This is a genomic window from Burkholderia sp. Bp8991, assembly GCF_003853795.1.
Lineage (GTDB): Bacteria > Pseudomonadota > Gammaproteobacteria > Burkholderiales > Burkholderiaceae > Burkholderia.
Genome location: NZ_QTQJ01000010.1, coordinates 1 through 114,527 on the forward strand (window position 1 = coordinate 1; position 114,527 = coordinate 114,527).

The 114,527-nt window shown below is 66.7% G+C and carries 99 protein-coding genes and 2 pseudogenes (1 of these 101 running past the window's edge); 61 read left to right on the top strand and 40 right to left on the bottom strand.

Annotation, left to right across the window (positions count from 1 at the left end; all coding sequences use genetic code 11):
• From DIE02_RS13525 to DIE02_RS13535, 3 genes and pseudogenes are all read left to right on the top strand, one after another.
• Window positions 1–147: pseudogene (locus DIE02_RS13525) on the top strand (3-hydroxybutyrate dehydrogenase); the annotation flags it as partial.
• Between the two features lie 123 nt (window positions 148–270).
• Window positions 271–1,488 carry a patatin-like phospholipase family protein gene (locus DIE02_RS13530; RefSeq protein ID WP_044849279.1) on the top strand — a complete coding sequence of 406 codons (1,218 nt, stop codon included), beginning with the start codon at window positions 271–273 and terminating at the stop codon, window positions 1,486–1,488.
• Between the two features lie 60 nt (window positions 1,489–1,548).
• Complete coding sequence (locus DIE02_RS13535) at window positions 1,549–2,013, top strand: hypothetical protein (protein ID WP_124520195.1); 465 nt, start codon at window positions 1,549–1,551, stop codon at window positions 2,011–2,013.
• Between the two features lie 26 nt (window positions 2,014–2,039).
• Here the strand turns inward: DIE02_RS13535 and DIE02_RS13540 are convergent, their stop codons facing one another.
• Window positions 2,040–2,924, bottom strand: a complete 885-nt coding sequence (locus tag DIE02_RS13540; protein ID WP_124529235.1) for a LysR family transcriptional regulator — start codon at window positions 2,922–2,924, stop codon at window positions 2,040–2,042.
• A gap of 118 nt (window positions 2,925–3,042) precedes the next feature.
• Between DIE02_RS13540 and argC the strand changes: the two genes are divergently transcribed.
• On the top strand, window positions 3,043–3,990 hold the full coding sequence (gene argC / locus DIE02_RS13545; RefSeq protein ID WP_124529076.1) for an N-acetyl-gamma-glutamyl-phosphate reductase: 948 nt from the start codon (window positions 3,043–3,045) through the stop codon (window positions 3,988–3,990).
• Window positions 3,991–4,226: 236 nt separating this feature from the next.
• Here argC and DIE02_RS13550 read toward each other — a convergent pair whose 3' ends face one another.
• Window positions 4,227–5,150, bottom strand: coding sequence for a LysR substrate-binding domain-containing protein (locus DIE02_RS13550; protein ID WP_124520192.1), 924 nt, complete (start codon window positions 5,148–5,150; stop codon window positions 4,227–4,229).
• A gap of 117 nt (window positions 5,151–5,267) precedes the next feature.
• Between DIE02_RS13550 and DIE02_RS13555 the strand changes: the two genes are divergently transcribed.
• Window positions 5,268–6,353, top strand: coding sequence for a tartrate dehydrogenase (locus tag DIE02_RS13555; RefSeq protein WP_044848750.1), 1,086 nt, complete (start codon window positions 5,268–5,270; stop codon window positions 6,351–6,353).
• A gap of 540 nt (window positions 6,354–6,893) precedes the next feature.
• Here the strand turns inward: DIE02_RS13555 and DIE02_RS13560 are convergent.
• Window positions 6,894–7,373, bottom strand: coding sequence for a nuclear transport factor 2 family protein (locus DIE02_RS13560; protein ID WP_124485965.1), 480 nt, complete (start codon window positions 7,371–7,373; stop codon window positions 6,894–6,896).
• Between the two features lie 54 nt (window positions 7,374–7,427).
• On the bottom strand, window positions 7,428–8,042 hold the full coding sequence (locus DIE02_RS13565) for a TetR/AcrR family transcriptional regulator (RefSeq protein WP_124529078.1): 615 nt from the start codon (window positions 8,040–8,042) through the stop codon (window positions 7,428–7,430).
• 191 nt (window positions 8,043–8,233) lie between these two features.
• Between DIE02_RS13565 and DIE02_RS13570 the strand changes: the two genes are divergently transcribed.
• Together DIE02_RS13570 and DIE02_RS13575 are read left to right on the top strand one after the other, a co-directional pair.
• Entirely contained in the window at window positions 8,234–8,872 is a 639-nt protein-coding gene (locus tag DIE02_RS13570; RefSeq protein WP_124520184.1) for a GNAT family N-acetyltransferase, read from the top strand.
• The gene (locus DIE02_RS13575) at window positions 8,869–9,270 is read left to right on the top strand and encodes a hypothetical protein (RefSeq protein WP_124520182.1); all 402 of its coding nucleotides are present in this window, start codon (window positions 8,869–8,871) and stop codon (window positions 9,268–9,270) included. The genes DIE02_RS13570 and DIE02_RS13575 overlap by 4 nt, the downstream gene beginning before the upstream one ends.
• Before the next feature lie 524 nt (window positions 9,271–9,794).
• On the opposite strand, the gene tdh is transcribed toward DIE02_RS13575, so the two are convergent.
• Window positions 9,795–10,823, bottom strand: a complete 1,029-nt coding sequence (tdh, locus tag DIE02_RS13580) for an L-threonine 3-dehydrogenase (RefSeq protein ID WP_044848754.1) — start codon at window positions 10,821–10,823, stop codon at window positions 9,795–9,797.
• A 13-nt stretch (window positions 10,824–10,836) separates the two neighbouring features.
• A complete protein-coding gene (locus tag DIE02_RS13585) occupies window positions 10,837–12,036 on the bottom strand; it encodes a glycine C-acetyltransferase (RefSeq protein ID WP_124529080.1) in 1,200 nt (399 codons plus the stop codon).
• 161 nt (window positions 12,037–12,197) lie between these two features.
• On the opposite strand from DIE02_RS13585, the gene DIE02_RS13590 reads away from it, so the two are divergent.
• The 3 genes from DIE02_RS13590 (at window position 12,198) to DIE02_RS13600 (ending at window position 14,431) form a co-directional block, all read left to right on the top strand.
• Complete coding sequence (locus DIE02_RS13590) at window positions 12,198–12,809, top strand: helix-turn-helix domain-containing protein (RefSeq protein WP_124485969.1); 612 nt, start codon at window positions 12,198–12,200, stop codon at window positions 12,807–12,809.
• 128 nt (window positions 12,810–12,937) lie between these two features.
• Entirely contained in the window at window positions 12,938–13,315 is a 378-nt protein-coding gene (locus DIE02_RS13595; protein ID WP_124485970.1) for a DUF2471 family protein, read from the top strand.
• A 102-nt stretch (window positions 13,316–13,417) separates the two neighbouring features.
• Window positions 13,418–14,431: a tyrosine-type recombinase/integrase gene (locus DIE02_RS13600; protein ID WP_124485971.1), complete on the top strand. Its 1,014-nt coding sequence runs from the start codon at window positions 13,418–13,420 to the stop codon at window positions 14,429–14,431.
• Window positions 14,432–14,570: 139 nt separating this feature from the next.
• Here the strand turns inward: DIE02_RS13600 and DIE02_RS13605 are convergent, their stop codons facing one another.
• Window positions 14,571–15,752 (bottom strand): DNA-binding protein, encoded by a 1,182-nt coding sequence (locus DIE02_RS13605; protein ID WP_044848759.1) that lies wholly within the window; start codon window positions 15,750–15,752, stop codon window positions 14,571–14,573.
• 1,821 nt (window positions 15,753–17,573) lie between these two features.
• On the opposite strand from DIE02_RS13605, the gene DIE02_RS13610 reads away from it, so the two are divergent.
• Window positions 17,574–18,938, top strand: a complete 1,365-nt coding sequence (locus tag DIE02_RS13610) for a replication initiation protein (RefSeq protein ID WP_044848760.1) — start codon at window positions 17,574–17,576, stop codon at window positions 18,936–18,938.
• 90 nt (window positions 18,939–19,028) lie between these two features.
• On the opposite strand, the gene DIE02_RS13615 is transcribed toward DIE02_RS13610, so the two are convergent.
• Window positions 19,029–20,090, bottom strand: coding sequence for a ParB/RepB/Spo0J family partition protein (locus tag DIE02_RS13615; protein WP_124529082.1), 1,062 nt, complete (start codon window positions 20,088–20,090; stop codon window positions 19,029–19,031).
• A 23-nt stretch (window positions 20,091–20,113) separates the two neighbouring features.
• Window positions 20,114–20,776, bottom strand: coding sequence for a ParA family partition ATPase (gene parA / locus DIE02_RS13620; protein ID WP_040138954.1), 663 nt, complete (start codon window positions 20,774–20,776; stop codon window positions 20,114–20,116).
• Between the two features lie 1,024 nt (window positions 20,777–21,800).
• Between parA and arsC the strand changes: the two genes are divergently transcribed.
• Window positions 21,801–22,157, top strand: coding sequence for an arsenate reductase (glutaredoxin) (gene arsC / locus DIE02_RS13625; RefSeq protein WP_124529237.1), 357 nt, complete (start codon window positions 21,801–21,803; stop codon window positions 22,155–22,157).
• 352 nt (window positions 22,158–22,509) lie between these two features.
• Here the strand turns inward: arsC and DIE02_RS13630 are convergent, their stop codons facing one another.
• Together DIE02_RS13630 and DIE02_RS13635 are read right to left on the bottom strand one after the other, a co-directional pair.
• The gene (locus DIE02_RS13630; RefSeq protein ID WP_124485973.1) at window positions 22,510–22,746 is read right to left on the bottom strand and encodes a zf-HC2 domain-containing protein; all 237 of its coding nucleotides are present in this window, start codon (window positions 22,744–22,746) and stop codon (window positions 22,510–22,512) included.
• A complete protein-coding gene (locus DIE02_RS13635; protein ID WP_124485974.1) occupies window positions 22,727–23,323 on the bottom strand; it encodes an RNA polymerase factor sigma-70 in 597 nt (198 codons plus the stop codon). The genes DIE02_RS13630 and DIE02_RS13635 overlap by 20 nt, the downstream gene beginning before the upstream one ends.
• Before the next feature lie 375 nt (window positions 23,324–23,698).
• Here DIE02_RS13635 and DIE02_RS13640 point away from each other — a divergent pair, with 375 nt between their 5' ends.
• Window positions 23,699–24,253: an NADPH-dependent FMN reductase gene (locus tag DIE02_RS13640; RefSeq protein WP_044848764.1), complete on the top strand. Its 555-nt coding sequence runs from the start codon at window positions 23,699–23,701 to the stop codon at window positions 24,251–24,253.
• Between the two features lie 45 nt (window positions 24,254–24,298).
• Here the strand turns inward: DIE02_RS13640 and DIE02_RS13645 are convergent, their stop codons facing one another.
• Entirely contained in the window at window positions 24,299–26,542 is a 2,244-nt protein-coding gene (locus tag DIE02_RS13645) for a hybrid sensor histidine kinase/response regulator (protein WP_124529084.1), read from the bottom strand.
• Window positions 26,543–27,009: 467 nt separating this feature from the next.
• Here DIE02_RS13645 and DIE02_RS13655 point away from each other — a divergent pair, with 467 nt between their 5' ends.
• The 3 genes from DIE02_RS13655 to DIE02_RS13665 are packed head-to-tail and all read left to right on the top strand — an operon-like array spanning window position 27,010 to window position 28,950.
• Window positions 27,010–27,378 carry a response regulator gene (locus tag DIE02_RS13655; protein WP_040138947.1) on the top strand — a complete coding sequence of 123 codons (369 nt, stop codon included), beginning with the start codon at window positions 27,010–27,012 and terminating at the stop codon, window positions 27,376–27,378.
• Window positions 27,371–27,997 (top strand): chemotaxis protein CheC, encoded by a 627-nt coding sequence (locus tag DIE02_RS13660; RefSeq protein ID WP_124520174.1) that lies wholly within the window; start codon window positions 27,371–27,373, stop codon window positions 27,995–27,997. The genes DIE02_RS13655 and DIE02_RS13660 overlap by 8 nt, the downstream gene beginning before the upstream one ends.
• Entirely contained in the window at window positions 27,994–28,950 is a 957-nt protein-coding gene (locus DIE02_RS13665; protein ID WP_124529086.1) for a diguanylate cyclase, read from the top strand. The genes DIE02_RS13660 and DIE02_RS13665 overlap by 4 nt, the downstream gene beginning before the upstream one ends.
• Before the next feature lie 133 nt (window positions 28,951–29,083).
• Here the strand turns inward: DIE02_RS13665 and DIE02_RS13670 are convergent, their stop codons facing one another.
• Window positions 29,084–29,968, bottom strand: coding sequence for an alpha/beta fold hydrolase (locus tag DIE02_RS13670; RefSeq protein ID WP_124520170.1), 885 nt, complete (start codon window positions 29,966–29,968; stop codon window positions 29,084–29,086).
• A gap of 216 nt (window positions 29,969–30,184) precedes the next feature.
• Here DIE02_RS13670 and DIE02_RS13675 point away from each other — a divergent pair, with 216 nt between their 5' ends.
• The 5 genes from DIE02_RS13675 (at window position 30,185) to DIE02_RS13695 (ending at window position 35,572) form a co-directional block, all read left to right on the top strand.
• Window positions 30,185–30,517 carry a hypothetical protein gene (locus DIE02_RS13675; protein ID WP_044848863.1) on the top strand — a complete coding sequence of 111 codons (333 nt, stop codon included), beginning with the start codon at window positions 30,185–30,187 and terminating at the stop codon, window positions 30,515–30,517.
• A gap of 248 nt (window positions 30,518–30,765) precedes the next feature.
• Window positions 30,766–31,614, top strand: a complete 849-nt coding sequence (gene hpnD, locus DIE02_RS13680) for a presqualene diphosphate synthase HpnD (RefSeq protein WP_044848864.1) — start codon at window positions 30,766–30,768, stop codon at window positions 31,612–31,614.
• Between the two features lie 4 nt (window positions 31,615–31,618).
• Entirely contained in the window at window positions 31,619–32,872 is a 1,254-nt protein-coding gene (hpnE, locus tag DIE02_RS13685) for a hydroxysqualene dehydroxylase HpnE (RefSeq protein WP_044848865.1), read from the top strand.
• A 15-nt stretch (window positions 32,873–32,887) separates the two neighbouring features.
• Window positions 32,888–34,861 carry a squalene--hopene cyclase gene (gene shc, locus DIE02_RS13690; RefSeq protein WP_124529088.1) on the top strand — a complete coding sequence of 658 codons (1,974 nt, stop codon included), beginning with the start codon at window positions 32,888–32,890 and terminating at the stop codon, window positions 34,859–34,861.
• 3 nt (window positions 34,862–34,864) lie between these two features.
• A complete protein-coding gene (locus DIE02_RS13695) occupies window positions 34,865–35,572 on the top strand; it encodes a phosphorylase (protein WP_082088758.1) in 708 nt (235 codons plus the stop codon).
• A 112-nt stretch (window positions 35,573–35,684) separates the two neighbouring features.
• On the opposite strand, the gene DIE02_RS13700 is transcribed toward DIE02_RS13695, so the two are convergent.
• A complete protein-coding gene (locus tag DIE02_RS13700; RefSeq protein WP_124529090.1) occupies window positions 35,685–36,689 on the bottom strand; it encodes a VacJ family lipoprotein in 1,005 nt (334 codons plus the stop codon).
• On the bottom strand, window positions 36,682–39,315 hold the full coding sequence (locus DIE02_RS13705; RefSeq protein ID WP_124529092.1) for an MMPL family transporter: 2,634 nt from the start codon (window positions 39,313–39,315) through the stop codon (window positions 36,682–36,684). The genes DIE02_RS13700 and DIE02_RS13705 overlap by 8 nt, the downstream gene beginning before the upstream one ends.
• A 329-nt stretch (window positions 39,316–39,644) precedes the next feature.
• Between DIE02_RS13705 and DIE02_RS13710 the strand changes: the two genes are divergently transcribed.
• Window positions 39,645–40,241: a phospholipid-binding protein MlaC gene (locus DIE02_RS13710; protein WP_124485984.1), complete on the top strand. Its 597-nt coding sequence runs from the start codon at window positions 39,645–39,647 to the stop codon at window positions 40,239–40,241.
• A gap of 209 nt (window positions 40,242–40,450) precedes the next feature.
• On the opposite strand, the gene DIE02_RS13715 is transcribed toward DIE02_RS13710, so the two are convergent.
• The 3 genes from DIE02_RS13715 to DIE02_RS13725 form a co-directional block, all read right to left on the bottom strand.
• Window positions 40,451–41,095 (bottom strand): response regulator transcription factor, encoded by a 645-nt coding sequence (locus DIE02_RS13715; protein ID WP_044848871.1) that lies wholly within the window; start codon window positions 41,093–41,095, stop codon window positions 40,451–40,453.
• Window positions 41,096–41,125: 30 nt separating this feature from the next.
• Window positions 41,126–42,505 (bottom strand): cache domain-containing protein, encoded by a 1,380-nt coding sequence (locus tag DIE02_RS13720; RefSeq protein WP_044848872.1) that lies wholly within the window; start codon window positions 42,503–42,505, stop codon window positions 41,126–41,128.
• A gap of 120 nt (window positions 42,506–42,625) precedes the next feature.
• Complete coding sequence (locus tag DIE02_RS13725; RefSeq protein WP_124485985.1) at window positions 42,626–44,188, bottom strand: sensor domain-containing diguanylate cyclase; 1,563 nt, start codon at window positions 44,186–44,188, stop codon at window positions 42,626–42,628.
• 121 nt (window positions 44,189–44,309) lie between these two features.
• Here DIE02_RS13725 and DIE02_RS13730 point away from each other — a divergent pair, with 121 nt between their 5' ends.
• Window positions 44,310–44,684: a hypothetical protein gene (locus tag DIE02_RS13730; RefSeq protein ID WP_124520164.1), complete on the top strand. Its 375-nt coding sequence runs from the start codon at window positions 44,310–44,312 to the stop codon at window positions 44,682–44,684.
• 51 nt (window positions 44,685–44,735) lie between these two features.
• Here the strand turns inward: DIE02_RS13730 and DIE02_RS13735 are convergent, their stop codons facing one another.
• Genes DIE02_RS13735 through glcD form a run of 5 tightly spaced genes read right to left on the bottom strand, consistent with a single transcriptional unit; the run spans window position 44,736 to window position 51,219 of the window.
• Window positions 44,736–46,910, bottom strand: a complete 2,175-nt coding sequence (locus tag DIE02_RS13735; RefSeq protein WP_124520162.1) for a malate synthase G — start codon at window positions 46,908–46,910, stop codon at window positions 44,736–44,738.
• A 44-nt stretch (window positions 46,911–46,954) separates the two neighbouring features.
• Window positions 46,955–47,359 (bottom strand): heme-binding protein, encoded by a 405-nt coding sequence (locus DIE02_RS13740; protein WP_044848880.1) that lies wholly within the window; start codon window positions 47,357–47,359, stop codon window positions 46,955–46,957.
• Window positions 47,360–47,390: 31 nt separating this feature from the next.
• The gene (glcF, locus tag DIE02_RS13745) at window positions 47,391–48,611 is read right to left on the bottom strand and encodes a glycolate oxidase subunit GlcF (protein ID WP_124529094.1); all 1,221 of its coding nucleotides are present in this window, start codon (window positions 48,609–48,611) and stop codon (window positions 47,391–47,393) included.
• A 26-nt stretch (window positions 48,612–48,637) separates the two neighbouring features.
• Window positions 48,638–49,720 carry a glycolate oxidase subunit GlcE gene (gene glcE, locus DIE02_RS13750; protein ID WP_124529096.1) on the bottom strand — a complete coding sequence of 361 codons (1,083 nt, stop codon included), beginning with the start codon at window positions 49,718–49,720 and terminating at the stop codon, window positions 48,638–48,640.
• The gene (glcD, locus tag DIE02_RS13755; RefSeq protein WP_124529098.1) at window positions 49,720–51,219 is read right to left on the bottom strand and encodes a glycolate oxidase subunit GlcD; all 1,500 of its coding nucleotides are present in this window, start codon (window positions 51,217–51,219) and stop codon (window positions 49,720–49,722) included. Before glcD ends, glcE begins: the two co-directional genes overlap by 1 nt.
• Window positions 51,220–51,450: 231 nt before the next feature.
• Between glcD and glcC the strand changes: the two genes are divergently transcribed.
• The 5 genes from glcC (at window position 51,451) to DIE02_RS13785 (ending at window position 59,045) form a co-directional block, all read left to right on the top strand.
• Window positions 51,451–52,221 carry a transcriptional regulator GlcC gene (gene glcC, locus DIE02_RS13760; protein WP_044848878.1) on the top strand — a complete coding sequence of 257 codons (771 nt, stop codon included), beginning with the start codon at window positions 51,451–51,453 and terminating at the stop codon, window positions 52,219–52,221.
• A 787-nt stretch (window positions 52,222–53,008) separates the two neighbouring features.
• Window positions 53,009–55,909, top strand: a complete 2,901-nt coding sequence (locus DIE02_RS13770; protein WP_124529100.1) for a type VI secretion system Vgr family protein — start codon at window positions 53,009–53,011, stop codon at window positions 55,907–55,909.
• Window positions 55,910–55,952: 43 nt separating this feature from the next.
• Entirely contained in the window at window positions 55,953–57,503 is a 1,551-nt protein-coding gene (locus DIE02_RS13775) for an N-acetylmuramidase family protein (RefSeq protein ID WP_260441498.1), read from the top strand.
• Window positions 57,487–58,161, top strand: coding sequence for a hypothetical protein (locus tag DIE02_RS13780; protein WP_124529102.1), 675 nt, complete (start codon window positions 57,487–57,489; stop codon window positions 58,159–58,161). Before DIE02_RS13775 ends, DIE02_RS13780 begins: the two co-directional genes overlap by 17 nt.
• A 254-nt stretch (window positions 58,162–58,415) precedes the next feature.
• A complete protein-coding gene (locus DIE02_RS13785; protein WP_124529104.1) occupies window positions 58,416–59,045 on the top strand; it encodes a hypothetical protein in 630 nt (209 codons plus the stop codon).
• Between the two features lie 391 nt (window positions 59,046–59,436).
• On the opposite strand, the gene DIE02_RS13790 is transcribed toward DIE02_RS13785, so the two are convergent.
• From DIE02_RS13790 to DIE02_RS13810, 5 genes are all read right to left on the bottom strand, one after another.
• Window positions 59,437–60,288 (bottom strand): carbohydrate ABC transporter permease, encoded by an 852-nt coding sequence (locus tag DIE02_RS13790; protein ID WP_039318652.1) that lies wholly within the window; start codon window positions 60,286–60,288, stop codon window positions 59,437–59,439.
• 26 nt (window positions 60,289–60,314) lie between these two features.
• A complete protein-coding gene (locus tag DIE02_RS13795) occupies window positions 60,315–61,283 on the bottom strand; it encodes a carbohydrate ABC transporter permease (protein WP_409364364.1) in 969 nt (322 codons plus the stop codon).
• A gap of 54 nt (window positions 61,284–61,337) precedes the next feature.
• The gene (locus DIE02_RS13800; RefSeq protein WP_124529106.1) at window positions 61,338–62,597 is read right to left on the bottom strand and encodes an ABC transporter substrate-binding protein; all 1,260 of its coding nucleotides are present in this window, start codon (window positions 62,595–62,597) and stop codon (window positions 61,338–61,340) included.
• Between the two features lie 76 nt (window positions 62,598–62,673).
• A complete protein-coding gene (locus tag DIE02_RS13805) occupies window positions 62,674–64,668 on the bottom strand; it encodes a beta-galactosidase (protein ID WP_124529108.1) in 1,995 nt (664 codons plus the stop codon).
• 9 nt (window positions 64,669–64,677) lie between these two features.
• Complete coding sequence (locus DIE02_RS13810) at window positions 64,678–65,826, bottom strand: ABC transporter ATP-binding protein (protein WP_124529110.1); 1,149 nt, start codon at window positions 65,824–65,826, stop codon at window positions 64,678–64,680.
• A gap of 190 nt (window positions 65,827–66,016) precedes the next feature.
• On the opposite strand from DIE02_RS13810, the gene DIE02_RS13815 reads away from it, so the two are divergent.
• On the top strand, window positions 66,017–67,075 hold the full coding sequence (locus tag DIE02_RS13815) for a LacI family DNA-binding transcriptional regulator (RefSeq protein WP_124529112.1): 1,059 nt from the start codon (window positions 66,017–66,019) through the stop codon (window positions 67,073–67,075).
• Window positions 67,076–67,164: 89 nt separating this feature from the next.
• On the opposite strand, the gene DIE02_RS13820 is transcribed toward DIE02_RS13815, so the two are convergent.
• Entirely contained in the window at window positions 67,165–67,821 is a 657-nt protein-coding gene (locus DIE02_RS13820) for a GntR family transcriptional regulator (protein WP_124485996.1), read from the bottom strand.
• A 94-nt stretch (window positions 67,822–67,915) separates the two neighbouring features.
• On the opposite strand from DIE02_RS13820, the gene DIE02_RS13825 reads away from it, so the two are divergent.
• Complete coding sequence (locus DIE02_RS13825; protein ID WP_124485997.1) at window positions 67,916–68,392, top strand: OsmC family protein; 477 nt, start codon at window positions 67,916–67,918, stop codon at window positions 68,390–68,392.
• A 118-nt stretch (window positions 68,393–68,510) separates the two neighbouring features.
• Here the strand turns inward: DIE02_RS13825 and DIE02_RS13830 are convergent, their stop codons facing one another.
• Window positions 68,511–69,461, bottom strand: coding sequence for a LysR substrate-binding domain-containing protein (locus DIE02_RS13830; RefSeq protein ID WP_124485998.1), 951 nt, complete (start codon window positions 69,459–69,461; stop codon window positions 68,511–68,513).
• Window positions 69,462–69,575: 114 nt separating this feature from the next.
• On the opposite strand from DIE02_RS13830, the gene DIE02_RS13835 reads away from it, so the two are divergent.
• The 8 genes from DIE02_RS13835 to DIE02_RS13870 all read left to right on the top strand — a co-directional run bounded on the left by DIE02_RS13835 (window position 69,576) and on the right by DIE02_RS13870 (window position 79,688).
• Window positions 69,576–71,327, top strand: a complete 1,752-nt coding sequence (locus tag DIE02_RS13835) for an IlvD/Edd family dehydratase (RefSeq protein ID WP_124485999.1) — start codon at window positions 69,576–69,578, stop codon at window positions 71,325–71,327.
• A 380-nt stretch (window positions 71,328–71,707) separates the two neighbouring features.
• The gene (locus tag DIE02_RS13840) at window positions 71,708–73,066 is read left to right on the top strand and encodes an MFS transporter (RefSeq protein ID WP_124529114.1); all 1,359 of its coding nucleotides are present in this window, start codon (window positions 71,708–71,710) and stop codon (window positions 73,064–73,066) included.
• Between the two features lie 50 nt (window positions 73,067–73,116).
• A complete protein-coding gene (locus tag DIE02_RS13845; protein ID WP_124486001.1) occupies window positions 73,117–74,046 on the top strand; it encodes a dihydrodipicolinate synthase family protein in 930 nt (309 codons plus the stop codon).
• Window positions 74,047–74,070: 24 nt separating this feature from the next.
• Entirely contained in the window at window positions 74,071–75,000 is a 930-nt protein-coding gene (locus DIE02_RS13850) for a Gfo/Idh/MocA family protein (protein ID WP_044847380.1), read from the top strand.
• An 87-nt stretch (window positions 75,001–75,087) separates the two neighbouring features.
• The gene (locus DIE02_RS13855; RefSeq protein WP_124486002.1) at window positions 75,088–76,101 is read left to right on the top strand and encodes an arabinose ABC transporter substrate-binding protein; all 1,014 of its coding nucleotides are present in this window, start codon (window positions 75,088–75,090) and stop codon (window positions 76,099–76,101) included.
• A gap of 20 nt (window positions 76,102–76,121) precedes the next feature.
• On the top strand, window positions 76,122–77,684 hold the full coding sequence (gene araG, locus DIE02_RS13860; RefSeq protein ID WP_124529116.1) for an L-arabinose ABC transporter ATP-binding protein AraG: 1,563 nt from the start codon (window positions 76,122–76,124) through the stop codon (window positions 77,682–77,684).
• A gap of 30 nt (window positions 77,685–77,714) precedes the next feature.
• Window positions 77,715–78,734, top strand: a complete 1,020-nt coding sequence (araH, locus tag DIE02_RS13865; RefSeq protein WP_044847378.1) for an L-arabinose ABC transporter permease AraH — start codon at window positions 77,715–77,717, stop codon at window positions 78,732–78,734.
• A 51-nt stretch (window positions 78,735–78,785) separates the two neighbouring features.
• On the top strand, window positions 78,786–79,688 hold the full coding sequence (locus DIE02_RS13870) for an SMP-30/gluconolactonase/LRE family protein (protein ID WP_124529118.1): 903 nt from the start codon (window positions 78,786–78,788) through the stop codon (window positions 79,686–79,688).
• 72 nt (window positions 79,689–79,760) lie between these two features.
• Here DIE02_RS13870 and DIE02_RS13875 read toward each other — a convergent pair whose 3' ends face one another.
• Window positions 79,761–80,651 (bottom strand): amidohydrolase family protein, encoded by an 891-nt coding sequence (locus tag DIE02_RS13875; RefSeq protein ID WP_124529120.1) that lies wholly within the window; start codon window positions 80,649–80,651, stop codon window positions 79,761–79,763.
• A 169-nt stretch (window positions 80,652–80,820) separates the two neighbouring features.
• Between DIE02_RS13875 and DIE02_RS13880 the strand changes: the two genes are divergently transcribed.
• From DIE02_RS13880 to DIE02_RS13920, 9 genes are all read left to right on the top strand, one after another.
• Window positions 80,821–81,648 (top strand): p-hydroxycinnamoyl CoA hydratase/lyase, encoded by an 828-nt coding sequence (locus tag DIE02_RS13880; protein ID WP_021163522.1) that lies wholly within the window; start codon window positions 80,821–80,823, stop codon window positions 81,646–81,648.
• 43 nt (window positions 81,649–81,691) lie between these two features.
• Window positions 81,692–83,143, top strand: a complete 1,452-nt coding sequence (locus DIE02_RS13885) for an aldehyde dehydrogenase (protein ID WP_124486006.1) — start codon at window positions 81,692–81,694, stop codon at window positions 83,141–83,143.
• 101 nt (window positions 83,144–83,244) lie between these two features.
• On the top strand, window positions 83,245–85,149 hold the full coding sequence (locus tag DIE02_RS13890) for a feruloyl-CoA synthase (protein ID WP_124486007.1): 1,905 nt from the start codon (window positions 83,245–83,247) through the stop codon (window positions 85,147–85,149).
• 10 nt (window positions 85,150–85,159) lie between these two features.
• Window positions 85,160–86,911: an acyl-CoA dehydrogenase gene (locus DIE02_RS13895; protein ID WP_124486008.1), complete on the top strand. Its 1,752-nt coding sequence runs from the start codon at window positions 85,160–85,162 to the stop codon at window positions 86,909–86,911.
• A gap of 122 nt (window positions 86,912–87,033) precedes the next feature.
• The gene (locus tag DIE02_RS13900) at window positions 87,034–87,528 is read left to right on the top strand and encodes a MarR family winged helix-turn-helix transcriptional regulator (RefSeq protein WP_027790251.1); all 495 of its coding nucleotides are present in this window, start codon (window positions 87,034–87,036) and stop codon (window positions 87,526–87,528) included.
• Window positions 87,529–87,801: 273 nt separating this feature from the next.
• A complete protein-coding gene (mhpT, locus tag DIE02_RS13905) occupies window positions 87,802–89,007 on the top strand; it encodes a 3-(3-hydroxy-phenyl)propionate transporter MhpT (protein ID WP_124486009.1) in 1,206 nt (401 codons plus the stop codon).
• Between the two features lie 67 nt (window positions 89,008–89,074).
• Entirely contained in the window at window positions 89,075–90,214 is a 1,140-nt protein-coding gene (locus DIE02_RS13910) for a porin (protein WP_124486010.1), read from the top strand.
• 28 nt (window positions 90,215–90,242) lie between these two features.
• Window positions 90,243–91,967 (top strand): tannase/feruloyl esterase family alpha/beta hydrolase, encoded by a 1,725-nt coding sequence (locus DIE02_RS13915; protein ID WP_124486011.1) that lies wholly within the window; start codon window positions 90,243–90,245, stop codon window positions 91,965–91,967.
• A 231-nt stretch (window positions 91,968–92,198) separates the two neighbouring features.
• Window positions 92,199–92,816, top strand: a complete 618-nt coding sequence (locus tag DIE02_RS13920; protein WP_124486012.1) for a PolC-type DNA polymerase III — start codon at window positions 92,199–92,201, stop codon at window positions 92,814–92,816.
• Between the two features lie 10 nt (window positions 92,817–92,826).
• On the opposite strand, the gene DIE02_RS13925 is transcribed toward DIE02_RS13920, so the two are convergent.
• Window positions 92,827–93,303: an Lrp/AsnC family transcriptional regulator gene (locus DIE02_RS13925; protein ID WP_124486013.1), complete on the bottom strand. Its 477-nt coding sequence runs from the start codon at window positions 93,301–93,303 to the stop codon at window positions 92,827–92,829.
• A 181-nt stretch (window positions 93,304–93,484) separates the two neighbouring features.
• On the opposite strand from DIE02_RS13925, the gene DIE02_RS13930 reads away from it, so the two are divergent.
• Window positions 93,485–94,795, top strand: coding sequence for a pyridoxal-phosphate dependent enzyme (locus DIE02_RS13930; RefSeq protein WP_124486014.1), 1,311 nt, complete (start codon window positions 93,485–93,487; stop codon window positions 94,793–94,795).
• 38 nt (window positions 94,796–94,833) lie between these two features.
• Window positions 94,834–96,018, top strand: a complete 1,185-nt coding sequence (locus DIE02_RS13935; protein ID WP_124486015.1) for a M20 aminoacylase family protein — start codon at window positions 94,834–94,836, stop codon at window positions 96,016–96,018.
• Window positions 96,019–96,077: 59 nt separating this feature from the next.
• Here DIE02_RS13935 and DIE02_RS13940 read toward each other — a convergent pair whose 3' ends face one another.
• Window positions 96,078–96,791 carry a GntR family transcriptional regulator gene (locus DIE02_RS13940; RefSeq protein ID WP_124486016.1) on the bottom strand — a complete coding sequence of 238 codons (714 nt, stop codon included), beginning with the start codon at window positions 96,789–96,791 and terminating at the stop codon, window positions 96,078–96,080.
• A gap of 172 nt (window positions 96,792–96,963) precedes the next feature.
• Here DIE02_RS13940 and DIE02_RS13945 point away from each other — a divergent pair, with 172 nt between their 5' ends.
• The 5 genes from DIE02_RS13945 (at window position 96,964) to DIE02_RS13965 (ending at window position 103,029) form a co-directional block, all read left to right on the top strand.
• Window positions 96,964–98,262, top strand: coding sequence for an MFS transporter (locus DIE02_RS13945; protein WP_124486017.1), 1,299 nt, complete (start codon window positions 96,964–96,966; stop codon window positions 98,260–98,262).
• 52 nt (window positions 98,263–98,314) lie between these two features.
• Window positions 98,315–99,043 (top strand): aspartate/glutamate racemase family protein, encoded by a 729-nt coding sequence (locus DIE02_RS13950; RefSeq protein WP_124486018.1) that lies wholly within the window; start codon window positions 98,315–98,317, stop codon window positions 99,041–99,043.
• 10 nt (window positions 99,044–99,053) lie between these two features.
• Entirely contained in the window at window positions 99,054–100,469 is a 1,416-nt protein-coding gene (gene hydA, locus DIE02_RS13955) for a dihydropyrimidinase (protein WP_124529122.1), read from the top strand.
• 68 nt (window positions 100,470–100,537) lie between these two features.
• Window positions 100,538–101,737, top strand: coding sequence for a serine hydrolase (locus tag DIE02_RS13960; RefSeq protein WP_124529124.1), 1,200 nt, complete (start codon window positions 100,538–100,540; stop codon window positions 101,735–101,737).
• The gene (locus DIE02_RS13965) at window positions 101,737–103,029 is read left to right on the top strand and encodes a serine hydrolase (RefSeq protein ID WP_185702622.1); all 1,293 of its coding nucleotides are present in this window, start codon (window positions 101,737–101,739) and stop codon (window positions 103,027–103,029) included. The genes DIE02_RS13960 and DIE02_RS13965 overlap by 1 nt, the downstream gene beginning before the upstream one ends.
• 163 nt (window positions 103,030–103,192) lie before the next feature.
• On the opposite strand, the gene DIE02_RS13970 is transcribed toward DIE02_RS13965, so the two are convergent.
• Window positions 103,193–104,551, bottom strand: a complete 1,359-nt coding sequence (locus DIE02_RS13970) for an aspartate aminotransferase family protein (protein ID WP_124529126.1) — start codon at window positions 104,549–104,551, stop codon at window positions 103,193–103,195.
• A 513-nt stretch (window positions 104,552–105,064) separates the two neighbouring features.
• Between DIE02_RS13970 and DIE02_RS13975 the strand changes: the two genes are divergently transcribed.
• Entirely contained in the window at window positions 105,065–105,601 is a 537-nt protein-coding gene (locus tag DIE02_RS13975) for a fimbrial protein (RefSeq protein WP_260441499.1), read from the top strand.
• A gap of 181 nt (window positions 105,602–105,782) precedes the next feature.
• Window positions 105,783–106,141, top strand: a pseudogene (locus tag DIE02_RS35965) (endopolygalacturonase); the annotation flags it as partial.
• 90 nt (window positions 106,142–106,231) lie between these two features.
• Here the strand turns inward: DIE02_RS35965 and DIE02_RS13985 are convergent.
• Together DIE02_RS13985 and DIE02_RS13990 are read right to left on the bottom strand one after the other, a co-directional pair.
• Entirely contained in the window at window positions 106,232–106,738 is a 507-nt protein-coding gene (locus tag DIE02_RS13985; RefSeq protein ID WP_124486024.1) for a GNAT family N-acetyltransferase, read from the bottom strand.
• Window positions 106,739–107,309: 571 nt separating this feature from the next.
• A complete protein-coding gene (locus tag DIE02_RS13990) occupies window positions 107,310–107,924 on the bottom strand; it encodes a glycine zipper 2TM domain-containing protein (RefSeq protein ID WP_124520120.1) in 615 nt (204 codons plus the stop codon).
• A 451-nt stretch (window positions 107,925–108,375) separates the two neighbouring features.
• Between DIE02_RS13990 and DIE02_RS14000 the strand changes: the two genes are divergently transcribed.
• From DIE02_RS14000 to DIE02_RS14010, 3 genes are all read left to right on the top strand, one after another.
• Entirely contained in the window at window positions 108,376–109,575 is a 1,200-nt protein-coding gene (locus tag DIE02_RS14000) for an amidohydrolase family protein (RefSeq protein WP_124529132.1), read from the top strand.
• Window positions 109,576–109,655: 80 nt separating this feature from the next.
• Window positions 109,656–110,840: an amidohydrolase family protein gene (locus DIE02_RS14005; protein ID WP_124529134.1), complete on the top strand. Its 1,185-nt coding sequence runs from the start codon at window positions 109,656–109,658 to the stop codon at window positions 110,838–110,840.
• A gap of 65 nt (window positions 110,841–110,905) precedes the next feature.
• Window positions 110,906–111,385, top strand: a complete 480-nt coding sequence (locus DIE02_RS14010; RefSeq protein WP_124486028.1) for a nuclear transport factor 2 family protein — start codon at window positions 110,906–110,908, stop codon at window positions 111,383–111,385.
• Window positions 111,386–111,443: 58 nt separating this feature from the next.
• Here DIE02_RS14010 and DIE02_RS14015 read toward each other — a convergent pair whose 3' ends face one another.
• Window positions 111,444–112,310 (bottom strand): LysR family transcriptional regulator, encoded by an 867-nt coding sequence (locus DIE02_RS14015; RefSeq protein ID WP_124486029.1) that lies wholly within the window; start codon window positions 112,308–112,310, stop codon window positions 111,444–111,446.
• Complete coding sequence (locus DIE02_RS36435; RefSeq protein WP_185702623.1) at window positions 112,303–112,665, bottom strand: hypothetical protein; 363 nt, start codon at window positions 112,663–112,665, stop codon at window positions 112,303–112,305. The genes DIE02_RS14015 and DIE02_RS36435 overlap by 8 nt, the downstream gene beginning before the upstream one ends.
• Here DIE02_RS36435 and DIE02_RS36440 point away from each other — a divergent pair.
• Window positions 112,585–112,926, top strand: coding sequence for a hypothetical protein (locus DIE02_RS36440; protein WP_409364365.1), 342 nt, complete (start codon window positions 112,585–112,587; stop codon window positions 112,924–112,926). The genes DIE02_RS36435 and DIE02_RS36440 overlap by 81 nt on opposite strands.
• Here the strand turns inward: DIE02_RS36440 and DIE02_RS14025 are convergent.
• Together DIE02_RS14025 and DIE02_RS14030 are read right to left on the bottom strand one after the other, a co-directional pair.
• On the bottom strand, window positions 112,808–113,497 hold the full coding sequence (locus DIE02_RS14025; protein WP_124486030.1) for a nucleotidyl transferase AbiEii/AbiGii toxin family protein: 690 nt from the start codon (window positions 113,495–113,497) through the stop codon (window positions 112,808–112,810). The genes DIE02_RS36440 and DIE02_RS14025 overlap by 119 nt on opposite strands.
• Complete coding sequence (locus tag DIE02_RS14030; protein ID WP_124486031.1) at window positions 113,494–113,973, bottom strand: helix-turn-helix domain-containing protein; 480 nt, start codon at window positions 113,971–113,973, stop codon at window positions 113,494–113,496. The genes DIE02_RS14025 and DIE02_RS14030 overlap by 4 nt, the downstream gene beginning before the upstream one ends.
• A gap of 490 nt (window positions 113,974–114,463) precedes the next feature.
• Between DIE02_RS14030 and DIE02_RS14035 the strand changes: the two genes are divergently transcribed.
• A protein-coding gene (locus tag DIE02_RS14035) for an ABC transporter substrate-binding protein (RefSeq protein WP_124486032.1) crosses the window boundary here: on the top strand, window positions 114,464–114,527 show its 5' portion. The gene runs 740 nt beyond the window's last position; only the first 64 of its 804 coding nucleotides appear in the window; it begins with the start codon at window positions 114,464–114,466; the stop codon falls past the right edge of the window.

Sequence of the window (114,527 nt, forward strand, 5' to 3'; positions counted from 1 at the left end):
AAGAAGGTGATGCTCGGCAACACGGTCGACGGCGTGTTCACGACGGTGCAGGACGTCGCGCAGACGGTGCTGTTCCTGTCGGCGTTCCCGAGCGCCGCGCTCACGGGCCAGTCGTTCGTCGTCAGCCACGGCTGGTTCATGCAGTAAGGTCCTCGCCTCCCTGACGGGAGGCGATTCCCGTACTACCGCCCATTCTTGCGATGGCGTGCCGTCAGTCGACGCCACGCCATCCGTCACCGCCGTCCACGGCGGGATTTCTCGGAGCAACTGATGAAACCGCACGCGCGTACAGAAAAGCAGGCCGTCGATGCGGCGGACCTGCATCACGAAGCCGGCGCGCCGGCCGCTGCGCGGTCGCTGCCGTACGAAACCATCGCGCTCGTCCTGCAGGGCGGCGGCGCGCTCGGCGCGTATCAGGCCGGCGTGTTCGAAGGGCTGCACGAAGCGGGCGTTCCGCTCGACTGGATCGCAGGCATCTCGATCGGCGCGCTCAACACCGCGCTGATCGCCGGCAATGCGCCCGAACATCGCGTCGAGCGGCTGCGCCAATTCTGGGAAACGATCTGCCAGCCGGCGTTCTTTCCCGCGATTCCGGCCGCGTTCGAATTCGCGCTGTTCAACAGCATCGACCAGGTACGCACGTTCTTCACGGCATCGCAGGCCGCAAGCGCGATGATGCAGGGCCAGCAAGGCTTCTTCTCGCCGCGCTTCCCGCCGCCGCTGCCGGGCGTGTCCGATCATCCGGAAAAGATCAGCTGGTACGACACGTCGGCACTGCGCGCGACGCTGCTCAAGCTGTGCGATTTCGACCGGATCAACTCGGGCGAGACGCGCGTGTCGGTCGGCGCGGTCAACGTCGGCACCGGCAACTTCGTGTACTTCGACAACTCGCGCATCCGCCTCGAACCCGAGCACTTCATGGCGTCCGGCGCACTGCCGCCCGCGTTCCCGCCGGTCGAGATCGACGGCGAGTATTACTGGGACGGCGGCGTCGTGTCGAACACGCCGCTGATGGAAGTGCTGCGCGCGCGTCCGCGGCGCGACACGCTCGCGTTCCAGGTCGATCTGTGGAGCGCACGCGGGCCGCTGCCGCGCACGATGGCCGACGTCGCGGAACGCACGAAGGACGTGCAGTATTCGAGCCGCACGCGTTTCGTCACCGATACGCTGCAGCGCGAACAGCGCTACCGCAACGTGCTGCGCCACGTGCTCGAGCAGGTGCCGGAAGAGCAGCGCAAGAACGACCCGTGGTGCATCGAGGCTGAAGCGATGTCGAGCGGGAAGAAGTACAACATCCAGCACCTGATCTATCAGCAGAAGGCGTACGAGCACCACTACAAGGACTATCAGTTCGGTCTGTCGACGATGCGCGACCACTGGTGCGCGGGTCTCGACGACATCCGCAAGACGCTCGCGGTCAAGGACGGCCTCGCGCTGCCCACCAACGACGCGGGCTTCGTCACGCACGACATTCACCGCCGCCGGTGATGCCGTGTGCGACGGACCGGCGCGCAGGCTGCGCCGGTCCGTCCTCTGTTCCGATTCGACATGCCGATCTTCATTGCGCTGTTCGCGCTCATCGCCCTGGGATGGGGCGCCGTCCACCTGTTTCACGTCATCGCCGCGCAGTTCGGCCAGCCGGTCGCGATCGCGGCCGCCGTGCTCGCCGCCGCGATCCTGATCGCGCTGATCGCATGGTGGATCAAGCGCCGCCGCGACATCGCACCGAACACGAAGGAACAAGGCTGGACCCACATCGTGCATCGCGCGTGGGGCGAGGTGCGCGTGTCCGCGACGCAGGGGCTGCTGTGGCTGTCGCACGACGGCGCGGACGGCCGCTATACGTTGTCGCAGCTCGACGGCTGCGAGGCGGCGCCGATCGGCGGCCGCTGGCATCTCGTCGTGCGCGTGCGCGACGCGGTGCGCGGCGAATGGAAACTGCCGATGATGGACAAGCGCGATGCGCAGCGCTGGGCGCGCGTGCTGATGCTCGCGAAGGACAACCGGCTGTAGGACGGCGGCGCGGTTCCCTGAGCGCCCTAGCGCGCGCCGAGCGCCCACAACGCGTCGAGCACGTGCTGGGTCGACCGCTCGACCGGGCCGGCCCGATGCGCGATGCCCAGTTCGCGCCACAACGCCGGACGCAGCGGCCGCATGACGATGCGTGGGTCGGGCAACGGGGCGCCCGCCTCGTGCGGCAGCAGCGTCGCGCCGTAACCCGCGGCGACCAGGCTCTTGATCGCATCGTTGTAGTTGAGTTCGATGCGCGGCTCGGGCCGGTGGCCGCCGAGCGCGAACCATTCCGTCGTGAGTCGCGACAGGCGGGTGGTCGCATCGTTGAGAATCAGCGGGCGCGCGGCCAGATAGGCCGGCGTCACGCGTGCCGGCAGCCGCCAGTCCGCGGGCAGAAAGGCCAGCACCGGATCGCGCCGCCACGCGCGGATCGACAGCCCCGCGACTGCCGCCTGCGGCAGGGCGACCAGCCCGACGTCGAGCGAGCCCTGCGCAAGCCGCGCCAGTGTGTCGTGCGACGTGAGCACCGCGATCTGGACATCGATGTCCGGATGCTGCTCGCGCAGCCGTGCCACCGCCTGCGGCAGCAGATGGGCAATCGCCCCGGTCGACGCGCCGAGGCGCACCCGCCCGGCCAGGCCCTGCACTTGCCGCTCCACGTCGTCGAGGGTGGACTCGACCTCGGCCAGCAGACGGCGCGCCCGCTCCACCAGCACCGCACCGATCGTCGACGGCTGCACGTTGCCGCGCGTGCGCGACAGCAATGGCGCACCGATGCGGCTTTCGAGTTCCGCGACATGAAGGCTGACCGTCGGCGGCGCAAGATGCAGCACCTGCGCGGCGGCCACGAAGGATCCCTGGTCGGCGATTGCGACCAGCGTACGCAGCCGGTCCAGACTGATCTCGCGCATGCCCACCTCTCGTTCAGGAAAACTGAATCCGGTCATCAGGAAATTCAACTTTTCCTATTCTAGGCGTTCGATGGACGATACGGCTTTCCCGATGCCCGAAACGAGGAACGCGACCATCATGAGCCTCCCTACTGTCTATATCGACGGCGACCAAGGTACGACCGGACTGCAGATCCACGAGCGCCTGCGGGATCGCACCGACCTGCGGCTCGTCACGCTGCCGGATGCCGAGCGCAAGGACCCCGCGCGGCGCGGCGAAGCGATCAACGCGTGCGATATCGCGATTCTGTGCCTGCCCGACGCCGCCGCGCGCCAAGCGGTCGGCTTCATCCGGAATCCGGCGGTACGCGTGATCGATGCGAGCTCGGCCCATCGCACCGAACCGGAATGGGTCTACGGTTTCCCCGAGATGGCCGACGGGCACGCCCAGGCCATCGCACGTGCACGGCGCATCACCAATCCGGGCTGCTATCCGACAGGCGCGGTCGCGCTGCTGCGGCCGCTGCAACAGGCCGGCCTGCTGCCGCGCGACTACCCGGTGAGCATCCATGCGGTGTCGGGTTACTCGGGCGGCGGCCGCGCCGCCGTCGACGCATTCGAATCGAACGACGCCGCGCGCGCGAAACCGCTGCAGGTCTACGGCCTCGCGCTCGCGCACAAGCATGCGCCCGAGATCCAGCTGCATGCCGGGCTCGCGCACCGTCCGCTGTTCGTGCCGGCTTACGGCGCCTATCGGCAGGGCATCGTGCTGACGGTGCCGATCGAGCTGCGCCTTCTTCCGGCCGGCGTGACTGGTGAGTTGCTGCACACGTGTCTCGCGCACCATTACGCCGGCGCGCGCCATGTCGAGGTCACGCCGCTCGCGGATACGCGCACGATCACGCATCTCGATCCGCAGGCGCTGAACGGTACGAACGACCTGCGGCTGAGCGTGTTCGTCAATGACGATCACGGTCAGGTGCTGCTGTCCGCCGTGTTCGACAATCTCGGCAAGGGGGCATCCGGCGCGGCCGTGCAGAATCTCGACCTGATGCTCGGCACGGAGAGCGCTGCGAAAGCGGCTTGAACGCCGGAGCCACGGGTGTGAGCCGCGGTTTGGGTGCGGGTGCGGGTGCGGGTGCGGGTGCGGGTGCGGGTGCGGGTGCGGGTGCGAGCATCATCGTCGGTCGGGCCCGTACCTCGCGCCCATCGACGTATCGCTGCCTGTTGCGTCGTATCGGCCCATGACGCGATGGCACGCCCAAAACAGACATGTGCCGACGTCGCAGACATGCCCCCGTAAAAGCTCACCTTTCGCCGATTTCAGCCCGCATCGTCGCTCGCCGCGGCATTCAACCCGGCGAGCGCCTCCGCCAGAAAATCGACGCACACGCGCACCTTCGCCGAAGCCGCGACGCGTTCCGGATAGACCGCCCAGATGTTCGCCGGCTGAATCACGTCCGGCAGCACGCGACGCAGCGCGCCGCGTTCGATCAGCGGCCCCGCCTCCCAGATCGAGCGCAGCACGATCCCGCGCCCGGCCAGCGCCCATTGCACGGCCACCTCGCCGTGGTTCGTCGACAGCGCGCCGCCGACCTTCACCGTTGCCGTTTCTCCGCGCAGGTTCAGCCGCCACACGCCGAACGGATGGTCGCGCTCCTTGATCGCGAGGCAGTCGTGCGACGCGAGATCCGCGAGCGTGCGCGGCGTGCCGCGTCGTGCGAGATAGTCGGGCGACGCACACAGCACGCGATAGTTCGCGGCCAGGCGGCGCGCGATCAGGTGATCGGCGATCTCGTCGCCGATGCGCACGTCGAGGTCGTAGCCTTCGCCCGCGACGTCGACGAGCCGGTCGAACAGATCGAGCCGCACGTTCAGCTGCGGATAGCGCGCGGAGAAGTCGAGCAACGCCGGCGCGACGACGTGGCGGCCGAAGCCGAAGCTGCTCGAAATGCGCAGCGTGCCGCGCGGCACCGAGCGCGTGGTCGAGACATCCTCGACGAGATGATCGACGTCGTCGAGAATCTTCTCGGCACGCGCGAACACGCGTTCACCGGCCTCGGTGACCGTCACGCGGCGCGTCGACCGATGCAGCAGCCGCGTGCCGAGCTGCGCCTCGAGCAGCGCGATGCGCTTGCTCACGTACGCGGGCGACACCGCGAGCTGCTCGGCGGCCGCGCTGAAGCTCGTCAGGCGGACGACCAGGCTGAAGACGCGCAGGTCGTCGAGATTCGGCGATTTGTTCACGATTCGTGGAAAGTCGATTAACCTTTCGCACGATTTTAATCTGAATGGAAATAAATAAAATGGCGTCACGTTCCGCTGCGCACGCTGCCGGCGGCCCGAACAGCCAAGGAGGCTTGCATGAGCGACAAGACGTACAGGATTGCCGTCATCCCCGGTGACGGCATCGGCCGTGAAGTGATGCCCGAGGGCCTGCGCGCGCTCGACGCCGTGACGGCGCGCTTCGGCATCCGTTTCCAGTTCGAACAGATCGACTGGGCGAGCTGCGACTACTACGCGCAGCACGGCAAGATGATGCCGGACGACTGGAAGGCACAGCTGTCGGACATGGACGCGATCCTGTTCGGTGCGGTCGGCTGGCCCGCGACGGTGCCTGACCACATTTCGCTGTGGGGTTCGCTGCTGAAATTCCGCCGCGAGTTCGACCAGTACATCAACCTGCGGCCCGCGCGCCTGTTCGACGGCGTGCCGTCGCCGCTCGCCGGCCGCAACGCGGGCGACATCGACTTCATGATCGTGCGCGAGAACACCGAAGGCGAATATTCGTCGGTCGGCGGCACGATGTTCGAAGGCACCGAGCGCGAAGTGGTCATGCAGCAGTCGATCTTCACGCGTCACGGCACCGAGCGCGTGCTGAAGTTCGCGTTCGAGCTCGCGCAGCGCCGCGCGAAGCGCCTGACCGTCGCGACGAAGAGCAACGGCATCGCGATCAGCATGCCGTGGTGGGACGCGCGCGCGGCCGAGATGGGCGAGCGCTATCCCGAGATCGCCGTCGACAAGCAGCACATCGACATCCTGTGCGCGCGCTTCGTGCTGCAGCCCGACCGCTTCGACGTCGTGGTCGCGTCGAACCTGTTCGGCGACATCCTGTCCGACCTCGGGCCGGCCTGCACGGGCACGATCGGCATCGCGCCGTCGGCGAACCTGAACCCGGATCGCACGTTTCCGTCGCTGTTCGAACCGGTGCACGGCTCCGCGCCGGACATCGCGGGCCAGTACGTCGCGAACCCGATCGCGATGATCTGGTCGGCGGCGATGATGCTCGACTTCCTCGGCAACGGCGCGGGCCGCGAACGCGAAGCGCACGATGCGATCGTCGCGGCGATCGAGGACGTGCTGCGCACCGGGCCGCGCACGCGCGATCTCGGCGGCCAGGCAGGAACGCAGGAAGTGGGTGAAGCGATCGCGGCGCGGATCGCAGGCTGACGGAACGATGCGCAGGGCGCGCGCAGGTGGTCGATGGATGCATGTTCAGGGGTGAGCAACACGACCGGCTGCCGCGCACCCTGGTTGATTCCGATGCGCGGGCCTGGACGCGCGCGTGTCGGTATCGATGTCGATTTCGAACGGTGAGCAACGCGATGCGGTGACACGCACGGTCACGTGTCGATCCATCGCCGTAACCGGCATCACGTCGAAGTCGAGCGGTGAGTTGCATCGCGCATCGCTACACACCGATCGAATTCCGCCAGTGTCGATGTCGCATTCGTTTCGCGCGCGGGCAACGCAACGAAAGCGCGAGCACTGCAATGCGCACGGCGCTTCCGTCAGCGCAATCGCGCCGTTTCCTGCGAAGAATGATCGGTGAGACGCGGGACGTGAAGAATCACACCGTCCCGCACGGAATCGCTCCTTCTCCCGAAAACTCTCACCTCAATACACGGCTCCCGAATTTCCTCACCGTTGAGCACAGGCGGCACGCTCGATGCGTGATCGAACGCGTCCACGCGTCGTCATCGTGCTGCGTCACAGCCCGAGATCGGACAGGCCGGGATGATCGTCCGGACGGCGGCCGAGCGGCCAGTGGTACAGGCGGTCCGCTTCGCGAATCGGCAGATCGTTGATGCTCGCGTGGCGATGCGCCATCAAGCCGTTTTCGTCGAACTCCCAGTTTTCATTCCCGTATGAGCGGAACCAGTTGCCGGCGTCGTCATGCCATTCGTAGGCGAATCGCACCGCGATGCGATTGCCGTCGAACGCCCACAGCTCCTTGATCAGCCGGTAGTCGAGCTCGCGCGTCCATTTCCGCTGCAGCAGGCCGACGATCTCGTCGCGGCCCGTCACGAACTCCGCGCGATTGCGCCACCGGCTCTGCGGCGTATAGGCGAGCGACACGCGCAGCGGGTCGCGCGTGTTCCACGCATCCTCCGCGGCGCGCACTTTCTGGCGCGCCGTGTCGAGCGTGAAGGGCGGAACGGGCGGACGAACTTCCGGGGAAGCGGACATGGGATGCTCCTGTTCAAGGTTGGGCTGCGCACGAACGCAGCCGGTTGGGACGCGTTACTGCGACGCTCGAGACACCGTATCGAGCAAGCATTCGGCGGCTGCGCGCGCATCGCGCGCCGCGACGGCATCGCCGCTGACGAGCGCCACGGCGATCGCGCCGTCGATCAGCACCAGCCATTGACGTGCGAGGCGGGCCAGCCCGCGGCGCTCGATCCCGGCTGCGTCGGCATACGCGTCGAACCGCTCGCGCACGAACGCGAGCAAGCGCGCCTTGTGCATGCGCGCGACGACGCGCACCGGATCGTCGGCGTCGGCAATTTCACCGGACGCGTTCAGGAATGCGCAGCCGTGAAAATCGGGTTCCACGAACCAGTCGCGCAGCACATCGAACATTCCGAGCAACTGCGCACGCGGCGACTTGCCGCGCGCCAGCGTCGCGTCGACGAACCAGCGCATCCAGCGTTCGTCACGGCGCTCGAGCGCGGCCACGACCAGCGCCTCCTTCGATTCGAAATGCGAATAAAAGCTCTTTCGCGCGGCACCGGATCGCTTCACGATCGCATCGACACCCGTGGCGTGGATGCCGCCCGAGTAGATCAGCGCCTCGGCCGCGTCGAGCAGCCGGTCGCGAACGGCCGGTTCGCCGGAGAGGTCATCATGTGTGTTCATGGGTTTACGGTAGAACGATCGTTCTCCCTCGTCAACAGCCGCGTGAAAAGGCCCTGCCGTCGGAAGGGCCGATCGCCGCATGGTCCCGATGGCGAGCGGCGCATTGCAGCCGGCGTTTACGACATTTTTTCTTGAAGCTGGCGCGGGGGGCTCACTACACTTCGGTCACCCTGTCTGGCCGAAAGGACATCATGCAGCGACCGGAATCCGCACGCTCCGCGCGTGCCTATGCGGCTTATGCGAAGCGGCTCGACGGCCGCGTGGTGGTAAGGCGTTTCGATCCGCGCAGCGATTCGTATGAGTCGCTGACCGCGTTGCTGCATCGTGCGTACGCGCCACTCGGCGCCGCGGGCTTCAACTGTCCGGGTGTCGACCAGCCGGCGTCGGCGACGCGCGAACGCATGCTCACCAGCGAGTGTTTCGTCGCGCTCGGCAACGCGCATCTGGTCGCGACGATCACGATGCAACCGCACGATCCCGATTCGCGTTGCGATCCGTATCGCAGCCGACGCGTCGCGACGCTCGGCCAGCTGGCCGTCGATCCGGTCTGGCAGGACCGCGGCATCGGCCGTGCGCTGCTCGCGTTCGCGCAACGGCGGGCTGCCGCGCGTGGCGCGACGCACATCGCGCTCGATGCGCCGCATGCGGCTGTCCGGCTCGTCGACTTCTATCGTCGCGAAGGGTTTCGGTTGATCGACGTGATGCGGTTTGCAGGACACAGCTACGACAGCGCGATCCTGTGCAAGGCGGTTGGCGTAGCGGGCGCGCCGATGCCTGTATCCGACACGACATCGATCGACGTCGCGCAGCGCGCCGGAGCGGCGTCGTGAGACGCGAAAGCGACGACGATCGCGCGCGGCTCGCACTACGTCGCGCCCGCACGCGGGCAGCACTGCGCATGCGCGGGCTGGTGAAGCTGACGGTCATCACGATCGCGGTCACGCAGATGCTGACGCTCGCGTTCGACAGCCTGCTCGTGTTGCTGGGCGACACGCCGGAAGCCGCGACATTGCTGCTGTTCCGCTTCGTCACGTGCGCGCTGGTCAGCTTCTGGCTTCAGGCGGACGCATCGCGCGCGTATCGGAATGCAGCGCAAAACGGACTCGTGACGGTGTCCGGCGCGCATGGCGATCTGATCGAAATCGCACCGCAATGCCCGAAACGCTGGCTCGTCGTGTTGAGTCTGCAACTCGAGCCGCGATGGCCGAACGGTGAGCGGATCGAATAGCAGGCAGCGCACCGATCGATGCCGGCTGGCGGGCTGATGGGTGAGTTGCATGTCGGTGATCGGCTCACGCCTCGAGGCCGAGCCGTGACCGGGTTGCGTGGTGACGTGCTGGCGCTGACGCAGGGCAAAACCATGACACGCGATGATGCGGCAAGGGCCCACTATTCAGGCACGACAAGCGAAAACGGAAGGGCAGGAAGAAAGGCACGCGCCGAGCGACGCGACGGAGTGGGCAGCGGAGCGGCGCTGATGGGTGAGGTGCATGCGCGATTGAATGTCACCGATGAGTGCTGCGGAATCGAAGTGCGATCGCCCTCGTATCGCTGACGAGAAACGACGTGCAGCCCGTTGAATTCCACGCCTGCGCGACACGCGGCAGCATGATCGAGCCGCCGTTCGGTACGCAAACACAGCTCCCGAATATTCTCACCTTACGCGTTCGTCGAAGCGGCCCAGCCCCGACAAACGCTCATGCCCGCACGAGCGGGGCAGCCGGCAAACGTACCGAACCGCCCCGCCGGCGCTCAGACCGTCCAGTCGAGAATCACCTTGCCGCTTTCACCCGACAGCATCGCGGCGAAGCCTTTCTCGTAATCGTCCGCCGCAAAGCGATGCGTGATGATCGGCGACAGATCGAGACCGCTTTGCAGCATCGCGACCATCTTGTACCAGGTCTCGAACATCTCGCGACCGTAGATGCCCTTGATCTCGAGCCCCTTGAAGATCACCTGGTTCCAGTCGATCGCCGTCTGCGCGGGCGGAATGCCGAGCAGCGCGACCTTGCCGCCGTGATTCATCGCCTCGAGCAGGCTCGTGAACGCGCTCGGTACGCCCGACATCTCGAGACCGACGTCGAAGCCTTCCGTCATGCGCAGGTCGGCCATCACGTCGCGCAGCGACTCGCGCGCGACGTTGACCGCGCGCGTCGCGCCCATCTTGCGCGCGAGCTCGAGCCGGTAGTCGTTGATATCGGTGATCACGACGTTGCGCGCGCCGACGTGCTTCGCGATCGCGACGGCCATGATGCCGATCGGGCCCGCGCCGGTGATCAGCACGTCCTCGCCGACGAGATTGAACGACAGCGCCGTATGCGTCGCGTTGCCGAACGGATCGAAGATCGACGCGAGATCGTCGGAGATCTCGGGCGGAATCTTGAACGCGTTGAACGCGGGAATCGCCAGGTACTCGGCGAACGCGCCTTCACGGTTCACGCCGACGCCGACGGTGTTGCGGCACAGATGCCGGCGCCCCGCGCGACAGTTGCGACAGAAGCCGCACGTGATGTGGCCTTCGCCTGACACGCGATCGCCGATCGCGAAGCCGCGCACTTCCTGCCCCATCTCGACGATCTCGCCGACGTATTCGTGACCGACGTGCATCGGCACGGGAATCGTCTTCTGCGCCCAGTCGTCCCACTTCCAGATATGGATGTCGGTGCCGCAGATCGCCGTGCGGCGAATCTTGATCAGCACGTCGTTGTGTCCGACTTCGGGGCGCTTCACGCGCGTGAGCGTGAGGCCCGGGCCGCGTTCGAGCTTTGCCAGTGCTTTCATGGTCGCGCCTCCGTCAGACGATGCCGAGCGACTTGCCGACGCGCACGAACGCGGCGACCGTCTGATCGATCTGTTCGGGCGTATGCGCGGCGCTCATCTGCGTACGGATGCGCGCGCGACCGCGCGGCACGACCGGGAACGAGAAGCCGATCACGTAGACGCCTTCGGCGAGCAGCTTGTCGGCCATGTTGGTCGCAAGCTGCGCTTCGCCGAGCATCACCGGGATGATCGGATGCGCGCCCGGCACGAGCGTGAAACCCGCAGCCGTCATCTGCTCGCGGAAACGCGCGCCGTTCTCGCGCACGCGTTCGCGCAGCTTCGCCCCTTCGTCGCTGCCGAGCAGTTCCAGCACCTTCAACGACGCCGCGGCAATGCTCGGCGTCAGCGTGTTCGAGAACAGGTACGGGCGCGAACGCTGGCGCAGCAATTCGACGATCTCGCGGCGGGCCGCGACGTAGCCGCCCGATGCGCCGCCCAGCGCCTTGCCGAGCGTGCCGGTGATGATGTCGACGCGACCGTCGACGCCGCAGTGCTCGGGCGTACCGCGGCCATGCGCGCCGATGAAGCCGACCGCGTGCGAATCGTCGACCATCACGAGCGCGCCGTAACGATCGGCGAGGTCGCAGATGCCTTTCAGGTCGGCGATGATGCCGTCCATCGAGAACACGCCGTCGGTCGCGATCAGCTTGTGGCGCGCGCCCGCGGCGTCGGCTTCCTTCAGCTTCGCCTCGAGGTCGGACAGGTCGTTGTTCTTGTAGCGGAAACGCTTCGCCTTGCAGAGACGGATGCCGTCGATGATGCTTGCGTGGTTCAGCTCGTCGCTGATCACCGCGTCGTTCTCGTCGAGCAGCGTCTCGAACAGGCCGCCGTTCGCATCGAAGCAGCTCGAATAGAGGATGCTGTCCTCGGTGCCGAGAAACGATGCCAGCGCGCTTTCGAGCTGCTTGTGCACGGTTTGCGTGCCGCAGATGAAGCGCACCGACGCCATGCCGAAGCCGTCCTGGTCGAGACCGGCCTGCGCCGCGGCGATCAGGCGCGGATCGTTCGCCAGACCGAGATAGTTGTTCGCGCAGAAATTCAGCACGCCGGCACCGCCGGCGAGCCGCACGGCCGCCGCCTGGGGACTCGCGATCTCGCGCTCGGTCTTGTAAAAACCGTCCGCGCGGATCTGGTCGAGCGTCCCGCGCACCTGGGCGAGAAAGGCATCACGCATCTCAAAGCTCCTGACAGGGATTCGCATCCCGTCGCGCGCCACTCGTGGCGGCAGCGCAACGGCCTGCTACTGTTATAGTCGGTCGTTCGGTTGACCGCATTTATCCGATATTCCGAACTAAAATTCGAAATACCGAACAACTCTAAGCGAACGGAAACCAAATGGCAAGTTCCTCCGCGTCGCGGCGCACGCCTGCCAGCGCCGCACCGCAAGCGCCGGGCGTGACGCCGCCGCGCGTCGGCGAGCAAATCCAGCGCCTGCGCAACGAGCGCAAGCTGACGCTCGACGACCTGTCGCGCGCGGCTGGCGTATCGAAGTCGATGCTCTCCGAGATCGAGCGCGACAAGGCCAATCCGACGATCGCGGTCGCATGGCGGCTCACGAATGCGCTCGGCATCACGCTCGACGAGCTGTTCTCTCAGCCGAAAGCGCCGGAGACGATCCGCGTGGACGGCCCGCACGACATCCCGACGCTCGCCGGCCACGACGGCCGCTATCAATTGCGCGTATGGGGCCCGATCGACCTGGCCGGCAAGTTCGAGTGGTACGAACTGACGCTGCCGGGCGGCGGCGCGCTCGTGTCGAACGCGCACGAACCCGGCACGCGCGAGCACCTCACCGTGCTGCAGGGCGCGATGGAAATCGAAGCCGCGGCGGCGAGCCGACGCCTGAAGGCGGGCGACACCGCGCGCTACCCGGCCGACACGCCGCATGCGATCCGCAACCCGGGCAAGGCCGAGGCGCGCGCACTGTTGATCGTGATTCATCGCTGACGATGCGGCTAGCTGGCCGAAAGGCCAGTTGCGGAAAATACTGTATGTTTGTACAGTAAACGAACATTCCGCCATGCATGGCCGGGGCGGCGCACCGAGGCGCCCGCGCCGGTCGACAGGAGCCTGCGATGACAGAAGAACAAGATTTGGCCGCGCTCAGCTTCAAGGCTGCCGCGCACGACCTCGAACTGATCGTCCGCCATATAGCCGGGCGCTACATCCGTCAGCGCGTCCCGCTGTCGTGGCGCCTGCTGCACGCGATCGAAGCCGAGGCGCTCGCCGATCTCGGTTTTGCCAGCCGGCACGAGGCCGGCATGCGTCAACTGTTCGAACGGCCATCGGACATGACCTTTCCCGAAACGGACGATCCGATCGACTTCGGCCGATCGAACGCGCTGCCCGCCGTGTTCTCGTTCGCGGTCCTCGCGTATGAAGCCGCGGCCAAATCGCAGGAAGCGGCGCCCCGCGAACGCGTTCACCGCCCGTCGAAGGCGTGGGGCGACTGACGTCAGGCCCCGAGCGTCCGACACGGTGGGCGGCTCCCGCATCCTGCTGTCCGCGACGTTGCGGAAAGGGCTACCATATACGCAACTAACGGAATAAATGACATGTCCCTTCCCACGCCCTCCGACACCCCGGCACGCCCGGAAGAAAAGGATCTGTTCGACCGCGGCGCGTCCGACTGGATCATCTCGCCCGAAGCCGCGTTCGACGCGTGGCTTGCCATGCAGGACTACCGCCGTTCGTCGGCCGACGTCTACCGCGCGCAATGGGGCGCCTTTCTTGCGTGGCTGCGTGCAAACCAGAAAAACCTGGCCACGGTCGATACCGCAACGATCGCGAACTTCGTCGGCGAGCTTCCGATCCGGAAAACGCAGCGAATGCGTTATTTGCGGCTGATCGAACGCGTGCTCGACCACATCCGGCGCACCGAGTTCGCGTCCACCAACCCGGCCCGCTTCATTGCTCAGGACGGCGAAGCGAACTGGCGTCAGGCACGCGACAACGAGCCAACCGGTTTCCTGACGCCGGCCGAACGCGCAAAGTTGCTGGCCTACCTGTTTTCGCCGATCGGCGTGTCCGGCTCCGCGTACTGGAAAGAGCGGCGCGACCGCGCGCTCGTCGCCGCGTTTCTCGGCGCCGGCGTGAAGACCGGCGAAGCACGCGTGCTAACGATTAGTTGCATCAATACGAGCGGAACGTCGCTGCAGATCCCGTCGACGCATCCCGATTTCGCGCGCGAAACCCATCTGGCGTCGTTCGCGATCGCGTTGCTCGAAGCGTGGCTCGTGGAGCGCAAGCGCCAGGAGATTCCCGGCGAGCTCGTGTTTCCCGCATCGCACGCCGGGCGGCCGATGCACAAGGCGACGATGTTGCGCGCGATCGACGCGATCGTCGAATCCGCGGGGCTGACGTCGTCGCGCACCGCGCGCGCGAGTCCGCAAACGCTGCGCAATACCTATGCGGCCGAGCTGTTCGAACACGACGTACCGCCCGAGCGGGTCGGCAAATGGCTCGGCTTCGTGCGGCCGATCTCGTCGAACCGGCTGCACCGCGCGTGGAAAAACTGGCGTGACGATCTCGCGAATGGTGACGCTTCCGACCAGGACGAAACTCACTGATGACGAACCGGCTGCTCACGCGACGTGATTCGTGAGCAGCCTTGTGCGGCGTAGCCTCACCGTTTCCCTGCTCCCGAAAAACCTCACCTCACGCGTCCCGAATCACCTCACCTGTGCGATCGCTGTGCCGACCGGCGCGTCAATCGCGTGCAAAGCGTGCGATCGCTTCGAATCGTGAAGGCCAGGGCCCCGACGCATGTTCGCATTCGGGGCACGATACTTCGAACCCGTCGTCGCCGTGCGACAACTCCGGTTCGCCATCGCAATGCGGGCACTGGGTCGGCACCGGAATTTCATGGTCCAGTGACGTCCCGATCGCGGAAAACGCATCGGCATCCAGCTGACCGGCATCGGCCAGGCGCCGGATCAGCGCGGAAATCTCCGGGTTCATCCCGCGGCTCGCGCGCAGCGTATTCACCTCGCGCGTCGCGCGCTCCAACTCGTCGCCCTGGCTGCGAAGCTGTTCCTCGAGCCGGTCCGCGCGGGCCTTGGTCGAACTCAGTTGCTGAAGGAAATCGAATTCCTTGCGTTGCACGTCGCGCAAACCGCTCTGATAGGTCGACGCCATGCTGCGCAGCGAGTCCAGCTCGACCAGCATCGGTTTGACGCGGCGCTCGGCTTCGGCCACCGCATCCTTGATCTGCTGCGCATAGTGTTCGGTGCGCTGCTGCAATTCGGCTTGCAGCGTGTCGATACGGTCGCGCAGCGCCGCGTTCTGCGTCTGTTCGGCATCGACGCGGCCGGCCATGGCGGCCAGTTCCTTTTCGAGTCGGGCGACTGTGGTGAGCAGCGTCGCCTCGTTTGCCGAACCGTGCGTCGATTGCGAGGCCAGCTGCACCTCGAGCTCGGTCACACGCGCCTGCAGCTGCTCGTTGCGGGCTTCGCTGCGCGTCAGCGCGCCCTCGAGGGTTTCCTGGCGAACCGTGGCGTCGCGCAGCCGCTGTTCCGCATCGGTCACGCCGGCGCGGATCTGCTCGCGGTCGACATCGAGACTTTCCCTGGCCGCTTTCAACGCCTCTTCATATAGCGCGCCGAGCAATGCGCCCGCCTTTTCCTCGACCGCTTTCGGAATCGCCGCACCGTCGAGCCGAACCTTCGACGCGGCACGGATCCGTTCCCAGAAATGATCGATGTCCTTCGGAATGTCGCTGGCACTGCCGGTCTGGGTCAGATCGCGGACATTGGCGGCCGACGGCCGGATGCCGAGATCGAAAAACAGGCGCTTGCAGGCATGCAGCGACAACTCCTGGCGGCGCGCGCCGCTCGCGCGTAGCGATTCGAGTTCTTCCCGGATGGCTTCACGTATTTCATCCAGCGTCATGGCAGGACTCACAGACATTGAAATGTTGTGATCATAACGGAATACGTATTTTTTGATACCTGTTTTTGTCGGCCGCGGTGAATTTACGTCACTGTGCACAGAAATCGGCGCTGTGAGCCGATCTGGATGAGCCAGCGTCCCGATTCCGTGAAACAAAGCGAAGAAAGCGAGCCAAGTACTTGTGCTGAAAGCGTTTTTTAGCAAGCCCCGAAAAAGGGCATTTGTTTCACATGATGGGCGTCACGCTCACTGTCGGTGTTCAGGGGTTGGGGTCTCTGTGGAAAACTCGACGACCGATGTCTTGAGAGTATTAGAAGTAAACACCCTTGAACCCTTAGTTAAAAACGTTAACGCCACGGCACAGCCTTATGTAGCAAGGCTTTCCGGCCGACAAGGTGAAGTTTTACGGGAACCAAGGTGATCTTCTGCGGGAGCTGAAGTGATGGGGTTCGGGGATCTGCGTGAGCCGATGCAGGAAAGGTCGTGAGCGGATTCGGGATCACAGTGGAATGCGAGATTTCCCAAAGGTGAGGTTTTTCGGGGCCGCACAGCCATGGAACCCGCGCTGTGCCTGCGCGCACAGTTTTCTGCCTGTGCAGACATAGGTGAGAATTTGCGGGACCTTACTCGCGCCCCTATTCTGCCCATCTTTTGGGCAGTTTTCATGAAAGGTGAGGTTTCACGGGACTCCACAGGGATTTGCTGTGAGGATTTCCGGGAACCGACGGTCATTTTGCACAGCAAAAGTGCCCTGTGGGGCCTGTGAAGCCTGAAAGGTGAGGCTTTTCGGGAGCGAAATCCGGGTTTTCCTGCCCGGATCCCGTTGAGGTGAGCTTTTTCGGGACATCGATCACAGGCTGTCGTTTGCCTGATAGGTGAGTCTTTTCGGGAGCGCCATTTGCTCGAAAATAGGGCAAAGGTGAGTCTTTTCGGGACCCATAACGGGGCGAACTCGCTGAAAAGCCCGCCGGGACTGGCAGAAATCTGATTTTTGCTGTGCCACTTTTTGGCACAGGTGAGAGTTTTCAGGAGTCGATACACAGCTGCCGCCGACGTTCGCCTGCCGCAAAGGTGAGGCTTTTCGGGGGGCGATCGCCGGACACAGCGGAACGCCTGCTGCACATAAGTATCGGACGGCATTGACATTTTTGATACCGCGGCGGTTACGGTGAGGTTTTTCGGGAGCCGTATCCGCGTCCGTTGGAGCGCCGCTTTTTTCAATAAGGTGAGGCTTTTCGGGAGGTCCTGGCTGGCGATCCCGCGTGTGCCGGGGACTCGTCTGGATCCGGGGCACAGAATTCCGAGCCGCTGAGGTGAGAATTTTCGGGACCGAACGGTTTCCGTGCGCTGTACAATGCGCGCCCGGGCCTGTGAATCGGCTTCGATGGCCTCGAGGCGCATCCTTTTGGGCGCGCTTCCCGGGTCCCGGGCGTGGTTGCGGTCGCCCCGGTCAGCCGCGCCTGTACATGCATACAGGCCGGTGCGGGCCTGTCCGCTCGATGTCGCGACGTCCAGTGGCGACCCTGTGACGAGGACCCGGAAGTGCAGTCGTAAAATTACGACAAATCGAAAGGTGAGCCGATACGGGAGCAAGTTTCGCACGTGTCGAGCACAGGCGAAAATCTGTGAATCCGCGCATCCCGCGACACGTCTGGACGAGTCCGAAACGCTGTAAATCCGGACCGGTGAGGGTTTTCGGGAGAGGGTTGGGGTGAGTGCCGTTTCACACGCGCACTTCACCCGCTATGGTGAGCATGTCGTTCTGGACGCACATCACCACAGGCGCTATCCTTCCGTGAAACTTCTCCTCCGACCCGACGCATGGCCACGAAGCGCGCCAAGAAAACCGATGTGGATGTGGTGAGTGCCAGTTCAGCCGAATTGCGTAAGGCCGTCGAGGCGATCGCAATTCAGCCGAAGAGCGGCAAGATCACGCTCCTGACCCGCAAGCTGTTCAACGTCCTGCTCGCCGTCGCGCAGCAGGCCGACGACTCGGGCGATACGTATCGCGCGCTGCTGTCGGATATCGTCGCCAACTCCGCCTTCGATTCGAACGACACCGCGCTGGTGAAGGAACACCTGCGCCGCATGGTGTCGGTCCAGGTTGAATGGAGCACGGGGACGTCGAGCCAGAAGCCGGGCCGCAAGTGGGGGATCTCGACGCTGATCGCCGATGCCGAAATTCTCGAGGATCCGGCTACCCGCCGCGTGTGGGTCGAATTCTCGTTCGCACCGAAGATCAAGAAGAAGCTGCTCGACCCGGTCCAGTACGCGCGTCTGAGCCTGCAGTTCCAGAGCCAGCTGCGCAGCAGCGCCGGTCTCGCGCTCTACGAGATCTGCGTGCGCTACCTGACGAACCCGAGCCACCTGACGATGCGCGAGCCGTGGGAATGGTGGCGGCCGATCCTGTCGGGCACGCCCGATACGGAAGCCGGCGACGAGGCGAAGCGCGAGTACAAGTACTTCAAGCGCGACTACCTGCGTCCGGCGATCGCCGAGGTCAATGCGGTCACCAATATCTTCGTCGAACTGATCGAACATCGCGAAGGGCGGCGGGTCGCGGAGATCCAGTTCCGCGTGACCGAGCGCAAGCAGCCGATGCTCGCGCTCGACGAGCATCCGAACGTGTTCGACAGCACGCTGGTCGACCGGATGGTGAAGCTCGGGATTCCGCTCAAGGAAGCGCAGACGCTCTACGCGGACAGCGAGGAAAACCGGATTCGCGCCGCGCTGCAGATGACCGAGCAACGGATGCGCAGCACGACGCTGCCGCCGGTGCGCAGCGCGCCCGCGTTGTTCAAGGATGCGCTGAAGAAGGGTTATGCGCCGCCGGTCGAGTCCGTCGACGCGCTGCCGTCGGGCGCGCCTGCCGCGAAGGTCGTCGCGGCGCAGCCGGACGATCTGAAGGCGCGTCTGTTGAGCGAATTCGCGGCGTTCCGCCGCAAGGAAGCGAAGGTGCTGTACGAGGAGCAGGGCGACGCGGAGCGCGAAGTGGCGCGCGAGTCGTTCGAGTCGGAAGTGCTGCCGACGATGGGCTCGCACCTGCGTGACGACTGGCGCAAGCGCGGCCTCGATTCGAAGCTGGCCGAGACGGCGTTTTTCGACTGGCTGGCTCAGAAGACCTGGGGCGAGCCGACCGACGGCGACCTGCTGTCGTTCACCCTGAATCAATCGCGGGCCGCCTGAGGCCTGTTCAGGCCCCTCTGAGGGGCCGCCGCCGGCCGCCCGCCCAACCGGGGGGCCCGGCGCATCGCCAGGCCCTGCCGGCCGTTTCCATCAGTCCGACAACAGCATCCGCTCGAGCTGCTCGAGGATCGCGTCGCGCTTGTCCTTCGGGAGGCCGCGCAGGCGCAGTTCGATGCGGTCTTCGCCATACGACTTCAGGTCGCCGACCGACTTGCCGCCGAGCTTGATCTCGAGACGCTGCGCATAGCGCTGGCGGGCCGCCGGCTTCGGCGTTTCCTGCGCCGCGACGCGGCCCTTGACGATGTCCGACACCTGACGCGTGCTGAGATCGTCGGACACGATCTTGTTGATCAGGCGCAGCGTCGCCTCGGTGCCGCGCGCGTTGTGATAACGGCCGACCTGATACGCCATGTTCGAACCGAAACGATCGGGACGCGCGACCATCTCCTGCATCACGCTTTCCGGCAGCTTGCCGATCGACAGCGCGACCGCGACCGTCGACTCGTCGAGGCCGAGATGCTCGGACAGTTCCTTCTGACTCAGGAAGTGCTTGTCGTCGAGGAAGCGGCGCCATACGACGGCGTTGTCGAACACCGTCTGCGAATCGCGTTGCACGTTCAGGTCGTAGCCGAGCTTGTAGCTCTGGATCCCGATCGGCACGTCGATCACGATCGCCTTTACCGACTCCTTGTTCGCTTCCTTCAGCGCGCGCACGCGGCGGCCGCCATCGCTGACGAAATACGAACCCGGATTGTCATAGTCCGGAATCACGTGGATCGCCTGCTGCTGCCCCTGCTTCGCGAGGTTGACCGCGAGTTCGGCAATCGACGACTTCAGATAGAAGTGCCGCGGGTTGAACGGGCTATGCTTGATCGCCTTCAACGGCAGTTCGATTACCTGGCCGGGCGCATAGCGGTTCTCGAGGCGCCACGCGCGATATTGCGGCGACTCGTCGATCGACGGATCGAGCAGGACGTCCGGAGACGGTGGCGGCGTGATGTCCTTCTTGGCGGACTTCGTCGGGACCGGCGTGGCCGTCTCGGATTTGACGATGCCGTCGATGGCATTCAGCCGATCAAGCGCCGTGCGCTTCTCGCTCGTCGTGATATCCGGGCGCGCTTGGAATCCTTTTGCAAATTGGGAGGGTTTCATGTGACTCCTTTATGCGCATAAAGTCAGGGCAGCATGGCGACGATTTCGTCGGCACATGCGCGAATTTCCGCGGCGGCCAGCTTGGCGCCGCGATCGTTCATCTGCAGCACGGTCTGACCGAGCGCCATTGCCTGCTTGTACGCTTCCCGGGTCGGGATTTGCGTCTTCAGCAACGGGAAGCCGAGCTCCTCGAGCGCACGCTTGAGCTCGCGGGTCAGCATGCGCTTCTCTTCGGTCTTGTTCAGCAGGAAGACGGCACGGAGGTCTTCGTTCATCACCTGCGCCTGCTGGATCAGCTTGACCAGCCCGACGCTCGACCAGTAATCGGCTGGCGACGACGAAGTCGGAATCACGGCGATCGATGCGGCCAGCAGCACGACGCCGGAGACTTTCTCGGTGATCGACGGCGGGCAATCGACGACGATGATGTCGTAGTCGTTGATGAACTTCTTGATCTCGCGATGGATCTGGCCGCCGGCTTCGGCGAGATTGACGACCGGGAACGGGATGCCGGCGTCGCTGTCACCGGATGCGCTCGACCAGTGAACCAGTGTGTTTTGACCGTCGGCGTCGATGACGAGGACGCGCTTCCCTTTCTCATGGAATGCCGCGCCGAGGTGCATGGCAATCGTGCTTTTGCCGACGCCACCTTTTTGTTGAGTGACTGCAATGATTTCCGCGGCCAATTTTCACTCCTGTTTTTGGTCGTTGGAATTCTACAGGACGATATTTATATTTCAATGAAATTGTCGTTTGCCAACTACGCGTTAGCCATTCGGGCTATCGGTTTATGCGCATAAACGAATGGGGACGCTGGCTGACTGCAGCGGATGGCGGCGAGATTGCTGCGGTGGATGATGAGCGGATGGATCGTCGTGACGACAGGCGTTTCTGCCCCCTCGTTCGAGAAGCTGATCGGCGCAATGTGTTGGCGCCTGCCCCGTCGATAGCCGAACGCGCGGGGCCTTGGTGACGGAGGAGTTTGTGCGCATAAACTTCGGCGGTGCTGGAGAGCATCTGCGAGTCGTCGTCCTCGCTTGAGCACGAGCCTGGATGACGAACGCGGCGCGACCCAGGCCGGCGCGATACTCACGCCGTGTGCCGTGCGCCGTGCGCCGTGCGCCGTGCGCAGCGTGCAGCGTGCAGCGTGCAGCGGTGAAGCGGTGAAGCGGTGAAGCGGTGAAGCGGTGAAGCGGTGAAGCGGTGAAGCGCTGGCCGCCCCCAGCGTTTATGCGCATAAACCATCGAGAGGCTCGGCCGCGATCGGCGGCCCCACGTCGGCAAGCGCGCATTAATACGTCCCGCGACAATGCCCCGGACGGACGCGATCGCGTATCGCCCCGCTGATCGTTCGAGGCATCGAAGTGTCCGGGCCAGTCGCGATATCAGTGGACCTCCCCACCTCGCGAAGCGATAGCTTTATGCGCATAAACCGTGCGGGTGGCCCTCGCGTCGGAACCTGCAACACGCCAGAGCGATGCGTCGTTGTTCATCGGCGCTCCCCGCCGTAGACGGCCTTGGCGATGGTCCATACAACGCACTTTATGCGCATAAAGGCATCACGCGCTCTGCACGCTCGTCGGCGCGAACGATTCCTCCCCGCACGCCGCACCGTACTCCAACTCCCCTTTCGCCCGCGCGCCGGTCCCCGCCGAAACGCACGCAACCAGACTGGCTACAATACGTGCCTTTCCTATCCAGGTCCGAATGATGATCACGATCTACCACAACCCCCGCTGCTCGAAGTCCCGCGAGACGCTCGCACTGGTCGAGACGTTGAACACCGCCGGCACGCAGGTGAATGTCGTCGAGTATCTGAAGAAGACGCCGACGGTCGAGGAACTGGAAGCGTTGCATCGTCAGCTCGGGCGCCCGGTGCGCGACATGCTTCGCGACGGCGAAGAGCCGTACAAGACGCTGGATCTTGCCCGTGCGAGTCTGACCGACGCGGAGGCCTATGAAGCGATTGCGGCTCATCCTATTCTGCTGCAGCGTCCGATCGTCGTGTATCGAGGCAAGGCGGCCATCGGTCGTCCGCCCGAGTCGGTGCGCGCGCTGTTCGAATAATTGTTGTTCGGCGTATTTTTCTTATCGCATCATCCCGGCGCGAGCGCGCCGGGAATAAGCGGCTGAATTCGCGGGCCGCAACCGACCACCGTGGCTACGCTGCCGATGGTCATCAAATGAGCCGCGCGTCGCGGAAATCACGAGACGCATCCGATCGACCGGTTGAATTCGAGTAGCACAACCGTCCACCGTGGCTGCCCTGCCAGCAGTCATCGATGGAACCACTCGTAGCAGCAATCACGAGACGCGTCGGATCGCTCGACTGAATTCGAATATCACAACCGTCCACCGTGGCTACGCTCCCATCCGTCATCAAATGAACCGCTCGTAGCAGAAATCACAAGGCAGCAACTCAGCCCTGCCCGTCGCCCGACGACTCATCCCGATCGCCACCCGCTTCATCCCCCGTCCCCCGCCCTGCCGCCGCATGCGCTGCCGTCCGCAGCAGCGCGATCTGCCCGCGATACACGCGGCATCCGCCGCAAGTCGGCAGATGCACATGCACCTGCATGCGCTCATGAAGCGTCAAGGACCGGTCGAGCGCATCCGACAGCAGTCGCGTCACGTCCCTACATTTCCCCGGCAGCATCTTCGGTCGTCATTCCTTTTTCGCTGAGGCAGGTGCGCAGGCGCGTGCGCGCCCGATACAGCAACACGCTGCAATGATTCGTCGTCAACGTCAGTTCGCTGCAGATGTCGGCAATCTCGACGTCGAGGAATTCGCGCATCATGAACACGCGCCCGATGTGTTCCGGCAAGTGGTCGAGGCAGACCTGGAACAGCATCCAGAACTGCTGTTGCTGCAATAGCGTTTCGGGGCGCGGCCACGGCCGCGGCTTCGTGTGCGGCGCCCAATGCCCGTTTTCCTTGAAGAGTTCGCGATCGAGCGCGGATTCGCCGTCGAGTTCCGCATCGAGCGCGGACAGGCTCACCGTCCGCTGCCGCGCGCGCAGGATGTCGATCAGCTTGTTGCGCAGGATGCCGAACACCCAGGTCTTGTGGGCGGACCGTCCCGCGAACTCTCCCGCGTGCGACCACGCGGCGGTCAGCGCTTCCTGCACGGCATCCTCGGCCGCATCGGTGTCGCGGAGCTGGAGTCGCGCGAAGCGCAGCAGGTCGCGCCGCAGTTGCGCGAGATAGGCGGGGTCGTCGTACGCGGACAGCATGGCAGGTCGGGAGCCTTACGAAGCGAAAGCGCTCGCGTGCGCGCCACCGGGCGGGCGCATCGCGGTGTGCGAGCAGCTTACTGGGCGAGACGCTGCGCTGCAACGCATGTTCCGTCGCGAATTCACGAAGCCGGTTGGCGCGCTGCGCTATGCTTGCCGAAGCCTGGCGTCGCGCGCCGCGAAATCGCGACGCGGGCGGTCTGTAACATCAGACCATAACGGTCAAGTTATCCACAATTTCTGTGGAAAACCTTGTGGAAAGTCGGCCGGTCGGCCCCGTGGGACGGCTCGCGGGCTGGCTTGCCTATAAACAGACCTTTGTCGCCTGTCCAGAATCAATCGACCCGATTCCTTACTCACCGGAAGGAGAAAGCCATGTCCTATCGTGTTGCAGTCGTCGTCGGCAGCCTGCGTCGCGGTTCCTGGAACCGCGCGCTCGCGCAAGCCGTGATCTCGCTCGCCCCCGCCGATTTCTCGTTCGAATTCGTCGAGATCGGCGAACTGCCGCTCTACAGCCAGGACTACGACGCGGACTTTCCGGAAGTCGCGAAGCGCTTCAAGCAGTCGATCGAGGCGGCCGACGCGCTGCTGTTCGTGACGCCCGAGTACAACCGCTCGATCCCGGGCGTGCTGAAGAACGCGCTCGACTGGGGCTCGCGCCCGTGGGGGCACAACTCGTGGTCCGGCAAGCCGGGTGCGGTACTCGGCACGTCACCGGGTGCGACCGGCACCGCACTCGCGCAGCAGCACCTGCGCAACGTGCTTGCGTATCTCGACGTGAAGACGCTCGGCCAGCCGGAAATGTTCATCAAGCACGACCCGGCGCGTATCGACGACGAGGGCCAGATCGTCAGCGAAGACACCCGCAAGTTCCTGCAGGGTTTCGTCGACCGCTACGTCGACTGGGTGCGCGTGCTGAAGGCGGCCTGATCGCCGTTTCCTTGCCGCCGCCGGCACCGGCCCGCATGCCGCGGGTCAGGCGCCGGCGTGCCGTGCGTCGCGCGCTTCGCGGATGCCGAGCAGGATCTCGTCGAGCAGCGCGATGTCGAACGGCTTCGACAGCACGCGCACGTCGACGGTACGCGTGCGGTCGAGTTCCTCCGCGTAACCCGTGACGAGGATCACGGGCAGCTTCCCCGGCCGCTTGTCGATCGCTTCGGCGAGATCGATGCCGTTCAGGCGGCCCGGCATGTGGATATCCGAGATCACCAGGTCGAATGCGTCGTTCGCGGCCGCGCCTTCGATCAGGCGCAGTGCGTCGTCGGCGGTGGGCGCATAGGTGACGCGGTGCCCGAGCAGCGTGAGCAGCGCCTCGGTGCCGGCCGCGACTTCGCTGTTGTCCTCGACCAGCAGCACGTGCAGGCCGGCAAGCCCGCCCGCGTCGTGCACGGCGGCCTGCGGTCGCGCGACGATGTCCTCGGCGCGTGCGCGCGGCAGGTAGAGGCGCACCGAGGTCCCGGCGCCGACCGCGCTGTCGATCGTCGCGAGTCCGCCCGAGCGCTCGCAGAACGCGAACACCTGCGGCAGCCCGAGCCCCGTTCCCATCCCCTGCGCCTTCGTCGTGAAGAGCGGCTCGAACGCGCGCGCGAGTACGTCGGGCGGCATGCCCGAGCCCGTATCGTCGAGCGAGATCTGCACGAAGTCGCCGGTCAGCGGAAAGCCGTCCTCGCGGCGCAGCGTCACGTTGCGCGCGCCGACGGTGAAGCGGCCGCCGACCGTCATCGCATCGCGCGCGTTGACGGCGAGATTGATCACCGCGAGCTCGAGCTCCGCGACATCGACCCGGATCGGCCATACGCCGGGCTCGATCGCGACGACCAGCAGCGATTTCGAACCGAGCGACGTCTTCAGCAGTTCGCGGCACGTGCCGAGCCATTGACCGACGTCGATCGTCTCGCTGTGCAGCGGCTGCTTGCGCGCGACGCCGAGCAACTGGCGCGTGAGCGACTGGCCGTTCTTCAGCGCGCGTTCGATCGCGCCGAGTTCCTTGTCGAGATGCTGGACGCCGCGTCGCCGCGCGATCTGCACGTTGCTCGAGATGATCATCAGCAGATTGTTGAAGTCGTGCGCGACGCTGCCGACCAGATTGCCGAGCGCCTGCATCTTGCGCGACTGCCGGTACGCGGATTCGATCGAACGTCGCATCGACGCTTCGGCCTGCCAGCGGTCCCAGGCCTCCTCTTCCGCCTTCAGCCGCTTCAGCGACAGCCAGATCACCGACCACAGCGCGATCGACGGCGCGAACATCGAGATGAACAGCACGCTCAGGTGTTCGTACCATTCACGCCAGATCGCCGACGTGCGGTACGCGCAGGTCACGTACACGGGGTAGCTGCCGACCTGGCGGTACGCGACGATCTCGCTGCTGGCGCCGTCGTGGCGCACCCGCACGACGCCCGCGCGCGGATCGCTTTGCGCGTTGCCGAAGGTGGCCGTGAGATCGGTGTGCGCGAGCGACGGCGGCGGCGGATACGACGCGATCACCGCGCCGTCGGAACGCGCGAGCGCCATCGTCATCGGGGTGGCCGCGCCGCCGAGCAGGTCGCGGTAGAACGCGTTGAAATACGACGACTTCAGCGCGATCGACACCATTCCGGCGAACGAACCGTCGCTATGGCGTCGCGCGACGCCCGTGTTGAACACGGGGATGTTCTCGAGCTTGAGCGGCCCCATCATCAGCTTCGAGATGTGTTCGATCACGCGGCCGTCGCGGATGCCGGCGAAGTCGTCGCGGTTCGCGATCGACGCATAGGGCGCCGGATAGTAGAGGCTGTTGGCGAGCAGCATCCCGCTCGCACCGAAGATCGACACCGCGGCCACCTGCGGATAGCCGCCGCCGATCGTATTCAGCGCTTCGTGGATGTCGGATTCGTGGCGGCGCACGGTGGCGTCGTCCATGTCCTGCACGAGGTCGACGATGCGCGCATCGAGCGTCTCGCTCAGGTCGAACACCTTGAGCGCATGTTCCTCGGCGACGCGCACGGTGCGCATCGTCACGTCGCTCGCCGCGGCTTCGCGGGCCTTCAGGTCGTTGTACGCCATGACCGACACGTAGATGCACGGCAGCACGATCGCCGCGACCAGCAGCACGATCAGCGTCACGCGCCGGACCGCGAAATCGTGCTCGGGCGCGCCGGACGCATAGTTGCCGTCGTCCTGCCAGTCGTCGGCGGGCGGTGCGGTGTGCGTGCGGGAGTCGGCGGGACGTTCGGACGTCATCGAAGAAAGCGGGTGAAGCGGAGGTGTTCCATCATAAACGAGTTGCGCACGTGCGCCGTACCGCCGCACCGATGTGCAACCTGGTGATTCCGACAGGGGCACGGTGAAAGTTTGAAAACGCTATGAATCCGGCAGCGCAAACGTACACAAAGAAAAATTTTGCGTGCTTATCTCGAAAATGGTCGCGGCTGTTTTCGGAATGCCGGGCGAATGAAGCGATTTTGTTCGAAATGGTGAAAATGGCGAGTTGCACCGCCTTCGGTTTACTCAGAGAATCGCGCCTTGCTTTCCCCATGACAGATATATGCGCCCGCCGGCGTTTGCGGCGCGGTGTGTCGCGTGCCTCGCGCCGCGGCGCCCGCGCGCGGCCGCACGGCGGTGGCCGCGCTTGATCGCATGGCGCCTAAAGAAGCGCGCCGCGCGGTCGTTAACGCGAGAGAGACCATTCCGTATACCGCTTCGCCGCCATGCCTTTGCCGATCGTGATCGCCGACGACTCCTTGCTCGCTCGCAAACTTCTGACAAAGGCACTGCCGGGAGACTGGGACGTCGACGTCGCGTATGCGGCGAATGGTCGCGAGGCCCTGGCGCTCTATCGTGACGGCAAGGCTTCCGTGATGTTTCTGGACCTGACGATGCCCGACATGAACGGCTATCAGGTGCTCGAGACACTGCGCCACGAAGACCTGAACACGTTCGTGATCGTGGTATCCGCCGATATCCAGCCGCAGGCGCAAGCACGCGTGCGCGAGTTGGGCGCGATCGCATTCGTTGCCAAGCCCGTGACGTCGGAGGCGTTGCTGCCCATTCTCAAGGAGTATGGGTTGTATGCCTGAATCGGTGTTCACGGCGGAGCAACGCGACGCGTTGCAGGAAATCGCCAACCTCGCGATGGGCCGTGCCGCCGCACGGCTCGCGCTGCTGCTCGGGCACTTCATCGAGCTGTCGGTACCGCGCGTGCGCGTCGTGAAGGCCGCCGATGCGGGCGACGCGCTGCGCGAGATGACGGGCATCCACGAAAACGTGACGGCCGTGCGCCAGGGATTCCGTTCCGACATCAAGGGCGAGGCGATCGTGCTGTGCCGCAGCGCGGGCGTCGCGCGGCTCATGTCGCTGATGGAGCGCACGTTCGGCGACGGCGTGTATGCCGGCATGGCCACGCAGGACGAACTCGTGTTCGATGTCTCGAACGTGCTGATGAGCGCATGCGTCGCGTCGATCCTCGACGAGCTCGGCCGCAAGCCCGTGTTCTTCCCGCCGGGGCTGCTCGGCGCGAACGTGTCGTTCGACGACGTGTTCCAGCCGACCGCGCTGGCCTGGAGCGTCGCGCTGCTGCTCGAAGTGAACTTCGGTCTCGAGGATCACGCGTTCCGCGCACATTTCGTGATGCTGATGGCCGAGGACTCGATCCGGCTGATGGGCGAAGCGCTCGACGCGTTGCTGTCCGCGCTATGAACACGACCCCCGCCGCCACCGCCACTGCCGCGTCGCTGAGCGACCTCGTGATCGAACGGGTGGGCTTCGGCCTGTTCGTGCTCGACCGCGCGATGACCGTGCTGATGTGGAATCGCTTCATGCAGGACCACAGCGGCATCCCGGCCGCCGAGGTGATCGGTCGCAACCTGTTCGACTGCTTTCCGGCGCTGCCGCGCGCGTGGCTCGAGCGCAAGCTCGAGAGCGTGTTCCAGCTCGGCAGCTTCGCGTTCAGCTCTTGGGAGCAGCGGCCCTACCTGTTTCGCTTCGAGCACGACCGGCCGATCACGGGCGGCGTCGACTACATGCAGCAGGATTGCACGTTCATGCCGCTCACGCGCGGCCGCGAAGTGGAGGCCGTGTGCGTGACGATCTCGGACGTCACGCACGTGAGCGTGATGCAGCGCGAGCGCGAGGAGGCGGTCGCGAAGCTGCGCGAGCATGCGAATCTCGACGGCCTCACCGGCATCGCGAACCGGCGCTTCTTCGAGGCGCGGCTCAGTGACGAGTTCGCGCGCTGGCAGCGCTACGGCGGCGACCTGTCGGTGCTGCTGTTCGACCTCGACCATTTCAAGACGATCAACGACCGGTTCGGGCATGCGGCCGGCGATGCGGTATTGCGCGAGACGGCGCGCCGCGTCGCGTCGATCGTGCGCGCGCAGGATACGTTCGGCCGTTTCGGCGGCGAGGAATTCGCGCTGCTGCTGCCGTGCACGAATCTCGACGAAGCGATGCGGGTAGCGGACAAGGTGCGCTACGCGATCGGCAGCACGCCAGTCGACGCGGAAGGCGTCAGCGTGCCGGTGACGGCGAGCGTCGGCGGCGCGTGCGCGACGACCGGCGCGCTGGCGTGCGACGTGCTCGTCAACGAGGCCGATACCGCGCTCTATCGCGCGAAGCGGCTCGGGCGCGACCGGTCGATCGCATACGCGTAAGCGCGGCGCGGCCGCAGCGCGGTTACCTGCGGCGTACCGCACACCGCACACCGCACACCGCACACCGCACACCGCACACCGCACACCGCACACCGCACACCGCACACCGCACACCGCGCGTGCCGCGCCTCCGTCAGCTTTTCGCGATATCCGCCAGCACGCCGGCCAGCACGGCCGGCTGCGACACGAACGGCGAATGGCTGCTGTCGAGCTGGTGCACGTGCGTCGGCTTGCCGGGCACGAACGCGTCGGCTTCGTCGATGAAGCGCTGCTGCAGCGCGGGCAGGATCACGCGATCGGCCAGGCACTTGATGTAATGACGATCGATCGCGCCCCAGCGTGCGACGGTCGTCGGGATCGCGGTCGCGAACGGCGCGGCCGGCACGTCGCAGGTCATCAGGTTCGCCACCGCCTCGAAGTCGGCCTGCGGCACGTCGTCATACAGTGCGCGCTTCACGAGCCCGCGATACGCGGCATCGCCGCTGTGCGGATCGATCCGCAGCGCGCCCGCGACGCGCGGGCTCGCGAGCATCAGCGGGCCCAGCATTTCGCCCTTGTTCTCGGGTGCGCGCACGTAGTCGAGGCCCGGCACGCCCGACGCGGGCATGAACGCCGCGAGATAGACGATCTTCGCGATCTTCTCCGGAGCACGCTCCGCCGCGGCCGTGATCGCGAGGCCGCCCATGCTGTGCCCGACGAGCACGACCTTGCCGCGGCCGAGCGCATACGCGTCGTCGACGGCCTGCATCACCTGCGTCGCGTAATCGTCGAGCGTGGTGTTCGCGACCGGCGACGGCTCGGCGCCGAAGGCGTCCTTGTCGAGCGGCCGTTCGAGATAGGATGCGGGAAAGTGGGCGTTGATGCCGTGCGCGGGCAGGTCGCGCGCGATCGACAGGTAGCCGCGCGCGGCCAGCGCGGCCGCGACGTGCGCGTAGCACCACGCACCGTGCCACGCGCCGTGCACCAGCACGAAAACGGGATGGTCGGATGGCGCGGTGGCGGTTACGTTCGTCTCCATGGTGTCCGTGTTTTTTGAGAAAGATGTTCATCTTAGACGAAGCCGCGTCGACGAAGCTGCGCGCCCCGGCATGAACGCACGGCCCGGGCGTGCGCGGGCGCGCACCGGCTCTCGCGATGCGGCGCTTTTGTCTCGTACAGGCCACATTTCGTCTTGATCTGATTTGAATTTGCGCCGAAGCGCGCTAATTTGACGCTTTGCTCCCGATTGCGCCCCATGAACGTCGATTACCTCTTCTACCGGCGGCCGGACAAACCCGGCCCCTATTCCCTCGACGACCTGGGCGAGACCGCGCCGCCGATCGGCCCGAGCGACATGGTGCGCGCGGGGATCGCGCGCGTATTCGAGCAGATCGACTGGCAGGAATCGCCCGACGTGCCGGGCGCGTGGTTCGGCACCGGCGGCCCGTCGTTCCAGTTCACGGCGGAGCCCGACGGGCGCGTGACGAGCTTCATGGGCTCGCGGCTCGAACGCCGCTCGATGCTGCAGCTGACCCGTGAAATGGGGCTCATCGCGCTCGACCTGCAGCGCGACATCGTCTACGGCTGACGGGCGGAGCGGCGCCGCTCCCCGCCGCGGCCGGTCTCCCAAGCCCCGCGCGGGCCGCCGGGCGCGGCGGTGTCCGCCATCGAACGTCAAAGATTGCTATACTTTCGCCCAATTCCGGCTTCCGGCCGGTAATTTGTGCCTGTCTGCGTCGATCGTTCGCATATCTCGCACGCATTTGACGCCCTGACCAACCCAGCCGGGCATGGCTTCTTCAATCGCCCCGCGTGGGTGTCTCCGTGGAGCTCGTCTTGGCCGTTTCCAATCTCGTCGTGGACGAACAAGAAACCGACGCCGCTGCCGTCACATCGGGCAGTTCTTTCTATCTGGCGATGCGCATCCTGCCGGCCGTGCAGCGCGACGCGATGTTCCAGGTCTATGCATTCTGCCGTGCGGTGGACGACATCGCCGACAGCGACCTGCCGCGCGCCGAGCGCAACGCGGGCCTCGATCGCTGGCGCGCGGACATCGATGCGTGCTTCGCCGGCCAGCCGCCGCGCCATCTGGTCGCGCTCGAGCGCGAGATCCGCGCGTTCGACCTGAAGCGCGAGGACTTCCACGCGATGATCGACGGGATGGCGATGGACGCCGCCGAGGACATCTGCGCGCCGGACGAACCGACGCTCGACCTGTTCTGCGATCGCGTGGCGAGCGCGGCCGGCCGGCTGTCGGTGAGGATTTTCGGGATCCCGGAGGCGGCAGGCATCAAGCTGTCGCACCACCTCGGCCGCGCGTTGCAGTTGACGAACATCCTGCGCGACATCGACGACGACGCGGCGATCAACCGCTGCTACCTGCCGCGCGAGCTGCTCGCGCGCGAAGGCATCGCGATCACCGATCCGGCGACGATCGTGCGCGACCCGGCGCTGCCGCGCGTGTGCGCGACGCTCGTCGAGCGCGCGCTCGAGCACTTCCGCGAAGCGGATGCCGTGATGGATACGTGCACGCGTGCGCAGGTGAAGGCGCCGCGCATCATGTCGGGCGCGTATCGCTGCATCCTGGAGGCCGCGATCGCGCGCGGCTTCGCCGCCCCGCGCGCGCCGCTGCGCAAGCCGAAGGCGCGCATGCTGATGATCGCCGCGCGCTACGCGCTGTTCTGAGCCGATGCCCAGAACCGTCCACGTGATCGGTGCAGGACTCGCGGGGCTGTCGGCCGCCGTCGAGCTGCAACGCCGCGGGCGGCGCATCGTGCTGCACGACGCGCATGCGCATGCGGGCGGCCGCTGCCGCTCATGGTTCGACGGCGTGCTGAACACGACGCTGGACAGCGGGCTGCATCAGGTTTTCGCGGGGCAATCCGCGACCCAGCGCTACCTGCGCGCGATCGGCGCGGCCGATCGGCTCACGGGGCCCGCGCTGCCTGAATGTCCGGTGGTCGACGTCGCGTCGCAGCAGCGCTGGACGCTGCGTTTCGGGAACGGGCGCTGGCCGTCGTGGCTGTTCGACGCCGCATCGCGCGCGCCGGGCACCACGCCGCTCGATTATCTTGCGCTGGCCTCGCTCGCGTTCGCGCGCACCGGCCGCTCACTCGCACAGACGATGCGCTGCGACGGCGTGCTGTGGGACCGTTGGCTGCGGCCGTATTTCCTCGGGGTGCTGAACGTCGAGCCGCGCCACGCGAGCGCCGAACTCGCGCGCGCGGCGCTGTGCGGCACGTTTGCCGCGGGCGGCCCCGGATGGCGCCCGCTCGTCGCGCGCCACGGGCTCGGCAGCGCATTCGTCGAACCGGCGCTGCGGATGCTGCAGCACGGCGGCGCGCAGATCCGGCTGAATTCGCGGCTCGATGCGTTCGAATTCGGCGCGCACGGCAACGCGGTCGATGCGGTCGCGATCGGCGGCGAGCGCGTCGATCTCGCACCGGGCGACGCGGTCGTGCTGGCCGTGCCGCCCGAGGTCGCGCAGCCGCTCGTCCCGGATCTCACCGCGCCCGACACGTTCAGTGCGGTCGTGACCGCGTATTTCGCGGTCGATACACCGGCCGACGGCCCGCTGCAGACGACCGTCGTCAACGGCGTCGTCGACGCGGTGCGCACCGGCGGCGGTCCGCTCGCGGCGACCATCCGCGACGCGGGCCGCTGGCTCGACATGCCGCGCGATGCGCTCGCGCGGCGCATCTGGGAAGACGTCGCGCGCGTGACCGGCGCGAACCCGGAAACCATGCCGGCGTGGCAGCTCGTGGTCGAGCCGCGCGCGGGGTTTGCGGCGGTGCCGTCGCAGGAAATGAAACGTCCGGCCGTGCGTACGCGCTGGACCAATCTCGTGCTGGCGGGCGACTGGATTGCCACCGGCTTGCCCGCCACGATCGAGGGCGCGATCCGTTCCGGCCAGCTGGCCGCGGACGTGCTCCAGACACAGTAAGCAACAGAGGGACCGATGAACGATCTCACCGAAATGGCCACCCTGTCCGCCGGCACCGTGCCGGCCGGGCTCGACGCGGCCGTCGCCGGCGCGACCGACGCGCTGCTGGCCGCGCAGAACGCGGACGGACACTGGGTCTACGAACTCGAGGCCGATTCGACGATTCCCGCCGAATACGTGCTGCTCGTCCACTATCTCGGCGAGACGCCGAATCTCGAGCTCGAACGGAAGATCGGCAAGTATCTGCGCCGCATCCAGCAGGCCGACGGCGGCTGGCCGCTGTTCACCGACGGCGCGCCGAACATCAGCGCGAGCGTGAAGGCGTATTTCGCGCTGAAGGTGATCGGCGACGACGAGAACGCCGAGCACATGCAGCGTGCGCGCCGTGCGATCCATGCGATGGGCGGCGCCGAGATGTCGAACGTGTTCACGCGCATCCAGCTCGCGCTGTACGGTGCGATTCCGTGGCGCGCGGTGCCGATGATGCCGGTCGAGATCATGCTGCTGCCGCAGTGGTTCCCGTTCCACCTGTCGAAGGTGTCGTACTGGGCGCGGACCGTGATCGTGCCGCTGCTGGTGCTGAACGCGAAGCGCCCGATCGCAAAGAACCCGCGCGGCGTGCGCATCGACGAGCTGTTCATCGACCCGCCCGTCAACGCCGGCCTGCTGCCGCGCCAGGGCCACCAGAGCCCCGGCTGGTTCGCGTTCTTCCGCGTGGTTGACCATGCGCTGCGCGCGGTCGACGGCCTGTTCCCGAACTACACGCGCGAACGCGCGATCCGCCAGGCCGTGTCGTTCGTCGACGAGCGCCTGAACGGCGAGGACGGCCTCGGCGCGATCTATCCGGCGATGGCCAACGCGGTGATGATGTACGACGTGCTCGGCTATGCGGAAGATCATCCGAACCGCGCGATCGCGCGCAAGGCGCTCGAGAAGCTGCTCGTCGTGCACGAGGACGAAGCGTATTGCCAGCCGTGCCTGTCGCCGGTGTGGGACACGTCGCTCGTCGCGCATGCGCTGCTCGAAACCGGTGACGCGCGTGCCGAGGAAGCCGTGCTGCGCGGCCTCGACTGGCTGCGCCCGCTGCAGATCCTCGACGTGCGCGGCGACTGGATCTCGCGCCGGCCGCACGTGCGGCCCGGCGGCTGGGCGTTCCAGTACGCGAACGCGCACTACCCTGACGTCGACGACACGGCTGTGGTCGTGATGGCGATGGACCGCGCGCAGAAGCTCAGGCAGACGGACACGTATCGCGACTCGATGGCGCGCGCGCGCGAATGGGTCGTCGGCATGCAGAGCAGCGACGGCGGCTGGGGCGCGTTCGAACCGGAAAACACGCAGTACTACCTGAACAACATTCCGTTCTCCGATCACGGTGCGCTGCTCGATCCGCCGACCGCCGACGTGTCGGGCCGCTGCCTGTCGATGCTGTCGCAGCTCGGCGAGACGCCGCTGAACAGCGAGCCGGCCCGTCGCGCGCTCGACTACATGCTGAAGGAGCAGGAGCCGGACGGCAGCTGGTACGGCCGCTGGGGGATGAACTACGTGTACGGCACGTGGACGGCCCTGTGCTCGCTGAACGCGGCCGGCCTGACGCCGGACGATCCGCGCATGAAGCGCGGCGCGCAGTGGCTGCTGTCGATCCAGAACAAGGACGGCGGCTGGGGCGAGGACGGCGACAGCTACAAGCTGAATTACCGCGGTTTCGAGCAGGCGCCGAGCACCGCGTCGCAGACGGCCTGGGCGTTGCTCGGCCTGATGGCGGCCGGCGAGGTGAACAACCCGGCCGTTGCACGCGGCGTCGACTACCTGATCGCTCAGCAGAACGAAGAAGGCCTGTGGGACGAGACGCGCTTCACGGCAACCGGCTTCCCGCGCGTGTTCTATCTGCGCTATCACGGCTATCGCAAGTTCTTCCCGCTGTGGGCGCTCGCGCGCTATCGCAACCTGAAGCGCGCCAACGCGACGCGCGTGACGGTCGGGATGTAACGCGTGGCGCCGACGCAGCACAACGGCACGTTGCCCGTCATCGCCGTCACGGGGATGGCGTTCGAGGCGCGCATCGCGCGCGGTCAGGGCGTCGAGGCCGTGTTCGCCGCGCGGGCCGACCGTCTCGAGCGTGCGCTGGCCGAGGCGACCGCGCGCGGTTGCGCGGGCATCGTGAGCTTCGGCACGGCAGGCGGGCTCGCGCCCGATCTCGCACCCGGCGCGCTCGTGATCGCGGACGCGATCGACGGGCCGTTCGGCCGCGTGCAGACCGATCCGGGCTGGAGCGCGCGGCTCGTCGCCGCACTGCACGACACGCCGGTATGGGCACGCGTCACGCGCGGCACGATGGCGGCGGTCGGCGCGCCGGTGGTCAGCGAACAGGAAAAGACGTCGCTGCATCGCGCGAAGGGCGCGCTCGCCGTCGACATGGAATCGCATATCGCCGCGGCCTTCGCGGCGTCGCGCGGCGTACCGTTCGCGGTGTGCCGCGCGATCGTCGACCCGGCGTGGCGCACGCTGCCGCGCGCGGCGACGGCCGGCCTGCGCGACGACGGCAGCACGGCCATCCTGCCGATCCTGCGCGAACTGCTGAAGCAGCCGTCGCAGCTCGGCCCGCTGCTGCAGGTCGCGGGCGACGCGCGCGCGGCACGCACGACGCTGATCCAGGCGCGGCACGCATTCGAGCGTGCGGGCGCGATGCGGATCGTCTGAGCGGCGTTCGCCGCTTCTCCTCTCCCCCTTCCGTTCCCGTTTTCCGGACGCACAAAAAAAGCGCGCTGCGTGATGCAGCGCGCTTCGGCTTGTCGGCGGGTTCCGTGCCGCGTTACTGCGCGGCCGGTGCGCTCGCGGGCAGGGTCGGCATCGCTGGCGCGATCGGCGCGCCGTTGGAGGCCGGCGCCGTCGTCGCCCCGCTCGGCGCCGCCACGGGCGCAGCGGCCGAGGCCGCGGCAGGCGCGCTCGCGGGCATCGCGCCGTCCGCACCCGGATCGTCGTACTGCGGCAAGCCCGGCGCCGCCGGCGCGTTGTTCGGCGCGCCGCCCGACTCGCCCGGATCCTCGTAGTTCGGCAAGCCCGGCACGGCCGGCGTGGCCGCCGGCACCGCCCCCGCTTCACCCGGCTCCGTGTAGTTCGGCAGCGCTGCCGACGACGTCTGGCCGTGATACGTCAGCGACTTGCGCTGCTGCAGATACGCATCGCGGACGAACGAGTACGGATCGAGTGCCGCCTGCTTCAGCAGATCGGTCGCGCCGAGCAGATCCGAACGCGCGCTGATGAATTGCGCGATGTACATCGGATTGCGCACGGCCGGCTCGATGTAGTTGAGCAGGTTGAAGCGGACGTCCACCGCGCGGCCGACGCCGTCGCGGATCGTGCTCGGCCCGAACACGGGCAGCACGAGGTACGGGCCGGACGGCATGCCCCAGCGCGCCATCGTCAGCCCGAAATCCTGGTGATGCTTCGGCAGCCCGGCCGGCGTCGCGATGTCGATCAGGCCGGCGACGCCGAACACCGAGTTCATCGCCACGCGCATCAGGTCCTGCGTCGCATCGGTGATGCGCAGCTGCAACAGGTTGTTCGCCATGTTGCCGAGATCGCCGAGGTTCGAGAAGAAATTGCTGATCGCGGTACGCACGGGCGTCGGCGTGATCTTCTGGTAACCCTTCGCGATCGGCACGGCGATGTTCGTGTCGACCGTGTCGTTGAACTTGTACATCGCCCGGTTCATCGGCTCGAGCGGGTCGTTGGGGTTGCGGTTCGGGCCCGTCGCGCAGCCGCTCAGCACTGCGCTGGCAGCGACGGTCGCCGCAATGATTCGCACCTTATTCATTGTTTCCTTGCAATTGGTTCTTGGCGCGTTTGACGCGCGGTTTGCCCATCAGGACGGGCTGAAACACCACGGCGCCGATCAGGGTGCAGGTCAACGCCAGCGCGAGCAGCTTGCCCATGCTCGACGTGCCCGGATGATGCGACAGCCACAGGCTGCCGAAGGCGGTTGCGGTCGTCGCGGCACTGAACAGCACCGCGTGCGTGAGGCTCGAATGCAGCAGGCCCGTCTGGCCCGCGCGCCACGCCATCACGAAGTACACCTTGAACGCGACGCCGACGCCGAGCATCAGCGGCAGCGCGATGATGTTCGCGAAGTTCAGCGACATGCCGAGCACGACGCACATCTCGAGCGTGACGAGCCCCGACACGAGCAGCGGCACCAGGGTGCGCAGCACGTCGCCGAAGCGGCGCAGCGTGATCCACAGCAGGATCGTGATCGAGAGGATCGACCACAGCGCCGCGTGCAGGAACGCGTTGATGATCGTGTCGGCCGAATGCAGGATCGAGATCGGCCCGCCGGTCGCGCCGGGTTCCGCCGCCTTCACCGTCTTCGCGAAGCGGCGCAGCATCGTGTCGTCGTTCGGGTCGACGCCCTTCGGCACCTTCGGCGAAATCTGCACGAGCGCGTGGCCGTCCGGCGCGACCCAGTCGCGCACGATCTGCGGCGGCAGCGATTCGCGCGTGATGTCCTGCGGTTGCAGCAGCGTCGCGAGCTGGTTGAGCGCGATGCGCAGCGTGTCGGAGAACGCGTGTTCGGCGCGATCGCGCGCCGCGCTGTCGGCGGCGGCCAGCTTCGCGAGCGATGCCGACAGATGCTGCGCGGCGGCGGCACCGGGGCCCGGGTGATCTTCCGCCGCGTAGCTGAGCAGGTCCGACACGCGCTTGAGCGCGGCGACGCGCTGCGCATCGGTCGCGGCCGGCGCGGCCGGCTGCGTCAGCGCGGGCAGCAGCTCGCTCGCGGCCGCGGCGATCGCCGCGCGCTTGGCCGGCTGGTCGGCCGGCACGAAGGTCGTGAGCGTCGTCGTGCGGCCGACTTCCGGCAGCGCGTCGAGGCGCTTCGCGGCCGCGTCGGCCTCGGCGAGCGACGGCGCGAGCAGCGTGACGTCGTTGACGGCCGCTTCGGGCGAATCCTTCAGCGCGAGCAGCGTCGCCATCGATTCGCTGTTCGGATCCTTCAGGTGCAGCGGGTTGAAATCGAAGTGCAGGAACGCGAGCAGCGGCAGCGCGCCGATCACGACCGCGAGCGTGCCGATCAGGATCGGCTTGCGATGGCGATCGAGGAAGTCGTCGACGGGGGCGAGCCACGGAAAGCCCGGCGTCTTCGATTCGCCCGGCGGCGCGAACAGGCGCAGCAGCGCGGGCAGCAGCGTGAGCGTGGTCAGCAGCGCGACGAACATCCCGACGCCCGCGATCAGGCCGAGCTCGGACACGCCACGATAGGCCGTGGGAATGAACGAGAAGAAGCTCGCCGCAACCGCCGCGGTGGCGAGCGCGAGCGGCATGCCCATCGAGTGCGCGGCGCCGACCAGCGCGTGATCGATGCGCGGATCGCGGAAGCGTTCCTCGCGGTACTTCACGCCGTACTGGATCGAGAAGTCGACGCCGAGGCCGACGAACAGCACCATGAACGCGACCGAGATCATGTTCAGCGAACCGACCATCGCGAGGCCGAGCGCGGCCGTCACGACGAGGCCGACGAACAGCGTGACGAGCACCGAGCCGATCATCCGCTTCGAGCGCAGCGCGAGCCACAGGATCACGAGCACGGCGAGCAGCGTGAGCACGCCGTTGAGCGCGGCGCCGTCTTGCACCGACGCGAATTCGTCGTCGGCGAGCGGCTGTTCGCCGGTCAGGCGCACGACCGCGCCGTAGCGTTGCTCGATGCCGAGCGCTTTCGCCGTGTCGCGGATCACCCGGGTCGTTTCGGCACCGGCCTTCAGCGCGCCATAGTCGACGACCGGCTGCACCGTGACGAACGCGCGTGCCGGCTGGCGTGCGGCATCGCTGTCGACCAGCCCGCGCCACGAGAACGCGGCGGGCCTGCCGGCCAGCACGTCGTCGACCGTCGCGGCGCTGCGCGCGAGCAGCTTCGCCATCGCGGGCAGCTTCACCTGGCCGGTCAGGAGCGGCTGGCCGAGCGTGGTGGACAGCGTGGTCGCGAGCCCGGTCAGGCTCGGGTTCTTCGCGAGTTCGTTGACGAGCGGCCGCGCGCTCGCGAGCTGCGACGTCGTATCCGACACTTCCTGCGGCGACAGGAACAGCAGCCCGTTGTGCTCGAAGAACGGGCCGCCGCCGGGTTCGGCGACCTGGCCGATACGGCCGGCGTCGGCCTGCTTGCGCAGGGCTTCGGTGAGCGTGTGCGCGGCGGCCGTCGCGAATTCGGGGGCCGGTGCCTCGACTACCGCGAGGATCGTGCCGTTGCGTTGCGGGAAGGCCTTGTCGACGGCCTGGCCGAGCGCGGCCCACTGCGGTTCCGCGTCGACGAGCTTGCTGATGTCCGTGTTGATCTTGAAGTGCTGCGCGACGTAGACGCCGCTGAAGACGGCGATGACGAGCGACAGCACGACGACCCAGACGGGGCGGCGTACCGACAATGCGACGAGTCGGACGATGAGAGAAGTCACCATGTGGCGGTGGGGAGGGGCTGGCAAGGACAAGGCAAAGAGTATACCGGCGCCACGTGACGTCGGTCGCCACGTTGGAGCGTAAAGGGGCGGGAAGGATATTTGCTGCGCCGGGAGGGAATCGCCGCGAATCGTCGGACGAATGGGCGGCGGAAATTGACATAATCGGCACCGATCGCGCAGCGGCCGGCACCCTGTGACAAAAGGGGCTGAAAGGTAACAGTCGGTCACCGCACGGCAGGCGGGCCGCCGGGCCGCTATACTTCGACCCACCGGCCGATGCGATCGATGCAATCCGCCGTCCGTTTTTTTCACCGAGTGCGAATATCCGTATGAAACGTCATCTGTTTGCTTTCGTCGCGGCGGCCGCCGTGTCGGTTTCCGCTTTCGCGCAGAGCGCGCCGGTCGACATCGTCCGTAATGCGGTCGAAGGCACCGTCAACGCGATGAAGGCCGATCCGGGTGCGCGCGGCGGCGACATGGCAAAAGTCACGCAAGTCGTCGAGCAGCGCTTCCTGCCCGCGACGAACTTCGAGCGCACGACCCGCATCGCGGTCGGCGATGCCTGGAAGCAGGCGACGCCGCAACAGCAGCAGGAGCTGTACAAGCAGTTCAAGCTGCTGATGACGCGTACCTATGCCGCGTCGCTCGCGCAGCTCGGCAGCCAGGACGCGAAGTTCTCGTTCAAGGCCGGCGGCGCGTCGGGTGCCGATGCGCTGGTCCAGTCGACGGTCACGACGCCGGGCGACAGCCAGTCGGTCGGCTACCGGCTCGGCAAGGTCGGCAGCGACTGGAAGATCTACGACATCGACATGTCGGGTGCGTGGCTGATCCAGGTCTACCAAGGGCAGTTCAAGAGCCAGCTCGCGTCGGGCGGGATCGACGGCCTGATCGCGTATCTGCAGAAGCACAATTCGCGGACGAATTGAGCGTCGCTGCGCGCAGTCTGGATTTTGGATGAGTGAAAGGCGCCTCCGGGCGCCTTTTTCGTTCGTGGTCAGTCGAGCGGTCGAGCGGTGATTCCACTGCGCGATGCCGACTCGGCGAATCACATGCGAAGCGAGAAAAAACAGCATCGTAGAGCTGATCAATGTGACCGACGCGCAGAGTGCCTTTTGCGGCGCCGCACGTCGCCGCCCTACCGCCGCCGATGCTCGACCGCGAACTTGATCAGCTCCGCCTGCCCTTCGATCTCGAGCTTGCGCTTCAGGTTGAGCCGATGCGTTTCCACCGTGCGGACCGACAGCCCCGTCTGCTGCGCGATCTGCTTGCTCGACAGCCCCTCGGCCAGTGCATCGAGGATGTCGCGCTCGCGCGGCGTCAACCGGTCGAGGGGCGACGCGGTCGCGCTCGCCTGGATCATCCGCGCGGCGAGCCCTTCGCTGAAGAACGTCTGCCCGGCCAGCACCGAGCCGATCGCGCGCACGATCTCGCTCGCGGGCGAATCCTTCAGCAGGTAGCCGCTCGCGCCGGCGCGCACGGCCTGCGTCACGTATTCGATGTTGTCGTGCATCGACAGCATGAGCACGCGAATCCCCGGAAAGCGCTCGTGGAACACGCCGGCGAGCGTGATGCCGTTCATCCCGTTCATGCCGACGTCCATCAGCGCGAGGTCGGGCTCGAGCGACGCGGCGAGCGCAAGCGCCTCGTCCGCGTTGCCGGCTTCGCCGACCACCGACAGGTCGGCCGCCTCGAGCCGCATCCGCAGGCCGTCGCGCACCAGCGGATGATCGTCGACCAGCAGCAGTCGGGCAGCGGGCCGGGCGGTGTCGGGGGCACTCATGGGCAAGGTCTCCGGTTATGGGGATCGTGTTCAGGCGGCGCGCAGCGGCACGCGCGCGGCTACGACGGTGTGGCCGACCTGCGACGTGATCGTCAGCATGCCGCCCAGCGCGTCGAGCCGCTCGCGCATGTTGCGCAGCCCGATGCCGCGGCGCGCGTCGGTCTGCGTACGCTCGGCGTCGAAGCCGCAACCGTTGTCTGCGATGGTCAGCGTGACGGCATGCGCGCCGACGTCGAGCGTGACGGCCGCGCGCGACGCCTGCGCATGATGCACGATGTTGCTGAGCGCTTCCTGCGCGATCCGGAACAGCGCCGTGTTGACCGGGGCGGGCAGCGGCCGCGCGCCGCTGTGCGCCACCTGCGTATAGCCGATGTCGATGCCGCTTTCCGCGCCGAGCTCGCGCACGAGCTGCTCGAGCGCGGCGGCGAGGCCGAGATCGTCGAGCATCGCCGGGCGCAGCGCGTGCGAGATGCGCCGCACTTCGCGCAGCGTGTCGCCGAGCCGCCCGACGCCCGACGCGAGCGCCTGCTCGGCCTCGGGCATGCGCGCGGTGCCGCGCTCGAAGCGCGCGAGCGCGGATTCGAGCATCAGCTTCGCGGACACCATCATCTGGCTGATCCCGTCATGCAGCTCGCGCGACAGCCGCTCGCGCTCCTGCTCCTGCGATTCGACGACGCGCTGCGCGAGCTGCTTGAGCTTCGCGTCGGCGCTGCGCGACTCGCTGACGTTCAGCACCAGCGCACAGACGGCGATCGCCGCCGCGCCGGTCAGCGCGATCGCGGTGAGCCAGCTCATCGTGCGCTCGATGTTCGCGGACGCGCGCGCGTCGATGCGCTGCAGCGCGGTGTCGACGTCGTCGAGATAGATGCCGGTGCCGACCATCCAGCCCCAGCGTTCGAGCGCGACGACGTAGCCGAGCTTCGGCGCGGGCTTGCCCGTCGACGGCCGCTGCCACGTGTAGCGCACGTAGCCGCCGCCGTGGGACGCGGCGCCGATCAGCTGCTGGATCGTCAGCGCGCCCTGCGGGTCGCGCATCGACCAGTAGTTGTGGCCGACGCGCTCGGGCTCGCGCGGATGCATCAGCGCATTGCCGTGCAGGTCGTATACGAAGAAATAGCCGTCAGGGCCGAAATCCATCTTCTGCAGCATCGCGAGCGCCTGCGTGCGCAGCAGTCCGTCGTCGCGCGCATTGCGGCCGCTCGCGTCGTACAGCGGCATGATCGCACTCGTCGCGAGTTCGACGTAATGCTTCAGCTCGACTTCCTTGCTCGACAGGTAGGCGGCCTGGATCGTCGCGTGCTGCGTGCGCGCGAGCGACGTCGCCTGCTGGCGCACGCCGAAGCCGATGCCGGCGATCGCGAGCAGGAACGGCACGATGGCCAGAAGGAAAATCTTTGCCTTGAGTCTCATGGTGGTGTGAAGCGGGCGCGGGCCGACGGGCGCGCGTGTCGCGCGGCGGCCGGGCGAGCCGACATTGTCGGCGATTTCGCCCGCGGCCGGCGCTGTGGCGGCCGGGCGGCCAGCCGTGGCTCAGGCGCGCCGCAGCGTGCGCTCGGCGGACGGGGCCGTCTGCACGACGACCTGGTTGCGCCCGCCTTCCTTCGCGCGGTACAGCGCGTCGTCGGCGAGCTTCAGTGCGGCCTGGATGCTGTCGTCGAGTTCCGGATAGCAGGTCGTCACACCGATGCTCGCGGTCAGGCGGTCCGACGCATCCGTGTCGTGCAGGATGCCGAGATCGAGGATGGCGGTGCGGATCGATTCGGCGATCGTCACGGCGCCGGGCGTGTCGACGTCCGGCAGCACCACGACGAACTCCTCGCCGCCGTAGCGCGCTGCATAGTCGGCCGGGCGGCGCAGGCATCCGGCGATGCAGCGGCCGACCGCGGCGAGCGCATCGTCGCCGGCCTGATGGCCTTGCGTGTCGTTGTAGCGCTTGAAGTGATCGACGTCGACGAACAGCAGCGACAGCGCGTGCTGCGAGCGCGCCGCGCGGCGCCATTCGCGCGCGAGCGTGACGTCGAGCATCCGGCGATTGTCGAGGCCCGTGAGGCCGTCGGTGCGCGCGAGCGCTTCCAGCTCGGTTTCCGCGCGGTGCCGCTTGCGCAGCTGGATGTCGAGCAGCATCGACAGGCCGACGAAGCCGAGCGCGAGCAAGGCCATCGCCGAGCCGATCGGGATCGCGCGGTCGTACCACGCGGCGTAGGTGTCCGCCTCCGAGCGCGCGACCATGATGATCAGTGGCAGGTGGTCGAGGTGCCGGAACACGTACAGGCGCCGCACGCCGTCGATCGACGCGGTATCGGCGAAGCTCCCTTCGTTGGCGGTCATGAACCGGCGGAACGTGCTGGCCTTGCTGATGTTGCGGCCGACGATCGCCGGATCGTAAGGCTGGCGCGCGAGCATCAGGCCCTTCGTATTGATCAGCGCCATCGACCCGCGATCGCCGAGCGAGAGGCGCGAGAACAGGTCCTGGAAATATTCGAGCCGGATCGACATCACGGCGACGCCGCCGAACGACCCGTCGGGCCGCGTGATCCGCCGGCTGAGCGCAATGCTCGGCGAGCCGCCGCGCAATCGCGAACGGTACGGGTCGCTGACGTACAGGCCGACGTCCGGGTTGTCGCGGTGCACCGTGAAGTACGACTCGTTGCCGAAGTTGGCCTTGCGCGGCACGTCGCTCTTGCCGTCGACCGCGATGTCACCGTTCGAGTCGAGCACGTAGATGCCGCCGAGATACTTGGCCGTCGTCGCGCGATCGAACAGCACCTGGCGGCGCAGCGGCATCGGCAGCGCGAGGACCGCGGGATCGTTCTCGCCTTCGACGACCGCCTGCAGCGACAGCGCATAGAACTCGATGTTGCGCTCGATGTCCCACGACGCCATCAGCGCGATGTTCTGCTGGGTGGTGCGCGCGCGATCGCGTGCGTCGATCCGGCCTTCGTACAGCAGGATGCCGCACAGCAACAACAGGATCAGTGCGATCAGCAGCCCTGAATAGAAGATCAGGTGCGGCAGCAGGAACCGGCGCAATTGGGCGGCGACGCGGCTTGTCAGGCCGGATTCGCTGGGCATCGCGTAGTCGGTTTCTGCCATGGTCCGTGGATCGATGGGCATCGTCGCCGGGGCGGCGGGCCGATGCGATTGTTCGTATGATTTGCCGGCGATGATCCGGAATGCACCCCCCGGTGCGCATTCCGCCCGACCGATCTGGAACATGATGCCGATGATCGGCGATGGCGGCCGGATAAACCGCTGCATCACCTGCTCACCGGCAAGAGTTGCCGCGATTCGACGATCCGACGAATCGGGCGGCGCGGATTGGTCCGAGTATAACGCGCGCATTCGTGCACGCGGAAAATGTTGCGGACCGTTGATCCGGATCAAATTATCGCCCTGGCAGAGACTTGCCAGTCGCGTGGGGAACGTTGCAGCGCAAGGCTTTGCGCCAGGAGGGGGCAGCGCGCATACCGCCGTCGCCGATTTACATGCTTTAACGGCAGGCGGACGCGGAACCTTAAATCGTGCGATTCGGATCGATTATCCGTTTCAGCGTTTGCATGAATTCGAATGTAAAAACGGGCAGCCGTAATGGCTGCCCGCTTCGTGAAAACCGCATGCGGGAAAGCCCGCATGCGAAGGCTTACGCGCCGTGCTGTTGCGCCTTGTACGCGAGCCGGAACCGATGCAGCAGCGGCTCGGTATAACCGCTCGGCTGCGACGTGCCCTGCAGCGCCAGTGCGCATGCGGCCTTGAACGCGGTCGACTGGTCGTAGCCGGGCGCCATCGGGCGATAGTTCGGGTCGCCGGCGTTCTGCTGGTCGACGACGCGCGCCATCCGCTTGAACACGTCGAGCACGAAGGCCTCGGTGATCACGCCGTGGCGCAGCCAGTTCGCGATGTGCTGGCTCGAGATGCGCAGCGTCGCGCGGTCTTCCATCAGGCCGACGTCGTGGATGTCCGGCACCTTCGAGCAGCCGACACCCTGTTCGACCCAGCGCACGACGTAGCCGAGAATGCCCTGCGCGTTGTTCTCGACCTCGCTCAGGATTTCGCTCTCGCTCCAGGCGGCGCGCTCGACGACCGGCACGGTCAGCAGCCCTTCGAGCAGCGTGTCGCGCTCGCTTGCGTACGGCGTCTTCTCGAGTTCCTGCTGGATGGCCTGCACGTCGACGAGATGGTAGTGCAGCGCGTGCAGCGTCGCGGCGGTCGGCGACGGCACCCACGCGGTGTTCGCGCCGGCGCGCGGATGCGCGATCTTCTGCTCGAGCATCGCGTGCATCAGGTCCGGCATCGCCCACATGCCCTTGCCGATCTGCGCGCGGCCGCGCAGGCCGGCCGACAGGCCAGCGAGCACGTTGTTGCGCTCGTACGCCTGGATCCACGCCGACGACTTCATGTCGCCCTTGCGGATCATCGGGCCCGCTTCCATCGCGGTGTGCATCTCGTCGCCGGTGCGGTCGAGGAAGCCGGTGTTGATGAACGCGACGCGCGCGGCCGCCGCCGCGATACAGGCGGCGAGGTTCACGCTGGTGCGGCGCTCCTCGTCCATGATGCCCATCTTCAGCGTGTTGCGCGGCAGGCCGTACAGATCCTCGATGCGCGCGAACAGCGTGTCGGCGAACGCGACTTCGACCGGGCCGTGCATCTTCGGCTTCACGATGTAGATCGAGCCGGTGCGCGAGTTGCGCTTGGCCTTCAGGTCGTGCAGCGCGCACAGCGTCGTGACGACACCGTCGAGGATGCCTTCCGGAATCTCGTTGCCGTCGCGGTCCAGCACCGCGCCGTTGGTCATCAGGTGGCCGACGTTGCGCACGAACAGCAGCGAGCGGCCGTGCAGCACCAGCGTGCCGCCGGCCGGCGTGGTGTACTCGCGATCGGCGTTCAGGCGGCGCGTGAAGGTCTTGCCGCCCTTCGCGACCTCCTCGACCAGCGTGCCCTGCATCAGGCCGAGCCAGTTGCGGTAGAGCTGGACCTTGTCGTCGGCGTCGACCGCCGCGACCGAATCCTCGCAGTCGATGATCGTGCTGACCGCGGCTTCGAGCACGACGTCCTTCACGTTCGCGAGATCGGCGCGGCCGATGGGGGTGGACGCGTCGATCTGGATCTCGAGGTGCAGGCCGTTGTGCTTCAGCAGGATCGCGGACGGCGCGCCCGCCGCACCCTGGTAGCCGACGAACTGTGCCGGCTGCGCGAGGTGCACGACGCCCTTGCCGGTTTCGACGGCGAGCTGGCCGTCTTCCACGCGATAGCGCAGCGCGTCGCGGTGCGAGCCGCTCGCGAGCGGCGCCGCGTTGTCGAGCACGCCGCGCGCGTAGTCGATCACGCGCTGGCCGCGCGTCGGGTTGTACGCCGTGGTGCGCTCGGCGCCGCCGTCCTCGGGCAGCGCATCGGTGCCGTACAGCGCGTCGTACAGGCTGCCCCAGCGTGCGTTCGCGGCGTTCAGCGCATAGCGCGCGTTCGATAGCGGCACGACGAGCTGCGGGCCGGCCTGCGTCGCGATCTCGCTGTCGACGTTCGCGGTGGCTGCCGCGACGTTCGACGGGACCGGCACGAGGTAGCCGATCTCTTCGAGAAATGCGCGAAACGCGGCATGGTCGCGCACCGGGCCGGGGTGCGCGCGATGCCACGTGTCGAGTTCCTGCTGCAGGCGGTCGCGTTCCGCGAGCAGCTCGCGGTTGCGCGGCGCGAGGTCGTGTACCAGGGCCGAGAAACCGCTCCAGAACGCGGCCTTGTCGATACCGGTGCCCGGCAGTGCTTCGTTTTCAATGAACTGGCTCAGCGCTGGCGCGACTTGCAGTCCTGCTTGGTCGATCATCGTGATTCCTCCCGGGGAAAAAATTCGCGCGCGGCTTGGCTGACTCATGTCGCGACGCTTTGTACGCCGGCGCGGGCGATCAGCGCGTCCTGCTCGGACTTTACGCCAGACACGCCGATTGCGCCCGCAATCCGGCCGTCGAACGCTACCGGCACGCCGCCTTCGAGCAAGCCCGTCAGCGGCACGCTGAGAAACGCGGTGCGGCCACCGTTGATCATATCCTCATACGCTTTCGTCTCGCGCCGGCCGAGCGCCGCCGCACGCGCCTTGTCCTGCGCGATGACGGCGCTGGCCGGCGACGCGCCGTCCAGGCGCGCGAACGCGAGCAGGTGGCCGCCGTCGTCGACGATGGCGATCGATACGGCCCAGCCGTGCCGTGCGGCTTCCACGCGGGCGGCCGCGAGCATGCGTTCGGCGTCGGCGAGCTGGAGTTCGGGTTTGGTTTGCATCATGTTCCTCCGGAATCAGCGGTCGGTGGAATCAGTCGACCCGTCGGTCGTCGACGAGCTCGATCCAGTGGCGCACGCGCGTGCGGCCCGCGCCGTTCAGGTGAGTCTGGCAGCCGACGTTGGCCGTGACAATCAGGTCCGGCCGCGCGGCTTCGAGCGCGTCGAGCTTGTTGTCGCGCAGCCTGGCCGCGAGTTCGGGCTGCGTCAGCGCATAGGTGCCGGCCGAGCCGCAGCAGAGATGGCCGTCGGCGACATTCGTCAGATCGAAGCCGAGCCGCGTCAGGATGCTTTCCACCGTGCCGCCGAGCCGCTGCGCGTGCTGCAGCGTGCACGGGTAGTGGACTGCGACGCGGCGCCGCGTCGACTCGGCCAGCGCGTCGAGCGGCTCGGCCGCGATCACTTCCGCGAGGTCGTGCGCGAGCGCGCTGACGCGCCGCGCCTTGTCCGCATAGACCGGGTCGGAACGCAGCAGGTCGCCGTATTCCTTCACGAACGCGCCGCAGCCGCTCGCCGTCAGCACGATCGCCTCCGCGCCGGCTTCGATCGCAGGCCACCACGCGTCGATGTTGCGGCGTGCGCGCGCGAGCCCGGCATCCTGCGCGTTCAGGTGATATTCGGTCGCGCCGCAGCAGCCGGCTTCGCGCGCGGGCGTCACGCTGATGCCGAGGCGGTCGAGCACGCGCGCGGCGGCCGCGTTCGTGTTCGGCGACAGCGAAGGCTGCACGCAGCCTTCCAGCATCAGCACGCGCCGCGCATGGCGTACCGGCGGGCGCGGCGTGGCGGCGGGCACGGCGGCCGGAATCTTGTCCTGCAGCGTGCCGGGCAGCAGCGGGCGTAGCGCGCGGCCGGCCCTCAGCAGCGCGGCGAAGGTTGCCGGCCGCGGCACCACGTGACGCAGGCCCGCGCGCAGCAGGCGCTCGCGCGCAGGCCGCCGCGCGCGCTTCTCGGCTTCCGCGCGGCCGATGTCGAGCAGCGTGTGATAGCGCACGCCGGACGGGCAGGTCGTCTCGCAGTTGCGGCACGTCAGGCAGCGGTCGAGATGCTGCTGCGTGCGCTCGCCGCACGGCTCGCCTTCGAGCATTTGCTTGATCAGGTAGATGCGTCCGCGCGGCCCGTCGAGCTCGTTGCCGAGCACCTGGTAGGTCGGGCAGGTCGCATTGCAGAAGCCGCAGTGCACGCACGCGCGCAGGATCGCTTCCGCTTCGTCGGCCCGGTCGAGGGCCTTGCTGGCTTCGCTGAGATTGGTTTGCATATCGGCGGTTCGAAGTCGGGTTGGCGTCAGACGTTCGCGTACAGGCGGCCGGGATTGAAGATCGCATGCGGATCGAGCTGCGCCTTCAGCTGCCGATGCACGCGCAGCAGCGCGGGCGGCAGCGGCTGGAACGGCTCGGGCGTCGTGCCGGGCGTGAAGCAGCTCGCGTGGCCGCCCCACTGCGCTGCGAAGTGCTGCACGTCGGCCGGCGCGGCGTCGCTTTTCAGCCAGCGCTGCGCGCCGCCCCAGTCGACGAGCAGCGCGCCGGGCAGCGCTTCGAGCGGCGCGGCCGCCGGCACCGATACGCGCCACAGCGGGCGCGGATCGTCGAAGAACGGCAGCGACAGGTCGCGCAGCCGCGCCCAGAACCCGTCGTCGCGATCGTCCATCCGCTCGCCGCCGATCGTGTCTCGCGCGGCCTTCACCGAGCCCTCGCCGCCTTCGAGCCGCACGCGCAGCACGCCGTCCGCGTGGCACGCACCCGCGAGCGGCAGCCCCGCGCGACGCCATGCCGCGACGCGTTGCACGGCTTCGGCGGCAGCGAGCTGTAAGGCGAGATCGCCGGTCGCGCGCGGCTTCGGCAGCACCTTCAGCGACACTTCCGTCACGACGCCGAGGCAGCCGAAGCTGCCCGCGAGCAGCCGCGACACGTCGTAGCCCGCGACGTTCTTCATCACCTCGCCGCCGAAGCGCAGGTGTTTCGCATGGCCGGTGATCACGCGACAGCCGAGCACGAAGTCGCGCACCGCGCCGGCCCACGGGCGGCGCGGCCCCGACAGCGCCGCCGCGAACATGCCGCCGACCGTTGCCGTGCCGCCGAACGTGGGCGGCTCGCACGGCAGCATCTGGCCGGCCGCGTCGAGCATCGCTTCCAGTTCGGCGAGCGGCGTGCCCGCGCGTGCGGTGATGACAAGTTCGGTCGGGTCGTACGCGACGATGCCGCGGTGCGTGCGCACGTCGAGCGTGCGGCCTTCGACCGCGCGGCCGACGAACGCCTTCGTGCCCGCGCCGCGGATGTGCAGCGGCTGGCGCGCGTGGATCGCGGCGTCGACCTGCGCGACGAGCGCCGCGCTGTCGTCGATCGATTCGGGTTCGCGTTCGCGTCGCATCAGAAGCGCTCCAGTTCGGGAAACGGCAGCTTGCCGTGATGGACGTGCATCGCGCCGAACTCGGCGCAGCGGTGCAGCGTCGGGATGTTCTTGCCGGGGTTGAGCAGGCGCTGCGGATCGAACGCGGCCTTCACCGCGTGGAAGAACGTGATTTCGTCGGCGTTGAACTGCACGCACATCTGGTTGATCTTCTCGCGCCCGACACCGTGTTCGCCGGTGATGCTGCCGCCTGCCGCGACGCACAGTTCGAGGATCTTGCCGCCGAGCGCTTCCGCGCGGTCGAGCTCGCCGGGACGGTTCGCGTCGAACAGGATCAGCGGATGCATGTTGCCGTCGCCCGCATGGAACACGTTCGCGACCGGCAGCGCGTATTGCGCGGACAGCGCGGCGATCCCTTCGAGCACGCGCGGCAGCTCGCGGCGCGGGATCGTGCCGTCCATGCAGTAGTAGTCGGGCGACATGCGGCCGACCGCCGGGAACGCGTTCTTGCGGCCGGCCCAGAAGCGTTGCCGCTCCGCTTCGTCGCGCGCGACGCGGATCTCCGACGCGCCGGCGTCGCGCAGCAGCGCGGCCACGCGTTCGGCGTCTTCGTCGACATCGGTCGCGGCGCCGTCGAGTTCGCACAGCAGGATCGCCTGCGCGTCGACCGGGTAGCCGGCGTGGATGAAGTCCTCGGCCGCGCGGATCGCGAGGTTGTCCATCATCTCGAGCCCGCCGGGAATCACGCCCGCGCCGATGATCCGCGCGACCGCCGCGCCGGCTTCGGCCACGTCGTCGAAGCTCGCCATCAGCACCTTCACGCTCGACGGTTTCGGCAGCAGCTTCACCGTCACCTCGGTGACGATGCCGAGCATCCCCTCGGAGCCGGTGAACAGCGCGAGCAGGTCGAAGCCGGGGGCGTCGAGCGCGTCGGCGCCCAGCGTCAGCGTGTCGCCGTCGATCGTCAGGATCTCGACCTTCAGGATGTTGTGCACCGTCAGCCCGTATTTCAGGCAGTGCACGCCGCCCGCGTTTTCGGCGACGTTGCCGCCGATCGAGCACGCGATCTGCGACGACGGATCGGGCGCGTAGTAGAGGCCGTAGGGTGCCGCGGCCTGCGAGATCGCGAGGTTGCGCACGCCCGGCTGCACGCGCGCGATGCCGGCGTCGGCGTCGATTTCCAGGATCCGGTTGAACTTCGACATCACGAGCAGGATGCCTTTTTCGAGCGGCATCGCGCCGCCCGACAGCCCGGTGCCCGCGCCGCGCGCGACGACCGGCACGCCGTGCGCGGCCGCGACGCGCAGCACCGCGCGCACCTGCTCGACCGTGTCGGGCAGCACGACCGCGAGCGGCACCGTGCGGTACGCGGCGAGGCCGTCGCATTCGAACGGCTTCAGCGCCTCGCGCTCGTGCAGCACGTCGAGGCCGGGCGCCGCCGCGTCGAGCGCGGCGACGAGCGTGTCGCGGTCGACGGTCGCCAACGGGCCGTCGATCCGTTCGTCGTAGGTGAAACTCATCGTGTGTCTCCGTCTCCACCATCTTCATCGTGCAGGCGGCCGCAGGACGCGCGGCACGCCGATGGACGGCATTCTTGGCGGGCGGCGGGGGCGTGTCCAGATGCCGCCCGCGTGGTCATACCAGTTTTTCCTAGAGTGTTTTTGAGAAGTGGCTCGATGTGACAGGAAACGCAATCTGCACAAGGGTTTGTGCGAAAATCGGCGACATCAGTCCAAAGTGGTCATACCAGTATGGAAATGCAGAATCGACAAGCGCCGGCGCGCAATGTCGCCGATGTCGTCGCCGAGCGGATCGAGCAGCTGATCGTCGACGGCGTGTTGAAGGCCGGGCAGGCGCTGCCGTCCGAACGTCGGCTGACCGAGAAGCTCGGCGTGTCGCGCACGGCCGTGCGCGAAGGGATGAAGCTGCTGCGCGCGCGCGGGATCATCGACACGACGCACGGCAAGGGCTCGTTCGTCGCGAGCCTGACCCCGCAGCGCGAAGTCTCGCCGATGATGCATCTGCTCGGCTCGCAGCCGCGCACGCTGTACGACCTGTTCGAGGTGCGCGGCATGCTCGAGACCGAAGCCGCGCGGCTCGCCGCGCTGCGCGGCACACCCGCCGACTTCATCCTGATCAAGCGCCGCTACGAGGAGATGACGGCGGCCGATGCGCAGGATCTCGATCCGGCCGCGCGCGCGAAGCTCGACCATGCGTTCCATCTCGCGATCTGCGAGGCGTCGCACAATCCGGTGCTGGTCAACACGCTGCAGTCGCTGACCGATCTGCTGCTCAGCTCCGTGTTCGCGTCGGTGAACAACCTCTATCATCGCGAGCCGCTGAAGAAGCAGATCGACCGCCAGCACGCGCGGCTCTACAACGCGGTGACGGGGCGGTTGCCCGACCAGGCCCGCAAGGCGGCGAGCGAGCATATCCGGCAGTGCGTCGAGTATCTGCGCGAGATCGAAGAGGAGGAGCAGCGGCTCGTGCGCTCGACGTTGCGGCTCGAAGGGTGGACTTGAGCAAGCACCGGTGCGTTCGTACGATGACGTCAATCAAACGAAGTGCGTTGACGATGCGGTTTGATCGACTATTACATCATAATGTGACTTATCTGGTGCGCGGCACGCCAGCCGGTGCCCGGTAAAATGCCGCGCACCGCAGGTGCCAGGCGGAGAAAGCAAGCGCAAGCCGGCGGCACCGCACGCGAAGCCGGCCGGTAACGGACCGGACTACACGATCGGCAGTCCGGTCAGCGTGAAAAGGCCGCGCAGCAAACCTCCGGGCAAGCCGGCTGGGGGCAGGCCGGCCGGCGGGCACATCGGGTAGCCGTGACAAAGCGTCCAAGTAGCATGGCGGATCCTCTGGGACCCCCTTCAAAGCCTACGTGCAGGTGAATGTCGGTCTAGGCACCCGACTGTCCACGCCTGCCGGTACGATCATCGGTGCGACGATGGATGTCTGCCAATGTGCGTTAGCAGAAAGCGTGGCATATATATCGTTTTGCCACATTCTGTGAAATTTGAAGGTTGCCATCCAAATTCCATGTAGGAAGGGAACGGCTGCTAATTTGAGATACTCCCGGCCCGGAAACGGGGTTGTTGCGCTAATCTTTCGAAACTATTTAAGATTATGAGTTGAGCGCACGGGGATCTCCATTTTCAGAGATAAACCATTTTCAAGTACTTGGTCACATATATAGCTCCGCTCAATCCTGAATAGAATCGAGCGAGCGACTCATCGTCGCAATGGCCGACCGTCACCCGCGTCGCTTCCTTGGCGGTTGAACCTGAGAGACAAGGAACGGAAATGGTTTTTCCACCCGTCGATCCCGCAAGATTGCGGGCGGCTACGCTTTACGAGTCGATACATCGGGGCTTGATGCAGCACGAGCGACTGCTTATGTTCCGCTCCCCGCTGGGGGCGCAAACGCTCATTCCAGTGCGCGCAAAGGGATGGTCCAGAGTCGGGCGAGGCTATCGCTGGGTGGTCGACGTCGTTTCGTTACGTGACGATATCGATAACCTGGAACTCGAGCATCAGCCTGTCACGCTGTTTATTCAGCAAACCTCCAAGCCATTTGTTGAATCAGTCTATCGCCCGATTCACGGTTTCGTTCACAAATTCCACACGCTCGGGCAAGACGGAAATCTGACCGTCTACCAGGTTGAGTTCGAGTCGGCGCTTTTCTTTCTCGGCAAGGCGAGCAAGAACGATCATTGGTTCAATAAAAGCGCACGGGAAATTCTCTCTGAGTTGCTGGGAGCCTACCCGCAACTTGCCGGGCGAGTACGTTTCGTCCTGTGGGACGAGCCACGTGCGCGATCGTACACGCGGCAGAGCGAAACAGATCTGAACTTTTTCCATAGAATTCTCGAAGACGAAGGATGGTACTTTTATTTCGAGCATGCGCCAGTCCAGTATGAAGACGATCCACGCTTGTCAACACTCGTCATAGTCGATCGGCTTTCTGCCTTGCCTGATGCGAAACCGATCGAATTTTTCAACGGTGCAATTAGCGACGAGGTAGATGGCTTCACGCAATGGGCGGTGACTCAGACTGCACAAAGTCTTGCCTACGCGACAACCTCCTTCAATTACAAGAATCCGCAACGGAATTATTCGGTGCGCAGTGACTTGGGTGACAGCGCAAGCACCTATGTGACCGAAGAGCGACGTCAGCAGGTGAGGCGCAGCGTTCCGTATGCGCCCATGATTATTCGTGAAGCCCTGTCGTATGCCTACCCGAACTCGGACGAAGGGCGACGACGTGCATCCAATAGAACCCAGGCTTGGACTTCCGCCGCCCGGCGATACATTGGTCTCGGCGGTGTGCGATGGCTCGACGCCGGATCGCGTTTCACGCTCGAGCATCACACGCGGCATATGACGTTCGATTCGAACCTTCGAGAGTTCATGGTCGTCGAGGTTGAGTGGCTCATTGAGAACAATGTGCCGCTATCTAATCACGCTGCGACCTATCCACTGAGTTTGCAGAGCGCATTGTCCGACTCGCGCCAGGACTATGGCACGCAGTTTCGCTCGCGAGCCAATCCCATCGATGGCCTGGGCGGCATCTACTTGGTCAAAGTAGAAGCGCAGCGGACCAACATCGAGTATCGCAGTCCATTCGAGCATGGAAAGCCGCTGATGTATGCCGAGCACGCGCTCGTGAATGGCCCGGATAATGAGGAAGCATGGGCCGACGAGCGCAATCGCATTTACGTGATCTACCCGTGGGACGAGCGCGACGGAACGAACCGGACGCAAACGTCACCGCCACTGCTGGTGATGCAGGCCGACACCGGATATGGCTATGGTGGCGTTCATGTGCCGCGCAAAGACGAATGGGTCCTCGTCGACTACTTCCAGGGTGATTGTGACCGGCCGTATGTGCTCGGGCGCCTGCCATCCCAAACGACACCCCCACAATGGCATACCAACGTGCTCCTCTCGGGCCTCATGTCGAATGGCTTCGGTAAGAGTGGTGCTTACAACGCGTTCGTACACGACGATGCGACACATCAAGGGGCTACACGACTGACCACCTACACGGGCAGGGTCGGGAACAGCTACAGCCTGTACCACCAAGGGGTTCTGATTGACCATGCGGGCAATAACAACGCGCGGGGCCGATACCTCGGAAAAGGGGCTTTGCTGCATACGGATGATTATCTCGGTATGCGGGCGAATCGTGGTGCATATATCGGAACGCACGCGAAGGCGCACAACGATGATCAGCTTGACGTCAAGGAAGCGCAGGGTCAATTGATTAGCGCCGAAAGCCTCGTTGAGGCGCTGTCGAACGTCGGCGTGCAGCACCACGCGGACAGCTTGAAAGAGAGCCATGCTTCGCTCAAGCAGTTCACGGACGCCACCCAGCAGCCGGAAACGCTGGAAGCCGGCGGCGGTCGTACTGCAGGGGGCGGGACTGGCAGTGCGAACGCGTTCAAGAAGGCGATTCTGCTGCTCGCTAGCCCGTTCGGCATCGGCACGTCTACGCAAGACTCGCTGCACATGACGGCAGATCGCCATATCAATGTGGTCAGCGGCCTGAACACGCATATCGGATCAGCGGGAGCATTTATCGTAAATGCCGCCAAAGCCATTGGGATGTTCTCGCAGACGGCGATCAGGCTGTTCACCAAGGGACCCGTGCAGATCCAGTCGCATGACGCGAATGTCGAGGTGATCGCTAAAGCAGTCCTCAAACTGCTGGCACAAGGCGACATCGAGATCGCAGCGGGTGGAAAGCTGGTGCTCACCGCGGGCGGCGCATCAATCACCCTTGAAGGCGGCAATATCCGCGGGCATGCACCCGGGACCGTCGAGTTCAAGGGAGCGCAGCATGCGTTTAGTGGGCCGAGCAGTATGCGCTATTCCATCCCGCCCCTTCCTGTCAGCACGTTGCAGCAAAACCTGACCCATGAATATACGCAGACTTTCGACGTATCTTCGGTCATCGCGAATCTAGGTGTCGGGGAAGCGCTGCAAGCGCAGACATATCGCATCTATTTGCCGGACGGAACACTTCAGCAGCAGGGCGGGCTACTCGACGGCGAAACGGCGACCGTTCACACACCTACACCAATGAACGTGAAGTGTGAGATCGGTGGCGGCGACTGGCTAGCGATTGAAGATGCTTACGACCATGACGAAGCAGTCGAAGACGCGAGCGAAGCCCCGGTCGACGAGCAGCAGGAAACTTGACCGATTCAACTTCTGATATCCGCGAAATCGATAGGGAGAGCAAGTGTCGAACGCACAACCCGCCGACGCACCGGCACCGAAGGCTAAGAATCAACCAGCTGCATTCGTGGTGGTAACCGTGCTTTTTCGCGACGTGTTGAAAAAGCCTATCGAAGGCCTGGTCGTCCAGTTGACGTCTGGCAAAAACGCACCGCCGGCCCCCGCGTGGGAAACCGGCCCCGATCCCACGATCATCCAAGAGGATTCGGCAACACAGAGCAATGCGTCAGCTGCGACACCCGCTTCCGGTGCCGCGGCCTTACCTGAAGCGGTATCCAGCTCGGCGGCGGCGCCTGCAAAAACGCCACCGAATAGCAAAGCCGAACCGACAGCTCCGCGCTCGTCGCCCATTTTGGACAACAAGACGGAGGCGACCACCGACAAGGATGGTTTTGCGGTGACGATCACGAATGCGGCGCGCAATCAACCGATAGATGTGTTCGTCAAGAATCGTCGTGGGGAGTTTGCCTGGAAAGCTCAAATTGTCCCCAAGAAGGATATCAGCGCGTTCACTATCGTCAGTCCCGAATATCACTTGGAGTCCACTACACAACTCACCCCAAAGGACGAGTTTGAGCAGAATCTAAATCTTCCGGTTGTGAAAGAGGGCGAAGTTATGACGGTCGAGAGATTGGTCAAGGAATTTGGCCAATACATTGCATGGACGCAAAAAGTCACCGAGCAAGGCCGGGTAAAAAAATATTTTCCCAAGAAAAACAAGGAGGTCACTGTCGATCAAAAAACACACAAGAAGAAAACCAAGATTACAATTGAACACCACTATAAGGTGGTGAACACTGGTGAACCGCGCACCGTAGCATTCAGCATTTTTGGTTCGAGGCTGAGTTACCCCAAGCCAGAGTTTTTTTCCGATGCGCAGTATCGGCGCATGGCTAGCGAACTTAACGTAGAAGTCGCCGCCATTAAGGCGCTGGTTCAACAGGAATCTCAGGGCCATCCTTTTCTGGAAAATGGACTCCCTCCCATACTGTATGAACGACGGCACTTCTTTGATCTGTCCGTAAAGAAGCGCGACAAGGAGGCAGAGGAGAGGGAAAGGGGGGCGGAAAAGGAAGCGGCAGAATCGAAGGGCGCAAAAGCGACTGACGCTGCCAAGAAGAAAGTGCATTCGTCCAAAAGAAGGGATTTCCCCGAAAATCCTTATCCAAAATTCCCCGATCTCTGCTTCCCAAACGGAGATCAATATGGCGGAGACGGCCTGAATCAATATGAAAAGCTGATTCGTGCTGCGGCTCTTGATTTTGATGTCGCCATACAATCATGCTCTTGGGGAGGTTTTCAAATTCTCGGGGAATACTATTCATCGTGTGGGTGTTCGACGCCGGCGGAGTTTGCCAATAAATTTATATCTGGAACAGATGGGCAGATGGAAATATTTATTGCCTTTATGAAAAAAGAGAAGCGTGCTGGTGTTGACGGATTGAGAGAGCACAAATGGGAGCAGGTTGCGACTTCATACAATGGTAGGCGCTGGCGCACGAAAAATCCTCACTACGCTGAAAATCTCAAAAAATTCTATGAGCAGTTCAAGTAAATTCATTGTGCTTTTATTTGTTGCATCGATTTCTCGTTTGTCCTTTGCTGGAGAAGCGATTCTGTTCAATGATCCAAGTTTGATCGGATTTCGCGACGGGAGGGCTATATCGGGTTTTTATGATTCGGAGAATGAAAAATTCTCTTGCAGCTTCTTGTTTGTAGAGGATGGTGATAGGTCAAGTAGTGTGAGTGTTGAGGGTTATGTTGGTACGCCGTTACTTACTTTCGTTTTGGGTGAGTTGTCCCCGGAATTTCAGAATAGGAATAAAGTATTCGACATCAAAGGGATTTTGTATCGACGCGACAGTGAGTGGGTTATACAGACTGAGGTTGGTCAGGCTGGGTGTGAAAATGCCACAGGAGTGTTCGCGTTTGGGCCAAAAGATTTTAGATCGGTCGCTTATCATGTAATTCGAGAGATTCCGGCCATCGGAATTCGTATTGTGAAGGGTGAAACGGCTTTTTATGACAATCGCGACGGAAAATTTGTGGCGAGAAAATCCTATCTTGTAGGGGGAGATAGTGTGATTGTAATGAAAAATAAAGATGATTTTTCATACATTCGTTACGTAGGTGCTGGGCCGAAGTTCGAGAGGCGCGTTACTTTTGGGTGGGTGCGTACAAGAGATTTGGTGGATCCTTTTCCTCAGAAATAAGACGTTGCTAATTATTTATCGAGGCATCAGGTTCTGCGTTGATCGATGCTGCTTGATAAATGGGGTGATCGCGATTTTGCGCACTAGGGCGCGAGCGGCATTGTCGGGTCGGGCGGGGCCAAGAATGCCGCTGCGACGTATCAGGTTGATCAAAATGCCGGAAAAATCGCTTGGGCTTTGACCCGGAAAACCTGGGTGAATCAGGAAACCGCTCTATCGAGTCTCAACTGGTCAAGATAATATTGTGAAATTTTATGGATCTTTTGGGTAAGAGGCTGTTGTTTGCGGCGGCGTTGACAATGTCTGGCTCGGTATTTGCCGGGAGTGCTGTTCTGTTTCAGCAACCATACTTGATTGCGTTTGTTGATTCCAGTCATGTAACCGGCATTTATTCAAGAACTGGTGAAACTGGATCTTGCTATTTTTTATTTTATGGTGCGCTTGATAAAAAATATCCTGGCAAAGCGGATTACTCTACCTTTAGGATCAGTACTTTTCTTGGTGGAGATAGATATCTCGATTTTGAAGGCCGGGACAAAGATTATGACATCGATGGCTATTTGTACAAAACATATGAGGGATGGGTTCTTAGAGCAATGAGTCTGCGGGCTGGTTGTAGCAGCGCGCAAGGCATCTTCTCTGCTGACCCTCCGGATATTTCGGCGAAGGAGTTTTTCACTTCAAGTGAAATTCCGGCATTAGGTATTCGATTGGTCGCGAAAAAATCCTACTTGCATGATATAAAAGGCGGTAAATTTATAGTCAAAAATTCTTACCTTATAAGTGGCGATGCCGTCGTTGTTCTAAAAGTGCGTGGTGAGTTCTCATATATCCGCTACGTCAATACGGGGCCGAAGTTTGATGGTCGTATCACGTTTGGCTAGTTGCGCTCAAAGGATTTGGTTGATCCCTTTCCCCGGGGAGCGCAATGAAATCGACGCCGAAGGCCGTTTACTGAATGTCTTGTGTGGTGCACAGGTAGGCGGATCCGAAACATAGTCTTGCGGTTGATCTGGGGGCAGTTACAAGGTCGTGGATTGCAACCGATGGCTTAGGGCGTTGTGATTGAGCGCTTATCCGACGCGGTAGGCTTGCACATTGTGATTGTTGAATTGGTCTATGGCGAAAGTTTGCATCGCGGCGTCAAGCGACATCCATCCAACCTCGAAAAAAATAAAAAAAGCCCGCCGAAGCGGGCAATCCTCTCGATGAAGAGGGGGAGATCCGAATCCGCGATCGGTGATCGGTGATCGGTGATCGGCGGTCAGGGCGAGTTCACCCTTTCGTCGCCCCAAACGTGAGCCCCGCGACGAAATGCTTCTGCATCGCGAAGAACATCGCGACCGACGGCAATGCTGCGAGAATCGACCCGGCCGAAACAAGGTTCCAGGAAGTCGTCCATTGTCCCTTCAGCGCCGCCACACCCGCGGTAATCGGCGCTGCCTCGTCACCTTGCGTGAGACACAGCGCCCAGAAGTAATCGTTCCACACGAACGTAAACACGAGAATCGCGAGCGCGGCCAGCGCCGGCCGGATCAACGGCAACACGATCCGCCAGAACACCGTCCACTCGCCCGCGCCTTCGATCCGCGCCGCCTCGATCAGCTCGAACGGCAGCTGCTTGATGAAATTGCGCAGAAACAGCGTACAGAACCCCGTCTGAAACGCGACGTGAAAGAGAATCAGCGCCTCGACCGTGTTGAACACCCCGAGCCTGAGCGACAAGTCGCGAACCGGAATCATCAGCACCTGCACCGGCACGAAATTCCCCGCGACGAAGGTCCCGAACAGCGCGGCATTCCCGCGAAACCGGTAAGTCGCCAGCGCGAACCCGGCCATCGCCGCGAGCGCGATCGACCCGAGCACCGACGGCACCGTGATCTGCACGCTGTTCCAGAAGTAATGCAGCATCGGCGACGTGGTCAGCGCGTCGCGATAGTTCTCGATCATCGAGAAGTGCCGCGGCCAGCCCCAGTAGTGACCTTCGACCAGTTCCTCGGTCGAGCGCACCGACGTGACGAACACCGCGATCATCGGCAGCAGCCAGATCACGAGCGCGACGGGCAGCGACAGCTTGTACAGCCGGCGCGATACCGGCTTCCAGTGGGCAACGGGCGTTGGAAACATGATGAATGGTTCCCCGGAAGGTCAGGTCACTGCTCGTTGCGCAGCATGCGGCGCAACTGGAACACGATGTAGACGAGCATGATCGCGAACAGCACGACCGCGATCGACGCGGAATAGCCGAGCCGGTAATACTTGATCGCCTGGTCGTACATGTAATACGCGAGCACGGTCGAGCTCTCGAACGGGCCGCCGCCCGTCATCACCGAAATCAGGTCGAAGCTGCGCAGCGCGCCGATCACCGTGACGACGATCGCCATGAACGTGGTCGGCCGCAATTGCGGCAGCACGACGTGCCACAGCAGCGCGAAGCCGCGCGCGCCTTCCATCCGTGCCGCTTCGATCTGCTCCGGGTTCACCGACGTGAGGCCGGTGAGGTACAGGATCATGCAGTACGCGGTCTGCGGCCACAGCGCGGCGAACACGATGCCGAAGGTCGCATAGCGCGCATCGCCGAGCACCGGGATCCCGTGCCCGGCGATCAGCGCGAGCAGCCCGAAGGTCGGATCGTAGAACCACGAGAAGATCAGGCCGACGACCACGCCCGACAGCACGAACGGCGCGAAGAACAGCGACTTCACGAGCCGGATGCCGGCGACCGCCTGGTTCAGGTACAGCGCGAGCGCGAGGCCGAGCGGCGGCGCGAGCATGAACAGCCCGAGCCAGATCACGTTGTTGCGCAGCGCGGTGTAGAACGTCGGCGCTTGCAGCAGCTCGGCGTAGTTCGCGAGGCCGACGAACGTGCGCTCGGTCATCCCGTCCCAGTTGCAGAGGCTCAGCCACAGCGTCGACAGGATCGGCCAGATCACATAGACGGCAACCATTGCGCACGCGGGCGCGAGAAAGAGCCACGCGGCGCGCCGTTGTCGCCGCACGGCCGGCGACGGGCGGCGCGCGCGCAGCGCGGCAGGCGAGCTGCGGGCCGGCGGCGCGGCGGCGGGCGGTGCGGCCGGGGTAGCCGGCATTGCAACGGGTCTGGACGTGATCGGACTGGACACGGCAAGCCTCCTGGGCGGACGCGGCGGCACTCGGCCGCCGCAGGGGTCACGCGGTTACTTCTTGTAGATCCGCTTGCGGGTCTGTTCGAGTTGCGCGAGCACGGTGTCGAGCTGCGCGGGATTCGCGACGAACTGCTGCATCCCCTTCATCCCTTCGTCGGCCATTTCCTTCGTCATGTCGCGGTCGTAGAACTGCGCGACGCCGCCGCGGGTGTCGGCGAGGATCCGGAAGCCGATGCGCGAGATCGGATCGGCCGGCTCCGGCGACTTGCCGTTGGCCGACAGCGAACCGAGCCCTTCGGCGAGCTTCGCGCCCATCTCGGGCGTTTCGACGAACGCGAGGAAGGTATGCGCATCGGCCTTGTTCTTCGCCTTGGTCGGGATGTGCAGCGATTCGACCGGGCCGTCCTCGGCGGTCGGCACCTTCGAGTCGATGATCGGGAAACGGTAATAGCCCATTTCCTGCTTCACGTTCGGCGGAAAGCCCGCGGCGATGAAGGTGCCCATCAGCATCATCGCGGCCTTGCCCTGGAACAGGAACGGCTGCGCGCCGTCGAGATCGTAGGACAGCGCGTTGTCGATGAAGTAGCCCAAGTCGATCAGCGATTTCCACGTCGTGTAGACCTTCTTCACGCGTGGATCGGTATACGGCACGTCGCCGGCCATCAGCTGCTGGTGGAACGCGTTGCCGTTCAGGCGCAGGTCGAGATAGTCGAACCAGCCGGCGAGCGTCCACGCGTCGCGGCCGCCGATCGCGATCGGCGTGATGCCGGCCGCCTTCAGTTTCCTGCATGCATCGAGAAACTGGTCCCAGGTCTTCGGCTCGTCGGCGATGCCGACCTTGCTGAACAGGTCCTTGCGGTAGAACAGCCCCCACGAGTAATAGACGGTCGGCGCCGCATACTGCTTGCCGTTATAGGACGATGCGCTGCGCGTCGACGCGTACATCGCGTCCCAGCCGTTCTTCTTCCAGTCGCCGCTCAGGTCCTCGAACAGCCCGCGCTTCGCGTAGTACGCCATGCGCTCGCCCGCGTGCCAGTTCACGACGTCGGGCGCGACGGTCGTGAGCCATGCGGGGAGCTGCACCTTGTACGCTTCCTCGTCGACGAAGGTGGGCTTCACGTCGATGTCGGGATGGGCCTTGTGGAACGCTTCGATCGTCGACTGCCAGACCGCGCGCTGGCTGGCGCCCTTGAACGCGATGTTGATCGTCAGCGTGCCCGCGTCGGCCGGCGCCGCGGCGCCGAACGAAGCGAACGCGATGGCGGCGGCGGTCGCAAGCCGGGCGGCGACGCGAAGGGGGCGATGTGTCATGGGTGTCTCCATTCCTGTCTGTCGTTGTGCGTGACCGGCGCGTCGCGGCGCCGGGGGCGGTTGCTACGAACGGCTGCTACGAACCGCTTCGATACACGGCGACGCCTTGCGGCTCGACCTGCGCGGCGCCGACCACGAACGCGGACGGCGGCACTGCATCGATCGTGTGCGGCGTGCTGCCGTAGTTGAATACGTAGGTCAGGCCGCCGCGCCGGCTCACGCGCACGCCGTCGCCGAGCGGCGACGGTGTCAGGCCGGCTTCGGCCGCGACGTCGGCGAACAGGCGCGCGGTGGTCGCGTCGTCGAACAGCGCGGCCCAGTAGTGCAGCGTGCCGTGCGACACGCAGGCCGGATGACCGTCGGCGAAACGCGCGCGCACGACGCTGCGCGCGTCGTCGTCGCGCAGTTCGACGAGGTCGCGCCAGTGACGCGCGTCGCCGGTGAGCGGCGCGCCGTCGCGCAGCGTGCCGTCGATCCTCTCGGTCACGTTCGGTCGCAGCGATTCGACGCGCCACACGCGCACCGGCAGGATCGACGCGAGCGGGCCGGGCGGCAGCGTCGGCGGAATCCGCAGGTCGGCGGTCTTCGAGCCGGTGCGCGGGCCGAACACCACATGCGCGCCGGTGGCGGCGAGCCGTGCCGCGAAGTCGTCCGGCACGACCGGCAGCGGCGGCACGACGACGAGCCGGTAGCCGTCGAGCGGCGCGTGCGCGGATACGATGTCGACGTCGAGGCCGAGCGAACGCAGCGCCGAGTAGTACTCGAACGCGAAGCGCGGGTAGTGGAAATCGGCGCCTTGCGGCTGCACTTCGAACAGCCACTTCGCTTCGTAGTCGAACACCAGCGCGACGGGTGCACGCACCGCGCCGTTCGCGTCGGCATCGGCACCTGCGTCGAGCACGGCGGCGATCTCCTGCGCGACGCGCTGCGCTTCGCGGCCGCCTTCGTCGAGCCGGTCGTCGGGCGTGTGCAGGCCCGCATGCATCTGCTCCTGCGCGAACGGCGCCTGCCGCCAGCGGAAGTACGACACGCAGCCGGCGCCGTGCGCGAACGCTTCCCAACTCCACAGCCGCACCATGCCCGGCAGCGGCGCGGGGTTCCACTGCGCCCAGTTCACGGGGCCCGGCTGCTGCTCCATCACCCAGAACGGCAGCTTCGACATGCCGCGATAGAGGTCGTGATTGAACGACGCGAAATCCGGATGGCCGGTGCGCAGCCAGCGCGCCTTCACGTCGGGCGCGAACCATTGCTCCTCGAGCGCGCCGAGCGGATAGCTGTCCCACGTCGCGACGTCGAGGTCGCGCGCCACGTCGTAATGATCGAACTCGGTGAAGAGCTGCATGAAGTTGTGCGCGACGGGGCGGCCCGGCGAATGCGCGCGGATCACGTCGACCTGCATCCGGTGATAGCGCGCGACTTCATCCGACGCGAAGCGCCGGTAGTCGAGGCGGTGCGACGGATGCGCTTCTGTCACGGTGCCGACCGGCGCATCGACTTCGTCGAAATGCCGGTACTCCATGCTCCAGAACACGGTGCCCCACGCACGGTTCAGCGCGTCGATCGTGCCGTAGCGTGCCTGCAGCCATCCGCGAAAACGCACGAGCGCGGCGGGCGAGTAGCTGACGACCGTCTGATGGCAGCCGAGTTCGTTGTCGGTCTGCCAGTAGCGCACGGCCGGGTGGCGGCCGTAGCGCTCGGCGACCGCGGTGCAGATGCGGCGCGACGCTTCCAGATAGGTCGGCGACGAGAAGTCGTAGTGGCGGCGCGAGCCGAACTTGCGCGGCCGGCCGTCCGCGCCGATCGCGAGGATGTCGGGGTGACGGTCGACGAGCCATTTCGGCGGTGTCGCGGTCGGCGTGCACATCACGATCTCGAGGCCGGTCGTGCCGAGCACGTCGATCGCGCGGTCGAGCCAGCCCCAGTCGTATTCGCCCGGCGACGGCTCGATGCGGCTCCACGCGAATTCGGCGATCCGCACTTGCGCGATGCCGAGTGCCTTCATCCGGCGGGCGTCGTCGGCCCACATCGATTCCGGCCAGTGTTCCGGGTAGTAACAGACTCCGAGGCGCATGCCCGATCCTTATGCGTAGTGGTGGACGGGAAGGTCGGCGCACGCGGGCACCGCGCGGCCGTCTTCGGTGAAGAGGTGGCAGGCGGCGGTCGGCGCATGCGCGTGCACGCGTTCGCCGCGGCGCAGCGGGGCGTCGCCCGGCACCTTCGCGATCAGCGGCGTGCCGCCGGGCTGGTCGAGGTGCACGTAGGTCTGCTCGCCGAGGCGTTCGACGAGCGCGACGTCGCGCGCGAGCGTCGTCGCGTCGTGCGCGGCGCCGAGCGTCAGGTGTTCGGGGCGGATACCGAGCGTGACGGCCGCGCCGACCGCGAGCGCGGAACCGTCGCGCGGCAGCGTGAAGGTTTCGCCGGACAACACGACGGTGACGATCGTGCGCCGCGCGTCGCAGGCGGTGACGACGGCTGGCAGGAAGTTCATCCGCGGCGAGCCGATGAAGCCGGCGACGAAGCGGCTCGCCGGATGGTGATAGAGGTCGAGCGGCGCGCCGACCTGCGCGATGCTGCCGTGCCGCGCGGTGTCCGCGCCGGCATGCAGCAGCACGATCTTGTCGGCGAGTGTCATCGCTTCGGTCTGGTCGTGCGTCACGTAGACGACGCTCGCACGCTCGAACTGCCGGTGCAGTTTCGCGATCTCGATGCGGGTCTGGCCGCGCAGCGCCGCGTCGAGGTTCGACAGCGGCTCGTCGAACAGGAACACGCCGGGCTCACGCACGATCGCGCGGCCGATCGCGACGCGCTGCCGCTGGCCGCCGGACAGCGCCTTCGGCTTGCGCTCGAGCAGCGTGTCGAGCTGCAGGATCCGCGCGGCGTCGCGCACCTTCCGGTCGATCTCGGCCTTCGGCACGCGCGCGAGCTTCAGCCCGAACGCCATGTTCTCGTAGACCGTCATGTGCGGAAACAGCGCGTAGCTCTGGAACACCATCGCGACGCCGCGTTCGGCGGCCGGCACGTCGTCGACGCGGCGGCCGTCGATCGACAGCTCGCCGTCGCTCAGGTCCTCGAGGCCCGCGATCATCCGCAGCAGGGTCGACTTGCCGCAGCCGGACGGGCCGAGGAACACGCAGAACTCGTGCGCGCCGATCTCCAGATCGACGTCGCGAATGACCGGCGCGTGCTCGCCATAGGCTTTCTGCACGCGTCGCATCGAGATGCTCGCCATTGTCTCCGCTCCATGTTCTAATGCGCTTTCGTCGATGCTTAAGCGCTTAAGCATCGCGATCAAAAAAAGAGCCGATCGCGATCGCGGCCGAGTCGCGCCCGTCGGTCGGGCGGCAGGGTGTGCGGCGATAGTGCGCCGCTTCGGTGAGCGAAGCAAATACTGGATCGAGGTCTCATATAGTGGGCAAATCATGGCGACACTGGATGAAGTGGCCCGTCGCGCCGGTGTGACGGCCGCGACGGTCTCGAACGTGCTGCGCAACCGCGGCCGGGTCGGCGAAGCCACCCGCGCGCGGGTGCTCGAAGCGGTGCAGGCGCTCGGCTACCGGCCGCATCTGGCCGCGCGGGCGCTGGCGGAAGGGCGCGCGCCGACGGTCGCGCTGATGGTGTCGAGCATCGCGAACCCGTTCTATCCGGAGTTCGCGCTCGCGGTCGAGCGCGCGGTGCGGCGCAACGGGCAATTCCTGATCGTCTGCAATACGAACGAAGATCCGTTGCAGGGTCGCGCGTATCTCGACCAGATCGCCGGCACGATTTCCGAGGGGATTCTCGTGACCAACGCGAACCTGCACCTGCCGGATCTGGTCGACGTCGCGCGGCGCGGCGTGCCGGTCGTGCTGTGTCTGTGGGAGCGGCCCGATGCGCTGCCCGAAGGATTGCCGTGCGTCGCGGTGGATTTTCGCGAGGCGGGGCGGATTGCGACGCGGCATCTGGTCGAACTAGGGCACAGGTCCATTGGTGTGATCGTCGGCGGCTCGGCGAGCGGTGTGCAGGCGGCGCGCTACGACGGCTTCGTCGACGTGATGCGCGAAGCGGGGCTCGACGCGTCGATCGTCGCGGCCGAGCCCGATTCGATCGAAGGCGGTGTGCGTGCGGCGGGCCGGCTGCTCGACGCGCATCCCGGGCTGACCGCGCTGGTCGCGACCAACGACCTGCCCGCGATCGGCGCGCTGCACGCGGCCGCCGATCGCGGCCGGCGTGTGCCCGACGATCTGTCGATCGTCGGCATCACCGATATTCATCTGGCGAGCGATACGCGTCCTACGTTGACGACGGTTGCGATCCCGACGGCCGAGGCGGCGGGGCTCGCGGTCGAACTGCTCAACGCATTGCGCGAGGCGGGCGGTCAGGTCGACGATGCATCGCGCGTGCGGACGGCGTCGGTGCCGCGGCTGGTGGTGCGCGGGACGACGGGGGCGGTGCGCGATGGCTTAGCGGGAGAAGGCGGGCACGCAGGGCGCGTCGCGTAGTGTCACGCTTGCCGAAGCCGAAGCCGACGGGCTAAGCCTGAGTAGAGGCCGGCCGCGGGCCGGTAGATGGAATCACACGAGTGGCTCGATCACGCCCCAAGGCGCAGATCGTCCTCGACGAGCCGCATCACGATGCGTCGGGCCGAATCGAGGTGCGCGACCGTCATCGCGCGGGCGCCACGTGCATTGCGTTCGCGGCACGCTTGCAGGATTTCCTCATGCTCGACCTGGAATGACGGCGTATCCGCGAGCAACGTCGCCTGCAGTCGCTCGTAGCGCTCGACCTGGCTGCGCAGCTCCGCGATCGCCTTCAACTGCCGCTCGTTGCCGCAGCATGAATACAGCAGCGCATGGAATTCGCGGTTCAGCTCGCCTTGCCGGCGCGGCACGTTCGATTCGCCGAGCAGCCTGTGCACGAGTTCGGCGCGCGCGAGTGTTTCGTCGTCGAGCCGCTTCACGCTGCGGTAGATCGCGTCGCCTTCGAGCAGCGCGCGCATGTCGTAGATCTCCTGCACGTCGGATGCGCTCAGCATCCGCACGACCGCGCCGCGATTCCTGAAGATATCCAGCAATCCTTCGCGTTCGAGGCGCTGGATCGCCTCGCGCATCGGAATCCGGCTGATGCCGAAGCGTTCGGCGAGGTCGCGCTCGACGAGCCGCTCGCCTGCCTGCAACTCGCCGTTGATGATCATCTCCCGCAACGATGCAGCCACCGCGTCTGCCGTCGAATCGAGTCTGGCTTCCATGTTCCCGTGCTCCTCATTTTGGAATAATGGTATACCAAATGACATTCCGGTGCCACAATGACGGCCTCACGTTCCGATATCGAAGGAGAGCGAGATGGCGCATGGCGAACACAAGTACCGCGTGGCAGTGGAGTGGACCGGCAACCGGGGAACCGGTACTTCGGGGTATCGCGAATACGGCCGTGACCACGTGATCCGCGCGGGTTCGAAGCCGGACATTCCGGGCTCGTCGGACGCGGCGTTCCGCGGCGACGCGGCGCGCTGGAATCCGGAAGACTTGCTGCTCGCGTCGGCCTCGGCGTGTCACAAGCTCTGGTATCTGCATCTGTGTTCCGATGCGGGGATCCGCGTGCTGGCGTATGTGGATGACGCGGAAGGGACGATGCTCGACAGCCCCGGGCCGGGGCGCTTCACCGAAATCGTGCTGCATCCGCGCGTGACGATCCAGGCGGGCGACGATCGTGCGCTCGCCGAGCGGCTGCATCATGACGCGCATGCGAAGTGCTATGTGGCGAACTCCGTGAACTTCCCGATCCGGTGCGAGCCGGTGATCGAGGTCGCGGAAGCGTGATGCATGCCGTGGAACGGGCGGGGTTCGCTGCGTACCGGGCGTAACCGAAACGCGGGACGCGAGCGCACGCGTGTCTTTCGACAGGCGAGCAGGCTCGACGAAACCGGGCCGCGTCGCGTTACAACACGACCCCGTACACCTCCCGCGCCGCCGCCCGAATCGCATCGGCCATCACCTCGACAGCCGGCGACGGCAGCCGGTCCGTGCGTGTGATGATCCCGAAATCGTCCATCCGGCAATCCATCTCCAGCGGCAGCACCGTGACGATCCCGTGGCGCGCGTAGTACAGCGCGACGTCCTCCGCGAGCACCGCGATCATGTCGCTCTGCTCGATCAGCTGCGTGATGAACAGCAGCGCCGCCGTCTCGACCACGTTCGCGGGCGGCGCCAGGCTCGCGCGCTGGAACACGAGCTCGAAGCGGTGACGCAGCACGCTGCCGGCCGGCGGCATGACCCACGCGGCGCGCTGCACATCGGCGAGCGACAGCGGCGCCTGCGCGAGCAGCGGATGGCCCGGCCGCACGACCGCGGCGACCGGCTCGCCGGTCAGCGGCTCGTAGCGCAGGTGCAGCTTGTCGTGTTCGGCGGACAGCCGGCCGAGCACGATGTCGAGCTTGTCCTGCGCGAGGTGTTCGAGCAGCGCGTTGCTCGTGTCGATCGTCACCGACACGCGCACGTTCGCATGCGTTCCCTTGACGGCCGCGACGGCCGGCGGCACGAGCCGCAGCCCCGGCGACGTGATCGCGCCCACCGCCACGTGCCCGAGATGGCCGGCCTTCAGCGCGGCCAGCTCCTCGCGCGCCTGGTCGAGGCTGCCGAGCGCCGCGCGCGCGTGGCGGATCAGCGCGTCGCCGTACAGCGTCGGCCGCATCCCGCGCGGCAGCCGCTCGAACAGCACCGCGCCGATCGATTCCTCGAGCTCGCGCAGCAGCTTCGACGCGGCCGGCTGCGTCATGCTCAGCGCGGCCGCCGCGCGGTGGATGCTGCCTTCGTCGGCGAGCGCGACGACCAGCAGGAGCTGGCGCGTCTTCAGGCGGCTGCGGTTTCCCCACGGGCTGGCTTCGGGCATCGTACGGGTTTATATCGATATCGGAATCGATATCGTAATCGCCTAAAACGTCATTAGCCAGTTATCAAAATTCTGCCTAGACTGCGCCGGTATCCCGTCACCACAGGACTGACGATGTCGGCAACGAAACCCAGGCTGCGCTCCACCCAATGGTTCGGCACCAACGACAAGAACGGCTTCATGTACCGGAGCTGGATGAAGAACCAGGGCATCCCCGATCACGAGTTCGACGGCCGGCCGATCATCGGCATCTGCAACACGTGGTCCGAACTGACGCCGTGCAACGCGCACTTCCGCAAGCTCGCGGAGCACGTGAAGCGCGGGATCTCCGAGGCGGGCGGGTTCCCGGTCGAGTTCCCGGTGTTCTCGAACGGCGAATCGAACCTGCGGCCGTCGGCGATGCTCACGCGCAACCTGGCGTCGATGGACGTCGAGGAAGCGATCCGCGGCAACCCGATCGACGCGGTCGTGCTGCTCGCCGGTTGCGACAAGACGACCCCCGCGCTGCTGATGGGTGCGGCGAGCTGCGACGTGCCGGCGATCGTCGTGTCGGGCGGGCCGATGCTGAACGGCAAGCTCGAAGGCAAGAACATCGGCTCGGGCACGGCCGTGTGGCAGCTGCATGAAGCGCTGAAGGCAGGCGAGATCGACCTGCACCACTTCCTGTCTGCCGAGGCCGGCATGTCGCGCTCGGCCGGCACCTGCAACACGATGGGCACCGCGTCGACGATGGCGTGCATGGCCGAGGCGCTCGGCGTCGCGCTGCCGCACAACGCGGCGATTCCGGCGGTCGATTCGCGCCGCTATGTGCTCGCGCACATGTCGGGCATCCGCATCGTCGAGATGGCGCTCGAAGGGCTCGTGCTGTCGAAGGTCCTGACGCGTGCCGCATTCGAGAACGCGATCCGCGCGAACGCGGCGATCGGCGGCTCGACCAACGCGGTGATCCACCTGAAGGCGATCGCGGGCCGCATCGGCGTGCCGCTCGAACTCGAGGACTGGATGCGCATCGGCCGCGACACGCCGACGATCGTCGACCTGATGCCGTCGGGGCGCTTCCTGATGGAGGAGTTCTATTACGCGGGCGGGCTGCCGGCCGTGCTGCGCCGGCTCGGCGAAGGCGGGCTGCTGCCGCACCCGGACGCGCTGACGGTCAACGGCAAGTCGCTGTGGGACAACGTGCGCGAAGCGCCGAACTACGACGACGAGGTGATCCGCCCGCTCGACCGGCCGCTGATCGCCGACGGCGGAATCTGCATCCTGCGCGGCAATCTCGCGCCGCGCGGCGCGGTGCTGAAGCCGTCGGCGGCGAGCCCCGAGCTGCTGAAGCATCGCGGCCGCGCGGTGGTGTTCGAGAATCTCGATCACTACAAGGCGACGATCAACGACGAAGCGCTCGACGTCGACGCGAGCTCGGTGCTGGTGCTGAAGAACTGCGGGCCGCGCGGTTATCCGGGGATGGCCGAGGTCGGCAACATGGGGCTACCGCCGAAGCTGCTGCGCCAGGGCGTGAAGGACATGGTGCGGATCTCGGATGCGCGGATGAGCGGCACCGCGTACGGCACGGTCGTGCTGCACGTCGCGCCGGAAGCGGCCGCGGGTGGCCCGCTGGCCGCCGTGCGCAACGGCGACTGGATCGAGCTCGACTGCGAGGCCGGCACGCTGCATCTGGACATTTCGGATGACGAACTGCAGCGGCGCCTGTCGGACGTCGATCCGACAGCGGCGCCGGGCGTGGCCGGGCAGCTCGGCAAGGGCGGCTATGCGCGGCTGTATATCGATCACGTGCTGCAGGCGGACGAGGGGTGCGACCTCGACTTCCTGGTCGGCACGCGCGGCGCGGACGTGCCGAGCCATTCGCATTGAGCGGCGCATGGTCGTGCAGGGACGCGGACCGCGGCGGGGCCTGAGGGAAACGAGTGACGCGCCGGCCGTGGTCGAGCGCGAAGCATGCGGGGCACGCAAGCACTAAAGCGCTAATGCGGGCCGACCGCAAAGCATGGGGCGTACGCAAGCGCTAAAGCGCCAACGTAGGCCGACCGTAAAGCTTGGGGCGTACGTAAGCGTTAAGGCGCCAACGTACGCCGACCGCGAAGCATGGGGCCCCCGTAAGCGCTAAAGCGCTAACGGTGGCCGACCGCGAAGCATGGGGCGTACGTAAGCGCTAAAGCGCCAACGTACGCCGACCGCGAAGCATGGGGCCCCCGTAAGCGCTAAAGCGCTAACGGTGGCCGACAGGAGACAAGATGACGACGCAGTACCCCCCCGCGCACGCCGTGGCGGACCAGTCCGATTCGCCGGCAGCCGTCGACGAACGGCAACTGACCCGCCTGCTCACGCGCAAGCTCGTGCCGTTCCTCGCGCTGATCTACGTGGTCGCCTACGTCGACCGTACCGTCGTCGGCTTCGCGAAGCTGCACATGAACGCGGCGATCGGCCTCGGCGATGCCGCGTACGGACTCGGCGCCGGACTGTTCTTCATCGGCTACTTCCTGTGCGAGGTGCCGAGCAACCTCGCGCTCGGACGCTTCGGCGCGCGCGTCTGGTTCGCACGCATCCTCGCGACGTGGGGCGTGATCACGATGGCGATGGCGCTGGTACAGGGGCCGGCCAGCTTCTACGCGCTGCGCTTCCTGCTCGGCGCGGCGGAAGCCGGCCTCTATCCCGGCATCCTGTACTTCCTCACGCAATGGTTCCCGATGCGCGACCGTGCCCGCGTGATCGGGCTGCTCGTCCTTGCGCAGCCGCTCGCCGGCATCGTGACGGGCCCGCTCGCCGGTTGGCTGCTGTCGACGCACGGGCTGTTCGGCCTGTCGGACTGGCAGACGCTGTTCGTCGTCAGCGGCCTGCCGGCCGTGCTGCTCGCGTGGCCCACGCTGCGGCTGCTGCCCGAATCGCCCGCGCATGCGCGCTGGCTGAACGACGACGAGCGCCGCTGGATCGCGCGGCAGCTCGCCGCCGATCGCGACACGTATCGCCCCGATTCGCACGGCAATCCGCTCGCCGCATTGCGCGACCGCCGCGTACTGCTGCTCGCCGCGCTGTTCCTGCCGTTTCCGCTGTGCATCTACGGGCTGTCGCTGTGGCTGCCGACGATCATCCACGCGTTCGGCACCGGCGATGCGGCGACGGGGATGCTGTCCGCGGTGCCGTACCTGTTCGCGGTGGTCGGCCTGCTCGTCGTGCCGCGTCATTCGGATCGCAAGCGCGAGCGTTACTGGCACATCGTCGTCGTGTCGGCGGCCGCCGCCGTGACGATGGGCGCGAGCGCGTGGGTGCGCGAACCGGCGCTGCAGTTCCTGTTCATCTGCCTGACCGCGTTCTCGCTGTATTCGATCCAGGCCGTCGTATGGGCGCTGCCCGGCGAATTCCTCGCCGGCACGAGCGCGGCGGTCGGCATCGCTGCGATCAATTCGCTCGCGAATCTCGGCGGCTACCTGGGGCCGTACGGCATCGGCCTGATCAAGGCGTCGACCGGCAGCCTCGCGGCCGGCCTGTACTTCCTCGCGGCGACGTTGCTGTTCGCGGTGCTGATGACGTTCGTGGTGCGCGCCGCGCTGCGCGCGCCCGAGCCGGCCGCGGGCACATTCGCCGGCGAATCCTGAACCCCGTGTTTTCCGGCTGAACGCCGCTTCGACCGACGCAGGACCGAACCATGACATCGAGCAGCACGCCGCGCTATCGCGGCATCTTCCCCGTCGTCCCGACGACGTTTTCCGAGACCGGCGAGCTCGACCTCGCAAGCCAGAAGCGCGCGGTCGACTTCATGATCGACGCGGGCTCGGACGGGCTGTGCATCCTCGCGAACTTCTCCGAGCAGTTCGCGGTCACCGACGACGAACGCGACGTGCTCACGCGCACGATCCTCGAACACGTCGCCGGCCGCGTGCCGGTGATCGTCACGACGTCGCACTACGGCACGCAGGTGTGCGCGGCACGCAGCCTGCGCGCGCAGCAGCTCGGCGCGGCGATGGTGATGGCGATGCCGCCGTATCACGGCGCGACGTTCCGCGTGCCCGAAGCGCAGATCTTCGAGTTCTTCGCGCGCGTGTCGGACGCGATCGACATCCCGATCATGATCCAGGATGCGCCCGCGAGCGGCACCGCGCTGTCCGCGCCGTTCCTCGCGCGCATGGCGCGCGAGATCGAGCAGGTCGCGTACTTCAAGATCGAGACGCCGGGTGCGGCGAACAAGCTGCGCGAGCTGATCCGGCTCGGCGGCGACGCGATCGAAGGGCCGTGGGACGGCGAGGAGGCGATCACGCTGCTCGCCGACCTGCATGCCGGCGCGACCGGTGCGATGACCGGCGGCGGCTTTCCGGACGGCATCCGGCCGATCCTCGAAGCATTCCGCGAAGGGCGGCACGACGAGGCGTTCGCGCGCTATCAGACGTGGCTGCCGCTAATCAATCACGAGAACCGCCAGTCCGGGATCCTCACCGCGAAGGCGCTGATGCGCGCCGGCGGTGTGATCGCGTGCGAGCGGCCACGGCACCCGATGCCGGAACTGCACCCGGACACGCGCGCGGAGCTGCTCGCGATCGCGCGCCGGCTCGATCCGCTCGTGCTGCGCTGGGCGCACTGAGCAAGTGGCGAAGGAGAAACGCAGATGAGCGACGTGATTTCACTGGGCGTGATCGGGATCGGCAAGATCGCGCGCGACCAGCATTTGCCGGCGATCGCCGCCGAACCGGGTTTCGTGCTGACCGCGTGCGCGAGTCGTCATGCGGAAGTCGACGGCGTGCGCAACTACCAGGACCTGGGCGCGCTGCTGGCCGCCGAGCCCGAGCTCGACGCCGTGTCGCTGTGCGCGCCGCCGCAGGTGCGCTACGCGCAGGCACGTGCCGCGCTCGAGGCCGGCAAGCACGTGATGCTCGAGAAGCCGCCGGGTGCGACGCTCGGCGAAGTGGCCGCGCTGGACGCGCTCGCGCGCGAACGCGGCCTCACGCTGTTCGCGACCTGGCATTCGCGCTGCGCGAGCGCGGTGGAACCGGCGCGCGCGTGGCTCGCGACGCGCACGATCCGTGCGGTCCAGGTGCGCTGGAAGGAAGACGTGCGGCGCTGGCATCCGGGCCAGCAGTGGATCTGGGAGCCCGGCGGCCTCGGCGTGTTCGATCCCGGCATCAACGCGCTGTCGATCGTTACGCGGATCCTGCCGCGCGAGCTCGTGCTGCGCGAGGCGACGCTCTACGTGCCGAGCGACGCGCAGATGCCGATTGCGGCCGACCTCGAATGCGCCGATACGCACGGCGTGCCCGTGCGCGCGGAATTCGACTGGCGGCACGGCCCCGTCGAGCAATGGGAGATCGCGGTCGACACGTCGGACGGCGTGCTCGCGATCAGCCGCGGCGGCGCGCAATTGTCGATTGCGGGCGAGCCGGTCGAGCTCGGGCCGCAGCGCGAGTACCCGGCGCTGTATGCGCAGTTCCGCGCGCTGATCGCGCGCGGCGCAAGCGACGTCGACGTGCGACCGTTGCGGCTCGTCGCCGACGCATTCCTGTTCGGCCGGCGCGTCGGGACCGACGCGTTCGGCCGCTGACACCGTGCCGCCGCGAGCGCGACCGCGCACGACGAAACGCGCACGACGAGAGTTGAAGACCCAAGCCAACAGACAAGGAGACACCGCATGAACCGCACGACCCACACGATCCGCCGCCACACGCTGCGCGCGCTGCTGGCCGCGCTTTGCCTCGCGCCGCTCGGGATGCAGGGCGCCGCGCACGCCGACGCGCCGCTGAAGATCGGCTTCCTGGTGAAGATGCCCGAGCAGGCATGGTTCATCAACGAGCAGAACGCGGCGTCCGCGCTCGGCCAGAAGGAGAACTTCTCGGTCGTGAAGATCGGCACGCCGGACGGCGAGAAGGTGCTCGCCGCGATCGACAACCTCGGCTCGCAAGGCGCGCAGGGCTTCGTGATCTGCGCACCCGACGTGCGCCTCGGGCCGGCGATCGCGTCGCGCGCGAAGCGCTACAACATGAAGTTCGTGACGGTCGACGACCAGCTCGTCGACTCGACCGGCAAGCCGCTGCCGAACGTGCCGCACCTCGGGATGTCGGCGACCAAGATCGGCAACCAGGTCGGTCAGGCGATCGCCGACGAGATGAAGCGGCGCGGCTGGAAGCCGGAGGAAGTCGGCGCGCTGCGCGTCACCAACTACGAGCTGCCGACCGCGAAGCTGCGCACCGACGGCGCGACGCAGGCGCTGCTCGCGAACGGCTTCCGCAAGGAAAACATCTTCGACGCCCCGCAGAAGACGACCGACGACGAAGGCGGCTTCAGCGCGGCGGCGCCCGTGCTCGCGCGCCATCCGAACATCAAGAAGTGGGTGGTCTACGCGCTGAACGAGGAAACCGTGCTCGGCGCGGTACGCGCGACCGAACAGCTGCACATCCCGGCCGCGGACGTGATCGGCGTCGGCATCAACGGCGCGGGCGAGGCGTTCGCCGAGTTCCAGAAGAAGGAGCCGACCGGCTTCTACGGGACGATCGCGGTCAGCTCGACGAACCACGGCAAGGACAGCACGCAGAACCTCGTCGACTGGATCCGCAACGGCAAGACGCCGCCGGCCGACACGCAGACGAGCGGCAAGCTGATGACGCGCGCGAACTGGCAGGCCGTGCGCGCCGAACTCGGCATCTGAACGTGCGGGGCGACGACGCGATGACGATGCAGATGATGACGGCCAGTTCGCGCCACGACGACGTGGCCACGCCCGGCACCGCGCCGCCGCCGGCCGGCGGCGCGCTGCTCGCGCTCGACGGCATTACGGTGACGTTCCCGGGCGTGCGCGCGCTCGACGGCGTGTCGCTGTCGGTGCGCGCCGGCGAGGTGCACGGGCTGATGGGCGAGAACGGCGCGGGCAAGTCGACGCTGCTGAAGGTGCTGTCCGGCGTAAATCAGCCGCAGGCCGGCACGCTGACGCTGAACGGCGCGGTGCAGCGCTTCGCGTCGACGCGCGCCGCGCTCGAGGCCGGCATCGCGATCATCTACCAGGAGCTGCATCTGGTACCCGAGCTGACGGTCGCCGAGAACCTGATGCTCGGCCAGCTGCCGAGCCGGCTCGGCGTGGTCGACGAGCGCGCGCTTGCCGTGCGTGCGCTCGATGCGCTGGAGCGGCTCGGCGAGCACATCGACCCGGACATCCCGGTGAAGTATTTGTCGATCGGCCAGCGCCAGATGATCGAGATCGGCAAGGCGCTGATGCGCGACGCACGCGTGATCGCGTTCGACGAGCCGACGAGTTCGCTGTCCGCGCGCGAGACGACGCAGCTGTTCCGCATCATCCGTTCGCTGCGTGCCGAGGGCCGCGCGATCATCTACGTCACGCACCGCATGGAGGAAGTCGACGCGCTGTGCGATCGCGTGACGGTGTTCCGCGACGGCCGCCGGATCGAGACGTTCGAATCCGTCGCCGAGCTCGACCGCGACCGGCTGATCGGCTGCATGGTCGGCCGCTCGATCGAGGACGTGTACGGCTACCGGCCGCGCACGCCAGGCGACGTGCTGATCGAGGCGAAGGGGCTCGTCGGGCCCGGCCTGTCCGAGCCGGTGTCATTCGCCGCGCGGCGCGGCGAGATCGTCGGCTTCTTCGGGCTCGTCGGCGCGGGCCGCTCGGAGCTGATGAAGCTGCTGTACGGCGCGGCGCGGCCCACGGGCGGGCATGTCGAGCTGGGCGGCAAGCGCGTGGCGTTCGCGAGCCCGCGGCACGCGGTGCGCGCCGGCATCGCGCTGTGCCCCGAGGACCGCAAGCAGGAAGGCATCGTCGCGATCGCGTCGGTGGCCGACAACCTGAACATCAGCGCGCGCCGACATTTCAGCCCGGCGCGCGTGCTGCTCGACGCGCGGCGCGAACGCGAGCTGGCGCAGCAATACATCGAGCGGCTCGCGATCAAGACCCGCGACGGCGAGACGCCGATCGGCGCGCTGTCGGGCGGCAACCAGCAGAAGGTCGTGCTCGCGCGCTGGCTGGCCGAGCGCATCGACGTGTTCCTGATGGACGAGCCGACGCGCGGCATCGACGTCGGCGCGCGTGCGGAAATCTACAACCTGTTCTACGAACTCGCGGAAGCGGGCCGCACGGTGATCATCGTGTCGAGCGATCTGGCCGAGGTGATCGGCGTGGCGGACCGCGTCATCGTGATGAAGGAAGGACGGATCGCGGGCGAGGTCGCGAAGGCGCAGGCGACGCCCGACGCGCTGATCAAGCTCGCGCTGCCGCGCTAGCGGCCTGCAGTCAACCGGAAAGCAAACGTTATGAGCCAGGCAATGCAACCCCAACGCACTTCCCCGTCCCCCGATGCCGCAGCCGCGCCCGCGCGGGCGCGCGGCGGCGTGTGGCAACTGATCAACCGCTCCGGCATCGTGATGGTGTTTCTCGTGCTGTTCGCGACGCTGTCGCTGACCGTGCCGGACTTCCTCACGCCGCGCAACATCCAGGGCCTGCTCCTGTCGGTCACGCTGATCGGCTCGATCGCGGTGACGATGATGTTCGTGCTCGCGCTCGGCGAAGTCGACCTGTCGGTCGCGTCGATCGTCGCGTTCTCGGGCGTCGTCGCGTCGACGCTGATCACCGCGACGCACAGCGTCGTGCTCGGCATCGCCGCCGGCGTGCTTGCGGGCGGCGCGGTCGGGCTCGTGAACGGCGTGCTGATCGCGCGCTGGCGGATCAACTCTCTGATCGTCACGCTCGCGATGATGGAAGTCGTGCGCGGGCTCGCGTTCATCACGTCGAACGGCGACGCGGTGATGATCTCCGAGGAGCGCTTCTTCGATCTCGGCGGCGGCTCGTTCCTCGGCATCTCGTATCCGATCTGGAGCAACATCGTCGGCTTCGTCGTGTTCGGCTTCCTGTTGCGCAAGACCGTGTTCGGCAAGAACGTGCTGGCGGTCGGCGGCAACGGCGAGGCCGCGCTGCTCGCGGGGCTGCCGGTGATGCGCATCAAGATCGCGGTGTTCGTGCTGCAGGGCCTCGTGACCGGCTTCGCCGGCGTGATGCTCGCGTCGCGGATGAGCCTCGGCGACCCGAAGACGTCGGTCGGGCTCGAACTCGGCGTGATCTCCGCGTGCGTGCTCGGCGGCGTGTCGCTGACGGGCGGCGTCGCGACGATCTCCGGCGTGCTGGTCGGCGTGCTGATCATGGGCTCCGTGCAGGACGCGATGAGCCTCCTGAACGTGCCGACCTTTTACCAATATCTGATACGCGGCGGAATTCTGTTGCTCGCGGTGCTGTTCGACCAGTATCGTCGCAACCAGCGGCGCGCGATGAAGATCTGACCCTGACGAACGCGCGGCCGCCTGCGAATGCGAAAGACATCGGGAGACGGCATGCAACAGACTCATCCGGGCACGGCGGCGGCGCTGCTGGTCGACAGCCGCAACACGCTCGGCGAAGGCGCGACGTGGTGCGACGCGACGCACGCGCTGTACTGGACGGACATCGAAGGCGCGCGGCTGTGGCGCTGCCGCGCGGACGGCTCGGACCTCGCACAGTGGCCGATGCCCGAACGGCTCGCGTGCTTCGCGCTCACGCATGATCCCGACGTGCTGCTGGTCGGGCTTGCGACGCATCTCGCGTTCTTCGATCTGCGCAGCGGCGAATTCACGCGGATCGTCGACGTCGAATCCGACCTGCCGACGCGGCTGAACGACGGCCGCTGCGATCCGTTCGGCGCGTTCGTGTTCGGGATGAAGGACGAAGGCGGCGATCCGCCGCGCGCGGTCGGCGGCTTCTACCGGCTCAATCCGGACCTCACGCTCGAACGGCTTGCATTGCCGGCGGCCGCGATCGCGAACAGCATCGCGTTCTCGCCGGACGGCGCGAAGATGCATTTCTGCGATTCGATGGTGCGCGAGATTCTCGTCTGCGATTACCGCGCGGGCGGCGACGTGGCCAACGTGCGGCCGTTCGCGCGACTGACCGATGCTGATGGCGACCCGGACGGCTCGACGATGGATCGCGACGGCGGGCTGTGGAGCGCGCAGTGGGGCGGCCGGCGGGTGGTGCGTTATGGGCCCGATGGCGTCGAGACGGATCGCGTGGCCGTGCCGACCGCGCAGCCCAGCTGCGTCGCAATCGACGGTGAAGGCCGCTTGTACGTGACGAGCGCGCGTGTCGGGTTGAGCAACGACGCGCTGGCGGGCGATGCCGATGCCGGCGGCGTGTTCGTCGCCCGGACGCGCTACGCGGGGTTGCCGACCGCGCGATTCGCGGGCAAGCCCGCGAACTGAGCGCGCCGGTGCGGGCGGCTGCGCGGTCGGTCGTGCCGCCGCGCGCTGCCGGCGCCGTCACGGCCGGACGGGTCACGACTGCTGCGCGGCCTGCAGCCCCAGCAACGCGACTGCGTTGTCTTTCAGAATCAGCGAATGCACGTCGGGCCGGAACCCGGCGCCCTGAAAATCCTCGAGCCAGCGGTCCGGCCGGATCAGCGGAAAATCGGACGCGAACAGCACCTTGTGCCTGAGCAGCGTGTTCGCGTATTTCACCAGCTCCGGCGAGAAGTACTTCGGCGACCATCCCGACAGGTCGATGTAGACGTTCGGCTTGTGCAGCGCGATCGACAGCGCCTGCTCCTGCCACGGCCATGAAGGGTGCGCGATCACGATCTTCATGTCCGGGAAGTCGGCCGCGACGTCGTCGAGGTGAATCGGTTCGGAATACTTCAGACGCAGCCCGCCGCCGCCGCGCATCCCCGATCCCATCCCCGAATGCCCGCTGTGGAATACGGCCGGCAACCCGTATTCCGCGATCACCTCGTAGATCGGATATGCGAGCCTGTCGTTCGGGAAGCATCCCTGCATCGTCGGGTGGAACTTGAAGCCCTTCACGCCATGCTCGTCGATCAGGCGGCGCGCCTCGCGCGCGCCGAAGCGGCCCTTGTGCGGGTCGATGCTCGCGAACGCGATCATCACGTCGGCGTTGTCCTGCGCGAATTGCGCGATTTCCTCGTTCGGAATGCGCCGCCGGCCGATGTTCGTCTCGCAGTCGACGGTGAACATCACGAAGCCGATCCGGCGCTCGCGGTAATACGCGATCGTCTCCGGAATGGTCGGCCGACGGCCCTGCTTCAGCACGGTGCCGAAGTACTTGTCGGCCGCGTCGTCGAATGCCTTCGCGAACAGGTCCGGCGGCTGGCAGCACGACACTTCGGCGTGCACGTGCGTGTCGATGGCGATCAGGTTGTCGATGTCCAAGCGTGTCTCCACATGTCGTGATTCGTCGGCCGGCACGGCGCGAAATCGGCTGTCCGGGCCCGTTTAGGGGTTTGTCCGGAGCCGCTTCCATTCTACTTTACATATCAGGTTACCTGATAGTAAATTGGTCGCGAGTCGCACAGGGCGGCATCGTCATTGGAGAACGAAAATGGGTTACGAAGGGCGCTGGAAAACGGTGAAGGTCGAGGTCGAGGGCGGGATCGCATGGGTGACGCTGAACCGTCCGGACAAGCGCAACGCGATGAGCCCGACGCTGAACGCGGAGATGATCGACGTGCTGGAGGCGATCGAACTCGATGCCGAGGCGCAGGTGCTCGTGCTGACCGGCGAGGGCGACGCCTGGACGGCCGGGATGGACCTGAAGGAGTATTTCCGCGAAGTCGACGCGGGCCCGGAAATCCTGCAGGAAAAGATTCGCCGCGACGCGAGCCGCTGGCAGTGGCAATTGCTGCGCATGTATGCGAAGCCGACGATCGCGATGGTCAACGGCTGGTGCTTCGGCGGCGGCTTCTCGCCGCTCGTCGCGTGCGACCTCGCGATCGCGGCCGACGAAGCGGTGTTCGGCCTGTCGGAAATCAACTGGGGCATCCCGCCGGGCAACCTCGTCAGCAAGGCGATGGCCGACACCGTGGGACATCGCCAGGCGCTCTACTACATCATGACCGGCGACACCTTCACCGGCCCGCAGGCCGCGCAGATGGGGCTCGTCAACAAGAGCGTGCCGCGCGCGCAGCTGCGCGACGAGGTGCGCGCGCTGGCCGCGAAGCTGCTCGACAAGAACCCGGTCGTGATCCGTAACGCGAAGCACGGCTTCAAGCGTTGCCGCGAGCTGACCTGGGAGCAGAACGAGGACTACCTGTACGCGAAGCTCGACCAGGCGAACTACCGCGATCCGGAAGGCGGGCGCGAGCAGGGCCTCAAGCAGTTCCTCGACGACAAGAGCATCAAGCCGGGCCTGCAGGCGTACAAGCGCTGACGCGCGCCGCCGCACGCAACCGGATCCGAGTGGAGACACGGAAATGCACGAAGTGAGTTTGTTGATCGACGGCGTGTCGCGCGGCGCGTCGGACGGCGGGACCTTCGACCGGATCGATCCGGCGACGGGACAGGTGGCGTCGCGCGCCGCCGCGGCGACGCTTGCCGACGCGGACGCCGCGGTCGCGGCAGCGGCGCGCGCATTCCCCGCGTGGGCCGCGCTCGCGCCGACCGAGCGCCGTCGGCGGCTGCTCGCGGCGGCCGACCGGATGGACGCGCGCGCGGGCGAATTCATCGAAACCGGCCGCGCGGAAACCGGTGCGATGGCGAACTGGTACGGCTTCAACGTGATGCTCGCGGCGAACATGCTGCGCGAGGCGGCCGCGATGACCACGCAGATCGACGGCGCGGTGATCCCGTCGGACGTGCCCGGCAGCCTCGCGATGGCCGTGCGCCAGCCGTGCGGTGTCGTGCTCGGGATCGCGCCGTGGAATGCGCCGGTGATTCTCGCGACCCGTGCGCTCGCGATGCCGCTCGCATGCGGCAACACGGTGGTGCTGAAGGCGTCCGAGGGTTGCCCGGGCGTGCACCGGCTGATCGGCAGCGTGCTGCACGACGCAGGGCTCGGCGACGGCGTGGTCAACGTGATCACGCATGCGCCGCAGGATGCGCCGGCGATCGTCGAGCGGCTGATCGCGAACCCGGCGGTGCGCCGCGTGAACTTCACCGGTTCGACACGCGTCGGCCGCATCGTCGCGACGCTCGCCGCGCAGCACCTGAAGCCGGCGCTGCTTGAACTCGGCGGCAAGGCGCCGGTGCTCGTGCTCGACGACGCCGATCTCGACGCGGCGGTCGAGGCAGTCGCATTCGGCGCGTTCTTCAACCAGGGGCAGATCTGCATGTCGACCGAGCGCGTGATCGTCGATCGCAAGGTCGCCGATGCGTTCGTCGAACGGCTCGTCGCGAAGGCACGCACGCTGAAGGCCGGCAACCCGGCCGCGCCGGGCGCCGTGCTGGGCACGCTCGAAAGCGCGGCCGCCGCGCAGCGGATCGCGGCAATGGTGGACGACGCGCGCGAGCACGGCGCCGCGCTGCCGCTCGGCTGTGAAGTCAGCGGCGCGGTGATGCAGCCGACGATCGTCGACGGTGTCACGCGCGACATGCAGCTGTATGCGGACGAATCGTTCGGGCCGGTGGTGACCGTGCAGCGCGTCGACGGCGACGCTGCCGCGCTCGCGGCCGCGAACGACAGCGAGTACGGGCTGTCGGCGGCGGTGTTCAGCCGCGATATCGCGCGCGCGATGCAGGTCGCGAAGCAGATCGAATCGGGCATCTGCCACATCAACGGGCCGACGGTGCACGACGAGGCGCAGATGCCGTTCGGCGGCGTGAAGGCAAGCGGCTACGGCCGGTTCGGCAGCAAGGCGTCGATCGCCGAGTTTACCGACCTGCGCTGGATCACGGTCCAGACCACGCCGCGTCACTACCCGATCTGAGCAGTCCCGGGCGCCGCGGCGCCCGAGTTAAGACAACGACACAATGAAGTCTCCGCCCGGCGCGCGCACGCGCGCGGGGCGGAACCGACCGGAGACAGAACTTGGATGCGGATCCGACCCAACTGCGCGACGCGGCTGCCGCACAGCGCGTTCCCGCCGGCTATCGCCCCGTGGCGATCGGCACGGCGCCGCCGGAGATCGTGCAACGTGACGGCTGCTGGACCTTGCGCGCGACGACCCCGCTCGGCGCGTACCCGCACCGGCTGACCGACCGGCTCGCGAGCGGCGCGCGCGCGCATCCGGACCGCTGGCTGGTCGCGCGGCGCGGGCCCGACGGTACGTGGATCGGCATCACGTATGCGCAGATGCTCGAGCGCGCCCGCGCGATCGGCCAGGCGCTGCTCGATCGCGGGCTGTCGGCCGAGCGGCCCGTCGCGATCCTCTCGGGCAACGACCTCGAACATCTGCAGCTCGCGTTCGGCGCGATGTGGGCCGGCATTCCGCATGCGCCGCTGTCGCCCGCGTATTCGCTCGTGTCGAGCGATTACGGCAAGCTGCGCCACGCGCTCGCCCTGCTCACGCCGGGGCTGGTCTTCGCGTCGGACGGCGCGGCGTTTCGTGCCGCGCTCGACGCGTCGGTGCCGCCTGATGTCGAGCGCGTGGTCGTGTCGGCACCCGACGGGATGGACGGCGTCACGCGTTTCTCGTCGCTGCTCGGCACGACACCGGGCAGCGTCGATGCCGCGCACGATGCGATCACCGGCGACACGATTGCGAAATTCCTGTTCACGTCGGGATCGACACGGCTGCCCAAGGCGGTGCCGACCACGCACCGGATGCTGTGCAGCAACCAGCAGATGCTGCTCGAGACGTTTCCGCAGTTCGGTCTGGAGCCGCCGGTGCTGGTCGACTGGCTGCCGTGGAATCACACGTTCGGCGGCAGCCATAACGTCGGCATCGCGCTGTACAACGGCGGCACGCTGTACATCGACGACGGCAAGCCGGTCGCCGGCAAGTTCGGCGAGACGCTGCGCAACCTGCGCGAGATCGCGCCCACCGTGTATTTCAACGTGCCGAAGGGCTGGGAAGAGCTGACCGCGGCGCTCGAAACGGATGCCGCGCTGCGCGAAACCTTCTTCTCGCGCGTGAGGATGTATTTCTTCGCGGGCGCCGGACTGTCGCAGGCCGCGTGGGACCGGCTCGAGCGCGTGACGCTCGCGCACTGCGGCGAGCGCATCCGGATCATGGCGGGCCTCGGGATGACCGAGGCCGCGCCATCGTGCATGTTTACCACCGGGCCGGTGTCGGGGGCCGGCTACATCGGCCTGCCCGCGCCCGGCTGCGACGCGAAGCTGGTGCCGGTCGACGGCAAGCTCGAGGCGCGCTTTCGCGGGCCGAACGTGATGGCCGGTTATTGGCGCGCGAGCGGCGACGACGCGCGCGAGGTATTCGACGAGGAGGGCTACTACCGCAGCGGCGATGCAGTGCGTTTCGTCGATCCCGCGCGGCCGGAGATCGGCTTGATGTTCGACGGGCGCATCGCGGAGGATTTCAAGCTATCGTCCGGTACCTTCGTGAGCGTCGGGCCCATGCGCGCGCGGATCGTATCGAACGGCGCGCCGTACGTGCAGGACGCGGTCGTCACGGGGATGAACCGCGACGACGTCGGCGTGATGATCTTCCCGCGCGTCGACGATTGCCGTCGCCTGGCCGGCGTGGCACCGGATGCCGACGTGCGCACCGTCCTGCAGGCGCCCGCGGTGCGGGCGTTCTTCGCGGACCTGCTCGAGCGCCTGAACCGCGATGCGACCGGCAGCGCGACGTTCGTCACGCGGCTGTGCGTGCTCGATACGCCGCCTTCGCTCGATCTCGGCGAAGTCACCGACAAGGGCTCGATCAACCAGCGTGCGGTACTCATGCACCGTGCGGCAGTGGTCGACGCGATGTACGAACCGGGCGCGGCCGACACGGGCGTGATCGTCGCCGGCACGGCGCGCCGGGCATGAGGTGCGCGCGATGAGCAACGCGTATTGCGCGCCATTGCGCGACATGCTGTTCGTGATCGGCGAATGGCTCGATGCGCCGGCGCTGTGGCGCCGCGTGCCCGACTGGGCGGAGCTCGACCTGTCGACTGCCGGGCAAGTGCTCGACGAAGCCGCCCGCTTCGTGGTCGAACGCATCGCGCCGCTCGATTCGACCGGCGATCTCGAGGGCTGCCGGTTCGACGGTGCCGGAGTGACGATGCCGGCGGGCTTTCGCGACGCGTACCGCGACTACGTCGACGCCGGCTGGCCGACGCTGGCGCTCGACGCCGATTGCGGCGGCCAGGGGCTGCCGCATCTGCTCGACGTCGCGCTGCAGGAGATGCTCGCGGGGGCGAACCACGCGTGGCTGATGTCGCCGGGGCTCACGCACGGCGCGGTGGCGTGCCTGCGCGCGCACGGCGGCGAGCGCCTGAAGCGCGACGTGCTGCCGAAGATCGCGAGCGGCGAGTGGCTGACGACGATGTGCATCACCGAGCCACAGGCGGGCAGCGATCTCGGCCTGCTGCGCACGCAGGCAGTGCCGGACCCGGCCGCCGACGGCTACCGAATCAGCGGCAGCAAGCTGTTCATCACCGGCGGCGAGCACGACCTGACCGACAATATCGTGCACCTCGTGCTCGCGCGGCTGCCCGATGCGCCGGCGGGAACGAAGGGGCTGTCGCTGTTCGTCGTGCCGAAGTGGCTCGACGCGCCGGGCGGCCGTGTGCGCAACGGCGTCTGGTGCGACGGCATCGAGAAGAAGATGGGGCTGAAGGCAAGCCCGACCTGCACGATGCGTTTCGACGCGGCCGCGGGCTGGCTCGTCGGCGAGCCGCATCGCGGGCTCGCATCGATGTTCGTGATGATGAACGCGGCGCGCCTGCAGGTCGCCATGCAGGGTGTCGGGCATGCGCAGAGCGCGTGGCAGGCCGCGTCGGCCTATGCGCGCGAACGCGTGCAGGGCAGGGCGGCGCCGATCGCGCAACATGCCGCGATCCGCCGCATCCTGCTCGATGCGCAGGCGATCGTCGAAGGCGAGCGCGCGATCGGCTACTGGATCGCGCACTGGCTCGACGTCGCCGCGCACGATCCGCAGCCGCCGGCACGGCTCGCGGCGTCGCGGCTGGCATCGTTGCTCACTCCGATTGCCAAGGCGTTCTTCACCGCGAACGGCTTCGCGGCCGCGTCGAACGCGCTGCAGGTATTCGGCGGCTACGGCTACGTTCACGAATACGGGATCGAACAGACAGTGCGCGATTGCCGCGTGTCGATGCTGTACGAAGGGACCAACGAGATCCAGGCGATCGATCTGCTCGTGCGCAAGGTGCTGGGGGATCGCGGCGAGGCGCTGCATGCGCTGCTCGAGTTGATTCGCGCGGAAGCCGCGCAGAGCGTCCAGGCGGCGGCGGACGAGCGGGCGAGGGACGCCGGGGCGCGCGTCGCCACGCTGTGCGCGGAGCTCGAGCGCGTGACGGGCGGCGTGATTCGCGCGAGCGAGCACGATCCGGATCTGCCCTACCGGGTCGCGGACGACTATCTCGCGCTGGTCGGCTGGCTGCTGCTCGCGTTCGCGTGGGCGCGCACGCTGCGCATCGTCGGCGATGCGCCGGGAGACGATTCGTTCCGTGCGGGCAAGCGCGCGGTCGGCACCTACTTCTTCGACTATCCGCTCGCGGCATTCGCACACCGGCTCGCGCTGGTGGACGCGGGCTGCCGCGCGGCGTTGCCGGCTGCCGCGGCATAAGGTTCGTCCGAGCCGGGCGTGGACGGCCCGGGGCGGCTCGCCGGCCGGCACGAGCCGCCGTGCGGGCCGATATACGGACCGCGTGAGGTAAGATGGCCCGCGATCCTCCTTCCGACACGTTCATGAGCTCGACACCCGTCAAACCGGCCGGCACGAAACGCACGGCCCGCGCCAGCGAAGCCAGGCCGCGCATGCGTTCGCAGCAGCGGCTTACCTACCTGATCGGCAATCTCGACCGGCTGCTGCGCCGCCAGATGAGCGATGCGCTCGCGCCGCTCGGTGTGACGCTCGCGCAGTACACGGCGCTGTCGGTGCTCGAGGCGCGCGGCGCGCTGTCCAATGCGCAACTCGCGGTGCGCTCGTTCATCACGCCGCAATCCGCGAACGAAGTGATGGTTGCGATGGCCGCCCGCGGCTTCGTGACGCGCGAGGCCGATCCCAGCCATGGCCGCGTGATCCTGCTGCGTCTGACCGACGAGGGCTCGGCAATCCTGCGCGAATGCGAGCAGGTGCTGCGGCCGCTCGAACGCCGGATGCTCGGCGACGACGTGAGCGCCGACGACGTCGCGCAGGTTCACCGCACGCTCGAACTGTTCGTGCGCAACCTGCGCGACTGAGCACGCCGCCGCGTCTTTCGTTCCGGTTCCGCCGGCCGCGCCGGGCCACGCCGCAGCGTGGCCCGGGTTGCGAACGGGTTGCGGGTTAACACCGCGCTCGCGACACTTGAAATATCAGGTTACCTGTTATTAAATCATCCCGTCCCTCGACGGGATTTTCTTTCGGGTTCTTAATCAGGTTACCTGATAAATTGACGAGACCCGATCACGATAAAGCAAGGACACCGCGCATGCGTTCCGCGTATGCCGCGCGAGTCACGGTTAGGAGACGACATGGACACTTCCGTTGCCGCAAGGCCGGCCGTCGCGACGACGCTCGGCCTGTGTTTCGCGATCGCATTGCTCGAGGGGCTCGACCTGCAGTCGGTCGGCGTCGCGGCACCGCGCATGGCCCACGAATTCGGGCTCTCGGTTTCACAGATGGGGCTCGCGTTCAGCGCGGGCACGTTCGGCCTGCTGCCGGGCGCGATGCTCGGCGGCTGGCTGGCCGACCGGGTTGGCCGCAAGCACGTGCTGATCGCGTCGGTCTGCCTGTTCGGGCTGCTGTCGATCGCGACCGCGCAGGTGTCGAGCTTCGCGATGCTGGTCGCCGTTCGTGCGCTGACCGGCCTCGGCCTTGGCGGCGCGATGCCGAACCTCATTGCATTGTCGTCGGAAGCGGTCGACGCACGCTCGCGCAGCAGCGCGGTGGCCGTGATGTACTGCGGGATTCCGTTCGGCGGCGTGATCGCGTCGCTGATCGGCGTGCTGCTCGCGGGCGACACCGAATGGCGGCACATTTTCTATGTCGGGGGTGTCGGCCCGCTGCTGCTCGCGCCGCTGCTGCTCGCACTGCTGCCCGAATCGCGTGCGTTCCTCGACGTCAGCGCATCGGGCGCGGCGCGCCCCAGCGTCGGACAGACGCTGTTCGGCGGCTCGCGCACCGGCACGACACTGGCGTTGTGGCTCAGCTACTTCTGCACGCTGATCGTGCTGTATTTCCTGCTGAACTGGCTGCCGTCGCTGATGGCCGCGAAGGGGCTCGCTCGCAGCCAGGCCGGTATCGTGCAGATCTTCTTCAACATCGGCAGCGGCCTCGGCGTGCTCGGCATCGGCATGTCGATGGACCGCTTGCGTCCATCGCGCGTGGTCGGTGGCATGTACGCGGGGATCGTACTGTCGCTTGCCGCGCTGGCGATCGCACCTGGACTCCTGTGGCTGTCCGCCGCCGCGTTCGCGGCCGGGATGTTCGTCGTCGGCGGCCAGTCGGTGCTGTATGCGCTGGCCGCGATCTATTACCCGACCGCGATGCGCGGCACCGGCGTCGGCTCCGCCGTTGCCGTCGGCCGCCTCGGCTCGGTGGTCGGGCCGCTCGCCGCCGCCGAACTGCTCGCAATGGGCCGCAGCGCGTCGGTCGTGATCGGCGCGAGCATTCCCGTCACGCTCGTCGCCGCCGTCGCTGCGCTGGTGCTGATCCGGCGCCCGCAGGCGCACGACTGATTTCTTCCCATTTCAACCACGAGCGCCGGTAGAGCGCGATTACGACACAGGTCTGGAGACGAACACCATGAAGCACACCAAAGCCTTGCTGGCGGCCGGCGCATGCGCGCTCGCCGCGACCGGCGCGCACGCGCAGTCGAGCGTGACGCTGTACGGGATCATCGATACGGGCATCGAGTTCGTGTCGCACGCGAACGCGGCCGGCGACCACGTCGTGCGCATGCCGGGCGTGACGGGCGAGCTGCCGTCGCGCTGGGGCCTGCGCGGCACCGAGGATCTCGGCGGCGGCTACCAGGCGGTATTCACGCTCGAAAGCGGCTTCAACGTGCGCGGCGGCGATCTCGGCCAGGGCGGCCGGCTGTTCGGGCGGCAGGCGTTCGTCGGGCTGAAGAGCGGCTTCGGCACGCTCGCGTTCGGCCGCCAGTACACGATGACCTATCTCGCGCTGCAGGGCGCGGACATCATCGGCCCCGACATCTACGGGCTCGGCTCGTTCGACGCATACGTGCCTAACGGCCGCGCCGACAACGCGGTGACCTACGTCGGCACCTATCGCGGCGTGACGCTCGGCGCCGCGTATTCGTTCGGCCGCGACGGCGCGGGCACCGGCAACTCGCCGGGGCAGGGCACCTGCGCGGGGCAAGTGCCGGGCGATGCCGTCCAGTGCCGCAACTGGTCGGTGATGCTCAAGTACGACAGCGCGTATTTCGGTGCGGCGGCGTCGTACGAGGAGCAGCGCGGCGGCACCGGCGCGGCCGCGAACTTCTTCGACGGCGTCGCGCCGGTCGCCTTTACCAGCAGCGGCGGCAAGGACGCGCGCACGCACGTGAGCGCGTATGCGCAGGCGGCGGGCGCGCGGATCGGCGCGGGCTGGATCGGGCGGCGCGTGTCGACCGGTTCGCCGGCCGCGCCGGGCGCGCATTCGGACCTGTTCTTCCTTGGCGCGTCGTATGCGGTGAAGCCCGATTTCGTCGTCGACGGCGAAGGCTACCGGATCGTCAACAGCGCGCACGACACGCGCGCGACGATGGCCACGCTGCGCGCGACCTATCTGCTGAGCAAGCGCACGGCCGTCTACGCACAGTCGTCGTATCTGTGGAACAGCGCGCATGCACGCTACGCGGTCAGCGGCGGCGGGCCCGGCACGACGCCCGGCGCAGGGATGGGGCAGCTCGGCGCGATGGTCGGCGTGCGGCACATGTTCTGATCCGGCAGCCAGACGAACGGGAGCTATCTTGAACAGGAAATCTGCATTCCTCTGTATTGCGCCGCTGTCCGCGGCGGCCATGCTCGCCGGCTGCGGCGGCGACGATTCGGTCAGCGCCACGCCGACGCACCTGAGCGCCGCGACGCCGGCCGCGATGGCGCAGACGTGCGACGCGCTCGCCGCGAAGCTCGCGTATGCGAACACGTCGTTCACGTCGGTGACGACCGCGGCCGCCGGCACGCTGACGGTGGCCGGCAAGCCGATCGCCGAGCACTGCGTGATCGACGGGAAGATGAACGAGCGCGTGAGCGCGGTGGACGGCAAGACCTATGCGATCGGCTTCGAGATGCGCTTGCCGAAAGCGTGGAACGGCCGCTTCTTCTACCAGGCGAACGGCGGGCTCGACGGCAACGTCGTGACCGCGACCGGCGAAATAGGCGGGGGCGGCCCGCTGACCGACGCGCTGAACCAGGGCTTTGCGGTGATCAGCTCGGATTCCGGGCACAGCGCCGCGCAGAACCCGCTGTTCGGCCTCGATCCGCAGGCGCGCATCGATTACGGCTACGGCGCGGTCGACGCGCTCACGCCGATGGCGAAGCAGGTGATCCGGCTCGCATACGGGAAGACGCCCGACCGCAGCTATTTCGGTGGCTGCTCGAACGGCGGCCGGCACGCGATGGTCACGGCCGTGCGCAACGCGGGCGACTACGACGGGATCATCGCGGGCGATCCGGGCTTCCATCTGCCGAAGGCGGCGATCGGCGAGATGTACGGCGCGCAGCAGTTCGCGAAGATCGCATCGGCGACGGGCTCGAACGGGCTGCCCGACATCCGCAGCGGCTTCACCGATGCGGAGCGCCGGTTCGTCGGCGCGAAGATTCTCGACAAGTGCGATGCGCTCGATGGCGTGGCCGACGGGATGGTGCAGGACGTCGCCGCGTGCCAGGCGCATTTCAGCGTCGAGACGGACATCCCGACCTGCGCGAACGGCACGCGCACCGGCGCGTGCCTCACGACCGCGCAGAAGAGCGCGCTCGAGAACGTGTTCGCGGGCGCGCGCAACAGCGCGGGCACGGCGCTCTATGCGAGTTTTCCATACGATCCCGGGATGGCCAGCGGCGGCTGGGCCGCGTGGAAGCAGTCGAATTCGGTCACGCTCGACCCGGCCGCGATGGCGTTCACGTTCATGACGCCGCCGAAAACCGCCGCGACGCTCGCGAACCTCACCGGCTTCGCGCTCGGCTTCGACATGGACAACGACGCGCCGGCGATCTTCGCGACGAACGGCGTGTACACGCAATCGTCGTGGTCGTTCATGACGCCGCCCGACGAGACCAACCTGTCCGCGCTGAAATCGCGCGGCGCGAAGCTGCTCGTCTATCACGGCACCGGTGACCCGGTGTTCTCGTTCAACGACACGAGCGACTGGTACGGGCGGCTTGCGCAGGCGAACGGCGGCGACGCGTCGGGCTTCGCGCGCTTCTATCCGGTGCCGGGCATGAACCACTGCTCGGGCGGGCCGGCGGCCGACCAGTTCGACATGCTGACGCCGCTCGTCGCGTGGGTCGAGCAGGGGCAGGCGCCCGCGGCGATCGTCGCCACGGCGCGCGACACGACGAACGCGGTGCCGAACGCGGACGTGCCGACGTCGTGGGGCGCGGGACGCACGCGGCCGTTGTGCCCGTATCCGCAGGTCGCGCGCTACAACGGCTCGGGCGACGTGAATTCGGCGGCGAGCTTCAGTTGTCGATGATGTAGGGAAGGGGGATGTACCGACGCGCGGAAGCTTCGGTACATTCGCCGCCGTTCGGCGGCGGATGGCGCGAGCGTGCCGGTCCGTCCGGATGGAAACGGCGGTGCGCCGCGCATGACGATCGAGTTTGCCGCCCGACGCGGCATCCGGGGATACACTGTGGCGCTTTCGCGTCGGCGAGACACGTCCCGGCCGACGTGCGCCGCCAGCTATCCTTCCTCCGATTCGACCATGCAAACCGTAGCGGTACTCGACTTCGAAACAACCGGGCTTTCTCCGAACATGGGCGACAGGGCGACCGAGATCGCCGTGATCCTGCTGCGCGACGGCCAGATCGTCGACCGCTACCAGAGCCTCATGAACGCCGGCCGCCGCATTCCGTCCGACGTCGTCGCGCTCACGGGGATCACGAACGACATGATCGCGTCGGCGCCGCCGGTGGCGAAGGTCATGAAGGAAGCCGCCGCGTTCGTCGGCAGCCATCCCGTCGTCGCGCACAACGCCGGGTTCGACAAGCGGTTCTGGCAGGCCGAACTCGGGATGCTCGGGATGGCGGCCGAGCATGCGTTCGCATGCACGATGCTCGTCGCGCGGCGCCTCTACCCGCACGCGCAAAGTCACCGGCTGTCGAACCTCGCGACCATGCTGCGCTTGCCGCAGACGGGCCGTGCCCACCGCGCGATGGTCGACGCGGAGATCGCGAGCCATCTGTGGTGCCGGATGCAGCGCGACATCGGCGAGACTTACGGGTTGCGGCAGGTCGATCACGGGCTGATGTCGCGATTGCAGACGACGAGCAAGGCGAAGGTCGCGACGTTTTTCGGTTCATTGGCTGCCGACAGGCGCTGACGTTCGAGCGTCACTCGCCGGGATCCATCGGCACCTCGAGCCCGACCTTCACGCGGCTCATGCTCACGAGCGTCTTGAAGCGCTTCACGTTGTTGTTCGCGAAGAACAGCTCGCGCGTGAGCGCGTTGTACTGATCCATGTTGCGCACGGCGAGGATCAGCACGAAATCCCATTCCCCGGTCACGTAGTAGCACTGCTGGATCTGCGGGCAGCGCTCGAAGGTCCGCTTCATCGCGTCGAGCTGGTCGATCTGCTCGCGCTCGACTTCGACGTTCACGACGATCGTCAGCGGATGATCGACCTTCTCCGGCGCGACGACCGCCGTGTAGCGCTCGATCACGCCGTCTTCCGCGAGCCGCCGCAGGCGGCGGTTCACGGCGGCGGTCGACAGGTTCACGCGGGCGCCGAGTTCGGTCTGCGGCGTGTTCGCGTCGCGCTGGACTTCCATCAGCAGCTTGCGATCGAACGCATCGAGTGGGGTGGGCATGATGGTGCGGCAGCCTCGAAAGAATGAGAAATTTTTGCGTCCGGAGCGCCGATTTGGCGATTTTATTGACCGGGATGCGCAATATTATTTTTCGGACCGACGGCGTGCGCAACCCGTATGCGCCCGCACCGCATTCACCGCCGGGCCGCCCGCGCGGCCAATTTCCGGAGCCCTTCCAGCCATGCTGATCGCCAATCCCCGCGCGTCGCGCACCGACTATCCCGACACGCTGCGCCGCATCATGAACATCGCCGCGGCCGACGAGAGCGGCGCGTGGCTCGCGCACTGGCCGCTCGTCGGCGCGGCCCGCACGCCGTTGCGCGCGCTGCCCGATCTGGCCGCGCGGCTCGGCGTCGCGAGCGTCAGCGTGAAGGACGAAGCGTGCCGTTCGCCGCTCGGCAGCTTCAAGGCGCTCGGCGCGCCGATCGCGCTGATGCGGCTCGTGAAGCGGTTGCGGCGCAACGAGGCGCTCGATCCGCAGGGGCTCGTCACGGGCCGCTATGCGGTGTCGCTGGCCGACCTGACGGTGATCAGCGCAACCGACGGCAATCACGGCCGCGCGCTGGCCGCCGCCGCGCGCGCGATCGGCTGCCGCTGCGTGATCGTGCTGCACGCGCACGTCGACGCGGAGCGCGAGCATGCGATCGCCGCGCACGGCGCACGGATCGTGCGGATCGCCGGCAACTACGACGAATCGGTCGTGCACGCCGCGCAGCTCGCGGACGCGAACGGCTGGCACGTGGTGTCGGATACGTCGTACGACGGCTACGAGGCGATTCCGCGCGACGTGATGCAGGGCTACGGCGTGATCGCGGCCGAGGCGCTCGCGCAGGCGGCGGGAGAGGGCAACCTCGGCGATGGCGATGGCGATGGCGACGGCGACGGCGACGGCGACGGCGACGGCGATGGCAGCGGCGATAACCGGCCGTTCACGCACGTGTTCCTGCAGGGCGGCGTCGGCGGCCTTGCGGCCGGTGTCGCGAGCTATCTGTGGGAGCATGCCGGCGCACGGCGGCCGCATTTCATTGTCGTCGAGCCGCGCCAGGCCGATTGCCTGTACCAGAGCGCGCTCGCCGGGCGCGCGACGAAGGCGACCGGCAGCGTCGACTCGGTGATGGCGGGGCTCGCGTGCGGCGAGGCGTCGCCGCTCGCATGGGACTTTCTCGAGCCGGGCATCGATCACTTCATGCTGATCGACGACGACGACGCGGTGCAGGCGATGCGCGCGCTGGCCGCCGGCAGCGAACGCGACGTGCCGTTCGTGTCCGGCGAGTCGGGCGCGGCGGGCATCGCGGGGCTGACCGTGCTGATGCGCGATCCGGCGCTGGCGCGGCAGGCGGGGCTCGATGCGAACGCGCGCGTGCTGGCGATCAACACGGAAGGCGCGACCGCGCCGAGCGTCTACCGGCGGTGTGTCGGCGAGACGGCCGACGCGGTGCTGGCGCGCCAGCGCGACTGGCTGACGCGGACCCGCGCGGCCGCGGAAGCCTGAGCGACCCGAACGACCTGACGACCGACGAGGCAAGCACGATGGACGCACTGGACGCAACGGCAGGAAGCACGCTGCAGGGCCGGCTGAAAACCTGGCGCCGGCATCTGCACCAGCACCCGGAGACGGGTTTCGAGGAAGTGAACACGTCGGACTACGTCGCGCGGATCCTGACGACGCTCGGGCTCGACGTGCAGCGCGGGATCGGCGGCACGGGGCTGGTCGCGAACCTGACGGCCGGCACCGGCACGCGCGCGATCGGCATCCGCGCGGACATGGACGCGCTGAACATCGCCGAGCACGCGCCGGGCCGCGAACATGCGTCGCGCACGCCGGGCAAGATGCACGCGTGCGGGCACGACGGCCACATGTCGATGGTGCTCGGCGCCGCGCAACTGCTGGCCGAGCGCAAGGACTTCGACGGCACGGTGCGCTTCATCTTCCAGCCGGCCGAGGAGCATGGCCGCGGCGCGAAGGCGATGATGGCCGACGGGCTGTTCGAGCGCTTCCCGGTCGACGCGATCTTCGGCGCGCACAACATGCCGGGCATGCGCGCCGGCACGTTCGCGACGCGCGCGGGCGGCATCATGGCGAGCGAGGACAACTTCGTGATCCGGATCGACGGGCGCGGCACGCATGCGGCGCGCCCGCACATGGGCATCGATCCGATCGTGATCGGCTCGCAGATCGTGCTCGCGCTGCAGACGATCGTGTCGCGCAATCTCGATCCGGGCCTGCAGGCGGTGATCTCGTGCACCGAGTTCATCACCGACGGGCTGCGCAACGTGCTGCCGTCGACGGTGACGATCAAGGGCGACACGCGCAGCTATGCGCGCGACGTGCAAACGCTGCTCGAAACGCGGATGCGCGAGATCAGCGAAGGGATCTGCCGCGCGCACGGTGCGACCTGCACGTTCGAATACACGCACGAGTTCGCGCCGACGGTGAATTCCCCGGAATGGGTCGACACGGCCGTCGAGGCCGCGGCGCACGTCGCGGGCGCCGACGCGGTGAACGCCGACGTGCAGCCGATGATGATCTCGGAAGACTTCGGCGCGTTCCTGCAGGCGGTGCCGGGCAACTTCGTGTTCATCGGCAACGGCGAAGCGGCCGAGCGCGGCGGGGTGCCGCTGCACAACGCGACGTACGATTTCAACGACGAGATTCTGCCGGTCGGCGCGCGGTATTTCGCGGAGGTGGCGCGACGGGCGTTGAAGGCGGCGTAGCAGGCCGTCGGCGGTCTGTTCGCAGGGCCCCGCTACGCGTTCGGTTCGCCGGCAGGCCGTTACGCTTCGGCCGCCCGCTTGGCCGACACGTCGGCCGTGCCGGTGCGATCGAGGATCGCCAGCACTTCGCGCGCGGTGTTCTCCGAATGGCTGCGCAGCACCTGCGGCAGCCGTGCGTGGTCGGGATCGGCGAGCGCAGCCATGATCGCTTCGTGCTCGTGCAGCGATTCGGCCCAGCGCAGCGTGTCCGCGTTCGCGGCGCCGCGCGCGCGGTGCACCTTCGACATCAGCGACGCATAAATGCCCGACAGCACCGGGTTGCCGGCCGCGTCGATGATCATCTGATGAATCTGCTGGTTCAGCCGGAAATACTCGACCCGCTTGCCGGCCTCGTGACACTCGACCATCCGCCGGTGCTTCGCCTGCAGCGAGGCGAGCGTCGACGTGCCGATCCGCTTGCGCAGCAATTCGCCCGCCATTGCCTCGAGCCCGTGCAGCAGCTCGAACGTCGACACGAGATCGTCGATGTCGATCGACGCGACGCGATAGCCGATGTACTGGCGATGCGTGACGGCGCCTTCCGCGACGAGCACCTTCAGCGCTTCGCGCAGCGGCGTCTTCGACACGTCGAACGCGAGGCTCAGTTCCTTTTCGTCGATCCGCGCGCCGGGCGGCAGTTCGCCCTCGTCGATCATCACGCGCAGGCGCGCGGCGATCTCCGCGGCCATGCCGCGCGTGCGCAGAAGCAGGGGATTGCGGGGTGTCTGGCTCATGATGGCGCAAGCTTATCACGATATCGGGGCTTACCCTGCACCACGATAGTGATAAAACAAATTCAATGAAACCAAGCGTTTACGCTAACGGTAATTATAAATTTCTAATCCTATACTCGGCTCAACGTTGCGCGACGTCCTGACCATCCTCGTTCATCCCTGGAGTCCGTCCATGTCTTCAACCTCCGGTGTCGCCGCCCTGACGGTCGGCAAGTCCGCCGTCCGCTGGAAGATATTCGTCGTCATGCTGAGCCTCATCGCGATCAACTACGTCGATCGCGCGTCGCTGTCCGTCGCCATGCCTTACATCTCGCAGGAGTTCAAGATCGGGCCGGCGATGGAGGGCCTGATCCTCAGCTCGTTCTTCTGGACCTATGCGGTGATGCAGATCCCGGGCGGGATGCTGGCCGACCGGTTCAAGCCGCGCATCGTGATCGCGACGGCGACCGTGTTCTGGGGCTTCTTCCAGGCGATCGCCGCGCTGTGCACGAACGCGCCGTCGCTGCTGCTCACGCGCCTCGGCCTCGGCGCATCCGAAGCGCCGATCTATCCGGCCGGCGGCAAGCTCAACGCGATCTGGATGACGCAGACCGAGCGCGGCCGCGGCGCCACGCTGCTCGACGGCGGCGCGCCGCTCGGCGCGGCCTTGGGCGCGGTGCTGATCGCCGGCCTGATCGCGCTGCTCGGCTCGTGGCGGCTCGCGTTCGCGGTGGCCGGCGTCGGCACCGTGCTGGCCGGTTTCCTCGCGTGGTACTACATCCGCAACACGCCGCGCGAGCATCCGGGCGTCAACGATCTCGAGGCCGACTACATCGAGGCGTCGCACGCGAGCGACCTCGCGGCCGAGCCGGCCGGTGCATCGGGGCGCTCGCGCGACTTCTTCAAATACCGCTCGGTGTGGTGCATGTTCTTCGGCTGGATGTGCTTCAACAGCGTGTTCTACGGGCTGCTCACGTGGATGCCGAACTACCTGCACAAGGTGCACGGCTTCGACATCAAGCAGATGGGCGGGTCGACCTTCATCATCTTTTTCTGCGGCTTCGTCGGCGAGCTGCTCGGCGGCTGGATCGCCGACAAGTGGAAAGCCGCGGGCGGGCGTCCGAACGTCGTGATGCGCACGCTGTTCGGCATCGCCGCGGTGATCGCGACCGTGTCGATCTTTTCCGTCGCCTACGTGAAGAGCCCGGTCGTGTGCGTCGCGCTGCTGTCGACGACGCTGTTCTTCCTGCGCTGGTGCGGGCTGTACTGGTGCATCCCGTCGTCGCTCGGCACACGCAACAAGATCGGCTTCCTCGGCGGCCTCATGAACCTCGGCGGCAACATCGGCGGCATCACCGTGCCGATCCTCGTTGGCGCGATCGTGCAGTTCACCGGTTCCTACTTCCTTGCGCTGATGGTGTTCGCGGCGGCCGGCGTCGGCCTGTTCGTGTGCTCCAGCGCGATCGACTACGAAAACAAGCTCCCCGTCTGACCGACCCCTTTCACTGCATCGACTGCATTCATTGGTAGAGAGAAAACCCATCATGAAGAAACGTACCCTGCTCGGCATGCTCACCCCTTCGTCCAACACGTCGCTCGAACCGCTGACGAGCGCGATGGTCGCCGGCCTGCCGGGCGTGTCCGCGCACTTCGCGCGCTTTCCCGTCACCGAAATCTCGCTGACGGGCCAGGCGCTCGGCCAGTTCGACGACGACAAGATCATCCAGGCCGCGATGCTGCTCGCGGACGCGAAGGTCGACGTGATCGCATGGAACGGCACGTCGTCCGGCTGGCTCGGCTTCGAGGCCGACGAGCGGCTGTGCCAGCGCATCACCGAAGCGACCGGGATCCCCGCCACGACCTCGGTGCTCGCGCTCAACGAGATCCTGAAGAAGACGAACGCGCACGAGTTCGGCCTCGTCACGCCGTATCTCGACGACGTGCAGACGAAGATCGTCGACAACTATCGCCGCTCGGGGCTGAACTGCATCGCCGAGCGCCATCTGAACCTGAAGGTCAATTTCTCGTTCTCCGAAGTGACGGGCGACCAGATCGGCGGGATGGTGCGCGAAGTGGCGAAGGCCGGCCCGCGCGCGATCTCGATCTTCTGCACGAACCTGAACGCCGCGCACCTGGTGCCGGCGCTTGAGGAAGAGACGGGCATTCCGATCTACGACACGATCTCGACCGTCGTGTGGAAGTCGCTGCAGCTCGCCGACTACGACACGCGGCAGGTGAAGGGCTGGGGGCGTCTCTTCAGCGACGTGATCTGAGGCGCGCGTCATGTCGAACGATCTCGATTTCGTGATCCGTCACGCGGACGTCGTGACGGCGGCGGACCGGTTCTCGTGCGACATCGGCATCCGCGCGGGGCGCGTGGCCATGCTCGGCCACGGGCTGCCGCGCGCGCCGCGCGAGCTCGATGCGAGCGGCATGCTCGTGATGTCGGGCGGCGTCGATGCGCACTGCCACCTCGACCAGCCGATGCCCGACGGGCTGAAGATGGCCGACGATTTCCTGTCCGGCACGCGCTCCGCGCTGTGCGGCGGCACGACCACCGTCGTGCCGTTCGCCGCGCAGGCGAAGGGGCAGTCGCTGCAGGCGGCCGTCGACGACTATCACCGGCGCGCGGAAGGGCGCGCGCTGATCGACTACGGTTTTCACCTGATCGTCGCCGATCCGACGCCGCACGTGCTGGCCGACGAGCTGCCGCGGCTGATCGCGAACGGCTACACGTCGTTCAAGGTGTACATGACCTACGACGACCTGAAGCTGAACGACCGGCAGATGCTCGACGTGCTGTCGGTCGCGCGCGAGCACGGCGCGCTCGTGATGGTGCATGCGGAGAATTCGGACTGCATCGGCTGGCTGACCGAGCGGCTGCTCGGCGACGGCCACGTCGCGCCGCATTTTCATGCGCACGCGCGGCCGGCCGTGGTCGAGCGCGAGGCGACGCATCGCGCGATCGCGTTCGCGGAACTCGTCGACGTGCCGATCCTGATCGTGCATGTATCGGGCGCCGAGGCGATCGAGCAGATTCGCTGGGGGCAGTCGCGCGGGCTGCCAATTCTCGCCGAAACCTGCCCGCAGTACCTGTATCTGACGGCCGCCGATCTCGGTCATCACGGTCACGACGGCTACGAAGGCGCGAAATGCGTATGCAGCCCGCCGCCGCGCGATCCGGCGAACCAGCAGGCGGTGTGGAAGGCGCTGAAGCAGGGCGTGTTCTCGGTATTCTCGTCCGATCACGCGCCGTTCAACTACGACGATCCGTGCGGCAAGCATCCGGGCGGGCAGGCCGTCTCGTTCGACCATATCCCGAACGGCATTCCGGGGCTGGAGACGCGCCTGCCGCTGCTGTTCGACGGCGTGCGCAACGGGCGCCTGTCGCTGCACCAGTTCGTCGAGCTGACGTCGCTGCGCCCCGCGAAGCTGTACGGGCTGTATCCGCGCAAGGGGACGATCGCGGTCGGCGCCGACGCGGATATCGTCGTGTGGGATCCGGACAAGCGCGTGCGGATCGCGAATGCGTCGCTGCATCATGCGGTCGACTACACGCCTTATGAAGGGATCGAGGTGACGGGGTGGCCGCGTCATTGCCTGTCGCGCGGCGAGCTGCTCGTCGAGGACGGCCGGCTGCTCGCGGCGGAGCCGGGGCGCGGGCAGTTCCTGCCGGCCGGCAAGCCGTGCCTCGACTGATGTCGCGCGATGCGATTGCGATGTGAGCGCCCGCGCGACGCGGCGGCGCCGTTTCAACAGGAGCTACGATGAGCGTTTCCCTCGCAATGCGCGGCCTCGCGGCCGCGGCGATCGTCGCCGGGTCATGCGGCGGCGGCCCGGCGCTGGCTGCCGGCGGCGCGCCGCAGGACCCGCCGAGCGTCGTGCCCGAAGCGGCCGGCGTCGATTCGGCGCCGCTCGTGCGGCTGTCCGAATGGCTGCGCCGCGACCGGATGGACGTGCGCAGCCTGGTCGTCGTGAAGGACGGCAAGATCGTGTTCGAGCGCTACGGCGACGGCCTCACGCGCGACAACAACTACGAGCTGTATTCGGTGACGAAGACGATCACCGCGCTGCTCGCCGGCATTCTCGACGGCGAGGGCAAGCTCGGCCCGTCGACGAAGGTCGCGCCGCTGATCGCGGCCGCGCGGCCCGATCTCGCGGGCGAACTCGCGGACAAGCAGGATATCGAGCTGCGGCACCTGATGTCGATGTCGAGCGGGTTGCGCTACACGACGCGCGAAGGCACCGATCCGCTGTACTACGACGCGCCCGACCGGCTGCAGGTTGCCGTGACGAGCCGTGCCGCGCAGCCGCCCGGCACGCATTTCGACTACATCGACGTGAACCCGGTGCTGGTCGGTACGGCCGTGTCGATCGCCGCGGGCGAGCGCGAGGACGACTTCGCGCGCGAGCGGCTGTTCGAGCCGCTCGGCTTCGCGCACTACCGCTGGAGCGGCGCCGACGGCACCGGCGCGGTGGCGGGTGGCTGGGGCCTGCGGCTGCGCGCCGTCGACATGGCGAAGATCGGCATGCTGCTGCTCGACAACGGCCGCTGGAACGGCAAGCAGGTCGTGCCGGCCGGCTGGGTCCGGCAGATGACGACGCCATCGCCGGCCGCGGCCGACTACGGCTACTACTGCTGGATCGGCCATGTCGTCGAGCGCGGCACGCCGGAATTCGGCGCGATGGGCTTCAAGGGGCAGTTCATCACGGTGCTGCCCGCGCAGCGCGCGGTCGTCGTGATGACGAGCCTGCTGCCGACCGACGGCGGGTTGCGCGACGCGACCTACCTGAACCTCTATCGGCGGATGGTCGGCGACTACATCCTGCCGGCGCTCACGCCCGCGCGGCCGCCGGTCGAAAGCGCGGCAGCCACGCAGGCGCTGCGCGACGAACTCGAGCGCAGCCGGCAGACGAAGGGGGTGCCCGGTACCGCCACCGCGTTCAACGATGCACCGGAGATTTGATGAGGATTGCAAATTTCAGTGACCATTCGTCCGTGTGGCGTTCCGATGCACGGCGGCCCGCTGCGCCGTTCATGCGCCGGCTGCTCGCACGGGTTGCCGCGTTGCTGATCGGCGGCGGGGCGCTGGCCTCGGCATCGGCACCGATGCTGTCCGTGGCGCACGCGGCCGACGCGTTGCCGCTGCATGAAACCGGCATCGCGGCGGCCGCACCCGAAGACGTCGGCGTCGATTCGCGCAGGCTCGTCGCGCTGTCGCGCTGGATCCGCGAGCAGAAGCTCGACGTGTACAGCCTGCTCGTCGTGAAGGACGGCAAGCTGATCTTCGAGCGCTACGGCGCGAACGCGTCGCGCGACTCGACCTACGAGCTGTACTCGGTGACGAAGGCCGTGACGTCGCTCGTCGCGGGCATCCTGGTCGAGCAGGGCGCCGTGCAGCTCGACGAGCCGGTGGCCGCGCGGCTTGCCGCGTGGCGCCCCGAGCTCGGCGGCGCGCTCGCGGACAAGCGCGGCATCGAATTGAAGCACGTGCTGTCGATGTCGAGCGGCCTGCATTACGACTTCAGCCCGAAGGACGATCCGATCTACTACACCGCGCCGGACCGGCTGAAGCTCGCCGCGTCGGCCGCGCCGAAGGTCGCGCCGGGCACCGCGTTCGAGTACACCGACGTGAACCCGATCCTCGCGTCGGCGATGTTGAGCGCGGCGGCCGGCGAGCCCGTCGAGCGCTATGCGCGCGCGCACCTGTTCGGCCCGCTCGACATGAAGCGCGCGGCATGGGAGCGCGCGGATCGCACCGGGCTCGTGTCGGCCGGCTGGGGGCTGCGGCTGCGCGCCGTCGACATGGCGAAGATCGGCATGCTCGTGCTCGACGGCGGGCACTGGCAGGGGCGGCAGGTGGTGCCGCGGGCGTGGATCGCGCAGATGACGGCGCCGCGCGTGTCGCCGCACTTCGGCTACTACTGGTGGATCAACAACATCGTCGACAGCGAGCCGGAATTCGACGCGATGGGCTTCAAGGGGCAATTCATCACGGTGTTGCCGAAGCGCAATACAGTGATCGTGATGACGGGCGTGCTGCCGGTGGGCGGCGGCCTGCGCGACGCGGAGAACGTGAAGCTGTTCCGGCGGATGGTGAACGGCTACATCCTGCCGGCGCTCGATGGCGGTGCGGCGTCGGGGCAGGGCGGCGGCGCCGGCGATACGCTTGCGGCGCTGCGCGACGAACTCGAAGTGAGTGCGCGCACCGCGGGCGTGCCCGGCACGCAGCTCGATCCGACGGATCTGCCGAAGTAGGCGCATCGATACGTGTGCGGCGCTGCGTGTGGAGCGGGAAGTGAGTGCGTGCTCCGTGGGCGTGCCCGGCGCGCAGGTCGATTCGACGAATCTGCCGAAGTAGCGTCTGGCATGTGTCCGGTCGGCCCGATGCAGGCGGGCCGGACACACCGCGTGTCCCACATCACACCAGTTCACCCAGGCACGCGTCGAACTGCGCGACGAGCGTGTCGACATCGTCGGCCGTCGTCTGCGGACACACGAGCATCATGTTGTGGAACGGCGTGATCAGCACCCCGCGGTTCAGCAGATACAGATGCACGATGTGCTCGAGTTCGCTGTCGAGCTGCTCGCCGGCGATCGTGCCGTTGCGTGGCGGCACCGGCGTGAACTGGAATTCGGTGCGTGCGCCGATGCGCGTCACGCACCACGGCAGCCGATGCTTCGCGATCGCCTGTTCGAGCCTGGTCGCAAGCCGCGCGGCCAGTTCGAACATATGCGCATACGCGGCATCGGTCGCGACGTCGGCGAGCGTCGCGCGCATCGCATGCATCGCGAGCATGTTCGCGGTGAGCGTCGTACCGATCCCGGAATGGCCGGGCGGTGCGCTCAGCTTCGCCTGTTTCGCGCGTTCCGCGAATTCGGCGCTGAACCCGTACACCGCGCACGGCACGCCGCCCGCGATCGGCTTGCCGACCACCAGCGCGTCCGGTTCGAGACCGTGCGCGGCCGCGTAGCCACCCGGGCCGCTGCTGATCGTGTGGGTTTCGTCGATCACGAGCAGCGTGCCGTAGCGGCGCGTGAGTTCGCGCGCCGCCTCCCAGAAGCCCGGCTCGGGCAGCACCATGCCGATGTTCGTCATCGCCGGCTCGGCGAGCACGCATGCGACGTCGCCATCCTTCAGCGCCGCCTCGAGCGCGGCCAGATCGTTGAACTCGACCACGCGCGTGTTCGCCAGCAGGTCGTAGGACTGCCCGAGCAGGCTGTCGCGCTGCACCGGGTGGCCGTCGACGAGATCGACGAACACGTCGTCGACCGTGCCGTGATAGCAGCCGTTGAACACGACGATCGTGTTGCGGCCGGTGGCCGCGCGCGCCCAGCGCAGCACGAAGCGATTCGCGTCGCTCGCGCTCAGCGCGAACTGCCAGACCGGCAGCCTGAAGCGGCGCGCGAGTTCGCGCGACACCCAGGCGGCGTCCTCGCTCGGCAGCATCGTCGTGTAGCCGCGCGTCGCCTGTTCGGCGAGCGCGCGTGCGACCGGCTCGGGCGCATGGCCGAACATCGCGCCCGTGTCGCCGAGACAGAAGTCCGCGTAGCGATGGCCGTCGACGTCGGTGAAGGTCGCGCCGCGCGCCTCCTTCACGACCAGCGAGAACGGGGTCGACCAGTCCTGCATCCAGTGCAGCGGCACGCCGAACAGCAAATGCTCGGACGCTTCCGCGGACAACGCGCGGGAGATCGGCATGGCTTCGGTGAATGCACGGCGCTCGCGATCGAACAGCGCGCGGGCGCGGATGAGGTCGACTCCGTGGCGGGAAGGCAAAGGCAACTCCTGGGCTGTGAAGGTGGAGCAACGATAGCGCGGCGGGCGGGGGCTGAACAGACGCAGAATTACCGACACCGATGCGCAAGTGAGTACGGCATGTTCGCGGCGAATTCCTGTTTGATTTCGAGATTGCACAGGTAAATCGAAACCCGGCAGAAACATGAAGGTTTTCATGGATTCTGGTATGAGGTTTCGCGACCTATCGTGGTGGTAAGCCGTGGCGCATGCGGTCTGCCGGATGCCATCGTTGCTGGCTGTGCAGCGTATCCGACGCACGATCGCAATGGCTGGCGGGTGCTTCGATCGCACACGCATACGGCTGAGCGAAGCGAATTCCACCTCGCATTGCAGGCCAATTTCGGGATAACGGAATGCCGATTTTTCATGCGATGGTGATCGGGCGCTCGAAATGGGCCGGCTATTTCGGCAACCGGGTTTCAACCATCCTGAAAGCGGGACCTCACAATGAAGATCCACCATCAACTCGCCGCGCTCGCCGCTTGCTGCGCATTGGCCGGCCTGACGTACGCCGGGCCGACATCGCCGCAGGCGGTCGTCAAGAAGATCACGCTGACCGCGAACATCGGCGACAGTCTGTTCGTTTCGAGGCCGGACAACTCGGCGTTGGGCGATGTGGTCGAACTGAACGCGACGGGCGGCGCGCAGCAGACCGTCGGCGCAGTGTTGCCGATTCGCGTGCGCGCGACGAATCCCGATATCAACGTCGTACTGTTGCGGCCGTCCGGATCGCCGAGCGGCGTTGACGGCCTGGCCGATGTGAAGGTCGGTCTGACGGACAACGCGGGCGACCGGGGCACGGTGCCTGGCGCCGGCCGGCCGGTCAGGCTGGCGAAGCGCGGACACGACGGTTTCGACGGCTACGACGAAACGCATGACGTGAAGATCAGCGCGCACGTGCAGGACGTGCACGCAACCGGGCAGCCGACTGTCGGCCGTAATCCGGCCAGTGTCGTGCTGGTGTTCGAACCGGCCGCGTCGGCTGGTCGCGAGCCGGCGGTGGAGCGGGTTTCCGCAGTCGGCGAGTAAGGCCGTGGCCCCGTCGGACGTATCGGGCGGGGTTTTTCAGTCGAAGTTTTTGCGCATAAACATACGACAACCTATCTCTAGGGGCGCGAAATTGGAAGTGAGTGTGTACTCACATTTACGGCATTAAACCAATATAAACGGAGTAAACAACCAATTCATCCCCAGCCTCGATCGCGTCTAGGCTGCACAATATGGTACGACGACATATGAATGGGGCGCGTTCGACCGCGACGATCAGCCCGCGAACGATGCGGTACACACGCGGCCGCCGGTCGCGCGGAACGTGGCGATCTCGGACGTGACGTTGAGCGGCGTGACTGCGTCGTGTTTCCAGGCGATCGTCGTGCAGGGGCCGGTTGCGTTCGACTACAACGGCACGCCGCCGCTGCCCGCCGTGCAGCCGATTGCCGGCGTGACGATCGGCAACTACGACTTCGGCACGCCGGTGTATCGGGCATGCCGATGGTCACATCGGCGGGGGCGATCCATGCATTCAACGTGAGCGCGATGACGCTGACGAACGTGACGATCGCCGGGCGGGCAGCAACGCGACGAGCACCGGCAAGCGGTGGCGCAACGGGGTGGAGGGGCGTTCGCGTGCGGCCGGCCGATACGCGCGAACGCGACGCGTCATGCCAGCGTCTTGACCATGTGATGTTCATCGTAGAAGCGGCCGTCGACGAACAGCGAACGCGGTTCCGTGCCGAACCGGACGAACCCTTGAGACACATACAAGCGTTCCGCGGTGCCGTTGATCTCGTTCACGCACAGGATCAGTTGCCTGCACTTCCACGCATGCGCCGCATGCGCGGTCGCGCCGTCGAGCAGCGATTGCGCAATGCCGCGGCCACGATACGCGGGGTCGACGAACACGCCCCAGATCGTCGCCTTGTGCGCGACCTTGGCGCGCGCGTCGCGGCGCACGCCCGTGATGCCGACGAGCGATGCATCGTCGAATGCGCCGAACACGGCGCGCTCGTGGGTGGGCGTGATGCGCGTCGCGAATTCGTCGACCGGGACGCCGGCTTCCTCGTCGCGGGTCGGCAGGAACGAAGTCGGCGACGAGTCGACCGCGCGCAGGCGGACGGACTGGAATTGCGCCGCGTCGGCGGCGTCGAGCAGGCGGATCGTGATCATCGGTCGGTGTTGTCGTTGGTGTGCCGGAAGGTCGGAATCTGCGGCGCGGTGCGCGGCAAGGCATCGACCGATGCTAATCGAAAACACACGCATTTGCCGGTGCGATCGGCACGCCGCATCGACAGGCGTGAAGCGCGCTACCGAGGCGCGAGTGATGGTCGGGATGACGCGTGGAGCATCGCTGCGCGTTCGCGAAGTCCGCAGGCAATCGTGCTCGGGGCGCCGAACGCATGCGCGTGGAAACGAGCCGGATGCGAACGCACCTGCCGTTGCGTTGGACGCGAACGCGTGCATGTGGCGCGCGACGTGAGGAACGTGACGACGCAGTGCCGTGCGCGACAGGCATGCCGCGCCGACTCGTGGAAGAGGGATGAAGTGAAGCTCGTGCCGGCCATTGCGCCGAAGCGCCGCCGGACACGCGAAATACGTCCGCGACGTGAGGGGGCCGCGATATATGTGATGCGCCCGATCAGTTCAGGCGCATGCGATCCGCCTCGATACCGCCTCCGCGACGTGAGGTGTCCGCGATACGTGTGATGCGCCCGATCAGCTCAGGCGCATGCGATCCGCCTCAATACCGCGACAGCTGATTGCCGTTGATCTGCACGCGATCGCCCGGGCGCAGGTCGCCCGGCGACTGCACGTCGAACGAGCGCGTCGAGCCGTCGCTCACCCGCACGTCGATCCGGTAGCTGCTCGGCGGTTGGGCCGCGCCCATCTGCTGACCGATCTGGTTGCCGGCGACGGCGCCGCCGAGCGCGCCGATCACGGTGGCCGCATCGCGGCCGTGGCCGCGGCCGAACTGGTTGCCCACCAGGCCGCCGACCAGCGCACCGACGACGGTGCCGGCGACGCCCGACGTGCCGACCGAGCCGTTGACCGGCTGGATGTTCGCGACGGTGCCGTATTGCGTGCCGTAGCCGTTGCCGTACTGGCCGCCGTAAGGCTGCGGGTTGCCGTACTGGTCGTACTGCGGCGCCTGGTTCGGATAGGCCGGCTGCTGCGGCTGCACGTAACCCGGTTGCGAATACGCGGGTTGCGCGTAGCCGGGCGTCGCGTACTGTTGCTGCGGATAGCCCGGTTGCGCGCCGTAGTAGCCCGGCGCGACACAGGCGGTCAGCGGAAGCGCCGCCACGGCGACGAGCGTGGCGAACAGAACGGTCTTCGTGGAAGGCATGCGCATCATGATGTTTCCTGCATCGGCAACGTGTTCGCCGACGAATTCCGGGACGGGTGGCGAACTCGGCGTGAGTATAAGGAAAGGGCGGATGCGCGTCCGGTGCGGCCGGGTAACAACGTGTAAAGTCTGTTGCCGCGCAAATCGCGGTGCGGCGCGGCCGAGATTCGACGATGCGGTTCGCCGTCCGGCAGCCGCGTGAGGGCGCCGATTGTGCGACGATCGGCATCCGCGGGCGCCCGCCCGGTGATCACACCCCATCTTCGCGCCACGCCCGACGGGCAGCTCGCCCGCACATCGCGAAATCGAATGCGCGGCATCGCGACATTTAATTGGCCACTGGCCGCCCCGTCCGATATCGTGACCGCACATCCCTGCCAACGGTCGCGCCGTGCCGGCTGCGGTGCCTTCCCCTGTCCGCGTCGGCGTCGCGCAGCGGCCGCCCCACTCATTCCGACTCATGACCGATCGCTTCTTCACCAACGCCGTCGATGCCGGCGGCCGGCCCGTCAACCTCGTCGTCCATGACGGCCGCTTCGTCGCGATCGGCGCCGCTTGCACTGCCGCACCCGGGGCCGAAACGATCGACCTCGGCGGCCGCGTCGTGCTGCCCGGCTTCGTCGACGGCCACATCCATCTCGACAAGAGTTTCGTCGGCGACCGCTGGGTGCCGCACCAATCGGTCGACTCGCTGCGCGAGCGGCTCGTGGTCGAGAAGCGCCAGCTCGCGGCCGCGCCGCCGATCGTCGAGCGCGCGAATGCGCTGATCGCGCAGGCCGCCGCGTTCGGCACGATCGCGATGCGCAGCCAAGTCGACGTGGACGCGACGACCGGCCTGTCGAACCTGCACGCCGTGATGGCCGCGCGCGAACAGTGGCGCGGAATCGTCGACATCGAACTGGTCGCGTTTCCGCAGGCCGGCGTGGTGACGTGCCCGGGCACCACCGCGCTCCTCGATGCGGCCGTGCGCGAAGGCGCGGACGTGGTCGGCGGGATCGACCCGACGACGCTCGACGGCGACGCGGACGGCCAGCTCGACATCGTGTTCGGCATCGCCGAGAAGCGCGGCGCGAAGATCGACATCCACCTGCACGAACCGGGCGAGACCGGCATCGCGCAACTGCTGCGGATCGCGGCGCGCACGCGCGCGGCCGGCCTCGGCGGCCGCGTGAACGTGAGCCACGCGTATGCGCTCGGCCAGGTCGAACATGGCGACGTCGAGCGTGCGGCCGCGGCACTCGCCGACGCCGGCGTGTCGATCCTGACCAACGCGCCGGGCGACTGCGCATTCCCGCCGGTTCAGCAGCTGCGCGACGCGGGCGTCCACGTGTTCGCCGGCAACGACAACATTCGCGACGCGTGGTGGCCGTACGGCAACGGCGACATGCTGCAGCGCGCGATGATGGTCGGCTACCGCTCGGGCTTCCATACCGACGAAGCGCTCGGCATCGCGCTCGACATGGCGACGCACGCCGGCGCGCGCGCGCTCGGCCTAGCGCACTACGGCATCGCGGTCGGCTGCGACGCGAGCTTCGTCGCGGTGCGCGCGCCGAATGCGGCGGCCGCCGTCGCCGGCGTGCCGGCCGAACGCTGGGTGTTCCGGCGCGGCGAAAGCGACACCGGCGCGCCGTTCGCGCCGGCGCTGCGTTTCACGCGCTGACGACCCGACCGCCGTCGCGGTGCGTGCATCGCGACGGCTTCAAACTGACTGAACGACTGACCGACCACACCGGAACCGACATGACGAACCTGCTGATCCGCAACGTCCGCACGCACGCCGACGAAGCGCTCGACATCCTGATCGACGGCGAGCGCATCGCGCGCGTCGGCCCGTCGCTCGACGCGCCCGCCGGCTGCGCGATCGAGGACGGCGCGGGCGCGCTCGCGCTGCCCGGCCTCGTCGAAGGCCACACGCATCTCGACAAGACCCACTGGGGGATGCCGTGGTATCGCAACGCGGTGGGGCCGCGTCTCGTCGACCGCATCGAGAACGAGCGCAATTACCGCGCGACGAGCGGCCATGACGCGGGCGCCGCGTCGCTCGCGCTGTCGCGCGCGTTCCTCGCGGCCGGCACGACGCGCATCCGCACGCACGTCGACGTCGACACCGAAGCCGGGTTGCGCCATCTGCACGGCGTGCTCGCGACGCGCGAGACGCTGCGCGGCCAGGTGGAGATCCAGATCGTCGCGTTTCCGCAGTCGGGCGTGCTCAAGCGGCCCGGCACGGCCGCGCTGCTGTCCGACGCGCTCGGCGCGGGCGCCGACCTGCTCGGCGGTCTCGACCCGTGCGCGATCGAAGGCGATCCGGTCGAAGCGGTGGACGTGCTGTTCGGAATCGCCGAGCGTCATGGCCGCGGCCTCGACCTGCATCTGCACGAACGCGGATCGATGGGCGCGTATTCGCTCGATCTGATCCTGCAGCGCACGGCCGCGCTCGGCATGCAAGGCAAGGTCACGATCAGCCACGGCTTCTGCCTCGGCGACATCGCCGAGCGCGAGCGCGACGCGCTGCTCGCGCGGATGGCCGAGCTCGGCGTCGCGATCGTCACGACCGCGCCGGCCGCGGTGCCGGTGCCGTCGGTCGTTGCGTGCCGCGCGGCCGGCGTGACCGTGATCGGCGGCAACGACGGCGTGCGCGACACGTGGACGCCGTACGGCTCGCCCGACATGCTCGAACGCGCGATGCTGATCGGCATGCGCAACGATTTCCGCCGCGACGACGCGCTCGAAGTCGCGCTCGACTGCGTGACGCACGGCGCGGCACGCGGTTGCGGCTTCGCCGACTATGGCCTGGAAGCAGGCAAGCGCGCGGACGTCGTGCTGGTCGATGCGCTGACGTTCGCCGAGGCCGTCGTCGCGCGGCCGACGCGGCGGCTCGTCGTGTCGTCGGGGCGGATCGTCGCGCGCGACGGCGCGCTGGTCTGAACCGGGCGCCGCATCGTGCCGGTTATGATCGGGCTTCCTTCAGCCTGATCTTCCGGGAGACGACGATGCGACGCACACGCACGATGGCCGCACGGGCCGCAGGATGGATCGCCGCGGCGACGTTCGCGACGGCGGCCGCGCAGGCGATGGCGGCGGGCGCGGACGGCGCGCAGCAGGAGGCGAATCGCCGCACGGTGCTCGCGTTCTACGAGAAAGGCCTGAACGAGAAGGATGCGGATGCCGCCCTCGCGTACGTCGGCGACCGGTACGTGCAGCACAACCCGAACGCGGCCGACGGCCGCGACGGTTTCCGCAAGTTCGTCGCGTTCCTGCGCGACAAGTATCCGCAGTCGCACAGCGAGATCAAGCGCTCGTTCGTCGACGGCGACTACGTGATCCTGCACGTGCACGCGGTGCGCGAGCCCGGCACGCGCGGCAGCGCGATCGTGGACATCTTCCGGCTCGAACACGGCAAGATCGTCGAACACTGGGACGTGAACCAGCCGGTGCCGGAGCAGGCGGCGAACGGGAACACGATGTTCTGACGGTCGGTTTTCTCGACATGCGCCGCCGCCCGGTCGATGCCGGCCCGCATCGCTGCGCTCATTCCTGCTCGTGCTCCAGCATCGCCGCGAGCGCCTTCGTCAGCTCGCTGACCATCGGATCGGCGGTCGGCCGATGCAGGATCGCGATGTCCATGTGCTCGATCGGCGCGAAGCCGCCGTGCGCGTCGGTCAGCACGACGTGGTCGTCGGTCACCACGCGCGCTGGCAGCACGCTGATGCCGAGCCCGTCCGCGACGGCTGCCTGGATCCCGCTCAGGCTCGACGTCGTGAAGCTGATCCGCCAGCGGCGGCCGCGTTCCTCGATCGCCTTGATCATGTCGTCGCGATAAAGCCCGCGCGGCGGGAACACGACGATCGGCACCGGATCGAGGTCGATCGTCGGATGCTGCGCGCTGTCGATCCAGCGCAGTTTCTCCGGCCAGCGCACCACCGCCTCGCGGCTGTCGCGCCGCTGCTTGATCAGCACGAGATCGAGCTCGCCGCGATCGTAGGCCGCGCAGATGTCGCGGCTCAGCCCGCACGTCACCTCGAGCTTCACCTGCGGATGATCGCGCTTGAACGCGGCGAGCGCGTGGGTCGTGCGGCCCGCCGCGAAATCGTCGGGCACGCCGAGCCGGATCGTCAGTGCGACGGTCGCGCCCGACAGCGCTTCCAGCATCTCGTCGTTCAGCGCGATCATGCGCCGCGCGTAGCTGAGCACCGTCACGCCGGCGTCGGTCGGCCGCACGTCGCGCGTGCCGCGGTCGAGCAGGCGATGCCCGGCGATCTCCTCCAGCCGCCGCACCTTCTGGCTGACCGTCGACTGCGTCGAATGCAGGCGCGCGGACGCGGTCGTGAAGCTGCCGCAGTCGGCGACCATCACGAGCGCGCGCAACAGGTCGAGGTCGAACAAAGGTCTATTCATTTCTGCACTTTTGCGGATTCGAGCATTTCATTTTCAAATGCGTGCGACGACTTTTAACATGGCCCGAGACGGCGGGCAATCGCGGTTTCGCCGGATCCGGCGCGGCTGTGCGGGCGGACTTGCAAGGAGGCACCGGGGGTTTTTCAAACGGATGGCGATCGTCGGCGCGTTTGTGTTGATGAAGCTCACGAGTGCCGCCGCCGACGGTGGCGCGCTCGAAGGGGCGGCCGAGCGTGGCCACGGCGACACGGTGCGCACGTTGATCGACACGGGCGTGAAGGTCGATCACGTGAACCGGCTCGGCGCGGCCGCGCTGCTGGAAGCGATTGCGCTCGGCGACGGCGGCGAGCGCCATGTGCGGATCGTGCAGTTGCTGGTGGATGCGAAGGCGGACGTGAACCTGGCCGATTCGAACGGCGAGACACCGCTGTGGCATGCGCGCAGCCGAGGTATACGAAGATCGAGCGGATTTCGGGGGCAGCGAAAGGGCAGTGGCGTCAGCGGGGATGCGATTTGCGCGCGGTGCCGGTGTCGGGAAGCTGGCGGAGGAACTCGCCGGCCAGATTCACGCAGTAGTCGAACGACGGTGTGTAACCGAGTGTCGAGATATCGTTGAAGCGAGACTGAACGAACGTGCGACGTTCGTCGAGCAGATGCAGGAAGGTATCTCGATGGCGAACGAGAAATGCGCTTGCCTCCATCAGGCTCTTCGGCTCCCGCTCGATGACCAGGCAGAGATCGAACAGGTCTCGCGCGGTGGGACGATCTCCGCGATGCCACATTTTCTTGGCCACGATTTCCGCTGAAGTCTCGACCTTGACGATGTGGTCCATCAGCATCCATTCGTCGTAACCGGGAGACATCAGGTTTCGGGAGACCACGAAGTCGATTTCACCGTCGGGCAACACCAGTTTCACGAAACCGGCGTGTTCCTCGTACTCGGTCGTGATGTCGGATGCGGCGTCGCTGATGCGTGGGTTCACGTACCCGAGGTACTGCGGGTCGGGTACGAAGATATCGATGTCCTTGCTGACACGATGTCCGTGACGCAGCATGAGGACGGTGCCGCCGCCAAATGTCCAGAACGGATGTGCCGTGCCGTACTGGCGTATCTCGTCGATTAGCGTCAGCGTTTTGCGGAAAAGCCCCTGCCACGGGCCGTCGGGCAATTCGGCCGGTGCAGTCATGCCCATACCTCCCGGTACAGATGAAGATCCTTCGACCATGCGGCCAGGTTTTTCCAGATGGCGCGAAGCGGCGTGCCGGAGCGTGCGGCCGCTTCTTCGGCGGCCTTCACCACCACCGGCAACGGTACCTCGTCGAGGATGACGGAGATCTGCGATTCGTACCCTGCCGGAATTTGTCCCGTGGTCAGCGCGTCCGCCAGCAGTCGCTCGGTCAATTCACCCTTATAGCTGACGTTCGAGCTCACGACGGCCTTGTAGAGGCCGCTTTGGGCCGATCGCGGCTGCGCCAGGAGTTCGATGCCGAGCACGCTGAGCAACGGGATGAGCTTGTTGATTCCAAGATCCTTGACCTTGCCGGTTTCGAGCTGGTTCACCGTGAGACGAGACAATCCGGCGAGTTTTGCAAGCTGGGCCTGTGTGAGATCGAGTTCCGCCCGCCGTTTGGCAACGGCCTGACCGATTTCATAGAGTTGCATGTTCACCTCCCGACGCAGGTTCACCGCACGAAAATGTAAGTTATATCTTACATCTCGATGGTATGCATTGTCACGCATGGACGCGGGTGCGGTATAGGATGGATGGTCTATTCAAGCGAAGAAAATGTTGCGAGAGACGGCGATCGGTCGCGCTGTATAGACATACTCGCTCGACGGAAATCCGTGAAAACTCGTTCTGTGGCAGTCAAGCATCACCCCGGGTAAACGCTCAAAATATGGAGAAAATCGTGTAAATGTCCATTTTTTGCTCATCTATCCTGCTCCTTGCCCCGATTTAATTTCCCCGACTCCCTCAATCCGCCCCACATCCATTCCTTCCGCTTGCGCTCGAAAATCAAGCGGTCTAGACTGCATCGCAGCTTCATCGAAGTCCCCGTCTTTCGCGTACCGCGCCGGGCCAGCCGGCACGACGCTCCCCAACGGACGCCCGGCGCCTTCCCCCGCCACGTCGAGACCAAAAGGACACACCATGAACCGCACTGCAAGGCTTCTCGCTTCCGCGCTGGCGTTCGCGCCGCTCGTCTCGTTCGCGC

Excerpts from the sequence above, each read along its gene's own strand:
- DIE02_RS13740 (WP_044848880.1), bottom strand. The coding sequence starts at position 47,359 with ATGCAAACCAAACCCGAACTCCAGCTCGCCGACGCCGAACGCATGCTC.
- DIE02_RS13910 (WP_124486010.1), top strand. The coding sequence starts at position 89,075 with ATGAAGCACACCAAAGCCTTGCTGGCGGCCGGCGCATGCGCGCTCGCC.
- DIE02_RS13880 (WP_021163522.1), top strand. The coding sequence starts at position 80,821 with ATGGGTTACGAAGGGCGCTGGAAAACGGTGAAGGTCGAGGTCGAGGGC.
- DIE02_RS13730 (WP_124520164.1), top strand. The coding sequence starts at position 44,310 with ATGATGCCGATGATCGGCGATGGCGGCCGGATAAACCGCTGCATCACC.
- argC (WP_124529076.1), top strand. The coding sequence starts at position 3,043 with ATGAGCCTCCCTACTGTCTATATCGACGGCGACCAAGGTACGACCGGA.
- DIE02_RS13560 (WP_124485965.1), bottom strand. The coding sequence starts at position 7,373 with ATGTCCGCTTCCCCGGAAGTTCGTCCGCCCGTTCCGCCCTTCACGCTC.
- hpnE (WP_044848865.1), top strand. The coding sequence starts at position 31,619 with ATGCCCAGAACCGTCCACGTGATCGGTGCAGGACTCGCGGGGCTGTCG.
- DIE02_RS13940 (WP_124486016.1), bottom strand. The coding sequence starts at position 96,791 with ATGAGCCAGACACCCCGCAATCCCCTGCTTCTGCGCACGCGCGGCATG.
- DIE02_RS13810 (WP_124529110.1), bottom strand. The coding sequence starts at position 65,826 with ATGGCGAGCATCTCGATGCGACGCGTGCAGAAAGCCTATGGCGAGCAC.
- DIE02_RS13855 (WP_124486002.1), top strand. The coding sequence starts at position 75,088 with ATGAACCGCACGACCCACACGATCCGCCGCCACACGCTGCGCGCGCTG.
- DIE02_RS13895 (WP_124486008.1), top strand. The coding sequence starts at position 85,160 with ATGAGCAACGCGTATTGCGCGCCATTGCGCGACATGCTGTTCGTGATC.
- DIE02_RS13565 (WP_124529078.1), bottom strand. The coding sequence starts at position 8,042 with ATGAACACACATGATGACCTCTCCGGCGAACCGGCCGTTCGCGACCGG.
- DIE02_RS13900 (WP_027790251.1), top strand. The coding sequence starts at position 87,034 with ATGAGCTCGACACCCGTCAAACCGGCCGGCACGAAACGCACGGCCCGC.
- DIE02_RS13780 (WP_124529102.1), top strand. The coding sequence starts at position 57,487 with ATGAGCAGTTCAAGTAAATTCATTGTGCTTTTATTTGTTGCATCGATT.
- DIE02_RS13785 (WP_124529104.1), top strand. The coding sequence starts at position 58,416 with ATGGATCTTTTGGGTAAGAGGCTGTTGTTTGCGGCGGCGTTGACAATG.
- glcD (WP_124529098.1), bottom strand. The coding sequence starts at position 51,219 with ATGAGTTTCACCTACGACGAACGGATCGACGGCCCGTTGGCGACCGTC.
- DIE02_RS13945 (WP_124486017.1), top strand. The coding sequence starts at position 96,964 with ATGTCTTCAACCTCCGGTGTCGCCGCCCTGACGGTCGGCAAGTCCGCC.
- DIE02_RS13800 (WP_124529106.1), bottom strand. The coding sequence starts at position 62,597 with ATGACACATCGCCCCCTTCGCGTCGCCGCCCGGCTTGCGACCGCCGCC.
- DIE02_RS13920 (WP_124486012.1), top strand. The coding sequence starts at position 92,199 with ATGCAAACCGTAGCGGTACTCGACTTCGAAACAACCGGGCTTTCTCCG.
- DIE02_RS13605 (WP_044848759.1), bottom strand. The coding sequence starts at position 15,752 with ATGACGCTGGATGAAATACGTGAAGCCATCCGGGAAGAACTCGAATCG.
- hydA (WP_124529122.1), top strand. The coding sequence starts at position 99,054 with ATGTCGAACGATCTCGATTTCGTGATCCGTCACGCGGACGTCGTGACG.
- DIE02_RS13935 (WP_124486015.1), top strand. The coding sequence starts at position 94,834 with ATGGACGCACTGGACGCAACGGCAGGAAGCACGCTGCAGGGCCGGCTG.
- DIE02_RS13925 (WP_124486013.1), bottom strand. The coding sequence starts at position 93,303 with ATGCCCACCCCACTCGATGCGTTCGATCGCAAGCTGCTGATGGAAGTC.
- glcF (WP_124529094.1), bottom strand. The coding sequence starts at position 48,611 with ATGCAAACCAATCTCAGCGAAGCCAGCAAGGCCCTCGACCGGGCCGAC.
- DIE02_RS13530 (WP_044849279.1), top strand. The coding sequence starts at position 271 with ATGAAACCGCACGCGCGTACAGAAAAGCAGGCCGTCGATGCGGCGGAC.
- DIE02_RS13720 (WP_044848872.1), bottom strand. The coding sequence starts at position 42,505 with ATGAGACTCAAGGCAAAGATTTTCCTTCTGGCCATCGTGCCGTTCCTG.
- DIE02_RS13535 (WP_124520195.1), top strand. The coding sequence starts at position 1,549 with ATGCCGATCTTCATTGCGCTGTTCGCGCTCATCGCCCTGGGATGGGGC.
- DIE02_RS13655 (WP_040138947.1), top strand. The coding sequence starts at position 27,010 with ATGCCTTTGCCGATCGTGATCGCCGACGACTCCTTGCTCGCTCGCAAA.
- DIE02_RS14005 (WP_124529134.1), top strand. The coding sequence starts at position 109,656 with ATGACGAACCTGCTGATCCGCAACGTCCGCACGCACGCCGACGAAGCG.
- DIE02_RS13645 (WP_124529084.1), bottom strand. The coding sequence starts at position 26,542 with ATGACGTCCGAACGTCCCGCCGACTCCCGCACGCACACCGCACCGCCC.
- araH (WP_044847378.1), top strand. The coding sequence starts at position 77,715 with ATGAGCCAGGCAATGCAACCCCAACGCACTTCCCCGTCCCCCGATGCC.
- DIE02_RS13570 (WP_124520184.1), top strand. The coding sequence starts at position 8,234 with ATGCAGCGACCGGAATCCGCACGCTCCGCGCGTGCCTATGCGGCTTAT.
- mhpT (WP_124486009.1), top strand. The coding sequence starts at position 87,802 with ATGGACACTTCCGTTGCCGCAAGGCCGGCCGTCGCGACGACGCTCGGC.
- DIE02_RS13850 (WP_044847380.1), top strand. The coding sequence starts at position 74,071 with ATGAGCGACGTGATTTCACTGGGCGTGATCGGGATCGGCAAGATCGCG.
- DIE02_RS13885 (WP_124486006.1), top strand. The coding sequence starts at position 81,692 with ATGCACGAAGTGAGTTTGTTGATCGACGGCGTGTCGCGCGGCGCGTCG.
- DIE02_RS13615 (WP_124529082.1), bottom strand. The coding sequence starts at position 20,090 with ATGAAACCCTCCCAATTTGCAAAAGGATTCCAAGCGCGCCCGGATATC.
- tdh (WP_044848754.1), bottom strand. The coding sequence starts at position 10,823 with ATGAAAGCACTGGCAAAGCTCGAACGCGGCCCGGGCCTCACGCTCACG.
- DIE02_RS13640 (WP_044848764.1), top strand. The coding sequence starts at position 23,699 with ATGTCCTATCGTGTTGCAGTCGTCGTCGGCAGCCTGCGTCGCGGTTCC.
- DIE02_RS13635 (WP_124485974.1), bottom strand. The coding sequence starts at position 23,323 with ATGCTGTCCGCGTACGACGACCCCGCCTATCTCGCGCAACTGCGGCGC.
- DIE02_RS13585 (WP_124529080.1), bottom strand. The coding sequence starts at position 12,036 with ATGCGTGATGCCTTTCTCGCCCAGGTGCGCGGGACGCTCGACCAGATC.
- glcC (WP_044848878.1), top strand. The coding sequence starts at position 51,451 with ATGGAAATGCAGAATCGACAAGCGCCGGCGCGCAATGTCGCCGATGTC.
- DIE02_RS13700 (WP_124529090.1), bottom strand. The coding sequence starts at position 36,689 with ATGAATAAGGTGCGAATCATTGCGGCGACCGTCGCTGCCAGCGCAGTG.
- DIE02_RS13870 (WP_124529118.1), top strand. The coding sequence starts at position 78,786 with ATGCAACAGACTCATCCGGGCACGGCGGCGGCGCTGCTGGTCGACAGC.
- DIE02_RS13600 (WP_124485971.1), top strand. The coding sequence starts at position 13,418 with ATGTCCCTTCCCACGCCCTCCGACACCCCGGCACGCCCGGAAGAAAAG.
- DIE02_RS13665 (WP_124529086.1), top strand. The coding sequence starts at position 27,994 with ATGAACACGACCCCCGCCGCCACCGCCACTGCCGCGTCGCTGAGCGAC.
- DIE02_RS13805 (WP_124529108.1), bottom strand. The coding sequence starts at position 64,668 with ATGCGCCTCGGAGTCTGTTACTACCCGGAACACTGGCCGGAATCGATG.
- DIE02_RS13930 (WP_124486014.1), top strand. The coding sequence starts at position 93,485 with ATGCTGATCGCCAATCCCCGCGCGTCGCGCACCGACTATCCCGACACG.
- DIE02_RS13985 (WP_124486024.1), bottom strand. The coding sequence starts at position 106,738 with ATGATCACGATCCGCCTGCTCGACGCCGCCGACGCGGCGCAATTCCAG.
- DIE02_RS13735 (WP_124520162.1), bottom strand. The coding sequence starts at position 46,910 with ATGATCGACCAAGCAGGACTGCAAGTCGCGCCAGCGCTGAGCCAGTTC.
- DIE02_RS13820 (WP_124485996.1), bottom strand. The coding sequence starts at position 67,821 with ATGGAAGCCAGACTCGATTCGACGGCAGACGCGGTGGCTGCATCGTTG.
- DIE02_RS13825 (WP_124485997.1), top strand. The coding sequence starts at position 67,916 with ATGGCGCATGGCGAACACAAGTACCGCGTGGCAGTGGAGTGGACCGGC.
- DIE02_RS14000 (WP_124529132.1), top strand. The coding sequence starts at position 108,376 with ATGACCGATCGCTTCTTCACCAACGCCGTCGATGCCGGCGGCCGGCCC.
- DIE02_RS13965 (WP_185702622.1), top strand. The coding sequence starts at position 101,737 with ATGAGGATTGCAAATTTCAGTGACCATTCGTCCGTGTGGCGTTCCGAT.
- DIE02_RS13960 (WP_124529124.1), top strand. The coding sequence starts at position 100,538 with ATGAGCGTTTCCCTCGCAATGCGCGGCCTCGCGGCCGCGGCGATCGTC.
- araG (WP_124529116.1), top strand. The coding sequence starts at position 76,122 with ATGACGATGCAGATGATGACGGCCAGTTCGCGCCACGACGACGTGGCC.
- DIE02_RS13715 (WP_044848871.1), bottom strand. The coding sequence starts at position 41,095 with ATGAGTGCCCCCGACACCGCCCGGCCCGCTGCCCGACTGCTGCTGGTC.
- DIE02_RS13845 (WP_124486001.1), top strand. The coding sequence starts at position 73,117 with ATGACATCGAGCAGCACGCCGCGCTATCGCGGCATCTTCCCCGTCGTC.
- shc (WP_124529088.1), top strand. The coding sequence starts at position 32,888 with ATGAACGATCTCACCGAAATGGCCACCCTGTCCGCCGGCACCGTGCCG.
- DIE02_RS13595 (WP_124485970.1), top strand. The coding sequence starts at position 12,938 with ATGACAGAAGAACAAGATTTGGCCGCGCTCAGCTTCAAGGCTGCCGCG.
- DIE02_RS13725 (WP_124485985.1), bottom strand. The coding sequence starts at position 44,188 with ATGGCAGAAACCGACTACGCGATGCCCAGCGAATCCGGCCTGACAAGC.
- DIE02_RS13670 (WP_124520170.1), bottom strand. The coding sequence starts at position 29,968 with ATGGAGACGAACGTAACCGCCACCGCGCCATCCGACCATCCCGTTTTC.
- DIE02_RS14030 (WP_124486031.1), bottom strand. The coding sequence starts at position 113,973 with ATGCAACTCTATGAAATCGGTCAGGCCGTTGCCAAACGGCGGGCGGAA.
- DIE02_RS13835 (WP_124485999.1), top strand. The coding sequence starts at position 69,576 with ATGTCGGCAACGAAACCCAGGCTGCGCTCCACCCAATGGTTCGGCACC.
- DIE02_RS13610 (WP_044848760.1), top strand. The coding sequence starts at position 17,574 with ATGGCCACGAAGCGCGCCAAGAAAACCGATGTGGATGTGGTGAGTGCC.
- DIE02_RS13675 (WP_044848863.1), top strand. The coding sequence starts at position 30,185 with ATGAACGTCGATTACCTCTTCTACCGGCGGCCGGACAAACCCGGCCCC.
- glcE (WP_124529096.1), bottom strand. The coding sequence starts at position 49,720 with ATGCGACGCGAACGCGAACCCGAATCGATCGACGACAGCGCGGCGCTC.
- DIE02_RS13830 (WP_124485998.1), bottom strand. The coding sequence starts at position 69,461 with ATGCCCGAAGCCAGCCCGTGGGGAAACCGCAGCCGCCTGAAGACGCGC.
- DIE02_RS36435 (WP_185702623.1), bottom strand. The coding sequence starts at position 112,665 with ATGGCGCTCGCCGCCGTCGCCGAGCGCAATCGCTTCCAGCAGCGCGGC.
- DIE02_RS13710 (WP_124485984.1), top strand. The coding sequence starts at position 39,645 with ATGAAACGTCATCTGTTTGCTTTCGTCGCGGCGGCCGCCGTGTCGGTT.
- DIE02_RS13540 (WP_124529235.1), bottom strand. The coding sequence starts at position 2,924 with ATGCGCGAGATCAGTCTGGACCGGCTGCGTACGCTGGTCGCAATCGCC.
- DIE02_RS13705 (WP_124529092.1), bottom strand. The coding sequence starts at position 39,315 with ATGGTGACTTCTCTCATCGTCCGACTCGTCGCATTGTCGGTACGCCGC.
- DIE02_RS13815 (WP_124529112.1), top strand. The coding sequence starts at position 66,017 with ATGGCGACACTGGATGAAGTGGCCCGTCGCGCCGGTGTGACGGCCGCG.
- DIE02_RS13990 (WP_124520120.1), bottom strand. The coding sequence starts at position 107,924 with ATGATGCGCATGCCTTCCACGAAGACCGTTCTGTTCGCCACGCTCGTC.
- DIE02_RS13590 (WP_124485969.1), top strand. The coding sequence starts at position 12,198 with ATGGCAAGTTCCTCCGCGTCGCGGCGCACGCCTGCCAGCGCCGCACCG.
- DIE02_RS14015 (WP_124486029.1), bottom strand. The coding sequence starts at position 112,310 with ATGAATAGACCTTTGTTCGACCTCGACCTGTTGCGCGCGCTCGTGATG.
- arsC (WP_124529237.1), top strand. The coding sequence starts at position 21,801 with ATGATCACGATCTACCACAACCCCCGCTGCTCGAAGTCCCGCGAGACG.
- DIE02_RS13660 (WP_124520174.1), top strand. The coding sequence starts at position 27,371 with ATGCCTGAATCGGTGTTCACGGCGGAGCAACGCGACGCGTTGCAGGAA.
- DIE02_RS13555 (WP_044848750.1), top strand. The coding sequence starts at position 5,268 with ATGAGCGACAAGACGTACAGGATTGCCGTCATCCCCGGTGACGGCATC.
- DIE02_RS13630 (WP_124485973.1), bottom strand. The coding sequence starts at position 22,746 with ATGCTGCCGGGGAAATGTAGGGACGTGACGCGACTGCTGTCGGATGCG.
- DIE02_RS13840 (WP_124529114.1), top strand. The coding sequence starts at position 71,708 with ATGACGACGCAGTACCCCCCCGCGCACGCCGTGGCGGACCAGTCCGAT.
- DIE02_RS13950 (WP_124486018.1), top strand. The coding sequence starts at position 98,315 with ATGAAGAAACGTACCCTGCTCGGCATGCTCACCCCTTCGTCCAACACG.
- DIE02_RS13770 (WP_124529100.1), top strand. The coding sequence starts at position 53,009 with ATGGTTTTTCCACCCGTCGATCCCGCAAGATTGCGGGCGGCTACGCTT.
- DIE02_RS13790 (WP_039318652.1), bottom strand. The coding sequence starts at position 60,288 with ATGTTTCCAACGCCCGTTGCCCACTGGAAGCCGGTATCGCGCCGGCTG.
- DIE02_RS14025 (WP_124486030.1), bottom strand. The coding sequence starts at position 113,497 with ATGACTGCACCGGCCGAATTGCCCGACGGCCCGTGGCAGGGGCTTTTC.
- DIE02_RS14010 (WP_124486028.1), top strand. The coding sequence starts at position 110,906 with ATGCGACGCACACGCACGATGGCCGCACGGGCCGCAGGATGGATCGCC.